At 61.4% G+C, this 113461-nt stretch carries 108 protein-coding genes and 2 pseudogenes (1 of these 110 cut by a window edge); 26 read left to right on the forward strand and 84 right to left on the reverse strand.

What is annotated here, in order from left to right; genetic code table 11:
• Positions 1-130: 130 nt before the first annotated feature.
• The 9 genes from C8K44_RS11805 to C8K44_RS11845 all read right to left on the reverse strand — a co-directional run bounded on the left by C8K44_RS11805 (position 131) and on the right by C8K44_RS11845 (position 7823).
• Positions 131-562, reverse strand: a complete 432-nt coding sequence (locus C8K44_RS11805; protein ID WP_109575999.1) for a GtrA family protein — start codon at positions 560-562, stop codon at positions 131-133.
• Between the two features lie 174 nt (positions 563-736).
• Positions 737-1513: a DeoR/GlpR family DNA-binding transcription regulator gene (locus tag C8K44_RS11810; RefSeq protein WP_109576000.1), complete on the reverse strand. Its 777-nt coding sequence runs from the start codon at positions 1511-1513 to the stop codon at positions 737-739.
• Between the two features lie 75 nt (positions 1514-1588).
• Positions 1589-2998 (reverse strand): aspartate aminotransferase family protein, encoded by a 1410-nt coding sequence (locus C8K44_RS11815; protein WP_109576001.1) that lies wholly within the window; start codon positions 2996-2998, stop codon positions 1589-1591.
• Between the two features lie 39 nt (positions 2999-3037).
• The gene (locus tag C8K44_RS11820; RefSeq protein WP_109576002.1) at positions 3038-3769 is read right to left on the reverse strand and encodes a proteasome-type protease; all 732 of its coding nucleotides are present in this window, start codon (positions 3767-3769) and stop codon (positions 3038-3040) included.
• A 33-nt stretch (positions 3770-3802) separates the two neighbouring features.
• Positions 3803-4597: a transglutaminase family protein gene (locus tag C8K44_RS11825; RefSeq protein ID WP_109576003.1), complete on the reverse strand. Its 795-nt coding sequence runs from the start codon at positions 4595-4597 to the stop codon at positions 3803-3805.
• A 12-nt stretch (positions 4598-4609) separates the two neighbouring features.
• Positions 4610-5551, reverse strand: coding sequence for an alpha-E domain-containing protein (locus C8K44_RS11830; protein WP_109576004.1), 942 nt, complete (start codon positions 5549-5551; stop codon positions 4610-4612).
• 54 nt (positions 5552-5605) lie between these two features.
• Positions 5606-5977 (reverse strand): four helix bundle protein, encoded by a 372-nt coding sequence (locus C8K44_RS11835; RefSeq protein ID WP_109576005.1) that lies wholly within the window; start codon positions 5975-5977, stop codon positions 5606-5608.
• Positions 5978-6020: 43 nt separating this feature from the next.
• Positions 6021-7433, reverse strand: coding sequence for a circularly permuted type 2 ATP-grasp protein (locus C8K44_RS11840; protein ID WP_199227076.1), 1413 nt, complete (start codon positions 7431-7433; stop codon positions 6021-6023).
• Positions 7434-7586: 153 nt separating this feature from the next.
• A complete protein-coding gene (locus tag C8K44_RS11845; protein ID WP_109576006.1) occupies positions 7587-7823 on the reverse strand; it encodes an Lrp/AsnC ligand binding domain-containing protein in 237 nt (78 codons plus the stop codon).
• Positions 7824-8016: 193 nt separating this feature from the next.
• Here C8K44_RS11845 and C8K44_RS11850 point away from each other — a divergent pair, with 193 nt between their 5' ends.
• A complete protein-coding gene (locus C8K44_RS11850) occupies positions 8017-8430 on the forward strand; it encodes a DUF4864 domain-containing protein (protein ID WP_109576216.1) in 414 nt (137 codons plus the stop codon).
• A 2-nt stretch (positions 8431-8432) separates the two neighbouring features.
• On the opposite strand, the gene C8K44_RS11855 is transcribed toward C8K44_RS11850, so the two are convergent.
• From C8K44_RS11855 to coaD, 8 genes are all read right to left on the reverse strand, one after another.
• Positions 8433-9191: a class I SAM-dependent methyltransferase gene (locus C8K44_RS11855; protein WP_109576217.1), complete on the reverse strand. Its 759-nt coding sequence runs from the start codon at positions 9189-9191 to the stop codon at positions 8433-8435.
• A 187-nt stretch (positions 9192-9378) separates the two neighbouring features.
• The gene (locus C8K44_RS11860; RefSeq protein ID WP_109576007.1) at positions 9379-10353 is read right to left on the reverse strand and encodes a threo-3-hydroxy-L-aspartate ammonia-lyase; all 975 of its coding nucleotides are present in this window, start codon (positions 10351-10353) and stop codon (positions 9379-9381) included.
• A gap of 62 nt (positions 10354-10415) precedes the next feature.
• A complete protein-coding gene (gene tgt, locus C8K44_RS11865) occupies positions 10416-11555 on the reverse strand; it encodes a tRNA guanosine(34) transglycosylase Tgt (protein ID WP_109576008.1) in 1140 nt (379 codons plus the stop codon).
• Positions 11552-12628, reverse strand: a complete 1077-nt coding sequence (gene queA / locus C8K44_RS11870; RefSeq protein ID WP_109576009.1) for a tRNA preQ1(34) S-adenosylmethionine ribosyltransferase-isomerase QueA — start codon at positions 12626-12628, stop codon at positions 11552-11554. The genes tgt and queA overlap by 4 nt, the downstream gene beginning before the upstream one ends.
• On the reverse strand, positions 12628-13077 hold the full coding sequence (locus C8K44_RS11875) for a DMT family transporter (RefSeq protein WP_109576218.1): 450 nt from the start codon (positions 13075-13077) through the stop codon (positions 12628-12630). The genes queA and C8K44_RS11875 overlap by 1 nt, the downstream gene beginning before the upstream one ends.
• Positions 13078-13084: 7 nt before the next feature.
• Positions 13085-13600, reverse strand: a complete 516-nt coding sequence (locus tag C8K44_RS11880; protein ID WP_109576010.1) for a peptidylprolyl isomerase — start codon at positions 13598-13600, stop codon at positions 13085-13087.
• 26 nt (positions 13601-13626) lie between these two features.
• Positions 13627-14214, reverse strand: coding sequence for a peptidylprolyl isomerase (locus C8K44_RS11885; protein ID WP_109576011.1), 588 nt, complete (start codon positions 14212-14214; stop codon positions 13627-13629).
• A 17-nt stretch (positions 14215-14231) separates the two neighbouring features.
• Positions 14232-14732: a pantetheine-phosphate adenylyltransferase gene (coaD, locus tag C8K44_RS11890; RefSeq protein WP_109576012.1), complete on the reverse strand. Its 501-nt coding sequence runs from the start codon at positions 14730-14732 to the stop codon at positions 14232-14234.
• 206 nt (positions 14733-14938) lie between these two features.
• Here coaD and C8K44_RS27695 point away from each other — a divergent pair, with 206 nt between their 5' ends.
• Positions 14939-15091, forward strand: a complete 153-nt coding sequence (locus tag C8K44_RS27695; RefSeq protein WP_199227077.1) for a hypothetical protein — start codon at positions 14939-14941, stop codon at positions 15089-15091.
• A gap of 109 nt (positions 15092-15200) precedes the next feature.
• On the opposite strand, the gene gyrA is transcribed toward C8K44_RS27695, so the two are convergent.
• Complete coding sequence (gyrA, locus tag C8K44_RS11895) at positions 15201-17978, reverse strand: DNA gyrase subunit A (protein ID WP_109576013.1); 2778 nt, start codon at positions 17976-17978, stop codon at positions 15201-15203.
• A gap of 250 nt (positions 17979-18228) precedes the next feature.
• On the opposite strand from gyrA, the gene C8K44_RS11900 reads away from it, so the two are divergent.
• Positions 18229-18858, forward strand: a complete 630-nt coding sequence (locus tag C8K44_RS11900) for a MarC family protein (RefSeq protein WP_109576014.1) — start codon at positions 18229-18231, stop codon at positions 18856-18858.
• A 637-nt stretch (positions 18859-19495) separates the two neighbouring features.
• Here the strand turns inward: C8K44_RS11900 and C8K44_RS11910 are convergent.
• From C8K44_RS11910 to ssb, 3 genes are all read right to left on the reverse strand, one after another.
• Positions 19496-20395: an HNH endonuclease gene (locus tag C8K44_RS11910; RefSeq protein WP_109576015.1), complete on the reverse strand. Its 900-nt coding sequence runs from the start codon at positions 20393-20395 to the stop codon at positions 19496-19498.
• 81 nt (positions 20396-20476) lie between these two features.
• Positions 20477-21952 carry a lytic transglycosylase F gene (locus tag C8K44_RS11915; protein ID WP_199227078.1) on the reverse strand — a complete coding sequence of 492 codons (1476 nt, stop codon included), beginning with the start codon at positions 21950-21952 and terminating at the stop codon, positions 20477-20479.
• A 309-nt stretch (positions 21953-22261) separates the two neighbouring features.
• A complete protein-coding gene (gene ssb, locus C8K44_RS11920) occupies positions 22262-22837 on the reverse strand; it encodes a single-stranded DNA-binding protein (protein ID WP_109576016.1) in 576 nt (191 codons plus the stop codon).
• Between the two features lie 246 nt (positions 22838-23083).
• Between ssb and C8K44_RS11925 the strand changes: the two genes are divergently transcribed.
• Positions 23084-24151: a sensor domain-containing diguanylate cyclase gene (locus C8K44_RS11925; RefSeq protein WP_146203936.1), complete on the forward strand. Its 1068-nt coding sequence runs from the start codon at positions 23084-23086 to the stop codon at positions 24149-24151.
• Between the two features lie 102 nt (positions 24152-24253).
• Here C8K44_RS11925 and C8K44_RS11935 read toward each other — a convergent pair.
• Positions 24254-24831 (reverse strand): annotated as a pseudogene (locus C8K44_RS11935) (aspartate/glutamate racemase family protein); the annotation flags it as partial.
• 757 nt (positions 24832-25588) lie between these two features.
• Here C8K44_RS11935 and uvrA point away from each other — a divergent pair.
• Positions 25589-28513, forward strand: a complete 2925-nt coding sequence (uvrA, locus tag C8K44_RS11940) for an excinuclease ABC subunit UvrA (RefSeq protein ID WP_109576019.1) — start codon at positions 25589-25591, stop codon at positions 28511-28513.
• A 67-nt stretch (positions 28514-28580) separates the two neighbouring features.
• On the opposite strand, the gene C8K44_RS11945 is transcribed toward uvrA, so the two are convergent.
• Together C8K44_RS11945 and C8K44_RS11950 are read right to left on the reverse strand one after the other, a co-directional pair.
• Positions 28581-29207: an MBL fold metallo-hydrolase gene (locus tag C8K44_RS11945; RefSeq protein WP_109576020.1), complete on the reverse strand. Its 627-nt coding sequence runs from the start codon at positions 29205-29207 to the stop codon at positions 28581-28583.
• 331 nt (positions 29208-29538) lie between these two features.
• A complete protein-coding gene (locus tag C8K44_RS11950) occupies positions 29539-30786 on the reverse strand; it encodes a hypothetical protein (protein ID WP_146203937.1) in 1248 nt (415 codons plus the stop codon).
• Between the two features lie 70 nt (positions 30787-30856).
• Between C8K44_RS11950 and C8K44_RS11955 the strand changes: the two genes are divergently transcribed.
• Positions 30857-31666 (forward strand): DUF72 domain-containing protein, encoded by an 810-nt coding sequence (locus C8K44_RS11955; protein ID WP_109576022.1) that lies wholly within the window; start codon positions 30857-30859, stop codon positions 31664-31666.
• A 98-nt stretch (positions 31667-31764) separates the two neighbouring features.
• Here C8K44_RS11955 and C8K44_RS11960 read toward each other — a convergent pair whose 3' ends face one another.
• Positions 31765-33534, reverse strand: a complete 1770-nt coding sequence (locus tag C8K44_RS11960; protein ID WP_109576023.1) for an ATP-binding protein — start codon at positions 33532-33534, stop codon at positions 31765-31767.
• A gap of 127 nt (positions 33535-33661) precedes the next feature.
• Between C8K44_RS11960 and C8K44_RS11965 the strand changes: the two genes are divergently transcribed.
• Together C8K44_RS11965 and C8K44_RS11970 are read left to right on the forward strand one after the other, a co-directional pair.
• The gene (locus C8K44_RS11965; RefSeq protein WP_109576220.1) at positions 33662-34321 is read left to right on the forward strand and encodes a response regulator transcription factor; all 660 of its coding nucleotides are present in this window, start codon (positions 33662-33664) and stop codon (positions 34319-34321) included.
• 165 nt (positions 34322-34486) lie between these two features.
• Positions 34487-35104, forward strand: coding sequence for a LysE family translocator (locus C8K44_RS11970; protein ID WP_109576024.1), 618 nt, complete (start codon positions 34487-34489; stop codon positions 35102-35104).
• Between the two features lie 67 nt (positions 35105-35171).
• Here C8K44_RS11970 and C8K44_RS11975 read toward each other — a convergent pair whose 3' ends face one another.
• The gene (locus C8K44_RS11975) at positions 35172-36671 is read right to left on the reverse strand and encodes an NAD(P)H-hydrate dehydratase (RefSeq protein ID WP_109576221.1); all 1500 of its coding nucleotides are present in this window, start codon (positions 36669-36671) and stop codon (positions 35172-35174) included.
• A gap of 327 nt (positions 36672-36998) precedes the next feature.
• On the opposite strand from C8K44_RS11975, the gene C8K44_RS11980 reads away from it, so the two are divergent.
• Positions 36999-37337 (forward strand): P-II family nitrogen regulator, encoded by a 339-nt coding sequence (locus C8K44_RS11980; protein WP_055976860.1) that lies wholly within the window; start codon positions 36999-37001, stop codon positions 37335-37337.
• Positions 37338-37381: 44 nt separating this feature from the next.
• Complete coding sequence (glnA, locus tag C8K44_RS11985; RefSeq protein WP_109576025.1) at positions 37382-38791, forward strand: type I glutamate--ammonia ligase; 1410 nt, start codon at positions 37382-37384, stop codon at positions 38789-38791.
• Between the two features lie 160 nt (positions 38792-38951).
• Here glnA and C8K44_RS11990 read toward each other — a convergent pair whose 3' ends face one another.
• The 6 genes from C8K44_RS11990 to crcB form a co-directional block, all read right to left on the reverse strand.
• Complete coding sequence (locus C8K44_RS11990) at positions 38952-39992, reverse strand: glutamine synthetase beta-grasp domain-containing protein (protein WP_109576026.1); 1041 nt, start codon at positions 39990-39992, stop codon at positions 38952-38954.
• A 197-nt stretch (positions 39993-40189) separates the two neighbouring features.
• Positions 40190-40984 carry an ATP12 family protein gene (locus C8K44_RS11995; RefSeq protein WP_109576027.1) on the reverse strand — a complete coding sequence of 265 codons (795 nt, stop codon included), beginning with the start codon at positions 40982-40984 and terminating at the stop codon, positions 40190-40192.
• 2 nt (positions 40985-40986) lie between these two features.
• Complete coding sequence (locus C8K44_RS12000; protein WP_109576222.1) at positions 40987-41913, reverse strand: DMT family transporter; 927 nt, start codon at positions 41911-41913, stop codon at positions 40987-40989.
• A gap of 132 nt (positions 41914-42045) precedes the next feature.
• Positions 42046-42696: an HAD-IA family hydrolase gene (locus C8K44_RS12005; RefSeq protein ID WP_109576223.1), complete on the reverse strand. Its 651-nt coding sequence runs from the start codon at positions 42694-42696 to the stop codon at positions 42046-42048.
• Between the two features lie 35 nt (positions 42697-42731).
• The gene (locus C8K44_RS12010; protein ID WP_109576028.1) at positions 42732-43715 is read right to left on the reverse strand and encodes an RluA family pseudouridine synthase; all 984 of its coding nucleotides are present in this window, start codon (positions 43713-43715) and stop codon (positions 42732-42734) included.
• A 35-nt stretch (positions 43716-43750) separates the two neighbouring features.
• Complete coding sequence (gene crcB / locus C8K44_RS12015) at positions 43751-44128, reverse strand: fluoride efflux transporter CrcB (RefSeq protein ID WP_109576029.1); 378 nt, start codon at positions 44126-44128, stop codon at positions 43751-43753.
• 154 nt (positions 44129-44282) lie between these two features.
• Between crcB and mazG the strand changes: the two genes are divergently transcribed.
• Entirely contained in the window at positions 44283-45107 is an 825-nt protein-coding gene (mazG, locus tag C8K44_RS12020; protein WP_109576030.1) for a nucleoside triphosphate pyrophosphohydrolase, read from the forward strand.
• Positions 45108-45113: 6 nt separating this feature from the next.
• On the opposite strand, the gene hflX is transcribed toward mazG, so the two are convergent.
• The 9 genes from hflX to dusB form a co-directional block, all read right to left on the reverse strand.
• Complete coding sequence (hflX, locus tag C8K44_RS12025; RefSeq protein WP_245417464.1) at positions 45114-46409, reverse strand: GTPase HflX; 1296 nt, start codon at positions 46407-46409, stop codon at positions 45114-45116.
• A gap of 96 nt (positions 46410-46505) precedes the next feature.
• Positions 46506-46751: an RNA chaperone Hfq gene (gene hfq, locus C8K44_RS12030; RefSeq protein ID WP_018428055.1), complete on the reverse strand. Its 246-nt coding sequence runs from the start codon at positions 46749-46751 to the stop codon at positions 46506-46508.
• A 139-nt stretch (positions 46752-46890) separates the two neighbouring features.
• Positions 46891-47754 carry a D-amino-acid transaminase gene (locus tag C8K44_RS12035; protein ID WP_109576032.1) on the reverse strand — a complete coding sequence of 288 codons (864 nt, stop codon included), beginning with the start codon at positions 47752-47754 and terminating at the stop codon, positions 46891-46893.
• Between the two features lie 78 nt (positions 47755-47832).
• On the reverse strand, positions 47833-49209 hold the full coding sequence (trkA, locus tag C8K44_RS12040) for a Trk system potassium transporter TrkA (RefSeq protein WP_109576033.1): 1377 nt from the start codon (positions 49207-49209) through the stop codon (positions 47833-47835).
• Between the two features lie 74 nt (positions 49210-49283).
• Positions 49284-50645 carry a sigma-54 dependent transcriptional regulator gene (locus C8K44_RS12045; RefSeq protein ID WP_109576034.1) on the reverse strand — a complete coding sequence of 454 codons (1362 nt, stop codon included), beginning with the start codon at positions 50643-50645 and terminating at the stop codon, positions 49284-49286.
• Positions 50635-52926: a PAS domain-containing sensor histidine kinase gene (locus tag C8K44_RS12050; protein WP_199227079.1), complete on the reverse strand. Its 2292-nt coding sequence runs from the start codon at positions 52924-52926 to the stop codon at positions 50635-50637. The genes C8K44_RS12045 and C8K44_RS12050 overlap by 11 nt, the downstream gene beginning before the upstream one ends.
• 127 nt (positions 52927-53053) lie before the next feature.
• Entirely contained in the window at positions 53054-54511 is a 1458-nt protein-coding gene (gene ntrC / locus C8K44_RS12055) for a nitrogen regulation protein NR(I) (protein WP_109576036.1), read from the reverse strand.
• The gene (locus C8K44_RS12060; protein ID WP_109576037.1) at positions 54508-55644 is read right to left on the reverse strand and encodes a nitrogen regulation protein NR(II); all 1137 of its coding nucleotides are present in this window, start codon (positions 55642-55644) and stop codon (positions 54508-54510) included. Before C8K44_RS12060 ends, ntrC begins: the two co-directional genes overlap by 4 nt.
• The gene (gene dusB, locus C8K44_RS12065; RefSeq protein WP_109576038.1) at positions 55641-56669 is read right to left on the reverse strand and encodes a tRNA dihydrouridine synthase DusB; all 1029 of its coding nucleotides are present in this window, start codon (positions 56667-56669) and stop codon (positions 55641-55643) included. The genes C8K44_RS12060 and dusB overlap by 4 nt, the downstream gene beginning before the upstream one ends.
• 140 nt (positions 56670-56809) lie before the next feature.
• On the opposite strand from dusB, the gene C8K44_RS12070 reads away from it, so the two are divergent.
• Both C8K44_RS12070 and C8K44_RS12075 read left to right on the forward strand, forming a co-directional pair.
• Entirely contained in the window at positions 56810-58033 is a 1224-nt protein-coding gene (locus C8K44_RS12070) for a bifunctional 2-C-methyl-D-erythritol 4-phosphate cytidylyltransferase/2-C-methyl-D-erythritol 2,4-cyclodiphosphate synthase (RefSeq protein ID WP_109576039.1), read from the forward strand.
• Positions 58030-58536 (forward strand): CinA family protein, encoded by a 507-nt coding sequence (locus C8K44_RS12075; RefSeq protein ID WP_109576040.1) that lies wholly within the window; start codon positions 58030-58032, stop codon positions 58534-58536. The genes C8K44_RS12070 and C8K44_RS12075 overlap by 4 nt, the downstream gene beginning before the upstream one ends.
• Here the strand turns inward: C8K44_RS12075 and C8K44_RS12080 are convergent.
• From C8K44_RS12080 to tpiA, 21 genes are all read right to left on the reverse strand, one after another.
• Positions 58521-58973, reverse strand: coding sequence for a type II toxin-antitoxin system RatA family toxin (locus tag C8K44_RS12080; RefSeq protein WP_109576041.1), 453 nt, complete (start codon positions 58971-58973; stop codon positions 58521-58523). The genes C8K44_RS12075 and C8K44_RS12080 overlap by 16 nt on opposite strands.
• A gap of 10 nt (positions 58974-58983) precedes the next feature.
• On the reverse strand, positions 58984-59946 hold the full coding sequence (gene lipA / locus C8K44_RS12085; RefSeq protein ID WP_109576042.1) for a lipoyl synthase: 963 nt from the start codon (positions 59944-59946) through the stop codon (positions 58984-58986).
• A 12-nt stretch (positions 59947-59958) separates the two neighbouring features.
• Positions 59959-60240 carry a GlsB/YeaQ/YmgE family stress response membrane protein gene (locus C8K44_RS12090; RefSeq protein ID WP_109576043.1) on the reverse strand — a complete coding sequence of 94 codons (282 nt, stop codon included), beginning with the start codon at positions 60238-60240 and terminating at the stop codon, positions 59959-59961.
• Positions 60241-60321: 81 nt separating this feature from the next.
• Positions 60322-61767, reverse strand: a complete 1446-nt coding sequence (lpdA, locus tag C8K44_RS12095) for a dihydrolipoyl dehydrogenase (protein WP_109576044.1) — start codon at positions 61765-61767, stop codon at positions 60322-60324.
• Between the two features lie 15 nt (positions 61768-61782).
• Complete coding sequence (locus tag C8K44_RS12100) at positions 61783-62364, reverse strand: GNAT family N-acetyltransferase (protein WP_109576045.1); 582 nt, start codon at positions 62362-62364, stop codon at positions 61783-61785.
• A gap of 3 nt (positions 62365-62367) precedes the next feature.
• The gene (locus tag C8K44_RS12105) at positions 62368-63006 is read right to left on the reverse strand and encodes an SGNH/GDSL hydrolase family protein (protein ID WP_109576046.1); all 639 of its coding nucleotides are present in this window, start codon (positions 63004-63006) and stop codon (positions 62368-62370) included.
• Positions 63007-63055: 49 nt separating this feature from the next.
• Positions 63056-64423 carry a pyruvate dehydrogenase complex dihydrolipoamide acetyltransferase gene (locus tag C8K44_RS12110; protein ID WP_109576047.1) on the reverse strand — a complete coding sequence of 456 codons (1368 nt, stop codon included), beginning with the start codon at positions 64421-64423 and terminating at the stop codon, positions 63056-63058.
• Positions 64424-64440: 17 nt separating this feature from the next.
• Complete coding sequence (locus tag C8K44_RS12115) at positions 64441-65805, reverse strand: pyruvate dehydrogenase complex E1 component subunit beta (protein ID WP_109576048.1); 1365 nt, start codon at positions 65803-65805, stop codon at positions 64441-64443.
• Positions 65806-65819: 14 nt separating this feature from the next.
• The gene (gene pdhA / locus C8K44_RS12120; RefSeq protein ID WP_109576049.1) at positions 65820-66863 is read right to left on the reverse strand and encodes a pyruvate dehydrogenase (acetyl-transferring) E1 component subunit alpha; all 1044 of its coding nucleotides are present in this window, start codon (positions 66861-66863) and stop codon (positions 65820-65822) included.
• Positions 66864-67037: 174 nt separating this feature from the next.
• The gene (locus tag C8K44_RS12125) at positions 67038-67367 is read right to left on the reverse strand and encodes a septum formation initiator family protein (RefSeq protein WP_109576050.1); all 330 of its coding nucleotides are present in this window, start codon (positions 67365-67367) and stop codon (positions 67038-67040) included.
• A gap of 134 nt (positions 67368-67501) precedes the next feature.
• Positions 67502-68776, reverse strand: coding sequence for a phosphopyruvate hydratase (eno, locus tag C8K44_RS12130; RefSeq protein WP_109576224.1), 1275 nt, complete (start codon positions 68774-68776; stop codon positions 67502-67504).
• Positions 68777-68874: 98 nt separating this feature from the next.
• Positions 68875-69042, reverse strand: a complete 168-nt coding sequence (locus C8K44_RS27700; RefSeq protein ID WP_199227080.1) for a hypothetical protein — start codon at positions 69040-69042, stop codon at positions 68875-68877.
• A gap of 141 nt (positions 69043-69183) precedes the next feature.
• Complete coding sequence (locus C8K44_RS12135) at positions 69184-69549, reverse strand: PRC-barrel domain-containing protein (protein WP_109576051.1); 366 nt, start codon at positions 69547-69549, stop codon at positions 69184-69186.
• A 93-nt stretch (positions 69550-69642) separates the two neighbouring features.
• Positions 69643-69846, reverse strand: a complete 204-nt coding sequence (locus tag C8K44_RS12140) for a dodecin family protein (RefSeq protein ID WP_018428079.1) — start codon at positions 69844-69846, stop codon at positions 69643-69645.
• Positions 69847-69970: 124 nt separating this feature from the next.
• On the reverse strand, positions 69971-70804 hold the full coding sequence (gene kdsA, locus C8K44_RS12145) for a 3-deoxy-8-phosphooctulonate synthase (RefSeq protein ID WP_109576052.1): 834 nt from the start codon (positions 70802-70804) through the stop codon (positions 69971-69973).
• Positions 70801-71661 carry a VOC family protein gene (locus C8K44_RS12150; RefSeq protein WP_109576053.1) on the reverse strand — a complete coding sequence of 287 codons (861 nt, stop codon included), beginning with the start codon at positions 71659-71661 and terminating at the stop codon, positions 70801-70803. The genes kdsA and C8K44_RS12150 overlap by 4 nt, the downstream gene beginning before the upstream one ends.
• A gap of 48 nt (positions 71662-71709) precedes the next feature.
• Positions 71710-72255: a DUF1697 domain-containing protein gene (locus tag C8K44_RS12155; RefSeq protein WP_109576054.1), complete on the reverse strand. Its 546-nt coding sequence runs from the start codon at positions 72253-72255 to the stop codon at positions 71710-71712.
• A 61-nt stretch (positions 72256-72316) separates the two neighbouring features.
• Entirely contained in the window at positions 72317-73954 is a 1638-nt protein-coding gene (locus C8K44_RS12160) for a CTP synthase (protein ID WP_109576055.1), read from the reverse strand.
• A 150-nt stretch (positions 73955-74104) separates the two neighbouring features.
• A complete protein-coding gene (locus C8K44_RS12165; protein WP_109576056.1) occupies positions 74105-75202 on the reverse strand; it encodes a L,D-transpeptidase in 1098 nt (365 codons plus the stop codon).
• A 219-nt stretch (positions 75203-75421) separates the two neighbouring features.
• The gene (gene secG / locus C8K44_RS12170; RefSeq protein WP_109576057.1) at positions 75422-75898 is read right to left on the reverse strand and encodes a preprotein translocase subunit SecG; all 477 of its coding nucleotides are present in this window, start codon (positions 75896-75898) and stop codon (positions 75422-75424) included.
• A 156-nt stretch (positions 75899-76054) separates the two neighbouring features.
• Positions 76055-76819, reverse strand: coding sequence for a triose-phosphate isomerase (gene tpiA, locus C8K44_RS12175; RefSeq protein ID WP_109576058.1), 765 nt, complete (start codon positions 76817-76819; stop codon positions 76055-76057).
• 146 nt (positions 76820-76965) lie between these two features.
• Here tpiA and C8K44_RS12180 point away from each other — a divergent pair, with 146 nt between their 5' ends.
• The 6 genes from C8K44_RS12180 (at position 76966) to lexA (ending at position 83189) form a co-directional block, all read left to right on the forward strand.
• On the forward strand, positions 76966-78864 hold the full coding sequence (locus tag C8K44_RS12180; RefSeq protein ID WP_109576059.1) for a peptidylprolyl isomerase: 1899 nt from the start codon (positions 76966-76968) through the stop codon (positions 78862-78864).
• Positions 78861-79871 (forward strand): anthranilate phosphoribosyltransferase, encoded by a 1011-nt coding sequence (gene trpD / locus C8K44_RS12185; protein WP_109576060.1) that lies wholly within the window; start codon positions 78861-78863, stop codon positions 79869-79871. Before C8K44_RS12180 ends, trpD begins: the two co-directional genes overlap by 4 nt.
• 3 nt (positions 79872-79874) lie before the next feature.
• Entirely contained in the window at positions 79875-80675 is an 801-nt protein-coding gene (gene trpC, locus C8K44_RS12190) for an indole-3-glycerol phosphate synthase TrpC (protein WP_109576061.1), read from the forward strand.
• Between the two features lies 1 nt (position 80676).
• Entirely contained in the window at positions 80677-81159 is a 483-nt protein-coding gene (moaC, locus tag C8K44_RS12195; protein ID WP_109576062.1) for a cyclic pyranopterin monophosphate synthase MoaC, read from the forward strand.
• Positions 81160-82365 (forward strand): gephyrin-like molybdotransferase Glp, encoded by a 1206-nt coding sequence (glp, locus tag C8K44_RS12200; RefSeq protein WP_109576063.1) that lies wholly within the window; start codon positions 81160-81162, stop codon positions 82363-82365.
• Positions 82366-82472: 107 nt separating this feature from the next.
• Positions 82473-83189 (forward strand): transcriptional repressor LexA, encoded by a 717-nt coding sequence (lexA, locus tag C8K44_RS12205; protein WP_109576064.1) that lies wholly within the window; start codon positions 82473-82475, stop codon positions 83187-83189.
• Positions 83190-83252: 63 nt separating this feature from the next.
• Here lexA and C8K44_RS12210 read toward each other — a convergent pair whose 3' ends face one another.
• Positions 83253-85436, reverse strand: a complete 2184-nt coding sequence (locus C8K44_RS12210) for a ComEC/Rec2 family competence protein (RefSeq protein WP_348626326.1) — start codon at positions 85434-85436, stop codon at positions 83253-83255.
• A 394-nt stretch (positions 85437-85830) separates the two neighbouring features.
• Here C8K44_RS12210 and gltX point away from each other — a divergent pair, with 394 nt between their 5' ends.
• Both gltX and gltA read left to right on the forward strand, forming a co-directional pair.
• Complete coding sequence (gene gltX, locus C8K44_RS12215; RefSeq protein ID WP_109576066.1) at positions 85831-87252, forward strand: glutamate--tRNA ligase; 1422 nt, start codon at positions 85831-85833, stop codon at positions 87250-87252.
• 183 nt (positions 87253-87435) lie between these two features.
• The gene (gltA, locus tag C8K44_RS12220) at positions 87436-88725 is read left to right on the forward strand and encodes a citrate synthase (protein ID WP_109576067.1); all 1290 of its coding nucleotides are present in this window, start codon (positions 87436-87438) and stop codon (positions 88723-88725) included.
• Positions 88726-88778: 53 nt separating this feature from the next.
• Here the strand turns inward: gltA and lpxB are convergent, their stop codons facing one another.
• The 15 genes and pseudogenes from lpxB to C8K44_RS12295 all read right to left on the reverse strand — a co-directional run bounded on the left by lpxB (position 88779) and on the right by C8K44_RS12295 (position 103379).
• The gene (lpxB, locus tag C8K44_RS12225) at positions 88779-89942 is read right to left on the reverse strand and encodes a lipid-A-disaccharide synthase (protein WP_109576068.1); all 1164 of its coding nucleotides are present in this window, start codon (positions 89940-89942) and stop codon (positions 88779-88781) included.
• A complete protein-coding gene (gene lpxI / locus C8K44_RS12230) occupies positions 89939-90832 on the reverse strand; it encodes a UDP-2,3-diacylglucosamine diphosphatase LpxI (RefSeq protein WP_109576069.1) in 894 nt (297 codons plus the stop codon). The genes lpxB and lpxI overlap by 4 nt, the downstream gene beginning before the upstream one ends.
• The gene (lpxA, locus tag C8K44_RS12235; protein ID WP_109576070.1) at positions 90819-91655 is read right to left on the reverse strand and encodes an acyl-ACP--UDP-N-acetylglucosamine O-acyltransferase; all 837 of its coding nucleotides are present in this window, start codon (positions 91653-91655) and stop codon (positions 90819-90821) included. The genes lpxI and lpxA overlap by 14 nt, the downstream gene beginning before the upstream one ends.
• A gap of 12 nt (positions 91656-91667) precedes the next feature.
• The gene (gene fabZ / locus C8K44_RS12240) at positions 91668-92132 is read right to left on the reverse strand and encodes a 3-hydroxyacyl-ACP dehydratase FabZ (RefSeq protein WP_109576071.1); all 465 of its coding nucleotides are present in this window, start codon (positions 92130-92132) and stop codon (positions 91668-91670) included.
• Complete coding sequence (lpxD, locus tag C8K44_RS12245) at positions 92125-93183, reverse strand: UDP-3-O-(3-hydroxymyristoyl)glucosamine N-acyltransferase (protein ID WP_109576072.1); 1059 nt, start codon at positions 93181-93183, stop codon at positions 92125-92127. Before lpxD ends, fabZ begins: the two co-directional genes overlap by 8 nt.
• Before the next feature lie 72 nt (positions 93184-93255).
• Positions 93256-95631 carry an outer membrane protein assembly factor BamA gene (bamA, locus tag C8K44_RS12250; RefSeq protein ID WP_109576073.1) on the reverse strand — a complete coding sequence of 792 codons (2376 nt, stop codon included), beginning with the start codon at positions 95629-95631 and terminating at the stop codon, positions 93256-93258.
• Between the two features lie 220 nt (positions 95632-95851).
• Positions 95852-96988 (reverse strand): RIP metalloprotease RseP, encoded by a 1137-nt coding sequence (rseP, locus tag C8K44_RS12255; protein WP_109576074.1) that lies wholly within the window; start codon positions 96986-96988, stop codon positions 95852-95854.
• A gap of 78 nt (positions 96989-97066) precedes the next feature.
• Complete coding sequence (locus tag C8K44_RS12260; RefSeq protein ID WP_109576075.1) at positions 97067-97897, reverse strand: phosphatidate cytidylyltransferase; 831 nt, start codon at positions 97895-97897, stop codon at positions 97067-97069.
• 8 nt (positions 97898-97905) lie between these two features.
• The gene (locus C8K44_RS12265) at positions 97906-98625 is read right to left on the reverse strand and encodes an isoprenyl transferase (protein WP_109576076.1); all 720 of its coding nucleotides are present in this window, start codon (positions 98623-98625) and stop codon (positions 97906-97908) included.
• Positions 98626-98654: 29 nt separating this feature from the next.
• Complete coding sequence (frr, locus tag C8K44_RS12270) at positions 98655-99209, reverse strand: ribosome recycling factor (RefSeq protein WP_109576077.1); 555 nt, start codon at positions 99207-99209, stop codon at positions 98655-98657.
• Positions 99210-99253: 44 nt separating this feature from the next.
• Positions 99254-99976 carry a UMP kinase gene (gene pyrH / locus C8K44_RS12275; protein WP_109576078.1) on the reverse strand — a complete coding sequence of 241 codons (723 nt, stop codon included), beginning with the start codon at positions 99974-99976 and terminating at the stop codon, positions 99254-99256.
• A 107-nt stretch (positions 99977-100083) separates the two neighbouring features.
• Entirely contained in the window at positions 100084-101004 is a 921-nt protein-coding gene (gene tsf / locus C8K44_RS12280; protein WP_109576079.1) for a translation elongation factor Ts, read from the reverse strand.
• A gap of 118 nt (positions 101005-101122) precedes the next feature.
• Positions 101123-101905 (reverse strand): 30S ribosomal protein S2, encoded by a 783-nt coding sequence (gene rpsB, locus C8K44_RS12285; protein ID WP_109576080.1) that lies wholly within the window; start codon positions 101903-101905, stop codon positions 101123-101125.
• A gap of 382 nt (positions 101906-102287) precedes the next feature.
• Positions 102288-102542 (reverse strand): annotated as a pseudogene (locus C8K44_RS12290) (DUF4031 domain-containing protein); the annotation flags it as partial.
• 9 nt (positions 102543-102551) lie between these two features.
• On the reverse strand, positions 102552-103379 hold the full coding sequence (locus tag C8K44_RS12295) for a cell envelope integrity EipB family protein (RefSeq protein WP_109576082.1): 828 nt from the start codon (positions 103377-103379) through the stop codon (positions 102552-102554).
• A gap of 143 nt (positions 103380-103522) precedes the next feature.
• On the opposite strand from C8K44_RS12295, the gene C8K44_RS12300 reads away from it, so the two are divergent.
• The 3 genes from C8K44_RS12300 to C8K44_RS12310 are packed head-to-tail and all read left to right on the forward strand — an operon-like array spanning position 103523 to position 105967.
• A complete protein-coding gene (locus C8K44_RS12300) occupies positions 103523-103987 on the forward strand; it encodes a RidA family protein (protein WP_109576083.1) in 465 nt (154 codons plus the stop codon).
• A gap of 6 nt (positions 103988-103993) precedes the next feature.
• The gene (locus C8K44_RS12305) at positions 103994-104722 is read left to right on the forward strand and encodes a glycerophosphodiester phosphodiesterase (RefSeq protein ID WP_109576225.1); all 729 of its coding nucleotides are present in this window, start codon (positions 103994-103996) and stop codon (positions 104720-104722) included.
• Positions 104723-104761: 39 nt separating this feature from the next.
• On the forward strand, positions 104762-105967 hold the full coding sequence (locus C8K44_RS12310; protein ID WP_109576084.1) for a GNAT family N-acetyltransferase: 1206 nt from the start codon (positions 104762-104764) through the stop codon (positions 105965-105967).
• A 7-nt stretch (positions 105968-105974) separates the two neighbouring features.
• Here the strand turns inward: C8K44_RS12310 and C8K44_RS12315 are convergent, their stop codons facing one another.
• The gene (locus C8K44_RS12315; RefSeq protein ID WP_109576085.1) at positions 105975-106304 is read right to left on the reverse strand and encodes an SMR family transporter; all 330 of its coding nucleotides are present in this window, start codon (positions 106302-106304) and stop codon (positions 105975-105977) included.
• 86 nt (positions 106305-106390) lie between these two features.
• On the opposite strand from C8K44_RS12315, the gene C8K44_RS12320 reads away from it, so the two are divergent.
• Entirely contained in the window at positions 106391-106822 is a 432-nt protein-coding gene (locus C8K44_RS12320) for an HIT family protein (protein ID WP_109576086.1), read from the forward strand.
• Positions 106823-106827: 5 nt separating this feature from the next.
• Here the strand turns inward: C8K44_RS12320 and C8K44_RS12325 are convergent, their stop codons facing one another.
• The 4 genes from C8K44_RS12325 to C8K44_RS12340 form a co-directional block, all read right to left on the reverse strand.
• The gene (locus C8K44_RS12325) at positions 106828-107949 is read right to left on the reverse strand and encodes a phosphatase PAP2 family protein (protein WP_109576087.1); all 1122 of its coding nucleotides are present in this window, start codon (positions 107947-107949) and stop codon (positions 106828-106830) included.
• Positions 107949-108917, reverse strand: coding sequence for a phosphatase PAP2 family protein (locus tag C8K44_RS12330; RefSeq protein WP_109576088.1), 969 nt, complete (start codon positions 108915-108917; stop codon positions 107949-107951). Before C8K44_RS12330 ends, C8K44_RS12325 begins: the two co-directional genes overlap by 1 nt.
• 106 nt (positions 108918-109023) lie before the next feature.
• Positions 109024-109374 carry an AzlD domain-containing protein gene (locus C8K44_RS12335; RefSeq protein WP_109576089.1) on the reverse strand — a complete coding sequence of 117 codons (351 nt, stop codon included), beginning with the start codon at positions 109372-109374 and terminating at the stop codon, positions 109024-109026.
• Positions 109371-110117 carry an AzlC family ABC transporter permease gene (locus C8K44_RS12340; protein WP_109576090.1) on the reverse strand — a complete coding sequence of 249 codons (747 nt, stop codon included), beginning with the start codon at positions 110115-110117 and terminating at the stop codon, positions 109371-109373. Before C8K44_RS12340 ends, C8K44_RS12335 begins: the two co-directional genes overlap by 4 nt.
• A gap of 191 nt (positions 110118-110308) precedes the next feature.
• Here C8K44_RS12340 and C8K44_RS12345 point away from each other — a divergent pair, with 191 nt between their 5' ends.
• On the forward strand, positions 110309-111559 hold the full coding sequence (locus tag C8K44_RS12345) for a GGDEF domain-containing protein (RefSeq protein ID WP_109576226.1): 1251 nt from the start codon (positions 110309-110311) through the stop codon (positions 111557-111559).
• Positions 111560-111619: 60 nt separating this feature from the next.
• Here C8K44_RS12345 and clpA read toward each other — a convergent pair whose 3' ends face one another.
• On the reverse strand, positions 111620-113461 hold the 3' portion of the coding sequence (gene clpA / locus C8K44_RS12350) for an ATP-dependent Clp protease ATP-binding subunit ClpA (RefSeq protein ID WP_109576091.1). 630 nt of this gene lie beyond the right edge of the window; the window shows 1842 of its 2472 coding nt (coding positions 631-2472); its start codon lies off the right edge, out of view; the stop codon is at positions 111620-111622.

Here is a 113461-nt window from a genome sequence, read left to right on the forward strand (position 1 = left end):
CCGAGGCCGAGGAGCAGCATTACGCTATGCTGGACGAGCCAGCCATGGCCGCGTAACTTAAACCAAACAGCCTCCGGCAAACCCGGTGCGGTTCATTATCCGCGGAGCGCTATCTATTGAGTAAAGTCGATTATCCATTTTGTTGATGTCGTTGAAATACCCACCGACTGGAAACCAGATAAACAAAAGCTGGAGCTATGAACGTTCCCAAGGCGATACAAAGAAGTTTGTACGGAACAAACAAACTTGCAGCAATTACGATTGAGTTGTTGATCAGCAGGCCCAGAACGCTTGTGAAGAAATATTTCCACGCGGATCCCGATCGTTTGAACGTAAAACGCGCATGCCCCAAGTATGAAACAAAAACGGCGACGCAGAATGCAATGGTGTTGACCGAAAGGGCATGCAATGACGGATTGAGGCCGAGCAAGATTGCCGCTACGCACAGATGCGTCAGGGTCGCACCCACTCCAACTATTGCAAAGCGGACGACGGACGATTTCAGCATGAGGCCATACAAGTCGAGAGAACACGCGTTTTTTGAGCAGGTAGCATTCGGCATTTCAAATCACAACCGGATATGCTTGGCCCAAAACCACCCCTCGCGCCACCGCAGGCGTTCGCAGTGGTGCTGCAATCGCTGTACCGGGCCTCTGACATTACCTTCCAGCCCAACAGCGGCCCGCGCCAGTAGTGCGCTACTGAGCAACCTCCGACAACATCACAGGACCCGCGTTCACAAAGGCGCGGGTCTTTTCGTTTCCACGAGCTGAACGTCCGATTCCGCGCAGATCTTGCGGATGCTTGGAATGTCGCAATGATCGGTAATGAAGGTGTCCATCTGCGACAGATGGGCGATGCGCACCGGCGCGGTGCGTTCGAATTTCGTCCGGTCCGAAACCAAAATGACGTGGCGCGCGTTGGCGATGATTGCCTGAGCAACCTTCACCTCGCGAAAATCGAAGTCGAGCAGCGCGCCGTCATGGTCGATCGCCGACGCTCCGATCACGGCATAGTCGACCTTGAACTGACGGATGAAATCGACAGCGGCTTCGCCGACAATGCCGCCGTCGGACCCGCGCACAACGCCTCCGGCGATCACCACTTCCATATCAGGATAAACGCGCATCCTGTTGGCAACATTGATGTTGTTAGTGATGACCATCAGGCCCTTATGGTCGAGCAGCGCCTTGCCGACGGCCTCGGTCGTAGTGCCGATGTTGACGAACAACGAAGCATTGTCGGGGATGATGCGTGCCGCCGCCTGCCCGATCGCATCCTTTTCGTCAGCCGCGATCTTGCGCCGCGCCTCATATTCGAGGTTTTCGATTCCCGAAGGAAACAGCGCCCCGCCGTGAATGCGGCTCAGCAGGCGCTGGTCGCAGAGATCGTTGAGATCCTTGCGGATGGTCTGCGGCGTAACCTGGAAATGCGAAGCCAGATCGTCGACCAGCACACGGCCATTGTCCTTGGCGAGTTGGATGATTTCGGACTGGCGCGGTGAAAGGTACATCTTGGCGTTCCCCGAATTTCGTTTTGAACAACGATAGGGGAAAACGAAAGCAGTGAAAAGGCATCTCGAAAGCGTTCACTTTTGCCGCGCAAGCTCGGTGATCACCTCGAAAGCTTTGTCGACATCGGCCTCGGTCGCTTCGAACTGCCCCGCCTGGAAACGGATCACGGCGCGGCCATCGACGCGGGTCTGGGTCAGATAGATGCGGCCGTCGCGATTGATCGCTTCCACCAGAGCCAGATTGTGCTGGTCGAGATCGATTACGCCCGCAGGGGCATGTCGGAAGGAAAACAACGACAACATCGGCACGCTGGTGATCTCGAAATCGGGTTCCCGTCCGAGCCGGTCGGCCAACTTGCCGCTCCACGACACATGGTTGCGGATCATCGTTCGCAAGCCTTCCAGCCCATGGGCTCTGAGCAGGAACCACAGCTTAAGTGCCCTGAAACGCCGGCCAAGCGGCACAGACCATTCGGAATAATTGGTGATTCCCTCACGGCCTTGCGTCTTCAAAAACTCCGGCCGGATGGCCAGTGTCCGCACCAGGCTTTCGGGATCGCGGATGAACTGGATCGAGCAGTCGAACTGGGCGCCGAGCCATTTGTGCGGATTGAAGACGATCGAATCGGCACCGTCGACGCCGGCCCAGAAGTGCCGAAACTCCGGACAGATCATTGCTGAGCCAGCCCAGGCCGCGTCGACATGGGTGTAGAGACCGTGCCGCCTGGCGACATCCACCACAGTGGCAATATCGTCGGTGCCACCTACACTGGTGCCACCGACGCAAGCAATCACGCCAGCTGGCAGAAAACCCTGCTCCCGGTCCTTGGCTATCGCCGCGTCCAGTGCCTGGGTCGACATCGCGCGATAGCGCCCGCCGGTTGGGATGCGAACGAGGTTTTCCTCACCAATCCCCGCAACCCAGATGGCCCGGTCGATGGACGTGTGCACGTGTTCGGAACAATAGATCCGCAGGCGCGGGGCACCCGCAAGGCCAGACTTGTTGCCTTGCCAGTCGAGCGTGCGCTCGCGCATGGTCAGCACCGCCGCGAGGGTCGCAGACGAAGCCGAATCCTGGATGACGCCGGAAAAATCGGTAGGCAGGCCGAGCGCCTGGCGCAGCCAGTCGACCACGCGCGTTTCCAGTTCGGTCGCTGCCGGAGAGGTCTGCCAGAGCATGCACTGCGCCGCCATGGCGCTGACGAGATATTCCGCCACCACGGAGACAGGTGCCGCATTGGCGGGAAAATAGGCGAAGAAGCGCGGATGCTGCCAGTGCGTCATGCCTGGCACGATCGTCGCCTCGAAGTCGGCGAAAATCGCTTCCATCGGCTCGGCTGCTTCAGGGGGGCTCGCCGCAATCGCGTTCAAAACCTGGCCTGGCTCGACCTTCGGCCGCACCGGCCGGTCGCGCAACCCGGCGCGGTAATCGACGCCCCATTCGGCCGCCTTCACCGACCAATGGCGAAACTCGTTGCTGTCCATGGTCGTCCTCCGATGAGCGTATTGGGCCAGACTTGGCGGCTATTCGATGAAATCAGGCAAGCTTTGAAACGCTGCCTTCAGCGCGTCGGACCAGCCCTCCGAAACGCTCCGGTAATAGGGATCGTCAGCACCGATCCGCTTCTTCAGGCCGATCTTGAAGCTGTCTTTTTCGTAGAATGCCAGGTCGAGCGGCAGCCCGACCGACAGGTTCGATTTCAGCGTCGAATCGAACGACACCAACAGCAGCTTGACCGTTTCGGCGAAGCTCATCGTCTTGTCATAGGCGCGTACGATGATCGGCTTGCCGTATTTGGTCTCGCCGATCTGGAAGAATGGCGTGTCGTCGCTGCATTCGATGAAATTGCCTTCGGGATAGATCATGAACAGCCTGGGTTCGCTTCCCTTGATCTGGCCACCGAGGATGAACGAGGCGTTGAATGCCGCATCAGCGGTCTGTCCAGCGGGTGCCGACTGCGCGATCACTTCCTTGACCGTGTCGCCGACCAGCCGCGCGATCTGGTACATGGATGGTGCTTCGAGCAGTGTCGGCGCGCGTTCGGCCGTAGCCTTCGTCCGTTCGTCGAGCAGACTGACCACGGCCTGGGTGGTGGCCAGATTGCCAGCCGACATCAAGACGACCACGCGCTCGCCTGGTAGCTCCCAGATCCGCATCTTGCGAAAGGTCGAGATGCTGTCGACCCCGGCATTGGTCCGCGTGTCCGACATGAACACCAGGCCGCGATCAATCTTCAGTCCGACGCAATAGGTCATCGATTCCAGTCCGGCGAACGCTTCTATGCCGGATTACTGCTCTACGGTGATGTGGACTGCAAGCCGTTCCTGGGCGTTCCCGATCAGAATGCCCGAAATCGGCATCGCCTCGCGATAGTCGCGCCCTACTGCCACGCGCACATAGCGCCCATCAGGCGACACGCCGTTGGCAGCGTCAAAGCCGACCCAGCCCAGACCGTTGACATAGGCCTCCGCCCAGGCGTGGCTCGCCACCTGCTCGATCGTATCGTTCATCATCAGATAGCCGCTGACGTAACGCGCCGGAAATCCAAGCAGCCGGGCCGAGGCGGCAAAGACATGGGCGTGGTCCTGGCAAACGCCGGTACCTTTCTCAAGCGCCTCTTCGGCGGTCGTGCGGGAGTCGGTCGTGCCGGTCACGTAGGCCACGCGTTGCTGGATCGTTGCCATCAAGGCGTGCAGCCGCTCCAGTTCGCCACCCTCCCCGACATCGGCCGCAAGGTCGCGGATCGCAGCGCCTGGGGCGGTCAGCGGTGTCTGGTGCTCGAACAGCCACAGCGGCGCAAAGCCACGATGCGGCCCCGAAATGCCTGTGGTTTCGTTGGTCTCCACCTCGCCTTCGGCGACGATGCTGATCGTGTGCGGCTCGCCGTCGATGCTGAGCAGTCGGGTGTCATTGCCGAACTGGTCGAGGAAACGTACCTCCTCGCGCGCGCCTTCGATACGCAACGTCCAGGTCAGCACCGTCTGCGCCGGCCCACTCACCGGCCACAGGCGCACACGCTGCAGGCCATAGCGGATCGGCTCGTCGTAATTGTACTCGGTGCGGTGGCTGACCTTGAGCCGCATCTTCCTATCCGTTCAATAAAAGCCGAAATCCTGGGCGACCTGATCGCCCAGCCGATTATTGTCCTGAATGAAGTCGGCCAGGAACTCGTGCAGACCGGTTTCGAAAATGTCCTTGATCTCGGTGCCGCGCAGCCTGGCATATGTCCGTTCGGCGATCTCCTGCGCCGGCTGCCTGGTGCCGTAGTCCTCGCCAAGAAATTTCAGGTGTTCGGCCAGGAATCGATAACTGAAGGTGAGAGAGCGCGGCATGCGCACATTGAGGATCAGGTACTCGGCGATGTTTGTCGGCTTGTATTCGGCCTCGTAGACCCAGCGATAGGACCTGTGGGCCGCCACCGACCGCAGGATCGACTCCCATTGGTAGTTGTCGAGTGACGAGCCTACCCATGCGACCGACGGCAAGAGGACGTAATATTTGACGTCGAGTATGCGCGCGGTGTTGTCGGCGCGTTCGACGTAGGTACCGAGTTGCGCAAAATCGAATATCTCGTTGCGCAGCATGGTGCCGTAGAACGAGCCGCGGATCAGCGCCGTCTCGCGCTTGACGGCGTCGAGCACGCTCGGCAATTCACGCTGGTCGATCGGGCTTTCGAGCATGCGCTTCATCGCCATCCAGGCTTCGTTGATGCTTTCCCAGGTCTCCCGGGTCAGAGCCGTGCGCACCATGCGGGCATTGTTGCGTGCGGTCTCGATGGCAGCGACCGCGCTCGAGGGGTTCGACATGTCGCGCAGAAGAAAGTCGGCCACGTTTTCAGCCGTATAGTCGCTGTGTTTGGCGGCGAACGCCCCGGCAGCACCGGCCGACAGCAGCACCGAGTTCCATTCCTCCGAGGCATCCTGGCTGCGGGTCAGCGCCATGCGCAGACCGGCATCGATCAGCCTTGCCATGTTTTCGGTCCGCTCGATGTAGCGGTTCATCCAGTAGAGGCCGTTGGCGGTGCGTCCCAGAAGCATGTCAGGGCATCCGAAGCGAATGGCGAATAGTGAGTAGCGAATAGAGAGCAGTTGTCATGGCTTTTGTTGCAGGCTCCTGATCATCGATCGCAGCATTCGGCCGATCTCGTCCGATTGCTCGAGTAACTTCCTCGTCTCAGCATCACGCATCAACCCAACCCGACCAGACAAGATAATGTGTGTTTCCAGCTCTTTGAGAGAACCTTGAGCGACCCTGAGAAACTGAATGAATGACCCGGTACTCTCTCTTCCATGTCCCTCGGCGATGTTCGCCGCGATCGACGTAGAGGCCCGTCTAATCTGCGCTGTCATCCCGAAGGCTTCATTTGTCGGAAAGACCTTGGTGGCGGAATAGCAGTTCACGGCCAGCTCAACTGAGACCTGCCATACGACCAGATCCTTGTATGAGTTGATCACTCCCGGCAGTGCTTCCTCCCTATTCGCTACTCACTATTCGCTATTCGCCCCTCTAGTCATCCAGAACCCAGGTGTCCTTCGTCCCTCCGCCTTGCGACGAATTCACCACCAGCGACCCTTCCTTGAGCGCCACTCGCGTCAGGCCTCCGGGCACGATGCGAATGCGGTCGGAAACCAGCACGAACGGCCTGAGATCGACATGGCGCGGTGCGAGCCCCTTCTCGGTGAGGATCGGACAGGTCGATAGCGATAGCGTCGGCTGGGCGATGTAGTTGGAAGGCCGCACCGCGAGCTTCTTGGAAAACTCCTCGCGCTCTTTCTTGGAGGCCGCTGGTCCCACAAGCATGCCGTAGCCGCCCGAGCCGTGCACTTCCTTGACCACCAGTTCGGCCAGGTGCTCCTGGACATATTTCAGGCTGTCGGGCTCGGAGCAGCGCCAGGTCGGGATATTGCCGAGGATCGGCTTGCGGCCGGTGTAGAACTCGATGATCTCGGGCATGTAGGAATAGATCGCCTTGTCATCGGCGATGCCGGTGCCCGGAGCGTTGGCAATGGTGATGTTGCCGGCGCGGTAGATGTCCATGATGCCGGGCACGCCAAGTGCCGAATCCGGCTTGAAGGTCAGCGGATCGAGATAGGCGTCGTCGACACGGCGATAGAGCACGTCGATCTGCTTGTAGCCCTCCGTGGTGCGCATCGCCACGCGCCCGTCGACGACGCGCAGATCCTGACCTTCGACAAGTTGCACCCCCATCTGGTCGGCCAGGAACGCATGCTCGAAATAGGCAGAGTTGAAGCTGCCAGGCGTCAGCACGGCGATCGTCGGCGTGCCGCTCACCCCATTCGGCCTCACCGCCGCGAGCGACTGCCTGAGCAATTGCGGGTAGTTCTCGACGGGATGCACCTTGATGCGCTGGAACAGCTCGGGAAATAGCTGCAGCATCGTTTCGCGGTTCTCCAGCATGTAGGAGACGCCCGAAGGCGTGCGCGCGTTGTCCTCGAGTACATAGAACTCGTTTTCGGCGATGCGCACGATGTCCACGCCGATGATGTGGGTGTAGACCCCCGCCGGTGGCCTGACCCCGATCATCTCGGGCAGGAATGCCTCGTTGGTGGCGATCAGCTCACGCGGCACGCGGCCGGCGCGCAAAATCTCCTGGCGGTGATAGATATCGTCGAGGAAGGCGTTGAGCGCCTGCACCCGCTGTTCGATGCCTTGCGTCAGTCGTCGCCACTCATTGCCGGAAATGATCCGTGGCACGATGTCGAAGGGGATCAGCCTTTCGGAGGCTTCCTGCTCGCCATAGACGGCAAAGGTGATGCCGGTCTTGCGGAATACCCGCTCGGCATCGCGCATCTTTTCGGTAAGTCGTGCGGGGTCCTGGTTTTTCAGCCAGCTGTCATAGGCTTCGTAGGGTTTTCTCAATCCGGCTTCGGCCGGGAGCATTTCATCGAACGCGACCACTGGCTAACTCCCCATGTGGTCAGTGAAATGACCTCATGGGAGAAAATCAAGCGCAATCGCCGGTTTCAGGCGCAGCCGGCTACATATTCGGGAAATTGCCCAATGTTTCGGCAAAAAGCCGGGGATTTGGGCGCATCCCTGCCCTTTCCGCGCTCAGAACGCGCGGAAGGTCACGGTCGTGAATGTGTCCCTGATGTTGCCGATGGCATGGACCTTTTCGTTGACGAAGTGGCCGATGTCTTCCTCGTCGTCGACATAGAACTTCACCAGCAGGTCGAAATTGCCAGCCGTCGAATAGATCTCCGAGGCGATCTCGGCATCCGCCAGCGCACTCGCCACCTCATAGGCCTTGCCGAGTTCGCATTTGATCTGCACGAAAAAGGTCTTCATCGCGTCATCCGTTCCGGGCCTGCCCTTGTTGCCGGTCTTGTCGCAGAACGCACCAGCGCTTTCAAGCCAATGCCTGGCAACGTTCCAGAGACAAATCGCGCATTCGCCTGAAACCGCAGCCGCACCACTTGCGTATGATACAATGTGAATGTGGCACCGGCCAATGGCCCGCCACGAAGTGGGAGACGTCATGATGCGCTGTGCGGCAATCATTGTTGTTTCGCTGTTTTTCGCCTTGCCAGCGCTTGCCGGCGATGCCGAGATCAAGGCGGCGCAGGACAGCATCTCCGGCCAGCTCCATGCTTTTCGCACCGGCGACGATGCCGGTGCCTATGGCTACGCCGCGCCCAATGTGAAGCGCATCTCCCCCACACTCGACACATTCATGAGCATGGTCACCGGGGCCTACAAGCCGGTGCAGAAGCCACAGAGTTTTTCCTTCGGCAAGTCCAAGGAAACCAGTTCGACAGCGATCGTCCAGCAAGTGCTGATCGTCGGGCCGGATGGCAAGGACTATGAAGCCGTCTACACACTCGAATTGCAGCCCGACGGCATCTGGCGCATCACCGGCGTGAGCCTGCACGCAGCGAAGTCGCTGAGCACCTGATATCAGACCGGGCGGCGCGCCTCGAAGCTGATCGTGTCACAGCCCGTTGCCGGTGCCTGCCCGTAGCTATAATTGCCGGAGGCAACGATGTCGACGAAACCCGCCTCGCGCAGCGCCATGGCGAATTCCTCGACGCCCCACCAGCGCAGGCTGAACAGTTCCAGTTCGGTGCCAGCGAGTTTGGTGCCCTTCCACAGCTCGTAGCGCAGATGCGTCACCGTCGTCTGCGCGATGAAATCAGTGGAAACGCGCGCGTCGGTCAGCGTCAGCAGGTCGCCGTCATCAGTGGTCCAACTGCGCACCCGGCCGCCCTCACCCAAGAACCCGCCGATGGCGTCGAGATCGATCATCAACTGGCCGCCTGGCGCCAGATAGTCGAAGAACCGCCGCAACACCGATCTGGCCACAGCCACGTCGGTGATCAGATGGAACGAGCCCAGTGGCACGACGATAGCCGCGAACGTGGTGTCGTAGTTGAAGTGTTCGAACGTCTGGCGGCTCAGCCGGCCTTCGAGCATTTCAGCCGCTCGGGCGTTGCGGCAGTAGCCGAGCATTTCCTCGGAAGGATCGAAACCACGGATATCGATCCCCGCCTCGAGTATAGGAACCAGGAAACGACCATTGCCGACGGCAGGCTCCAGCACCGGACCTGCGCAACCTGAAAGACGTTCACTATAATATTCGATGTCGCCAAAAGAGCGGCCCACCGGTTTGTCGAGGTTGTATACCCAGGAGGCAAGCGTTCCGTATCTGTTGTTCACGCGCACCCGCCTCACCGACTTTCAGCTATCGTTCCAGACCTTCGCGAGGTCAAGCATAACCAGCGCCATAGGACGGAATTGCTTGCTGCGTCCAGTCGCGAACTCTTCGGCTCGAGAGCTTTGCGCAGCGCCTGTGGCGCAGGCACCACGCCTTGCAGCGAGAAGGTCCGCGTGCGCCGCCTTAATGTCAGGCGCCGGCGAAAAACCCGCTCAACGCCTTGAGATCGACGTTGCCGCCGCTCAGAACGATGCCGACGCGTTTTCCCGCGCAATCGACGACATTGTTGAGCGCCGCGGACGCGCCAAGGCAACCAGTTGGCTCGACGATGATCTTCATGCGCTCCGCAAAGAAGCGCATCGTCGATACCAGCTGTCCGTCGCTGACGGTGACGATGCCGTCCACCTTGGACTGCAGGATCGGAAAATTGTGGTAGCCGACGAATGTCGTCAGCGCCCCGTCGGCAATCGACTTCGGCGGCGCGATGCGAACCACCTCGCCTTTCTGCAGCGATTGCTGGCCATCGTTGCCTGCCTCGGGTTCGACGCCGATGACCCGGCAATCCGGGTTCAATGCCTTGGCGCTGAGCGCGCAGCCGGCGAGCAGCCCGCCGCCGCCCAGCGGCGTGATCAGCATGTCGAGCTCTCCGACCTCCTCGATCAATTCCAATGCCGCAGTGCCCTGCCCGGCAATGATGTCGGGATGATCGAATGGCGGGATCATCGCCATGCCGCGTTCCTCGGAAATAGCGCGCGCGATTGCCTCGCGGTCATCGCTGTAGCGGTCGAAGAACACGACCTCCGCGCCATACCCCCTCGTTGCCGCAACCTTGATCTCGGGCGCATCCTTGGGCATGACTATCACCGACGGCGCACCGAGCAGCGTAGCCGCATAGGCGAGCGCCTGGGCATGATTGCCGGACGAAAAGGCAACGACGCCCTTGCGACGCGCATCCGCGTCGAGCGCGGAAACGGCGTTGTAGGCGCCCCGGAACTTGAACGCACCGGCCCGCTGCAGGTTCTCGGCCTTGAAGAAGAGTTCACCGTCGACCATTGCATTGGCGGTGCGCGAGGTCAGCACCGGCGTGCGATGGGCATTGCCCGCTATGCGCGCCTGTGCGTCTCGTACGTCCTCGAAGGTCGGAATTCGCAACTTCGCAATCATGTCGCCCCCTTTTCACGCGAGCCCGGCTGAAGGGCGTATTCGCTTCCGCTGACGCAGCTGGCTCAGAGCCCGGAATGTACCGGCAAATCGCCCCGCACCCAACCCTCGGTGATTTCTGCCGCGCGATCGACGAACTTGCCGGCTTCGATAGAAACGCGGATCTCGCCCATCAGCTGTTGGTAATAAGACAGGTTGTTCCAGGTCAACAGCATGGCGCCCAGCGCCTCGCCCGATTTCACCAGATGATGCAGGTAGGCGCGGCTGTAGTCGCGCGCGGCTGGGCAATCGCTCTCTTCGTCCAGCGGACGGGGGTCGTCGGCATGGCGTGCGTTGCGAAGATTGACCTTGCCGCGACGGGTGTAGGCCAGGCCGTGGCGGCCGGCGCGGGTCGGCATAACGCAGTCGAACATGTCGATGCCGCGCGCTACCGATTTGATGATGTCGTCGGGGGTGCCCACGCCCATCAGATAGCGTGGCTTTTCCTGGGGCAGCTCCGGGCAGGTGATGTCGAGCATGTCGAGCATCACTTCCTGCGGCTCGCCGACGGCAAGTCCGCCCACGGCATAACCCTTGAGGTCGAGCCCCTTCAGCGCCTGCGCCGAGCGCACGCGCATGTCAGGGATGTCGCCGCCCTGGACGATACCGAACATCGCCTTGCCAGGCTGGTGACCGAAGGCGGTCTTGCAGCGATCGGCCCAGCGCAACGACAGCTCCATTGCGCGCTCGATTTCCTTCGGCGTCGCTGGCAGAGCGGTACATTCGTCGAGCTGCATCTGGATGTCGGAATCGAGCAGGCCCTGGATCTCGATAGAACGTTCCGGCGACATCTCGTAGGCCGCGCCGTCGATATGCGAGCGGAAAGTCACGCCCTTTTCGCTCAGCTTGCGCAGCTTGGACAACGACATCACCTGGAAACCGCCGGAATCGGTCAGGATCGGGTGCGGCCAGCGGGCGAACTCGTGCAGGCCGCCAAGCCTCGCCACCCGTTCGGCGCCCGGGCGTAACATCAGGTGGTAGGTGTTGCCCAGGATGATATCGGCGCCCACGCCGCGCACCTGGTCCATATACATCGCCTTGACCGTGCCGCCGGTGCCGACCGGCATGAAGGCCGGCGTCCGGATCGTACCGCGCGGCATGGTGATCTCGCCGCGGCGCGCCTTGCCGTCGGTGGCAAGTACGTTGAACTTGAACTCTTCACTCATCGGTCGTTCCTGAACAGCAGGCTGGCATCACCATAGGAGTAGAAGCGGTAGCCGCTGGAAATAGCGTGCGCATAGACCTCATGCATCCGCTCGAGCCCGCGAAAGGCCGAAACCAGCATGAACAACGTTGAGCGCGGCAAATGGAAATTGGTCATCAGCGCATCGACGAATTTGAAGCGGTAGCCGGGCGTGATGAAGATGTCGGTCGGTCCCGACCATGCGGCGATGGTGCCGTCGGCGCGCGCAGCACTTTCCATCAGACGCAGCGACGTCGTGCCCACCGCGACAACCTGGTTGCCGCGCGCCCTGGCAGCATTCAAGGCCTGCGCTGTTTCTTCCGAGACATGGCCGATCTCGGAGTGCATCTTGTGCTCGGCCGTGTCGTCGGCCTTCACTGGCAGGAAGGTGCCAGCACCGACATGAAGCGTCACGAATTGGCGTTCGATTCCCTTGGCTTCCAATTGGGCGAACAGCTCCGGCGTGAAGTGCAGCCCGGCGGTAGGGGCTGCGACAGCGCCCTCTTCCTTGGCATACACGGTCTGGTAGTCGCTGCGGTCGCGAGCGTCGTCGGGACGCTTGGAAGCGATGTAAGGCGGCAGCGGGATATGGCCCACAGCATGCAGCGCCTCGTCGAGAGCGGCACCGGAGAAGTCGAAAGCAAGCAAAGCCTCTCCCGCCTCGCCCTTTTCGATTACAGTGGCGTCGAGCTGGCCGATCGCGCAGACCTCGCCGCTGTGGCCGAAATGGATACGGTCGCCGACAGCCACGCGCTTGCCGGGCCGCATGAAGGCGAGCCAACGGTCGGGACCGACACGCATATGCAGCGTTGCGTCGACATGGGCCTGGGCCTCGCCGCGCACGCGCGTACCCTTGAGCTGTGCCGGGATCACGCGCGTGTCGTTGAGCACCAGGACGTCGCCCGGCTCAAGCAGCGACGGCAGGTCGCGCACACTGAAATCAGCTAGCTTGTCGTCGGGACGCACCACCAGCATGCGCGCGGAATCGCGCGGTTCGGCCGGGCGCAGCGCGATCCGTTCCTCGGGAAGCTCGAAATCGAAAAGGTCAACACGCATCAGTAGATACGGATCATCATTGCTCCAGCGAGCAGCAACATGGCGCCGACAACACGGCCCATGGAGATTTCACGGACCGCAACGCCTAGATAGCCGGCCCTGTCGACCAGCATTCCAGCCAGTAGTTGGCCTGCAACCAGAAAAGCCATCAGTGCCGCCGCACCTATGCGTGGCGTGAGCAGCACCGAGCTTGTAACATAGACCGCGCCTAGCGCGCCGCCGGCAACGAAAAGCCAGGGCGCGGGCGCACGCCAATCAATGGAAACGCCCTGCGCGCGGGTGGTCACCAAGGTGACGATGCCCAGCACAACGGCGCCGGCAAGAAACGAAATCGCAGCCGCCGCGACGGGCACACCGAGCCCGCGCGCCAGCTGCGAATTGATCGGCGCTTGAATGGCAATGAAGGCGCCCGCCAGAACGCCGAGAAGCGACCAGAGAACGCCCGAGATTGCCATTTTATTCCGCGACGTCCGCCGCGACCTTCATCGACACGATCTTGTCGGGATCCTGCACCGGCTCGCCACGCTTGATCTTGTCGACGTTTTCCATGCCTTCGATGACCTGGCCCCACACCGTGTACTGGCGGTTGAGGAAGCCGGCGTCTTCGAAGCAGATGAAGAACTGCGAGTTGGCCGAGTTCGGGTTCTGCGAACGTGCCATCGAGCAGGTGCCACGTGCGTGGTTCATGTTGGAGAACTCCGCCTTGAGGTCGGCCTTGTCCGAGCCGCCCATGCCAGCGCGCGACGGGTTGAAAGACGGCTTGGTCGAGTTGCCGTACTGCACGTCGCCGGTCTGGGCCATGAAGCCCTCGATGACGCGATGGAACACGACGCCATCATAGGCGCCTTCGCGTGCCAGTTCCTTGATCCGGCCGACATGGCCGGGAGCCAGGTCCGGCAACAATTCGATTACCACCTTGCCCTTGGTGGTTTCCATGATCAGCGCGTTTTCGCGATCCTTGATCTCGGCCATGATGGATATCCTTTTTCGTTTTAGGTTTACTTGGCGTCCGCGGCGATGCGGACCTTGATCATGCGGTCGGGGTCGCTGACGGCGCCGTTGTCAGCCGCATCGCCCTTCTTGATCCCGTCAACAAGATCCATGCCCTTCTCGACGTCGCCGACGATCGTGTACTGGCCGTCGAGCGAGGATGCGGTGTCGAACATGATGAAGAACTGCGAGTTCGCCGAATTGGGATCCTGCGAACGCGCCATGCCGACGACACCGCGCTTGAAATTCTCCTTCGAGAATTCCGCTGGCAGGTCAGGCAACTTCGAGCCGCCAGTGCCGGCGCGGGCGGCATTGTAGCCGTCCTTCATGTCTCCGAACTCGACGTCGCCGGTCTGGGCCATGAAACCGTCGATGACACGGTGGAAGGCGACATTGTCATAAGCGCCTTCGCGCACCAGTTCCTTGATCTGAGCGACATGCTTGGGCGCGAGGTCGGGGCGCAGCGCCACGGTCACGTCGCCACCCTTGAGCGTGATGATCATCGTATTTTCCGGCTCCGCGGCGAACGCCGCGACCGACCCGGCCAGCAGGCCGGTGAGAACAACGAAGGACGAGGCAAGCTTCCTGAGCTGCATTTTCCGATACTCCGAAATTATTTCGCGAATTTGGACGTGAGCGCGCCGGCGACAGCCGCCGGCACGAACGGGCGAATGTCGCCGCCCATCGAGGCTATCTGGCGGACAAGTGTGGCGGTAATCGTGCGAACCGAAGGGCTCGCGGGCAGGAAAACCGTCTGCAGTTCCGGCGCCATGGTCTCGTTCATGCCTGCCATCTGCATTTCGTAGTCGAGGTCGGTGCCATCGCGCAGGCCGCGGATCATGATCGAGGCGCCTTGCTTGCGCGCGGCGTCGATCACCAGCCCGTCGAAGGCCACCACCTTGATGCGGCTGCCGTCCTGGCCAAATTCATCCTTCGCCGCTTCCTCGATAAGCGCCACGCGCTCCTCGAATGAAAACAACGGCTTCTTGCCAGGATGGATGCCGATTGCCGCGTAAACGACGTCGGCCACCGCCAACGACGCCTTCAGCACGTCGAGATGGCCGTTGGTCAGCGGGTCAAACGACCCTGCGTAGATGGCGATACGATCAGTCATGGGCTGCTTCTAGAACATCGGGGCCAAAGGTGGAAGCTCACATTGCCGCCAACGTGCCCCTGTTGGAGCAGGCGATTGGTTTACGAAATGAATGGGCGATGAACGGCAATCTCAGGATCAGTTCAAGCGGTTGTGAATAAACCGTCGATATAGTCGATGAAACCAAACGGCGTCTCGTCCGTTGTTTCGAGCAGGAGAACAGCGCCATGATGATCTTTATGCTCGCCGCGGCCATGACCCTGGCCATGCTTGTCGCCACAGCCTTCAGCCTCCATCATGAGGCCCATCGCATTCGCACCAAGGTGCAGACCGCGCGCGTCCAGCTTCCTGGCTGGCGCAACTCGCGCACCCAACGCTGAACAGTTTCTGCCCCTCCAGGCAAAGCGGCGCCTCGGCGCCGCTTCTTTCTCTTCTTTATTATCTTTCCTAACGCCCTAAACAGACGAGCTGTTTGGCGTTTGGACGCGATCAGGCTTCCTCGCCCGTCGGGGTTTCGCCATTGGCTGCTTCGTCAGCTTCATCCTCGCCTTGCGGTTCGGAAATACGCTCGACCGACACTACCTTCTCGCCGTCGGCAGTGTTGAAGATCGTGACGCCCTTGGTGGCGCGGCTGGCAAAGCGAATACCCTCGACCGGCACCCGGATCACCTGTCCGCCGTCCGACACCAGCATGATCTGGTCGTCGTTGCCGACAGGGAACGTAGCCACCAGCTTGCCGATTTCCGCGACCTTCGACACGTCGGTGGCACGGATGCCCTTGCCGCCGCGATTGGTCAGCCGGAAATCGTAGGACGACGAGCGCTTTCCATAGCCATATTCCGTAACCGTCAGCACGAACTGTTCGTGCTGGGTCAGGAACTGGTAGCGCTCCTCGGAGATGTCGGCTTCCTCGCCGACCTCCTCGTTCGTCAGGGCAATATCCTCGTCTTCGCCGGCAGCTGCTCCAGCGGCCAAGCGTCGTTCGGCAACCGACCGCTTGAGATAGGCAGCACGTTCCGCAGGGCTCGCCTCGACATGCTCGATGATCGCCATCGAGATGACCCGATCGCCCTCGCCCATGCTGATGCCGCGCACGCCGACCGAATTTCGGCTCTGGAACACGCGCACGTCGTCGACGCGGAAGCGGATGCACTGGCCGGAATCGGCTGTCAAAAGCACGTCGTCATTGTCGGTGCAGGTTTCGACGCCGAGGATCTCGTCGCCTTCTTCCTCCAGCTTCATGGCGATCTTGCCGTTGCGGTTGACCTGGACGAACTCGCTGAGCTTGTTGCGGCGGACGGTGCCGCGCGTTGTCGCAAACATCACGTCGAGCTCGGCCCAGCTCGCCTCGTCCTCGGGCAGCGGCATGATCGTTGTGATGCGTTCGCCCTGCTGCAGCGGCAGCAGATTGATCAGGGCCTTGCCACGCGACTGCGGATTGCCGATCGGCAGGCGCCAGACTTTTTCCTTATAGACGATGCCGCGCGAGGAGAAGAACAGCACCGGTGTATGCGTGTTGACCACGAATAGTCGGGTGACGAAATCCTCGTCCTTGGTCGACATGCCCGAGCGGCCCTTGCCGCCGCGGCGCTGCGCCCGGTAGAGCGAAAGCGGCACGCGCTTGATGTAGCCGGAATGACTGACGGTGACGACCATGTCCTCGCGCGGGATCAGGTCCTCGTCTTCCATGTCGGCGCCGCCGTCGGTGATTTCCGTACGGCGCGGCACGCCAAATTCGTCGCGCACCGCGACGAGTTCGTCCTTGACGATCTGCTGGATGCGCGCGCGCGAAGACAGAATATCCAGGTAATCAGTGATCTCGGCGCCGATCTTGTTCAGTTCATCGGCGATTTCGTCACGGCCAAGTGCCGTCAGGCGCTGCAGGCGCAGTTCGAGAATGGCGCGCGCCTGCTCTTCCGACAGGTTGTAGGTACCATCGTCATTGATGCGATGACGCGGGTCGTCGATCAGGCGGATCAGCGACTCTACGTCGGACGCCGGCCAGCGGCGCGTCATCAATTGCTCGCGCGCCGTCTGCGGATCTGGCGCTGTGCGGATCAGCTTGATGACTTCGTCGATGTTGGCAACCGCAATCGCCAGGCCGACCAAGATGTGGGCTCGGTCGCGCACCTTCTTGAGCAGGAATTTGGTGCGGCGGCTGATCACCTCTTCGCGGAAGGCAACGAACGCCCTCAGCATGTCGAGCAGCGTCAGCACTTCCGGCTTGCCGCCGTTCAGCGCAACCATATTGGCGCCAAACGAAGTCTGCAGCGGCGTGAAGCGGTAGAGCTGGTTGAGAATGACCTCGGCATTGGCATCGCGCTTGAGCTCGATGACGACCCGGTAGCCCTGGCGGTCGCTCTCGTCGCGAATGTCAGAGATGCCCTCGATGCGCTTGTCACGCACCAGTTCGGCCATCTTCTCGATCATCGTCGCCTTGTTCACCTGATAGGGAACTTCGGTGATGACGATCGCTTCGCGGTCGCCGCGGCTCTGCTCGATATTGACCTTGCCGCGCATGATTACCGAGCCACGGCCGGTCGAATAGGCATTGTAGATGCCCGAGCGTCCGAGGATCAGGCCGCCGGTCGGGAAGTCCGGACCGGGGATGATCTCCATCAGGTCAGGCAGGTCGATACTAGGGTTTTCCATGACGGCGATGGTGCCGTTACAGATTTCGACCAGATTGTGCGGCGGTATGTTGGTCGCCATGCCGACGGCGATACCGCCCGCGCCATTGACCAGCAGGGCAGGAAAGCGCGCCGGCAGCACGCGGGGCTCCTGCCCCGATGCGTCGTAGGTATCCTGGAAATCGACGGTATCCTTGTCGATATCCTCGAGCAGTTCGTGCGCCACCTTGGTCAGGCGCGCTTCGGTGTAGCGCATCGCCGCGGGCGGATCACCGTCGATCGAGCCGAAATTGCCCTGCCCATCGATCAGCGGCACGCTCATCGACCAGTCTTGCGCCATGCGCACCAAGGCGTCGTAGATCGAAGCGTCGCCGTGCGGGTGATATTTACCCATCACGTCGGCGACGGGACGCGCCGACTTCACATATTTGCGGTTCCAGTGGTAGCCGCTCTCATGCGAGGCATAGAGGATGCGCCGGTGCACCGGCTTCATGCCGTCGCGCACGTCGGGCAGCGCACGGCTCACGATCACGCTCATGGCGTAATCGAGATAGGAGCGCTGCATCTCCTCGATGATGGAAATCGGCTCGATGCCGGAGGGACCCTCAGGTCCGCGCGGTGATTTCTGGTCGGTCAACTCTGATCACGCATGTTGGGAATCATTTACACCTTATATAGGAATGGCCCGAGATTGACCAATTTTGGGCGCGCTTTTCCAATGCTGATTTAGCATTAAATATCAACAAGATAGATAATGCGATCTGATCCGCGACAGTCTGTCCGGCGGACCCGTGCCCCTTGCGGGCGCACAGCGCATCAATCATACGCATTGGCTCTGGCGCTGCGGACGCGCTCGGGTTAGCCTGCAGCCGCCGGGGAGATGCCGAATGCCGCTTTTCGACACTGTTTTCAACGCTTTCGTCACCATCCTCGTCACCATCGACCCGCCCGGCTTGGCGCCGCTGTTTTTGGCGGTGACGCGCGGCATGAACCGCGACCAACGCCTGCAGGTCTCGGTGCGGGCCAGCGTCATTGCCTTTGTCGTACTCGCCATCTTCGCCATCGCCGGCAAGGCAATCCTCACGGTGTTTGGCATTACGCTGCCGGCGTTCCGCGTCGCTGGCGGCTTCCTTTTGTTCTTCATTGCGTTCGAGATGGTTTTCGAAAAGCGGCAGGACCGTAAGGAAAAGATCTCGGATGTCGCGATCACCCGCGACCACATTCATAATATCGCCGCCTTCCCGCTCGCCATTCCGCTGATCGCCGGCCCCGGCGCCATTTCCGCGACGGTGCTGCTATCAGGTTCATTCCAGGGATGGGCAGGCCAGGCAGCACTCGTGCTCATCATACTCGCCTGCCTGGCGGCAACCTATCTGGTATTCATCCTGGCCGAGCGCATCGACCAGTTCCTCGGGCAGACTGGCCGGTCGATCCTCACCCGCCTGCTGGGCGTCATCCTTGCCGCGCTCGCCGTGCAGTTCGTCGCCGACGGGATCAAGGAACTGGCGGCGATGTGAGTAGCCTCACACGCTCTCCTGAAAGACCACATGAGTGCACGAACAGCAATTGACCACGACGCGTGCAGCGCGTGGTGCCCGACTGAATCAAAGTATCAAGACCTTGGTGTATCGTCGGCGGGTGGGCCCTCGACTTGTGGCATAGTCGCCAGACCCGCGATCACGATGACCTGGAATTCACGATCCTGCGCGATGACCTCGACATCTTCCGCCAGGCACTGACAGGAATGGAACTCTATACGGCCGGAAACGGCATGGTTGAGCTCTTGCCTTGGAGCTGCGAGCCGCAACCTGAGATTTCGCAAATATGGTGCCAAGACGTCGAGCAACGTTGCCGGCGAGTCGATATGATGATCGAGCCAGGGTCGCCGGACCTGAGGTCTGCAAGAGGAACTCCAACATCGTCAGGCCGAGAGCCGACGTAGTTGCAAAGTCCTCTGATGGCCTGCCCTACTTGAAGCCGGCGGCCATTCTCCCGCTCAAGGTAAAATACCGCCGCCCCCGAGGACGGGCCGAAGCTGGAGCAAACGGAACGGAGTGTATCGAGATCTGCCACCCTGGCCATGAATGGGCAGAGATATTGTGGCCGCCTACGCCGAACAGAGCTTCCTCCGAAGGTGCCATCGCCGTGACCAGCCTACTGCTTGAAGCATTGTTCGCGATGCCATCGCAGAAAATGCGGATGGGGTCGCTCGGAAAAGCGCTTTGGGCCGATCGCTTGGCCACTGCGATTGACGATACCCCTGACTCCGTCAGGATCGTTCACCTGGCGCGAAATCAAGATTTCGAGATCATCGGACAGGCTGATGAGTCCCCGGTCAAACATCCAATGAGCCGTGCCTGAAAGAGCGATGCCGTTATTGATTACGTCTGGCCCGTCTGCCTCGACGGGTCGAATATGGGCTGCCGCAACTTCCGCGCGTCCGCCGCCGTTGATAAGTTTCAATCCAGTTATCGCGCAGCGCTCATCATAGGCGCGCAAGACGATCTGCCGAAAGACGCGGTCGCGCACGATCCGAGACGTTAGGAATTGAACTCGCTCTCGGCTCCCTTCAAAAACGAAGGGTGCTTGGTCTTCAGACAGCCCTGCATCAGTCGCTACTGTATCGACCCTCGGCAGCAAGGAAGTCGCCTGACCCAACCCCAGCGTGACGATCTTGCCGAAGTCACTTGCTGAGAGTGGCCGCACAGCCGACTGGGCCCGGCCTGAAATTCGCCCTTCAACGTTCAGTACACCACGTTCGGCCACGCCATCGGCGCTACTGAACGGAACTGGGTTCGCGAAATCGAGATAAGTACCTGGCTCGATAAGAGCGAGAAACATGCCCTGCGCTGCGGCATCAGGGATAACTTGCTGCACCTTGGCGACCGCAAAGTATCCTCGTGTGTCGGCAACCTTGCGCGGCTCGTAGTAGATGATCCAGTCGCCGATGCAGCCCTTGACCCTGCCAAGGTACTGGGCAGGAAACTGGTATTGTTCAGCCGGACTGTCGTCGTAAATCGAATCCGATCTGTGAATGAAGACCCCGTACCCCATGTCCCCTAGTAGCGCGATCCGTAAAGATTCGCGATGCGGATCTGCCGGATATTTGGAAGCGCGATCATTCGCGGGAACAACTCAGCGTGATGATGCGGTCGGCGGCGTATTCGCAACATCTGCGCTGCCGTCTTGCGCCTGCTTGCTCAAGTGCCGTGCCAGCAGATCATAGGCGACATAATATTTGAAAATGTTGCTGACATACTGGACGGTTTCCCGACCGACGATCTCGGCCGCCGAATTCTCGACGTTGCCGAACCAGACATTCGGATCAAGCCCCATATCCGTTGCCTTGGCCCGGAATTTGCGAAGGTTCGCCGGCCCGGCATTGTAGGCCGCAAATGCCAGCAGCACGCGGTCGCGCGGCGCGATACCAGGATCATCGACATAGTTATCGATTAGGTAGCGAAGATATTTCGAGCCCGCCTCTACATTCTTGTCTTCGTCCTTGTCGATGCCCAGGATGTTGACTGACTTGTCGGCGGCGGTAGACGGCAGCAACTGCATGATACCCACCGCACCACGTCCACTGCGCAAGGATTGGTCGAGCTGCGACTCCTGGTAGCCCTGCGCCATCAGCATCAGGTAGTCGAACGAATAAGTACTGCCATGCTTGCGGAATATCTCGACAAGGGTCTTGAACTTTTCGACGTCTGCCGGCGCATAGGCGCGCTTCAGCATCTTGTCGCTCTTGTAGTAGGTGTTCCGGACAATATTGCCGAAAGTGGTACCTATGCGGTGCGTCTTGACGTAATCATTGAGCACCGATTTGAGTTGGGGGCTGTCCTTGCGGATCGCCCAGGCAATCTGGCCATGCTCCGAAATCACGACGTCGGAGCGCACTGCAAGGTCGGCAAAGACATCGCCCCAGATTTCGGCCTTGTGCTTGTCGACGACGGTCCAGTTCAACAGGCCGGCATTGACCATTTCGAGCAGGTCTTCATCCTCGAGATTTTCGTCGATCTTATCGATCTGGACGGGTTTGAGGCCCTTCCTCTCGAAATCCGCGTTCAAGGCAGTCAGGTGCTCATGGTAGCTGCTGGAGCGTCGGACGGGGATCGCTTGTCCCGCAAGATCGGTTATCGAAGCGATGGCGGGTGCCGCCGGGCCGGTGACGAGCACTTCGTTTGCTTCGCCAAACAACGGTTCGGTAAAATCGACCAGCGACTTCCGTGCTTCGGTGACAGTCAGGTTGGCCATGACGATGTCACCGGTTCCATCCACGAGAGCCGGCAAAAGACGAGCGCGCGGCAACGGAACGAAGCCAACGCGGATCTTGTCGACCTCCCTCTTCTTGCCCTTGTTGAGCACTTCCTCCAGAGCCCGGCCAAACTCGACAGCGGTTCCGAGTTGCTTTCCCCTGTCGACGAAATAGATGGTCTTGCTGAACGGCACGATGATCCGCACGATCCGCCGCTGGGCCATCCCGTCGAAATCAGTGAGATGCTTGCCGAGTAGCAAAGGCATCGCAGCGTCATTCGACTGCGCAAACACTGCTATCATCGACGCCCAAAGCATCGCCCAGATGCCGATTGCGACGAAGGCAGACGCCGTCATCGCGCGCGCCCGCGAAGCCCACCCACCAACCATCTCCGCCCCCACGGTTTGTTGCCGAACCGAGAACCGCACCGGAAGTCAAGTATAGCCGTCCTGGCACTGCCCAGGTGCCGCATGCCCTATCAAAAAGCCGCCGATTGTCTCTGGCGACCGCAATCGCCAGAAGTGGCGCACGGATCGCGCGCCACTTTCTTGCGACTACTCAGTATTTTCTGCCGCCAATTACGGGCATCAGCAGCCAACCTTGTCAATCGCTCCAGCGCTGGGCGAAAGACGAACTCCAGTTGGTCGAACGTCCCATCTCGGCGATCAGAATGGAATTTCGTCGTCGAGGTCGCGCGACGAACCGCCGCCCATGCCACCCTGGCCACCGCTGCGTCCGCCACCCGATCCGCCGCGACCACCGCCGTAGCTGTCGGTCGGGCTCGACTGGCCGAAGTCGGAACCACGTCCGCCGCCGTAGCCGCCACCGCCCTGGCCACCGCCATAACCAACCTGGCCGCCACCGCCGCCATAGCCGGCGTCACCGCCCTGGCCACGTGCATCGAGCATCTGCAGTTCGCCACGGAATTTCTGCAGCACGATCTCGGTGGTGTAGCGCTCGATGCCGTCCTTTTCCCATTTGCGGGTCTGGAGCTGGCCTTCGATGTAAACCTTCATGCCCTTCTTCAGGTACTGCTCGGCGACCTTGGCGAGATTGTCATTGAAGATGACGACCTGGTGCCACTCGGTCTTTTCCTTGCGCTCGCCGGAATTCTTGTCGCGCCAGCTTTCCGAGGTCGCGATGCGCAGGTTGACCACCGGCTCGCCGGAATTGAGCCGCCGGATTTCAGGGTCCGCGCCCAGATTGCCGACCAGAATGACCTTGTTGACGCTACCTGCCATGACACCGCTCCGCGCTCGTCCGAAACCAATTCCAAGAAAATGTGAGGGCGCACACTAGCCCATCGCCCACCCGCATGCGCGCCCGCCGACGGAAAAGCACATGCTGTCCACAGTAGTTTTGTTCTATTTTTGTTCTAACTCCAACGGCAGGAGTTGGCAAGAGGCTCCCATTCAGCGTCGACCGCAATCGCCGTTCTCGCCTTCTCGCGGCCGTCGAGATCGCTTCCTGGCGTCGATCAAACACCCTTGCAGCAACAGGTTGCAACCAGGCCTTCAAGCTGGCCGGCCATTCAGCGATATTTAACAGGCTGGCGGGTACCCATTAAGTCATCGGGACGCGAGCGGGCGGGTGGTTGGGCGATGATTTCCGGAGAGGTTCTTGACGCGGCTTTAAGAGACCTGTTCGAGCTGTCTCCTGTGCCGTTTTCGATTTCCACGATCGACCACAATTCTCGCTACATCAAGGTGAACCCGGCCTATCTCCGAATGATCGGACGCATGGGGGACAAGATCGAGGGGCAGCCTCTGGGGCAAGATCTGCCTTACTCGATTGACGATCCGGCGCGCGGCGAGAGGATGAAGCTGCTTGAGACGCGCGGCTTTTATGAACTCGCCGAAGTGGAGATGCAGCACGCTAGCGGGCGCATCATACCAACGCTCATCAGCGCGCAGCGACGGCGGATCGCCGGCGAGAGCTTCGATATCGAGATCCTCCTCGACAACTCTGAACGCAAGGCGTTCGAGCAGGCGATCTTGCAGGCTGCGCGGGTCGACGTCATGACCGGCATCCAGAACCGGTCGTCCTTCGAAACGCATCTGCGCGCAGCGTTGGCCGGTTTGTCGTCGCAATCCCGGTTGTTTCTGGCTTACATCGACCTCAACCGCTTCAAGCGCGTCAACGACAAGTTCGGGCATTCGATAGGCGACCGGCTGCTCCAGGTCATTGCCAACCGGTTGGTCGAATGGGGGAACAAAGGGGATTTCGTGGCCCGCCTCGGCGGCGACGAGTTCGGGATCGTATCTTCCTACCAGGCCTGCGATCCGTTCTCGCTTGCCCGCTTCTTCGATCTGGCAAAAGCGATCGCAGAACTCGTCGTGATCGACGAAAACCTGATCCAGGTAGGTGCTGCCATTGGCCTGGCCGAAGCATCTGCTGGCGTGTCGTTCGACGCGCTCCTCGACCAGGCAGACAGGCTGATGTACGCGGCAAAATCCAGCGGCGATCTCATCGATGTGCGCTCGGAGCTGGTCGACCAGCCGCTGGCAGTATCTCAACCTTCCGCGAGGGCTCGGTCCACTGCCGCCTCGGCATGAAGAGTGACCCACGTCGAAGGCAGGCATGGGATAGTCGTTGATATCGAGCAGTAGCGGCAGCTCGGTGCAAGCGACGACAATGGCTTCAGCACCTCGCGCCCCCAGATCTTTCGCCAGATGCAGTAGAATTGCTGCCGATTCCGTTCGCACCACTCCAAGGGTCAGCTCGTCGATGATGATCCGGTGCAACGTGGTGCGCTGCTCCTCGGACGGAACGATCACCTCGATGCCGAACCGTGTCTGCAAGCGCTCGGCGAAGAAGCCCAGCTCCCAACGCGCGCGAGGCCCTTGGCAAGGATCGCCTCGCCGGTCGGGTCGGCGATATGCAACATCGGCATGCCGATCGCCCCGGCCAGCTGGTCGGCGACCGTGTGAGGAGTGACCGCCGTGAGCAGGGCGAACTCAGCGCCTGCCTTTTCAAGGGTGGCTGCAGCATCGGAAACCACCGCCGCGACCCCAGTCCAGTCGCCTTGAGCGGCAAGCGCGTTGAGCTCGTCAAAATCGGGCCTAAACATCTGCGAGCGCGCATTGTGATGCCCACCCATGCGGCGATGTGCGACCTGGTTGATCAGCCGGTAATAAAGCACGCTGGCTTCCCAGCTCATGTCGCCCAGCAATCCGATCAGCTTTGTCTGGCGAACAGTCATGACAATCCTCCCCGGTCTCGCCCTCGCCGTCATTCACAACATGCGCAACACAGGTTGGCATCACCAGCTTGCTGCGCAAGAGGATGTTTCAGCACAAGGTCGCAAGCTGCCGCTCAGCCAAAAATATGGCCCCGCCGCTCCAAGGAGCGCACGGGGCCTTGTGTCGGGTTATACCCTTGGCTGCCGGGAGTGGTTTACCGGCTTTCTATCTCGGATGCTTCGTGGCTCACGGCCAACGATCCGACCAATGGTTTCAAATTGTAGGGGATCAACAATCCGCGGTTTGCTGGGCTTTCAAAAAGGAAGCTCCAGGCACCTGCGCCTGCTGCGGTTCCGTCTTGTTAGCGGAACCTTTCGGGACTGTCCGGTGGAGTCATGCCTAGCTCCTACGTCAGTTGCGCCATGTGTGCGCCTGCTGCTCAACTCGCGTGTCTGCGGCGTCTCGCAGACCGACCGTAGCATGGTGAGGAGCCCTCAAGGGAGGCTCGGCTTCAGGCGACCTCTGGAGTTTGCATCGCTGATTCGGCCACGTCAACCACAACATTGTTAGAGGGGAAAAATGTGATCGAAGCCCGGATTCCGTGGGCTGGATGCGCGCGAGCCTCCTGCCATACCGTTGTCAGGAGGGCGTTCGGCCTTTGTTCTTTTCACTTGCCCCTGCCCGCCAAAGGCGCTTAAACGCATTGGGTTAAAACGCCTCTCGACCGGGCGGCGAAAATACCTACATGAGGGGATGGTCGGGCAAACCCGCCACTCCAAGCAATTCCAGATTTGAGGCGGCGGCGCGGCAATGGCCGATCACAAGTACATTTCCATTCGCGGTGCGCGCGAACACAATCTCAAGAATGTTGACCTCGACCTGCCGCGTGACAAGCTGATTGTCATGACCGGCCTGTCGGGCTCGGGCAAATCCTCGCTCGCCTTCGACACGATCTATGCCGAGGGCCAGCGCCGTTATGTCGAAAGCCTGTCGGCCTACGCGCGCCAGTTCCTCGAGATGATGCAGAAGCCCGATGTCGACCAGATCGACGGCCTGTCGCCGGCGATCTCGATCGAGCAGAAGACGACGTCGAAGAACCCGCGCTCGACGGTCGGCACGGTCACCGAGATCTACGACTACATGCGCCTGCTGTTTGCGCGTGTCGGCGTGCCCTATTCGCCGGCCACCGGCCTGCCGATCGAGAGCCAGACGGTGTCGCAGATGGTCGACCGGGTGCTGGCGCTCGACGAAGGTACCCGCCTGTTCATCCTTGCGCCCGTCGTTCGCGGCCGTAAGGGCGAATACAAGAAAGAGCTCGCCGAGCTCCAGAAGAAGGGCTTTCAGCGCGTCAAGATCGACGGCGCCTTTTACGAGATCGGCGAGGCGCCGGTGCTCGACAAGAAATACAAGCACGACATCGACGTCGTCGTCGACCGCATCGTGGTGCGGCCCGACCTCGCCACCCGCCTGGCGGATTCGATGGAGACCGCCCTCAAGCTCGCCGAAGGCCTGGCCGTCGCCGAATTCGCCGACAAGCCGCTCGACGCCAGCCTCACCGGCGCGGAGTCGGTCAACAAATCGGCGAACGAAACCCACGAACGCATTCTTTTCTCGGAAAAATTCGCCTGCCCAGTGTCCGGGTTCACCATCCCCGAGATCGAGCCGCGCCTGTTTTCCTTCAACAACCCGTTCGGCGCCTGCCCGACCTGCGACGGCCTCGGCAACCAGCGTGCCATCGACCCAGACCTGATCGTTCCAGAAGACCACGTCTCGCTACGCGAAGGCGCCGTCGCCCCCTGGGCCAAGTCGACCTCGCCCTATTACACCCAGACTCTGGAGGCGCTCGGCAAGGTCTATGGCTTCAAGATCGGCGATCGCTGGCGCGACCTTTCGGCTGAGGCGCAGGAAGCGATCCTGCGCGGCACCGGCTCGAAGGAAATCACCTTCAACTATGACGATGGCCTCCGCTCCTACAAGACGACCAAGACCTTCGAGGGCGTGATCCCCAATCTCGAACGGCGCTGGAAAGAAACCGAATCCGCATGGATGCGCGAGGAAATCGAACGCTTCATGTCGGCGACGCCCTGCCCGGCCTGCGCCGGCTACCGGCTCAAGCCGGAATCGCTTGCCGTCAAGGTCGGCGGCAAGCATATCGGCGAAGTCACTGAGCAATCGATCCGCAAGGCCAACGCATGGTTCGAGGCATTGCCTGCGTCCCTCAACGACAAGCAGAACGAAATCGCCGTTCGCGTCCTCAAGGAGATCCGCGAGCGCCTGCGCTTTCTCAATGACGTCGGCCTCGAATACCTGACGCTGTCGCGCAACTCCGGCACGCTGTCGGGCGGCGAAAGCCAGCGCATCCGGCTGGCCTCGCAGATCGGCTCGGGGCTGACCGGCGTGCTCTACGTGCTCGACGAGCCGTCGATCGGCCTGCACCAGCGCGACAATGCCCGCCTGCTCGACACGCTGCGCCACCTCAGGGACATCGGCAACACGGTGATCGTCGTCGAGCATGACGAGGATGCGGTTCTCACCGCCGACTATGTCGTCGACATGGGCCCGGCCGCCGGTATCCATGGTGGCGAGATCATCGCCGAAGGCACGCCGCAGCAGGTCATGGCCAATCCGAACTCGATCACCGGCAAGTATCTGTCGGGAGAGCTCGAGATCGCCACGCCCGCGACGCGTCGCGAACTGAAGAAAAACAAGCGCATCAAGGTCGTCGGCGCGCGCGGTAACAATTTGAAGAACGTCAGCGCCGAAATCCCGCTGGGCACCTTTACCGCCGTCACCGGCGTGTCGGGCGGCGGCAAGTCGACCTTCCTGATCGAAACGCTGTTCAAGGCTGCGTCGCGCCGCATCATGGGGTCGCGCGAGCATCCGGCCGAGCACGACCGCATCGAGGGCCTCGAATTCATCGACAAGGTCATCGACATCGACCAGTCGCCGATCGGCCGCACGCCGCGCTCGAACCCGGCGACCTACACCGGCGCCTTCACGCCGATCCGCGACTGGTTCGCCGGCCTGCCGGAAGCCAAGGCGCGCGGTTACCAGCCCGGGCGCTTCTCCTTCAACGTCAAGGGCGGCCGCTGCGAGGCCTGCCAGGGTGACGGCGTCATCAAGATCGAGATGCATTTCCTGCCCGACGTCTACGTCACCTGCGACGTCTGCCACGGCAAGCGCTACAACCGCGAAACGCTCGACGTGCTGTTCAAAGGCAAGTCGATCGCCGACGTGCTCGACATGACGGTCGAGGAAGGCGTCGAGTTCTTCGCCGCCGTGCCCGTCGTGCGCGACAAGCTGATGACGCTCAACCAGGTCGGCCTCGGCTACATCCATATCGGCCAGCAGGCCAACACCTTGTCGGGGGGCGAGGCCCAGCGCATCAAGCTCGCCAAGGAGCTGTCGCGGAAGGCGACCGGCAAGACGCTCTACATCCTGGACGAGCCGACCACCGGCCTGCACTTCCACGACGTTGCCAAGCTGCTCGAAGTCCTCCACGAACTGGTCGACCAGGGCAATACGGTGATCGTCATCGAGCACAATCTCGAAGTCATCAAGACCGCCGACTGGGTGCTTGACCTCGGCCCCGAGGGCGGCGACGGCGGCGGACAACTCGTCGCTTCAGGCCGCCCCGAGGATATCGTCGCCGAACCGCGCAGCTACACCGGCCAGTTCCTCAAGGAGTTGCTGGAACGCCGGCCGGGGGCAAGGAAACGCGAGGCGGCGGAATAGCGTGCGCGGCGCCGGACGGCTGCGCTAGCTACTGGCGCGCTTGCTCGCAGAGCGCAGGCGTAATGCCTTATGCGGCGCGGGGGCGCCACGGCTCGTGCTCGTGCGCGAGCCAGACCAGTTCTGGGTCGAGTGCGAGCACCCCTAGCTGACCCTCGCTGTGGGGCTCGTCAAGCTCGCCGAACCAGACGGCCACATCGCCGCCAACGACGACCGGGCGCCCGCCGGTCTCGACCACGACGACCTGCATGCCGGCTGTGTGGCCCGGCGCGGGGACGAGCCTGAGCCCGGGAAGCAATTCAAATTCGCCTTCGACCAGCACATAGCGCACGCCGGGCGCGTCGACCCACTCGCGAATGGTGTAGTCGTCCTCGCTGCGGGCGTCGTCGAGTTCGCGGCGCTGCACGTAGATCGGCTTGCCGGCGAACAGGTGGTTGCCGCCACAATGATCGGCGTGCAGGTGTGTGTTGACGACGATGTCGATGCCGGCAAGGTCGAAGTCCTGCTTGCTCAGCGGATAGAGGCGAGGATCGAAGGCCGCCACCACCGCCGGGTGCAGTTCTGTCATGCCCGTGTCGACCAGTATGCGCGCGTCGGGATGGTTGATGACGTGCACGTAGACTGGCATCCGCTCGCCCTCGACGTTCAAATCGGCAACGAGGATTGGTGTGATGGTGATTGAGGCGTAGGCGTTCATCTTTCCATCTCCTTCAACATCTTGCACGCTGCCTCGCACGTCCCAATGAAGTGGCGGAAGAGCGTGGGTTTGGCTCAAACGCCATATGGCCGACGCAGCCGTCCGGTGACTGGCTCATTTCCGAACGTCGGTTCGGCAACGTCACTTCCTTTGCTAACGTCGGCGCAGTCATTGTGATTGCATAATGCAACTGGTGTCAACGTCAGCTAACTTCTGCAACCGGTTTTTGGAGTGCACATGAACGACGCACGATCGAATTGCCTCTTCAGTTGCCTAGCCCCGAACGGAAGCGGCACGGCACCACAGCTGAAGGCAAGCCTTAAGCTGCCGGTCACCTCGCAAGCCAGCCTGCATCGCCGCGACTTGTGAACAGCCACCAGCCATATGCCGCTATGATGCCGGGGATCAGCAACTCGCGGATCTCCGACAGCTCGTAGCCATCCAACATGCGGTGCCCGCCAAAGACGAAAACGAGTTGGGAAACGGGCAGCAGGATCGCCATCATCAGCCCGGCGACGCGGGGAGCTGGCCGCTCATGCCGAAGTTCCGCGGCCAGCAATATGGCGATCAGCAGCCCCATGAAGAACCAGACCTGATACGGTACGACGTTCCATTCCTCGTAGAGAAAGCCGGTCAGTGGCAGGCTTGCCAGTGCGAGGAGCTTGGGCGGAACGAAACTTTCCACCTGCTTCCACCAACCGCCAACCCTGGCGGGCCAGAACGCCGGCAAGGCGACGAAGAACAGGAACGCGGCCGAATAATAGGCGGCTTCGAATTTGTAGGTCGCGAAGTTGTGTAGGTTCGTCTCGTCCTGGGCGTTGCCTTCGAACATCGGCCCGGCCGACCAGCCGATCCAATGCTGGCCCCACGACATTTCCTCCATCAAAATGAGGAACGTGACGACAAACATCCCTGCAAAGATCACCGGCACCGGCAGACCGAAAACCCTCGCCCGCTCGCGGCGCGCACGCCACCCGGCAGCACCGAGGCCAGCAAGCGCGATCAGGAACACCAACTCCGTCAGATTGCTGACCGGCCCCCCTTCCCGCACAGTATCGAACAGCACTTGCGGAGCCAGAACGACGCTTGCAGCGGCAAGCAGCAACAGCCCGCCCATCACATAAACCACCGCAAGCAATCCCGATTGGTTTTCCAATGGGCGGGCGTTCGACGGATGGGGCCTCAAGCCGAGGACAGGCAGGCAAGCCGCAACGAACGTTACCACAGGCCTGACCAAGCCAAACATCGTCCAGTCCACCCTGTCTTTTTCGAGCAGGTCGCGGTCATGGACGACAGCATCATATGTCACCAGGCACAGAAGAGCGACAATTGCAGTACCGATCATTCCGAATCGCGCCGGCAATGAGGAAGGTGTCTGTGCCTGGTGTGAGTTGATAGGTGCTAATTCTGACACTGAGACTATCCTTTGCGCCAAATTGATATTTATAAAATACTTATCATACAGCGCAATACAAATGGTAAAACTTCCGGCAAGAGTTTGACTTACCTGAACGTGCGGCGTGCGAGCGATCGCATCCGGCGAGTGCGCCAATTTTGTCAGTATGATATTCCCAAGCACAACTGCATCTGTGACCTGGGTTGCGACTTCGGTTAGTAATGGCCCGACATGGGGCCACATATTCGCAGGGATGGTAGCGATGACCGGAAAGATTCGTGCAGGCATGGGCGGCTGGACGTTCGAGCCGTGGGAAGGCACCTTCTATCCCGAAAAACTGGCCAAGACGAAACAGCTGCAGTTCGCCGCACAGCAAGTTCCGACCATCGAGGTCAACGGCACATACTACTCAGGCTTCAAGGAGCCCACGTTCCTGAAATGGGCGAGCGAGGCTCCCGACGGCTTCGTATTCACCCTCAAGGGCAACCGCTTCGTCACCAATCGCCGCATCCTCGCGGAAGCCGGCGAGTCGATTACGCGCTTCGTTACCCAGGGCATCACGGCCCTTGGCGAAAAGCTTGGGCCCATCCTGTGGCAGTTCGCGCCGACCAAGAAATTCGACGCGGACGATTTCGAAGCCTTCCTCAAACTCCTGCCGGAAAAGCAGGACGGCGTGAAATTGCGCCATGCGGTTGAGGTGCGCCATGACTCCTTCGTCGTCCCGGAATTCGTCGCCCTGGCCCGGAAGCACGATGTCGCCATCGTTTATGCCGACCACGCCAAATATCCTGCGATAGCGGATGTGACGGGGGATTTCGTCTATGTCCGGCTGCAGACGGGCAGCGATGAAAATCACGACTGCTACACGCCGAGGGCACTCGACGAATGGACCGAGCGGGCAAAAGTCTGGTCTGCCGGCGGCACACCCGCCGACCAGCCCCGCGCCGATCCCAACACCGAGGCGCCAGCCAAGCCGCGCGACGTCTTTGTCTACTTCATAACCGAAGGCAAGACGCGTGCGCCGTTCGGCGCCATGGCGTTGATGAAGCGGATCAACGGTTAGATGTCGAAGTGCCAATTGTAGCGGCGGCGTAGCCGGACCGGCAACGCGTGCGGACCGCGGGCTCGTTGCGCCCGAACGAACGGTCGCGCAATTTCCGTTCAAGAGGGCTTGATGCTGGCCATCTTGCCCTTGAGCCACGCAGCACCGATCGCTTCACGGAGTTCCTTGTCAGTTATCGGCTTGTGCAGGATGAGGCTGCCGCTGGCGCTCACTTCCTGCAGGCGCGACGGCGAGGTGTCACCGGTAACAATGATGGCGGGGACCGCGCGGCCAAGATATGCGCAAAGCGCCTCGATTGCCTCAACGCCGGTGGCGCCATCTGCAAGGCGGTAGTCGGAGATGATGAGGTCGACCGCGACCTTGGCGCTCGCGTCTGCGTGCGAATAGGTTCTTTCCACCTCGGCGACGGACCGGCCTGCGTAGACCCGATGGCCGTCAAGCTCGAGCAAGATAGCCATCGCCTCGAGAATATCGCCCTCGTCTTCCACGACCATGATGCCCGCACTGCCTACTTCGGGCAGCGCCTCAACGTTGCACTCCGGCACCTTGGCCGTGCGAACTATCGGCACCGCGACCGAAAACATCGAGCCACGCCCGGGCGTCGAACTGAGCTTAAGCGGGTGCCTCAATAGCTCGGCCGTGCGACGGACAATGGCGAGGCCGAGCCCCAGGCCCTGCGTGCGGTCCCGCGCCGGGTTCTGCAACTGTACGAACTCCTCGAAAATCGCCGCTTGCTGATCGGCGGGAATACCAGGACCAGTGTCCCACACCTGGATCTCCACGACATCGCCACGCTTGCGGCAACCGAGCAGAACGCCGCCTTCCTTGGTGTAGCGGAACGCATTGGTCAGCAGGTTGTTGAGAATGCGCCTGAGCATCATCGGGTCGCTTTCGACCTCAAGGTCGCTATCGACCACTCGCCAGCTCAAGCCCCGCTGACTTGCCTCGGCGGCGAACTCGTCGCGAAAATCGCGGAAAAGCTCGCGCATTCCCACCGTTTCCCTGGCAACCGTGACGATGCCCGCATCGAGCTTTGAGATGTCGAGCAGCGCGTTCAAAAGGCCGCTCAGGTTGCCGATGATCAATTTCGCCCTGCCCGCAAGGTCGCGAGCCTGGCCGGAAGGCACGTTGCCGCGCTGGCCGAGCACGGCGATGGTCGATACCAGCAGGCTCAAGGCATGGATCGGTTGGCGCAGGTCATGGCTCGCCGCCGCCAGAAAGCGTGTCTTTGCGCGGTCCGCGCTCTGCGCCCGGTCGCGTTCTTCCTGCAGGTGCTCGACAAGCCTTTCGTTTTCCAGTCGCAGGCTGATTGTCTCGCGCAGCATGCGGTAGGTGATGCGGCAATAGTAGAAATTAATCACCACAAGCGACACTAGTAGGAACAGGAAGCCACCTGATATCGCGCTCCCGCTGGTGATAACGCGTGCGGCGACCGGCAAGACTGTGGCGAGAATCGAGCCCATGAGAGCCGGCGGAAAGGCCGACAACGATGGCACCGTGCCGCAGACCAGGCCAGTCAGCACGACAACTGTGAATGAAAGCAGAAGCGGCGCTTCGGGCATGAATCCAACCCAGCCGAATACGCCCCACAGCAGGCCCGAAACCCAGGAAAATGCCGCCGCAAGCCACGCCCACCGCAAGATTGACACCGCATCCCGAGTGCGGCTGAAAAAGCGGCGTGAAGCGAATACCCGAATGGCTGTCAGCAGATACAGGGCGCCGAGCCACGCGGCCAGCCAGGTCGCGGAGATGCCGTCGCTCAGAACATAGACGGCAGCGAGCGAAATAACGATGTTTGAAATGACCACGCCATAGGAGTTGCGATACAGAAGCTCAACAAGAGCCTGTCGTATCTTGTCTTCCTGCATCGCATTCCTCCAAAGTCGGACGAAAGTTGTGCGAGCCACCCTTCCCGCCGACGGTTGATTAGCGGAAACTTGTTTCTCATAAGTTCGCAATAGACGGGCAGCTTCCGCCGCTACATGAATGGACCAGATGAATCGAAAGCTCACCTTCATCCTTGCTGATGACCACGCCATTGTGCGCGAGGGGCTGAAGCTTCTCATCTCCGCAATGGAAAACATGTCGGTCGTCGGCGAAGCAGCCGATGGCGAAGCCCTGTTGGGGCTTGTTCGCTCCGTTCGCGCGGATTTTTTGATCCTCGATCTCGGCATGCCCGGCGTTGCCGGCATCCAATTTATTGCCGACATCGGCGAATTCGCGCCTCGCCTGAAGATCGTTGTCCTCACTGCCAATATCGAACCGCGGACGGTGCGAGCCACGCTCGAAGCCGGCGCCAGCGCCTATCTGACCAAGGACGGCGATCCCGAGGAACTCGCCGAGGCCATAGCTGCGGTCAGAAGCGGGAGCACTTATCTGGCACGCACCGTTCGGTTCGCGATCACCGAACCGAACCGAAACAGCAGGCCACACGCCGCGCAGGATATCCTTTCTCCGGTACCGTTGACACGGCGGGAACGAGAGATCCTTGCGCTGGTGGCGCAGGGACTGACGGCGCGCGAGACCGCCGAACGGCTGGGCATCAGCCCGCTGACCGCTCGCAAGCACCGGGAAAACCTGATGGGTAAGCTCAATCTTCACAGTGCCGCCGAACTGACCGCCTACGCGGTTCGCCTTGGATTGCCCACGGCGTGACAGCCGGGAACTGTTTCCGCGGCTTCGAGCTGGCGGAAAGGTCTGCTTAACCATCGCCAGACTAGCCAAGCCCGAGTGCGAGCCAAATACGGCATCTGCCGTATGTTCTCTTCCCAAGGCACCGCCTACTCCTCACCGCGATTGCATCATCCGGGAGGAGGCATCATGCCGTCGCTGGAACTGTGGGTGCCGTTTGCCGTTGCAACGCTTGCCTTCGCTTGCATGCCTGGACCAGCGATACTTTACATGACCGCCCAGACCGTCGCCCTTGGCCGCAGGGCTGGATTGATGGCAGCGCTTGGCGTCCACGTTGGCTGCTATGCCCACATCATCGCCGCCACCATTGGCCTCGCCTCGCTGATCGAACAAGCGCCAACGTTTTTTGCCGCAATCAAATTCGCTGGCGCCGCCTATCTGGTCTGGCTCGGCCTCTCCATGTTCCTTGGCTGGACCAAGACCGGAGACAAAGCCGTAAATCCAGCCTCGAGCACATTGCGCGACAGCGTCGTGGTCGAGGTCCTCAATCCGAAGACCGCGCTTTTCTTCCTGACCTTCCTGCCGCAATTCGTGGACCCTGCAGCCGCCGCTCCGGTTTGGCTGCAGTTCCTCATGCTTGGCGTTTTCGTCAATCTGGTCTTTTCGATCGCCGATTTGGCGGCGGTCGTCATCGCCTCGTTCACCCTTGCCCGGTTTTCAGCAGGCAAAGCAGGATGGATCGTCCCCAAGACCTGCGGTTCGATCCTCGTCGGTCTTGGAGTGGCGCTCGTCAGCCATCAGATTTGACGGAAGCTCTCTTTTAGTTCACCGACCACGAAATATGACAAGGGCGGGCAATGGATAGACGTGCGACCTACTGGCCTAAGGTTCCAAGCACATCCCGCAGCGCCAGCGGCAGGTCCTCGGCGATCAGCCCAGGCCCAAAGCGCCGCGCCGCCTCGGCGTGCATCCACACCGCAGCGCATGCCGCCTCGAAGGGTGGCATGGCTTGCGCGATGAGGGCCGCAACGATGCCCGACAGCACGTCGCCCGAGCCGGCGGTCGCCAGATGCGGCGTGCCGTTGGTATTGATCGCCGCCCGACCGTCCGACGCTGCAATCACCGTGTCCGGCCCTTTGTAGACAATTGTCGCAATGGCACGCCTGGCTGCCGCTCGCGCCCGCTCCAGCTTCGACAGCGTGCCGTCTGCCGCAATGTCGGGAAACAGGCGCCCGAACTCGCCGTGATGTGGCGTCAGCACCAGCGCCGGCGCACTCGACCGCTTCGCCGCCTCGAAAAAGGCCGCACGCTGATGCGCAAGCGAGGTGATGCCGTCGGCATCGAGCACGAGCGCGCCAAATCGTCCGTCGGCGACCGACATCAGTTCGACAGCGAAACGCCCGATCTCAGGCTCGGGTCCGAGGCCAGGGCCATAGACCAGAACCTCGGGCTTGCGCGCGCCCAGAAAGGCCAGTGCGTCCGCGAGCGTGTCCGAGCGCCTCAGGATGATCGAAGTAAGATGTGCGGCGTTGGCGGCCAATGACGCGCTTGGTGACAGCACCGTCACCGCCCCCGCCCCAGCCCGGGCCGCAGCCATGGCGGACAGGCGCGCAGCACCGGTTGCCGACGGACCGCCGGAAAAAACACCGACATGGCCGCGACTGTACTTATGGGCATCACTGGCCGGCGCCGGAAACAGCTGTCGCCACCACGCTGGGTCGTTTTCAAGGCATTGTGTGCCCGTGGCGATAACTGTGGGATCGGCAATACCGATATCGGCGACGACGATCTCGCCGCAATGCGCCCGCCCCGGAAAGAGCAGGTGTCCCGGCTTCTTGCGGGCAAAAGTCACGGTCAAGGCGGCCTTGAACGCATCGCCAAGCACTTCGCCCGACGCGCCCGACACACCCGACGGCAGGTCGACCGCGACAACGGGCACGCCAGTCTCCACCGTCTGCGCGATCACTGCAAGAACCTCGTCCGCCAACGGCTTGGACAAGCCTGCCCCGTAAAGCGCGTCGACCACCACTGAGCCTGTTTCGGGTGCGAAAGCCGCCAACGCCTGAACCTCGACTGGACATTCGGCGGCAGCAAGTGCTCCATCGCTGCCGGCGCGTGGGTCGCCTGTGGCGAAAATCCTGACGTCGACACCGCTCTCGGCTAGCAGGCGCGCAACGACATAGCCGTCGCCGCCATTGTTGCCTGGCCCGCAAAGCACATGCACCGGTGCAGCCCCGCCGAAGCGCGCAAGGATGACATCGGCGATGGCCCCGCCAGCCCGTCGCATCAGGCCAATTCCGTCCACTGGCCCGGCAGCGATCGTCAAGCGGTCTGCCTCGGCCATCTCGCTTGGGGTCAGCAGTTCAAACGCCATGACGGTCATCCCAGGTCGGTTGCGACGGAGGCCTGAGAGTTAGCACGCCGCCAAATCCGGCCCAAACGGCAATGCGGCTGGATCGTTGCGTACAAATCATGAGCACGTTGCTGATTTTTTATGCATGAACTCGAGGAGCGAAGCGATGAAATTTTGTGCGCATCTCGACCAACCGGGCGGAATCGGCTCCAATCACCACGTCTTCGGCTGCCTTCAGGGCAAACCGAACAAAGTCACTTAGTCCACTCGACTTGGCACGCTTCGTGCTTGAAAGATGCGCGAGTGGGTGCATCACCCCCTGGTTACGGCATCGGAGGCCATATTCGCATGAAAAAGATCGAAGCGATCATCAAGCCGTTCAAGCTCGACGAAGTGAAGGAAGCGCTTCAGGAAGCCGGCCTGCAAGGCATCACGGTCACCGAAGCCAAGGGTTTCGGCCGCCAGAAGGGGCATACTGAGCTCTATCGCGGCGCCGAATATGTCGTCGACTTTCTGCCCAAGGTGAAGATCGAAGTCGTGCTCGGCGACGAATCGGTCGAAGCCGCGATCGAAGCCATTCGCAAGGCCGCCCAGACCGGCCGCATCGGCGACGGCAAGATTTTTGTGTCCAACATCGAGGAAGTCGTGCGCATTCGCACCGGCGAGACCGGCGTCGACGCGATCTGACCTCGATACATTCTCGTTCAAACGTCATCACACAGGGAAACATCATGACGACAGCCAAAGACATCATGAAGCAGATCAAGGACAACGACGTGAAGTTCGTTGACCTGCGCTTCACCGACCCGAAGGGCAAGCTCCAGCACGTCACCATGGACATCGCTGAAGTCGAGGAAGAAATGTTCGCCGACGGCGTCATGTTCGATGGATCGTCGATCGCCGGCTGGAAGGCCATCAACGAGTCCGACATGGTGCTGATGCCCGACATGGACACTGTCCATATGGACCCGTTCTTCGCCCAGTCGACGATGGTCATCCTGTGCGACATCCTCGACCCGGTTTCGGGCGAAGCCTACAACCGCGACCCGCGCGGCATCGCCAAGAAGGCAGAAGCCTACCTCAAGGCCGAAGGGATCGGAGATACCGTCTATGTCGGTCCTGAAGCCGAGTTCTTCGTCTTTGACGACGTCAAGTACAAGGCCGACCCCTACAACACCGGCTTCAAGCTCGACTCGACCGAATTGCCGTCGAACGACGATACCGACTATGAAACCGGCAACCTCGGCCACCGTCCGCGCGTCAAGGGCGGCTATTTCCCGGTCCCGCCGATCGACAGCTGCCAGGACATGCGCTCCGAAATGCTGACCGTGCTGACCGAAATGGGCGTGCGCGTGGAAAAGCATCACCACGAGGTGGCGGCCGCCCAGCACGAACTCGGCGTCAAGTTCGACACCCTGGTCCGCAACGCCGACAAGATGCTGATCTACAAGTATGTGGTTCACCAGGTCGCCAACGCCTATGGCAAGACGGCCACCTTCATGCCCAAGCCGATCTTCGGCGACAATGGCTCGGGCATGCACGTCCACCTGTCGATCTGGAAGGGTGGCAAGCCGACCTTCGCCGGCAACGAGTACGCCGGCCTGTCGGAGAACTGCCTCTATTTCATCGGCGGCATCATCAAGCATGCCAAGGCGATCAACGCCTTCACCAACCCGCTGACCAACTCCTACAAGCGCCTGGTGCCGGGCTATGAGGCCCCGGTCCTGCTCGCCTATTCCGCGCGCAACCGCTCGGCCTCCTGCCGCATTCCGTTCGGCAATTCGCCAAAGTCCAAGCGCGTCGAAGTTCGCTTCCCCGATCCGGGCGCGAACCCCTATCTCGCTTTCGCCGCCCTGCTGATGGCCGGCCTCGACGGCATCAAGAACAAGATCCACCCCGGCCAGCCGATGGACAAGGATCTCTATGACCTGCCGGCCAAGGAACTCAAGAAGATCCCGACCGTCTGCGGCAGCCTGCGCGAAGCGCTTCAGAGCCTCGACAAGGATCGCGGCTTCCTGAAGGCCGGCGGTGTGTTCGACGACGACCAGATCGACTCGTTCATCGAGCTGAAGATGGCAGAGGTGATGCGCTTCGAAATGACCCCGCACCCGGTCGAATACGACATGTACTACTCGGTGTAGCACCAGAGAATTCGACAAAAAGAGGCCCCGGAGCGATCCGGGGCCTCTTTTGTTTGCGCAGAGGTCGCATCGACGTGGCCCACTGCCCCGGCAACATCCAAGCGTACAAAAAAAACCCGGGGTCGCCCCGGGTTTTTTCCGAAACACTCGTCTCGAAAGATTATGCGGCAGCCTTCTTCTCGAAGCTGGTTGGCACGGCCGAGATCGTCTTCAGGATCTGCGAGGCGATCTGGTAGGGGTCGCCCTGCGAGTTCGGGCGACGATCCTCGAGATAACCGCGATAGTCGTCGCGTACAAAGCTGTGCGGCACGCGCACCGACGCGCCGCGGTCGGCGACGCCCCAGGTGAACACGTTGATCGAGGCGGTTTCATGCTTGCCGGTCAGTCGCAGGTGGTTGTCGGGACCGTAGACGGCGATGTGCTCTTCGCGCGCTTCGCCGAAGGCGGTCATCAGAGCTTCAAAATAGGCCTTGCCGCCGGCCTCGCGCATGAAGGCGGTCGAGAAGTTGGCGTGCATGCCCGAGCCGTTCCAGTCGGTGTCGCCGAGCGGCTTGCAGTGATACTCGATGTCGATGCAGTACTTTTCGGTCAGACGCTGCAGCAGATAGCGAGCGAGCCAGATCTCGTCGGCCGCCTTCTTCGAGCCCTTGCCGAAAATCTGGAATTCCCACTGGCCCTTGGCCACTTCGGCGTTGATACCTTCATGGTTGATGCCGGCGTCGAGGCACAGGTCGAGATGTTCCTCGACGATCTGGCGGGCAATGTCGCCGACGTTCTTGTAGCCGACGCCGGTGTAGTACTCGCCCTGCGGTGCCGGGGAGCCGGTTTCGGGGAAGCCGAGCGGACGACCGTCCTTGTAGAAGAAATACTCCTGCTCGAAACCGAACCAGGCGCCATCATCCTCAAGCACGGTGGCGCGGGTGTTCGAAGGGTGAGGCGTAACACCATCCGGCATCATCACTTCGCACATGACGAGCACGCCGTTCTTACGCGCGGGGTCTGGATAGACGGCGACGGGCTTCAGAACGCAATCCGAGCTCTTGCCTTCCGCCTGCATCGTCGAGCTGCCGTCGAAGCCCCAATAAGGAAGCTGCTCCAGCTTGGGGAACTCGGCGTATTCCTTGACCTGCGTCTTACCGCGAAGGTTCGGCGTCGGCGTATATCCGTCCAGCCAAATATACTCGAGCTTGTACTTCGTCATGCTAACCTCTCAGTGTCGTGTCTGTCCGCCATCGGCGGCCTTCGTCGACCTGAGATATGCAAGCCCCGTGCCAATTGAAAATCCCCGCATTTGCGCCTGACGTTTATGGCGCAAAAACGGGGATGCACAAGGAATGGGCAAATTTGGACAGGACTGCTGACGTTCTGCTCAAGGACTGAGCGAAGGGCGGCCGCGTGTCAGTCCGCCCTCAGCGCCTCAAGCAGCGCCACCGCGGCCAGCATGTCGCGTTTGCGGTTCGCACGGCGAGCTACTGCCTCGGAATCCTGGCCCCAGTGCTCGATCTGCCAATCTTCGTCGACATGGGCTGCGGCCCAGGCCTCATCGACCGTCATTTCGCCCATCTCCACCGCCAGCGCCAACAATGCCGAACCGGTCAGCGTGGTCATGACATGGAGTGCCGCGAGCGTCATCGGCTCGGCGCGCTGGGACAGGTGTACGCCGAGCGCGGCAATCGCTTCGCGCGGCTGGTCGACATGCATGACGCCTTCGGCCAGAACGAAGCGTGCGCCAAGCGAAGCGCGCGCCCAGTCGAGGACAGGGTCCCAAGCCTCGGCCTGCCGTTCGACCAGCCGCTCAGGCTGGTCGGCGCGGTAGCAAAGCAGGTCGGACGACGAAAAGCGCAGGATATCCTCAAGCACCGCCTGCGGGTCGGTCGCAACGCCGTCGATCGCCGTGTTGACCAGACGCAGAACGGGCATCGTAAAGGGATCGATGACCTCGACCTGGGCCGCGAATTCGTCGGCGACCAGCTGTGCCGCGGCTGCGGTCGGCAAGGCCAGCAGCGCCCTGCCGGGCGTGCGCACATTCTTGCCATCGAGTTGGACCGCATGATCTTCGTCCAAAGCGGCAACGGCTGCAGTTTTATAGAAGCGCTTGGGCAGCTGCTTCTGCATCGAGCTCTGGGCGCGGCGGATCGGATCGGGATCGGACAGCCCGTCGCTGGTTTCAAGGTCGCTCAATATGTCTCGCATGTCTACTCCGTTACGCCAGCCCGAATTCGCTGCGGCCGGTTCACCACAACCAGCCCGGCGGCAATCAGGCCAAGGGCCAGAAATATCTTCCAGGTTAAAGGCTGACCCAGCACCAGCCATCCGCATATCACGCTGAATGCCGGCGCCAGAAAGGCAAAGCTGGAAAGTGCCGCTGCCGGATATCGCCGCATCAGCCAGAACCATAGAATATAGGTGAAGGCAACGACATAAACAGACTGGAACAGTAACGCACCCATGGCCACCGGAGTCACCTCGCGTAAGGCTGGTCCGGCCAGTGGCACCAGCGGGATTGCCATCAACGACGACACGACCAGTTGGTAGAGCAGCACCTTTTCGGCCCCGGCAGTGGCAAGTCTGGTCTTCTTGATGGCAAGCGTGGTCAGCGCCCAGAGAAGGCCGGCAATCAGGCTGAGTATGTCGCCCAACAGCGTGGAAGACATTTCGCCGCCCAGCTTGTCGGAAAAGATCACGACCACGCCGCAGAACGCCAGCACGAGGCCGCAAAACTTCTGCACCGACATGCGCTCGCCAAGCCAGAAATGCGCACCGACAAGGATCCAGAACGGCATCGTGCTGACAAGCAGGGAGTTGCGCGCCACCGTGGTGTATTCGAGCGCGATGAACACCAGGATGAATTCGCTGCCGAACAGCAAACCGGCAAGGATGCCGCCCCAGAGTGTGCCATCCTTGTTGAACAGCGGTATGCCGCGATAAAGGCACCACAAGAACACCACCAGGCAGCCGATGCCCGAGCGCGCGACATTGAGGAAGATCGGGTTGAAACCGCCTGTGGCGAGCTTTGCGGCGACGCCGTTCATGCCCCACGAAAAGGTGAGCAGAAGCATGAGGCCCACGGCTGCGGTATCGATGCTGTCGCGGCGGTCGAGCGGCTGGGTTGCGGCTGTCATGAAAATTCCTCCGCGCCGGGCGAGCGCGATCCGATGGGTCGACCAGTCCGTCGACGCCATGCAGCGGATCCAGACCGGCAATGCGGCTTGGCGCGGAACATATCGCAGGCCGCAGCACGCGGGTTGGTCCAGCTAGTCGATAAGGGTGAGCAGTTCGGCCGGTGTGTCGAGCACGGCGTGCGCGCCTGTGGCAAACAGGCCCTCGCGATGATGGTAGCCCCATGAAACGCCGATGGCGCGGGCGCCGGCACTTCTGGCCATCTGCATGTCATAGACGGCGTCGCCAACCACATAGGTCGAAGCCGGGTCGATGCCGGTTTCAGCACAACATTCCAGCACCATCGCCGGATGCGGCTTCGACGGACAATCGTCTGCGGTACGAATGGTCAAGAAATGGTGCTCGTAGCCATAGGTTTCGAGCACCCGTTGCACCCCGCGCCGCGACTTGCCGGTGACCATGCCGATGATGACATCGTCGCGACGGGAAAGCGCTTCGATAAGTTCGGCGATGCCATCGTAGAGCGGTTCATGAAAACTTGGCAGCTGACGCCAAGCTATGAAATGCTCCTTGTAGCGCTCGGCCAGGCGCGCGCATTCGGCGTCGCGCGGACGTCCCAACAAGGTCGCGATGGCGAGATCGAGCGTCAGCCCGATAATGCTCTTGGTCGCCTCGGTCGTCGGCTCCGGCAGGTCGGCCTCACGAAACGTCGCCACCATGCAGCCATGGATGATGTCAGCGCTGTCGACCAACGTGCCGTCGCAATCGAACAGGACCAGCTTCAGCGATTGGGACGCGTTGCCAGCCGACGAAGCAGCCGTCACGCCGGCTCACCGCTTTCATCGTCGAAGCCGATCAGGTTCCAGCTCTGGCGCATATGCGGTGGCATCGGTGCGGTAACATCGATGACGCCATGATCGGGATGCGGAATAACGATGCGGCGCGCATGCAGATGCAGCTTGTTCTGCAGGCCGCCGGGGAATTCCCAGTTGGTGTCGTGTTCGAAATATTTCGGATCGCCGATGATCGGGCAGCCGATATAGGCCGCGTGCACGCGCAACTGGTGGGTGCGGCCGGTATAGGGCTCCATTTCGAGCCAGGTCAGCGCCTGAGCTGCCTGTTCGAGCACACGGTAATAAGAAACCGCATGGTCGGCGCCCTTTTCGCCATGTTTTGCGACGCGCATGCGGTCGCCGTCTGGCGTCTGTTCCTTGATCAGCCAGGTCGAGATCTTGTCTTCGCGCTTGGGTGGCGCGCCCTTGACCAGGGCCCAATAGGTCTTCTTGGTTTCGCGGGCGCGGAAGGCCTCGGCGAGCTTCATAGCGGCAAGACGCGTACGCGCCACGACCAGAACACCAGAGGTGTCGCGGTCAAGCCGGTGCACCAGGCGCGGCTTTTCGCCCTTCTTGTTGCGCCAGGCTTCAAGCATGTCGTCGAGGTGACGCACCACGCCCGACCCGCCCTGGACGGCGAGGCCGGCTGGCTTGTTGAAGACGAAAACCTTGGGGTCTTCGTAAAGCAGCATCTGCGCCAGCACGTCGCCGTCGTCCTGATTGCGCATGGTGCGAGCAGTCAGCGGGCCGTCACCCTTCTTGTCGACTTCAAGCGGCGGGATGCGGACGACCTGGCCGGGCTCGACACGTGTGTCGGCCTTGACGCGCCCGCCATCGACCCGGATCTGGCCCGAGCGCAGCAGTTTTTGCAGGTGGCCGAAGCCGAGTCCCGGAAAATGGGCCTTGAACCAGCGGTCGAGCCTCATGCCCGTTTCGCCGGCTTCCACCGTGATCTGTTCTACGCCAGCCATTTTTCAATCGTCCTTTTCGAAGCGGCCCAATAGCATCAGCCGATGCTTCTTGCGAGCCACAATCCCAGGAACAGGGCCAGAATGGCTGAAATGACGCTGGCAAACGCATATCCGAGAGCCGGAAGTGCCGATCCGCGCTCCCACAAAGTGGCGAAATCGAGTGAAAATGCTGAAAAGGTCGTGAAGCCACCGAGGATACCTGTGGCAACGAACAACCTGAGTTCGTTCGATGCGCCGCCGCGGCGCGCAAGCCAGCCGATGAACAGGCCCATGGCAAACGAGCCAACAATGTTGATGACCATTGTCCCCCACGGGAAATTCGGTCCCATGAGCCTTAGTGCCAACAAGTTGACGACATGGCGCAGCGACGCGCCGATGGCGCCGCCGACTGCAACGAGCGATAGATGAAGCATCGAGATGTCCTGCCTGCGCGGATATCAGGTCAATAGCACAGCTCCCGCCCGCCCCGGTGTGATGGCTGGGCGAGCAACGGATTAGGCTGTGGACAAGGCACCCCTGCCGCAGACCATTGTTGGGAAGGCCGCTGCCGGGCTATAGCATCGCCTCATGCAACCTTCCAAAGACATCTCCCGCCTGATCGAGATCATGGCAGCGCTTCGCGAACCGGAAACTGGCTGTCCGTGGGACATCGAGCAGAATTTCGCGACGATCGCGCCCTACACGATCGAGGAGGCCTACGAGGTCGCCGACGCGATTTCGCGCAACGACATCGACCACCTTCGCGAGGAACTTGGGGACCTGCTGCTGCAGGTGGTTTATCACGCGCAAATGGCTGAAGAGGCCGGCGAGTTTGCCTTCGGCGACGTGGTTCAAGCCATCACCACCAAGATGATCCGCCGCCACCCGCATGTCTTCGGCGACGCTCAGGCGCGCGAGGCACGTTCGGCAAAGGGAATGTGGGAAAAGATAAAGGCGGAGGAAAAAGCCGAAAGGCGCGCCGCCCGCCTCGCCCGCGGGCTCGATCCCGAAGATCACGGCAAGGGTTTTCTCGACAGCGTGCCGGTGGCGCTGCCGGCTCTGACTCGTGCGCTCAAGCTTCAGGAAAAGGCCGCACGCGTCGGCTTCGACTGGGGCGAAGCGGCCCCTATCCTTGACAAGATCGAAGAAGAGATCGGCGAATTGCGCGAAGCCATGGCCAAGGGCGAACAGGCTGCGGTCAAGGATGAATTCGGCGACATGCTGTTTGCGCTGGTCAATCTCGGCCGCCACCTGCAACTCGATTCCGAGGCGGCGCTTTCAGGAACCAACGACAAGTTCCGCAAACGCTTCCACTACGTCGAAAAGTCGCTGGACGACGCAGGACACAGCCTGGAGGCTGCGACACTCGACGAAATGGAAGCATTGTGGCAGCAAGCAAAGACCGCGAAGTAGCGCGCTCTAGCCTTTGTTCTTGCGCAAGATTTTCGCCGCGATCTCATCACGTGCCGAGGCTGTCGCCCGGATTGTCATCGACACGCTGCCATCGTCATTATCAGTGCGCGAGACGACATCGCCATTGCGGTAAAGCCAGTCGATCTGCCCAAGCTGGCTGGGTTCGAGCGTGACATCGATCGATTCTAGTTCGCCCGAAACACGTTGCTCGATCAGACCGGTCAGTGCTGGAATGCCCTCGCCTGTGATCGCCGAAATGGCGATCGGTGGCGTCTTGCTGCCATTGGCGCTGTCGGCAAGCAGACGTTCGCGATTGCCTTCGTCAAGCTGGTCGATCTTGTTCCAGACTTCGATTACGCGCTCCGTATCGGCCGCATCGACCCCGAGATCAGACAAAATCTGTTCGACATCGGAAGCTTGAGCGGCCGTATCCGGGTCGGAAATGTTGCGCAGATGGATCACCAGATCGGCCTCGACGACCTCTTCGAGCGTAGCACGGAAGGCTGCGATGAGATGTGTCGGCAGGTCGGAGATGAAACCGACGGTGTCGGACAGGATGATTGGCGTACCATGCGGCAATCGCACCCGGCGCAAGGTCGGATCGAGCGTCGCAAACAGCATGTCTTCGGCCAGGACACCTGCGCCGGTCAGGCGATTGAACAGCGTCGACTTGCCCGCATTGGTGTAGCCGACGATGGCGACCACCGGAAACGGCACCTTGCGGCGCTTTGCGCGATGCAGGTCGCGTGTGCGAACCACGGTCTCCAGCTCGCGCTTGAGCTTGATGATCTTTTCCTGCAGCGCGCGCCTGTCGGATTCGATCTGGGTTTCACCGGGGCCGCCGAGGAAGCCTGCGCCGCCGCGCTGGCGCTCAAGGTGGGTCCAGCTGCGGACCAGCCTGCCCTTCTGGTAATTGAGATGGGCGAGCTCGACCTGCAGCGTGCCTTCCTTGGTGCGCGCGCGCCGGCCGAAAATCTCGAGGATCAGCCCGGTGCGGTCCAGCACCTTGGCGTTCAGCTCTTTTTCAAGGTTGCGCTGCTGCACGGGCGTCAGCGGATGATCGACGATGACCAGTTCCGCTCCGAGCTCCTTCACGATAGCAGCGAACTCCTCGACCTTGCCGCTGCCCAGCAATGTCGCTGGACGCGGGTCGTTGAGGGTCACGATCGCTGTGTGAACGGGTTCGAGATCGATCGCCCGTGTCAGCCCGACAGCCTCGTCGTGACGAGCATCGACCGAACGCTGTAAGCGTGGGCGCGCGGTGTCGTCGTCACCCTTGGGCTGGCGCGTCAGCACCGGCACGATGACGACCGCGCGCGTGGGGGCACCGTCGCCCCCTACCGATTCGGGTCCATTGCTGTCACCGGCCTTGTTGCCGGCGTTTCTGTCGCGTGCCAATCAGCCGCCCTGGCTTTCCTCGCCATCGAACATCTGAACCGGCTGGCTCGGCATGATCGTGGAGATGGCGTGCTTGTAGACGAGCTGGGAGTGCCCGTCACGGCGCAACAAAACACAGAAATTGTCGAAGGAGGTCACAACTCCGGTCAATTTCACGCCGTTAATGAGGAAAATGGTGAGTGGGTTTTTGCTCTTGCGAACTGAATTCAGGAACAGGTCCTGAAGATTCTGCGATCGTTCCGCCATTGTTTTTTTCTTTCGCCGATCCCTGTCTGCTGCCAATGCGCCAAATTACCAGGCCCATGTCAAGCCAACAAACACCCCCTTGCCACAACGCATGGCAAGCTGAATGAGAGGAATTTAACCATTTACGCCCAAGCGGTTATCAGGCTTGGATTTTTTCCGCAATGTCAAAAAAGGCATCCCGAAGGGAAAGCGCAACCGACCCGGGGTGCCCGTTGGCGACCGGCTGGCCGTCAATCTCGACAATCGGCATGATCAAGGTGGTTGCAGCGGTGATAAACGCTTCGCGCGCCGTTTTGGCCTCATCGACGGTGAAGCCGCGCTCTTCGATCTTCAATCCAAGCTTGTCGGCGACCGCAAACAGGGTGGTGCGGGTAATGCCGCGCAGGATGCCGCTTTCGGCCGGACGTGTGACGAGTCGCCCGTCCTTGGTGACGATCCAGGCGTTGGTTGCGGCGCCTTCGGTGACCTTGCCGTCGGAATCGACGAACCACGCCTCCTGGGCGCCGGCCTCCTTGGCCTGCTGGCGTGCCAGAACATTGGGCAAAAGGCCAACGCTCTTGATATCGACGCGGTCCCAGCGATTCTCCGGGACGGTTATCACCTTGATCCCCCTGCTTGCCCGCTTGGCGGCAGCAGCCGGATCGGTGCGCTTGGCGGTCACCACCAGCGCGGGTCGCGTGCCGTTGGCCGGGAAGACGTGATCGCGCGGTGCCACGCCACGCGTCACCTGCAGATAGACCATGCCATTGCGGACACGATTGCGGCCGATGACCTCGCGCATGATGTGCACGAGCGCCTTGCGGTTGACCGGCCAGTCGATCCTGAGTTCGGAAAGCGACCGCTCAAGCCGGTTGAGATGGCCGACGCTATCGACGATGAAGCCGCGCGCCACCTCGCAAACCTCGTAGACGCCGTCGGCGAATTGATAGCCCCGGTCTTCGATATGCACGAAGGCGTCCGAATGGGCGACGTAACGCCCGTTGACATAGGCAATGCGCGGCATGGTTTTTCGTACCCTTGAGATTTCACGGCGTTCTAGACGATGTGCCCCATTCGGCAATGAGCAAAGGGCTGATCCCGATCAGAAGAATTCGAGGCTGACCCTAAACATCTGCTCGACTTGCTTGACCGCCTTGTCGAGCGCAAAAATGACGACACGGTCCTTGGGCTTGATCTTCACCGACCCGCTCGGCTTGACCACGTGGCCGTCGCGATAAATCGCGCCGATGCGCATGCCGTCGGGCAATTCCAGATCGCGCAGCAGCGTGCCTACCAAAGGAGAGGTTTCGAGCGCCTCGGCTTCGATGATCTCGGCGGCACCACGCTGGATCGAATGCACCTGTCTGATTCGTCCGCGCCGGACATGCTGGAGCACACGCGAAATGGTAACCGCGCTCGGATTGACGTGAGCATCGATGCCCAGTGGCTTGGTCAGGTCGTGATAGGCCGGGTTGTTGATGAGCACGAGGTTGCCCTTGCAGCCAAGGCGCTTGGCCATGACGCTCGACAAGATGTTGACCTGGTCGTTGTTGGTCAGCGCCACCATCAGGTCGGCATCCTGGATATCTGCTTCCATCAGCAGCTTCTGGTCGAGCGCGCTGCCATTGAGCACCACCGTCCGGCGCAATTCGTCGGCGACCTTGACCGCCCTCTCCCGGGTCGCCTCGATGATCTTGATCTTGGTGCGGCTCTGCCGTTGTTCGAGCGTGCGTGCGACGAACAGTCCGATGTTGCCACCGCCGGCAATGACGATGCGCGTTGCCTCCTGCTCGTCATGCCCGAACAGGCCAAGGGTGCGGCGCACCTGATCCTTGGTTGTCACCACATAGGCGAGATCGCCCGCCACCAGCTGGTCGGCCGAATGCGGGATGAAAAGGCGGTCGTTGCGGGTGATGCCCACCACCGTCGACGGCAGATCCGGAAAAAGCTCGCTGAGCTGTGCCAAGGGCGTATTGATGACCGGGCAATCTTCCAGGCACTCGATCGCCACCATGATGATGTGGTTTTCGGCGAACCGGACCACGTCGGTAGCGCCCGGCAGCGAGATGCGCCGAAGCACCATTTCGCCAACCTCGAGCTCGGGCGAGATGATCACGTCGATGGGGAGGTGTTCGCGCGAAAACAGATCCTGATAGTGCGGCTGCAGGTAGGATTGCGAGCGGATGCGCGCGACCTTCATCGGTACGTTGAACAACGCATGCGCCACCTCGCAGGCGACGATATTGACCTCGTCGAACAAGGTCACAGCGATGATCATGTCGGCGTTCTGCGCGCCGGCCGCCTCCAGAACTTCCGGGTGCGAACCATGGCCGACGAAACCGCGCACATCGAGCTGGTCACGCACCGCATGGATCAGATCAGGCGCGGTGTCGATGATCGAGACATCGTTTTTTTCAGCAGCAAGCCGCTCGGCGATGCCGTAGCCGACCTGTCCAGCCCCGCAGATGATTACGCGCATGTGGGAAGTCTATCCTGGCTGGCGGCCGGCATTCTTAGGGAGCGAAATCCGGTTTCGATCTTCGGAATCACGCCTCAGACGCCAAGCGACTTAAGTTTGCGGTGAAGTGCTGAGCGCTCCATACCAATAAACTCGGCCGTCTTCGAGATGTTGCCGCCGAAGCGATTGATCTGGGCGATGAGATACTCCTTTTCGAACATCTCACGTGCCTCGCGAAGCGGCAGCGCCATGATGTGCTGGTCCGACTGGCTTGGCGCGCGTGGCATCACGTCGCCGATCTCCGATGGCAGCAAATCGGCGGTGATCGGCTGTTCGGGATTATCGCCGCGCGCGAGAATCAGCAGCCGCTCGACATTGTTGCGCAGTTGTCGAACGTTGCCTGGCCAGTTGTGTGCCTGAAGCACGGCGAGCGCGTCGTCGCCGATCCGGCGCGGCTTGATGCCGGCCTGCTTTGCCATCTGCTTCATGAAGTTGTCGACGAGATAAGGAATGTCTTCCCTGCGCTCGGCGAGCCCCGGCACCATGACCGGCACGACGGCCAGGCGGTGATAGAGGTCCTCGCGGAAGCGCCCTTCGGCGATCATCGCCTCCAGGTTCTGCGCCGTCGACGAAATGATGCGCACGTCGACCTTGACGCGCTTGGTGCCGCCTACGCGCTCGAACTGCTGCTCGACAAGTACGCGCAGGATCTTGTTTTGCGTCTCGCGCGGCATGTCGGCGATTTCGTCGAGGTAAAGGATGCCCTGATGAGCCTCTTCCAGCGCGCCGACCTTGCGCTCGCCACCGTTGGATTCGGTGCCGAACAGCTCGATCTCCATGCGCTCGGGCGTGATGGTCGCGGCGTTCAAAGCTACAAACGGGCCGGACTTGCGTGCCGACAATGCATGGATGGCGCGCGCTGCCATCTCCTTGCCGGAACCCGACGGGCCGATGATCATGATACGGCTGTTAGTCGGGGCGACGCGGTCGATGGTCTGGCGCAATTGACTCATGGCCGACGACATGCCGATCAGATCGTGGGTTTCGCCGCTGCGCATCTTGAGGTCGGAAACTTCGCGCTTGAGCTTCGACGTTTCCAGCGCCCGTTCGGCGATCAGAATCAGCCGATCCGCCTTGAAAGGCTTTTCGATGAAGTCATAGGCGCCGCGCCGGATCGCCGAGACAGCGGTCTCGATGTTGCCGTGGCCCGAGATCATCACGACAGGCAGGTTGGGGTGCAGCGTCCTGATCTCGTCGAGCAACGCCAGGCCATCGAGTCTTGAGCCCTGGAGCCAGATGTCGAGGAACACCAGACGCGGCGCTCGGTCCGCGATGGCGGCAAGCGCACTGTCGGCGTCGAATGCCGTGCGGGTTTCATGCCCTTCGTCGCTAAGGATGCCCGCGACCAGTTCGCGGATGTCTTCCTCGTCGTCAACGATAAGAATATCAGACGCCATTTCTGACCTTTTCGGTTTCTCTGACCTGCACTGCGTCCCCGGCCCCTTTGGGTGCCGTAGCTTCTTCGGCTGCCGCAGGCAGGATCATGCTGATCATCGCGCCGCGCCCGCCATGGAAATCGGCTGGTGCGTCGTGAAGTTCCAATCTTCCGCCGTGGTCCTCGACAATCTTCTTGACGATAGCGAGGCCGAGGCCCGTGCCCTTCTCGCGGGTCGTCATATAGGGCTCGAGAAGCCGTTGGCGATTTTCTCGCGGCAATCCCTTGCCGTTGTCGATGATATCGATGCGGATCGAATTGCCGTCATGGTGTGCACGGATCTTGATGACCCCTGATTCACCAGTCTGGCGCTCCGCCGCTTCGATCGCTTCGGCCGCATTCTTGATGACGTTGCCGAAGGCCTGGGCCATCAGACGGCTGTCGAATGTACCTTTGAGTGGGCCGGGGGTGATTTCGCGTTCAAAGGCGATGTCGGAGCGGCTGACCTCAACCAGGAACGACGCCTCGCGCAGCGGCTCGCGGATGTCGACCACCTTCATCTCCGGCTTGGGCATGCGCGCGAATGCGGAGAATTCATCGACCATGCGACCAATGTCGCCGACTTGACGAATGATGGTATCGGTACATTGGTCGAAGATCTCGCGGTCCTCGGTGATGACCTTGCCGTAGCGGCGACGGATTCGCTCCGCCGAGAGCTGGATCGGGGTGAGCGGATTCTTGATCTCATGGGCGATGCGTCGCGCAACATCCGCCCAGGCAGAGCTGCGCTGCGCGGTGACCAGATCGGTGATGTCGTCGATGGTGACGACGTAGGACTTGTCCCCGACTTCGCTTTCGCCTTCTTCCACCGTCACCTGGACGTTGAATGTCCGCTCTGCGCCTGCACGATAGAAGGTCACCTGCTCGCGATAGACGGCACGGCCCGACTTGCGGCCGATTTCGAAGACGCGGCCGACATGCGGCAGCAGGATCGACAGGTTCTGACCCAGCGACTGCGAAGCCGAGATCGCCAGCATCTCCTCGGCCGACGGATTGACGATGGTTATGCTGCCATAGGGATCGACACCGATGACGCCTGCGGTGACGCCCGAAAGCACGGCCTCGGAGAAGCGCCGCCGCTCGTCGATGACGTCCTTGGCGGTCAGGATCTCGTTGCGCTGCGACTTGAGTTCCAGCAGCATGTTGTTGAAAGTGTCGCTGAGCGCGCCGACATCGCCATCCGATTGGCGCACGGGCACCGAAACGTCGAGATTGCCGGTCGCCACCTCGTCGGCGGCGCCGATCAGCTGGCGGATCGGCCGCACCAGGCGGTCGGCGACGGCAATACCGGTCCAAATGGCCGAAAGCACCACGATCAGTGTCAGCCCGAGGTAAAGCAGCGCGAAGGCAATTTGCGTCGTGCGCCGGTTGGCGCCGAGATCACGATACTCGTCGGTGTTGGCGGTGACGATCTGGCGCGCCCTGATCACGTCGGGATCGACCAGCCGGATCGTGTAGAGGTACAGCCCTTCGATATCGCGCAGCTTGACGATAGCGCCGACGATATTGCGAGTCCGGGGATCGATCAGCACCGGCTTGCCGTCGGCTGCCGCTTCCACGGCTGCCGCTGGTGGTTCAGGCATGGCAAAATCAGCGCCCGTCTTGGCGCTCATGACGAACGAACCGTCGGGCCTGATCAGTGCTGCGTGCGCGAGCGCGCGCAATTGCGCCTGCCTGCCCATGAAATCGAGGAATCCGCTGCGATCCAGACCGTATAGCGAACGCGCATTGTCGAGATCGTTGGCCATCGACAACGTCGTGCCCTGCAGGTTACGCGCGTTTTCCTGAACATAGGCTTCGGCAATCGACAGCGACGAATTGATGATGGTCTTCGTCCGGATTTCGAACCAGCGATCGAGCCCTATATCAAGAGTGATCGACGCGACGATGGCGACCAGCAGCGCCGGCAGTGCGGCCACCAGCGCGAACATGGTGACGATGCGCACATGCAACCGCGACGCCGCCTTGCCGCGCTTGCGCGCCATGACGATGCGTTGGACCTCGATGACGATCAGCACAACGAGGATCAGAACGAAAACCGCGTTGATGCCGATCAGCGTCAGTGTCGTCGTCGAATCGGGCGTAATCGGCGTGACGCCGACGAGGATGGCGAACGACACCGCAGCGGAAACCAGCGCGGCAGCAATAGCCACCACGCCCGGAAGCGCAAGGAGGCGACGGCCTTCCTTCTGCGCCCGTTCGGGAAAGAGCTTTTCGTTCTGAGGTTGTGCCTGGCTCGCCATGCTGCCGTGTAGAGACATTGATTGCGGCGCATCTATGCAACGCATTGTGGCGATTATGCAACATTTTCGCCGCGAGCGGAAATGTTTCAGCAGGCTTTCGACAGTTTAGCTGTTGGTGCCCGCCCCCTCAGGCGGGGCGCGACGACTTGTAAACGTTGACGCCGAGTTCGCGGATCTTTTTGCGGAGCGTGTTGCGGTTGAGCCCCAGAAGCTCGGCGGCCTTGATCTGGTTGCCACGAGTAGCCGTCATCGAGGCCAGCACGAGGGGGTATTCGACTTCGGCCAGAATGCGCTGGTAAAGCCCGGGCGGCGGCAGGTCGCCGGTAAACATGGCAAAATAGCGCTGGAGGAAATGCTCGACCGCCTGGCCGACCGACAGGTCATCGGGAATGAGATTGCCGCCGGGTACGACGGGCTGTTCGCCGGTCTTGAGTTCGGCCTCGATGATTTCGGCCGAAATCTCGTCCTGCGGATAAAGTGCCGCCAGTCGCCGCACCAGGTTTTCCAGCTCGCGCACGTTGCCTGGCCATGGATAGCGCTTCATCAGTTCGACGCCACCAGACGAGATGCGCTTGGCCTGCAGGCCTTCGCTCACGCCCTGCTTGAAAAAATGGCGGACAAGGTCGGGCACGTCTTCGGAGCGCTCGCGCAGTGCTGGAAGACGAAGCGGTACCACGTTGAGACGATAGAACAAATCTTCGCGAAAGAGGCCCTGATTGATCAGGCTTCGCAGATCCTTGTTGGTCGCCGCAACGATGCGTACATCGGTCTTGATCGGCGTGCGACCGCCGACAGTCGTATACTCGCCTTGCTGCAGCACACGCAGCAGCCTCGTCTGCGCCTCCATCGGCATGTCGCCGATCTCGTCGAGGAACAGAGTGCCACCGTCGGCCTGCTCGAACCTGCCCGTCGAGCGGTTCTGCGCCCCGGTGAAAGCACCCTTTTCGTGGCCGAAGAGCTCGGATTCGATGAGGTCGCGCGGGATCGCAGCCATGTTGATGGCTACGAATGGGCCGTTGCGCCGGCGGCCATATTCATGAAGCGCGCGCGCCACCAGCTCCTTGCCCGTGCCCGATTCGCCCGAGATCATGACGGTCAGGTCCGTCTGCATCATGCGGGCGAGCATGCGGTAGATGTCCTGCATCGCCGCGGAGCGCCCGACAAGCGGCATGGTTTCAGGCTGGTCGTCGTGGCGCTCGTCGATCTTCGGCCGGCGCGGCTCGGTGAGAGCCCGGTTGACGATGCTGAGCAATTCGGTGAGGTCGAAGGGCTTCGGCAGATATTCGTAGGCGCCAGTTTCCGAGGCGCGGATGGCGGTCATGAAGGTATTTTGCGCGCTCATCACGACAACAGGCAGTTCGGGTCGCGCCTTCTTGATGCGCGGCAGCATGTCGAAGGCATTTTCGTCGGGCATCACCACGTCGGTTATGACCAGATCGCCCTCGCCGGCCGCCACCCAACGCCACAGCGTCGCTGCATTAGAGGTGACGCGGACATCGTGCCCCATGCGCGAAAGCGCCTGATTGAGCACCGTGCGGATAGCCGCGTCATCATCGGCGACAAGGATATTACCGCGCACGCTCATCGATTGGCTCCCTCGCTATCGTCGTCCAGATGCACAGGCATTTCCTTCCAGGCGGGCATGAGGATGCGGAAGGTCGTGCCTCGCGGTGTCGATTCGCACTCGATCACCCCGCCATGGTCGCCCACGATCTTGGCGACGAGCGCGAGGCCGAGCCCCGACCCGTTGGGCTTGGTGGTGATGAACGGGTCGAACAAGATGGGCAAAATGTCCTCTGACACCCCCGGCCCGTTGTCGTGCACACAGAACTCAAGCGGCAGCGACACGCGATCCTGGGTGCCTGGAACCGACATGCGGATTCCAGGGCGGAAGGCGGTCGACAAGGTGATCTCGCCATGCGGTTCGTGACCGATGGCCTCGGCGGCATTCTTGACCAGATTGAGGAAGATCTGCACCAACTGGTCGCGGTTCGCATAGACCGGAGGCAACGATGGATCATAATCCTCCAGGATCTTGATCCCATTGGCAAAACCGTTCTTGGCAAGTGCCTTCACATGGTCAAGAACGACATGGATGTTGACCGGATATCGGTCAATCGGGCGTTCATCGGAGAAGACCTCCATACGGTCGACAAGCTTGACGATCCTGTCTGTTTCGTCGGTGATCAGCCGAGTCAGGGCGCGATCCTCGTCCGAGGCGGACAACTCCAGAAGCTGTGCTGCGCCCCTTATCCCGGACAGCGGATTCTTGATCTCGTGGGCAAGCATGGCGGCAAGACCTGTGACCGAGCGCGCAGCCCCCCGATGGGTCATCTGGCGGTCGATCTTGTCGGCCATCGAGCGTTCCTGAAACATCACCACGACCGAGCCCGGCAGCTCCGAGGCGGGGGCGACGTAAAGATCGACCATCTTTTCGATACCAAGGCGCGGCGACGAAACGTCGACACGGTATTCGTTGACCGGCGTATTACGCTCACGTACCTGCTCGACCAGCGTCAGGATGGGACTGCCGAAGGGCACGAAACGCGACAGCTCGCTGCGCGCCAGCATGGTGGCGCTGGAGCGGAAAAAGTCCTCGGCGTCGGCATTGGCGAAGGTGATGAAATTGTCGGGCCCTATCATGATGACGGGTCGACGGATGGTGTTGAGCACGATCTGCGCTGCATCAACTGCAACCGGCGCGGGGTTGAAGCTCATGCGGCATTCCTTTCGAAAGCACTTTCACCGAAGGACATAAGTGCCTCTCTCAGCGACGAAATAACCTGTTTCGGTTCGAATGACGTCAGCACACCACGGCGGAGAGCGTCCGGGACGTTTGACGTGTGCCGATCAAGATACCAGCCGAGATGTTTGCGCGCCTGGCGCAGCCCGCTCTCGATGCCGTAGAGCGCAAGCATGTCTTCGTAGTGGGTGGCGACATAGTCGGCCATTTCGGCTGATGATTGCGGCACGCCAGCTGCGGTGCCATTGGTGGAGGCAGCGGCGATCATGCCCGCTGTCCACGGCGCGCCATAATGCGAGCGCCCGGCCATGACCGCATCGGCACCTGATTGCTGGAGAATTTCAGCCGCATCCTGCGCCGTGCCGACATCGCCGTTGGCGACGACCGGGATGCCGACGGACTGCTTCACGCGTGCGATCGCGCGCCAGTCGGCCTTGCCCTGATAAAATTGGCAGCGCGTACGGCCATGTACGGTAACCATCTTGACGCCTGCCTGTTCGGCGCGTTGAGCCAGTTCCGGCGCGTTGAGCACGTCGTCGTCCCAACCAAGGCGCATCTTCAGCGTCACAGGCACTTCGACAGCGCCAACAACCGCATCGATCAGCGTGAGCGCATAGTCGAGATCGCGCATCAGCGCCGAACCGGCATAACCGCCTGTTACCTTCTTGGCTGGGCAACCCATGTTGATGTCGATGACATTGGCACCCTCGCCAACCGCGATGCGGGCGCCTTCGGCCATGTGGGCGGCCTCGCGCCCCGCAAGCTGCACCATATGAACCGGCAGGCCGGAATGGCGGATGCGGAAGCCGCTGGAGCCACGCCCCTTGGCGAGTTCGCCGCTGGCGACCATCTCCGACACGACCAGACCAGCACCATGGGCATAGGCGCGCGTGCGAAGCGCCTCGTCGGTGACGCCTGACATGGGCGCCAGAAACACCCGATTGCGGATCGTCACATCGCCGATCGAAAGCGGCTCGCCGAGTTTACCGAGATCATTCATGCACAAAAACAAAGCACCATTTGCCTCTGCACAATGAGTAGCCATGATCGGGTCATTGTGCAACTGCGAAATGACAGCCGAATGCGGCGCTTTCTGGATTCCACTGGCCTTCCGCAGCCCTCGCGGCTAAGCCTCTGCACATGAACGAAGAAGCCTTGTCGAACCCTCAGAAATCAAAAGTCGCAGTCGTCATCGTGGCTGCCGGCCGAGGCGAACGCGCCGGCCAGGGCGACGGTCCCAAGCAGTACCGCAAGATCGGCGGCAGGGCCGTCATCTGGCATACATTGAAGGCCTTTCTTGACCATCCACGCATCGGCACGGTTGCCGTTGCCATTCATGCCGATGATGCCGAGCTTTTTTCTGCTGCGGCAGGTGAACACGCAGATCGGGTGATAACCGTAATAGGCGGTGCGACAAGGCAGGAATCGACTCGCCTGGCACTCCTTGCGCTGCGAGATAGCGGTGCGGAATCGGTATTGATCCACGACGGCGTCAGGCCGTTCATCGGCGCCGATGTCATAGATCGCACAATATCCGGCATCGACGAAAAACACGGTTCCCTGCCGTCGCTGCCTGTGTCGGACACCCTGAAGAAAGAAACCTCCGATCGCACGGTTGCTGAAACCGTTTCGCGCGCAGGCCTGCATTCGGCACAGACACCGCAAGGCTTTCCCTTCGAGCCGATCGTCGCCGCGCACCAGCGCGCCTTCGAGGCCGGCAGAAGTGATTTCACGGACGACTCCGCCATCGCCGAATGGGCCGACATTCCGGTCCGGCTGGTGCTCGGCTCACCCGACAACATCAAACTCACCTGGGCAAAGGACATAGCCATGGCCGACCAGCGCCTTTCCGGCCAGACACCAAGCTTTCCCGACGTCCGCACCGGCAATGGCTATGACGTGCACTCATTTGAAGCCGGCGACCACGTCTGGCTGTGCGGAGTGAAAATCCCCCACTCCAAGAAGCTATCAGGTCATTCAGATGCCGATGTCGGGCTGCACGCCCTGACCGACGCGCTGCTGGCCACCTGCGGGGCCGGTGACATCGGCACGCATTTCCCGCCCTCCGACCCGCAATGGAAGGGTGCTGCCTCGCGACAGTTTGTCGAACACGCCGCAAAAATCGTTCGCGCGCGCGGTGGGCGCATTGCCAACGCCGACATCACCTTGATCTGCGAGGCACCGCGCGTCGGGCCTCATCGCGAGGCCATGACCGCGGAACTTTCCGACATGCTGCGCATTGCCCCCGAACGCGTCTCGATCAAGGCCACGACCAACGAAAAGCTGGGCTTCGTCGGCCGCGAAGAAGGGATCGCCGCGATCGCGACCGCAAGCGTGGTTTACCCCGGAGAACTGCCGGAATGAGCGACATCGGCGCCCTCGCCGCAGCACTGCTCGAAGCCTGCGAGGCGCATGGCATCATGATGGCCACCGCCGAAAGCTGCACCGGCGGCATGATCATTGCTGCCCTCACCGACATCGCCGGCTCGTCGTCAGTGGTCGATCGAGGCTTCATCACCTATTCCAACGAAGCCAAGATGGAGATGCTCGGCGTTTCCGATGCCACCCTCGAAGCAGATGGGGCGGTGTCGCGCGAGACGGCACTCGAAATGGCTGCAGGCGCACTTGCCCATTCGCGCGCCAGCCTTGCACTGGCGGTCACCGGTGTGGCCGGCCCGGGTGGCGGCTCGGCCGAAAAGCCGGTTGGCCTCGTCTGGTTCGGCGTCGCACGGAAAGGCGCGCCGCCCGAGGCAGAGTTCCGGATATTCGATGACAAGGGCCGCGATTTCATCCGCCGCGAAACGGTCAGGACGGCACTTGGGCTCGGATTGCGGGCCGTCGATCAGACGGTCTACGCTGGTCCGTAGATCACGTCGGCGCGCTTCTCGAAGGCTTCGGCGAACATGCGGAAGGCGCGGTCGAACATCGTGCCCATGAGCACGCCGAGGATGCGGCTCTTGAACTCGTAGTCGATGAAGAACTCGACATCGGAGCCGCCGCCCGCTGCTGCCACGAACTTCCACTCATTGGTGAGATAGCGAAACGGGCCATCGAGATATTTGACGTCGATGGTGTTCTCCTCAGGCGTGAGCAGCACCTGCGTCGTGAACGTCTCGCGGATCGCCTTGTAGCCGACAGTCATGTCGGCGACGAGTATCTCGCGGCCATCGCGCTCGCGCCGCGAGCGCACGGTAAGCGCCTCGCACAACGGCAGGAATTCCGGATATTTTTCCACGTCGGCCACGAGCGCGTACATTTCGTCCGGCGAGTGGCTGACGCGGCGCGTGGTTTCGAACTTCGGCATTCCGCGTTGATCAGGCCTTCTTTGCCAGCAGCGCCTCGCGCGCGGCGCGCAGCTTGGCGAAATCGTCGCCGGCATGGTGCGACGAGCGTGTAAGCGGGCTCGAAGCGACCAGCAGGAATCCTTTCGACTTGCCGACCGTAGCATAGGACTGGAACTCGTCCGGCGTAACGAACTTCTTGACCGGGTGGTGCTTCTTGGTCGGCTGCAGATACTGGCCAATGGTCATGAAGTCGACATTGGCGGTGCGCAGGTCGTCCATCAACTGGAGCACTTCATTGCGCTCCTCGCCGAGGCCGACCATGATGCCCGACTTGGTGAAGATGCTGGGGTCAAGCTCCTTGACCCGCTGCAACAGGCGGATCGAGTGGAAGTAGCGCGCGCCGGGACGCACCGTCAGGTAGTTCGACGGCACGGTTTCCAGATTGTGGTTGAAGACGTCGGGACGGGCGGCAACGACGATCTCGAGAGCGCCTTCCTTGCGCAGGAAGTCGGGCGTCAGGATTTCGATGGTCGTCTGGGGCGTCAGCCTGCGGATGGCGTGAATGACGTCGGCGAAATGCTGCGCGCCGCCGTCCGCCAGGTCGTCGCGGTCGACCGAGGTGATGACGACATGGGTCAGCCCCATCTGGGCCACGGCCTTGGCCACGCTCTCCGGTTCGTTGGGATCGACCGCCGTCGGGATGCCGGTTGCGACATTGCAGAAGGCGCAGGCGCGCGTGCAGATCTCGCCCAGGATCATAAAGGTGGCGTGCTTCTTTTCCCAGCACTCGCCGATATTAGGGCAACCGGCCTCTTCGCAAACGGTGACCAGCTTGTGCGACTTCACGATGTCGCGCGTCTCCTGATAGCCGCGCGAGACCGGCGCCTTGACGCGGATCCAGTCCGGCTTGCGCAAGACCTCCTGATCGGGCCGGTGGGCCTTTTCGGGGTGCCGCGCGCGCGGACGGTCGTTCAGATCGAGCACAGTGACCATCAGTCTATCCTATCAAGGCCGACGCGCTTGCGAGCGGCCGAAAATCCAGAGCAGTATCAGCGCGCCGGCAATGGCGACGATGAGATTGCCCATGAACCCGTAATAATGGATGCCGAGCAGCCCCGCCAGAGTGCCGCCGACAAACGATCCGGCGATGCCAACAAGGATGTTGGTCAAGAAGCCGTGGTCGCGGTTCATCGTGCGTTCGGCGACATAGCCGGCAAGGAAACCAACCAGAAGCATGCCGAAGAAACCGACACCTGGCATGCCGAGAATTCCGTAGCTTTGTTCCATCAGTCGCCTCCGGCCAATCGCTAGGTTGAGCGCATATAGTGCCAATTGGCGCGCCGCAACAGGCGCACCAGCGCTGCCCTGTTATGCGTTGAGCGCGCGACCATAGGCGTCGAGGACGCTTTCCTTCATCGTTTCCGAAATCGTCGGATGCGGGAAGATCGTGTGCATCAGCTCTTCTTCGGTGGTTTCGAGATTCATCGCCACGACAAAGCCCTGGATCAACTCGGTCACCTCTGCGCCGACAAGATGGGCGCCGAGAAGTTGGCCGGTCTTCTTGTCGAAGATGGTCTTGACCATGCCCTGGTCCTCGCCGAGAGCGATCGCCTTGCCATTGGCGACAAAGGGGAAGCGGCCGACGCGGATGTCCTTGCCTTCGGCCTTGGCCCTGGCTTCAGTAAGACCAACGGAGGCGACCTGCGGGTTGCAATAGGTGCAGCCCGGGATCTTGAGCTTGTCCATCGGATGCACATTCGGCAGGCCGGCGATCTTTTCGACGCAGATGACCGCTTCGTGCTCGGCCTTGTGGGCGAGCATGGGTGGGCCGGCAACGTCACCAATCGCGTAGATGCCTGCCACGTTGGTCTTGCCGTAGCCGTCGATGACGATGCAGCCGCGATCGGTCTTGATGCCAAGCGCTTCAAGGCCGATGTTTTCGATATTGCCCTGAACGCCGACGGCCGAAATCATCCGGTCGGCGGTGATCTTCTCGACCTTGCCGTCCTTCATCTCGACATGTGCGGTGACGGAGTTGGCGCCCTTCTCGACCTTGGTGACCTTGGCCTCGAGATGGATCTTCATGCCCTGCTTTTCGAACTGCTTCTTGGCGAAGGCCGAGATTTCGGCGTCCTCCACCGGCATCACGGCGGGCATGACCTCGACGACCGTCACGTCGACGCCCATCGTGCGGTAGAACGAGGCGAACTCGATGCCGATCGCACCCGAGCCCATGACCAGCAGCGACTTCGGCATTTCCGGCGGCACCATCGCCTCGAAATAGGTCCAGATCAGCTTGCCGTCCGGCTCGATGCCGGGCAGTGCGCGCGGACGGGCGCCAGTGGCGACAATGATGTGCTTGGCTGAGTAGGTGCCCTCGCCCAGCGTGTTCTTGGGCAGCGGCGCCTGCGGCTCCATCGGCTTCTTCGTCGATTTTGAGACGACGATCTGGCCGGGCTTGGTAAGCTTGGCCTCGCCCCAGATGACGTCGACCTTGTTCTTCTTCATCAGGAAGCCGACGCCGCCGTTCATGCGCTGGGCAATGCCGCGCGAGCGGTCGACGATGGCCTTGAGGTCGGGCGAGATCGAACCTTCGAGCTTGAGGCCGTAGTTCTTGGCATGCTCGGCGAGGTGCAGAACCTCGGCAGAACGCAGCAGCGCCTTGGTCGGGATGCAGCCCCAGTTGGAGCAGATGCCGGCGAGGTGCTCGCGCTCGACGACCGCGGTCTTGAGGCCGAGCTGGGCGGCGCGGATCGCCGCGATGTAGCCGCCGGGGCCGGAGCCTATAACGATGACGTCGTAATTGTCAGCCATGAGTGTGCCTCTTGTTCAGGTCGCGCTGCGCGTGAGCAGCACCCAGTCGTGTTGTTTGCTGTAGGTCTCGGTCGTTACGGATGGCCGGCGTGCGACCTCTTCAAATCCGCAGGACTTGTAAAGCCCAAGCGCTACGTCATTGTCACTTTCGGTAATCAGGCTGACCGGCAGGGCGCCAGTGCGCTTGAGTTCATGCTCAACGAGCTTGCGGCCTATGCCCTTGCCACGGTGGTGCGAATAGACGCCGACGCTGTCGATGAACCAGTGCCCGATGGTCCCTTGCTGAAGGACAAGGATCGGCTCGAAGACAGGGTGCGGCGCTTCCTCCTCGGCGAAGGACGGCTCCACGACGTGGCCGATCACCAGGCCTGCAATCTCGCCGTCGACTTCGGCCAGGCTGGCATTCTTCCAGCCGGCGCGGTCGTCGTCGCAGCGCAGCTGGTTGCGGCCGTGTTCAAGCGCAGTCTGCGTCGAACCGTCGAGCACCGCGCCGTACCAGAGCCAGGAAGCAAGGCCGTGCGACGACAGGTCGACGAGGATGGCAATCTCCGCGGCATCGCGCCGATCGGCCCTGCGGATGATAATGTCGCCCGCCAAGTTCTAGAGCTCCAGCATCACGCGCACGATGGGCGCTATGGCGTGCCCAATCGCGCGGGTATTTTCGGCATCGAGATGAACGCCATCAAGCGGCGTGGTTTCCGCCACCGATCCGGCATCGAAGAAGCCGCAGCCAACCTCGTCCGCGAGCGCGGCATAGAGCGGCGCGAGTTCTTTGGAGGCCGCGTCGCCGCCTGCGAACATTTCCTTGAACTCGGCATTGGCTGTACGGCTGACCACCGGCGGCGAAACCAGCAGAATTCCAGGTGCCGGGTATCCCATACCGTGGTCGTAGGCGCGAACGATCGATACAAGTCGCGCCATGCCTTGTTTGGCCGCCAGCGGATTGCCGTGGATCCACGGCTTCATGTCATTTGCGCCGAGCATGATGACGACTAGATCGAGCGGCGCATGCGTGCCCAGGATCGTCGGCAATAGCCGTGCACCGTTGCGGTCGGTGGCGGCCAAGCTGTCATCGAAGGCCGTCGTACGGCCGTTAAGGCCCTCGGCGATGACACTGACGCCGTCGCCCAGTTCCTTTTGCAGGACGCTCGTCCAGCGATCCTCGTAGTGATGACGCCCCGGGCCGGCCGCATCATAGCCCCAGGTGAGCGAGTCGCCGTAGCAAAGCACAGTTTTCATGATTGAAGTCCTCGACTCCCCTCCCTTGTGGGGAGGGGAAATGGGGGAACTACACCAGCATGCCCATCGGGTTTTCGATGAAGCGCTTGAAGGCCGAGAGAAGCTCGGCGCCAAGCGCGCCGTCGACGGCGCGGTGGTCGGTCGACAGCGTCACCGACATCACGTTGGCGATCTTGATCTCGCCGTTCTTGACAACCGCCCGCTCCTCACCCGCGCCGACAGCCAGGATGGTGGCGTGCGGCGGGTTGATGACGGCCGAGAAGTCCTTGATGCCGAACATGCCGAGGTTGGACACCGCACTGGAGCCGCCCTGATATTCTTCGGGCTTGAGCTTGCGGTTGCGCGCCCGACCGGCCATGTCCTTCATCTCGTTGGAGATGACCGACAAGGTCTTGATGTCGGCCTTGCGGATGATCGGGGTGATCAGGCCGCCCGGGATCGACACTGCCACGCCGACATCGGCATGCTTGTGCTTGACCATCGCCTGGTCCGTCCACGACACATTGGCGTCGGGCACAGCTGTCAGGGCCAGCGCCATCGCCTTGATGATCATGTCGTTGACCGACAGCTTGTAGGCCGGCACGTCGCCCTTTTCGGTCTTGCGCACCGGAGCCGCAGCGTTGAGCTGGGCGCGAAGCGCCAGCAGCGCGTCGATCTCGCAGTCGAGCGTCAGGTAGAAGTGCGGGATGGTGCTCTTGGCCTCGACAAGACGGCGCGCGATGGTCTTGCGCATGTTGTCGTGCGGGATGAGCTCGTAGCTGCCTTCTTCGAACAGCTTGAGCACCTGGTCGTCCGACATGCCCTTGGCAGCAGGAGCCGAAGCCGGCGCACCGGCAGGGGCCTTGGCCGCAGGAGCCGCCGTTGCGCCGCCACCCGAGATCGCGGCCTCGACGTCGGCCTTGACGACACGGCCATGCGGGCCGGTGCCGGTGACAGCCGAAAGGTCGACGCCGGAATCCTTGGCGATGCGGCGGGCGAGCGGGGATGCGAAGGTGCGGCCGTCAGCGGCAGAACCGTTGGCAGCAGCGGCGGCAGGCTTTGCAGCCGGAGCAGCGGCAACCGGTGCGGCAGCAGGAGCCGCTGGTGCGGCCGCCGCGGCAGGTGCTTCCGCCTTGGCAGGCTCTGCCTTGGCCGGGGCGGCATCGCCGCCCTTGGCCGCGGCAGCGACATCCTCGCCGTCGCCGGCAAGAATGGCGATCAGCGCGTTGACCTTGACGCCTTCGGTGCCGGCCGGAACCAGCAGCTTGGCGACGGTGCCTTCATCGACGGATTCGACTTCCATCGTCGCCTTGTCGGTCTCGATCTCGGCGATCACGTCGCCGGGCGAAACCTTGTCGCCTTCCTTGACCAGCCACTTGGCCAGATTGCCCTCTTCCATCGTCGGCGAAAGGGCAGGCATGGTGATATTGATCGGCATGGTGTCCTCCCGCCCCGTCAGCGATACGTGACTGCTTTGACCGCCTCGATCACTTCGCCGACATTCGGCAGAGCGAGCTTTTCGAGATTGGCGGCGTAAGGCATCGGCACGTCCTTGCCGGCGATGGTGATGACAGGCGCATCGAGGTGATCGAAGGCGCGCTGCGACACCTGATTGGCGATGTGGTCGCCGACAGAGGACTGCGGAAAGCCCTCTTCGACCACGATCAGCCTGTTGGTCTTCTTGACCGAGGCGATGATGGTATCGAAGTCGAGCGGACGGATGGTGCGCAGATCGATGATCTCGGCGTCGATGCCCATGCCGCGCAACTCGGCCTCGGCCTTGATCGCGTAGGTCATGCCGATGCCGAACGACACGATGGTGACGTCCTTGCCGGTCTTGTGGATGCGCGCCTTGCCGATCGGCAGCACGAAATCGTCGAGCTTCGGCACATCGAAAGAGTGACCGTAGAGGATTTCGTTCTCGAGGAAGATGACCGGGTTCGGATCGCGGATCGCTGCCTTGAGCAGGCCCTTGGCGTCGGCTGCCGAGTACGGCATCACCACCTTGAGCCCCGGAATGTGGCTGTACCATGCGGCATAGCACTGCGAGTGCTGGGCAGCGACGCGGGCAGCCGCACCGCTGGGGCCACGAAAGACGATCGGCGCGCCCATCTGGCCGCCAGACATGTAGAGCGTCTTGGCTGCCGAGTTGACGATCTGGTCGATCGCCTGCATGGCGAAGTTGAAAGTCATGAACTCGACGATCGGCTTGAGGCCGGCCATCGCGGCACCGACGCCGACGCCGGCAAACCCGTGCTCGGTGATCGGGGTGTCGACGACGCGACGCGGGCCGAACTCCTGTAGCAGGCCTTGCGTGATCTTGTAGGCGCCCTGGTACTCGGCAACCTCCTCACCCATGATGAAGACATCCCCATCGCGGCGCATCTCTTCGGCCATGGCATCGCGCAGCGCTTCGCGCACCGTCGTCGAGACCATTTCGGTGCCGGCGGGGATGTCGGGATCGGCAGCGACTTCGGTCTTCGGAGCAGCCGCGACCGGAGCAGCAGCAGCCGGAGCAGCGGCAGGTGCCTCGACCTTGGCGGGAGTTGCTCCCTTGCCGATGTCGGCAGCACTTTCGCCGTCCTGCAAGAGCACGGCGATCGGCGTGTTGACCTTGACGCCTTCGGTACCGGCGGCGATCAGCAGTTTGCCCAAAACGCCTTCGTCGACGGCTTCCACTTCCATGGTCGCCTTGTCGGTTTCGATTTCGGCGATAACGTCACCGGCGGCGACCTTGTCGCCCTCGTTCTTCAACCACTTGGACAGATTGCCCTCTTCCATCGTCGGCGAGAGCGCAGGCATGAGAATTTCGATCGGCATGTTCGCGCCCTCCCTTAGATCAGAATGTCGGTCCAGAGCTCGGAAGCATCCGGCTCGGGATCGGTCTGGGCGAAGTCAGCGGCGTCAGCCACAATGTCGCGAACATCCTTGTCGACCGCCTTGAGATCGTCCTCGCTCGCCCACTTCTTGGCGATGAGGCGTGCCTTGACCTGTTCGATCGGGTCGTGCTCGGAGCGCATCTTCTGCACTTCGTCCTTGGAGCGGTACTTCGCCGGGTCGGACATGGAGTGGCCGCGATAACGGTAGGTCTCCATCTCGAGGATGATCGGGCCGTTGCCCGAACGGCACCATTCGGTGGCAAGATCGCCAGCGGCCTTGACCGCGCGCACGTCCATGCCGTCGACCTTGATGCCCGGAATCTTGAAGGAAACGCCGCGCTGCGAGAAATCGGTCTCGGCCGAAGCGCGCGTAACGGCGGTGCCCATGGCGTAGCGGTTGTTTTCGATGACGTAGATCACCGGCAGCTTCCACAGCGCGGCCATGTTGAAGCTCTCGTAGACCTGGCCCTGATTGGCAGCGCCGTCGCCGAAATAGGTCACCGAGACATTGGGGTTCTCGCGGTAGCGGTTGGCGAAGGCCAGACCCGTGCCGAGCGACACCTGGGCGCCGACGATGCCGTGGCCGCCGTAAAAGTGCTTTTCCTTGGAGAACATGTGCATGGAGCCGCCCTTGCCTTTCGACAAGCCGCCCCGACGCCCGGTCAGTTCCGCCATGACGCCGCGCGCCGACAGACCCATGGCAAGCATGTGGCCATGGTCGCGATAGGCGGTGATCATCTGGTCGCCTTCAATCAGCGACATCTGCAGGCCGGTAACAACCGCTTCCTGGCCGATATAGAGATGGCAGAAGCCGCCGATGAAGCCCATGCCGTAGAGCTGGCCGGCCTTTTCCTCGAAGCGGCGGATCAGAAGCATCTCGCGATAGGCGGCGAGATCCTGTTCCTTGGTAAAATCGACCGGCTTGGGCGTTACCGGCGCTGATAGGGATTTTGTGTCAGATTTAGATTTGGCAGGCGCTTTTTTGGCTGCGGTGGCCATGCATCACTCCCTAGTGGCGTCTCTTTGCGGACAATGAGGAGATCATGCATAATCTCTCCTCTCCATGACCGAAACGCTAGCATGTAGAATGACGCCGCGCCATGCGGAAAAATGCATAGCTGGCATGCGGTTAAGCACCTAAAAACGTTGGATTTCTTGTTGATTAACTGATCTTCAGTTAATGCGACGCTGGGATGGCCGCATTATGGTCAGCTCATCTGCATGGGACATATTGAGGGCGTTTCGCGCCTGCTCGTCAAGCATGTCCTTCTCCAATGAGCCGTCATGCAACATCTGCACGCGCCGCTCGACAGACATGCGCTGAGCCCTGACAGCATCCAGCCGAGCCTGCAGCTCGACCGCGCGCGCTTCGAGCCGGTACTTGGAATAGATGCCGAATTCACCGTGATAGGCATGAAAGCCGAAATAGGACAGGAACATCGCCGCCAATGCAGGGACGATCAAGCGCCCGGTTTTTCTCTGCTTGTGCTGGCGTGTCCACATGGTCAGAACCTCTTTCAGGTTCTTGTCGCTCCATTGTGCTTAATGGACGGTTACGGACAATCCGCCGGAGGCTCCGCGACAACAAAAAAGGCGGGAAACATCCCGCCTTTCCAGTTCGTCGATTTTTGAAAGGATCAGCCGCGCAGGATCGACCGGCCGGCAAAACGCGCCTGACGGCCCAGCTCTTCTTCAATGCGGATGAGCTGGTTGTACTTGGCGGTACGGTCCGAACGGGCCAGCGAGCCGGTCTTGATCTGTCCGCAGTTGGTGGCGACAGCGAGATCAGCGATGGTCGAATCCTCGGTTTCGCCCGAACGGTGCGACATGACGGCGGTGTAGCTCGCCTTGTGAGCGGTCTCGACGGCATCGAGCGTCTCGGTCAGCGAACCGATCTGGTTGACCTTGACTAGGATGGAATTGGCAACGCCCATCTTGATGCCGTCACGGAGACGCGCAGAATTGGTGACAAACAGATCGTCGCCGACCAGCTGAACCTTGTCCCCGCAAAGGTCGGTCAGGTACTTCCAGCCTTCCCAGTCGTCCTCGGACATGCCGTCTTCGATCGAGATGATCGGGTAGTCGGCGGCGAGTTTGGCGAGATACTTGGCCTGCGCCTTGGGATCGCGGGTTTTCTTTTCACCTTCGTAGACGTAGTTGCCGCCCTTGAAGAATTCGGTCGCGGCACAATCGAGCGCGAGCGCCACGTCTTCGCCCGGCTTGAAACCGGCCTTCTCGATCGAGGCCATGACGAAATCGAGCGCCGCCTGTGCGCTCTTGAGGTTCGGCGCAAAGCCGCCCTCGTCGCCGACATTGGTGTTGTGGCCGGCTTCCTTGAGGCCCTTCTTCAAGGTGTGGAAGATTTCCGAACCCCAGCGCACCGCGTCGCGCAGCGAAGGCGCGCCGATGGGCATGATCATGAATTCCTGGAAGTCGATCGGATTGTCAGCGTGCGCGCCGCCATTGATGATGTTCATCATCGGCACTGGTAGCACACGGGCGTTGGGTCCACCGACGTAGCGATAGAGCGGCAGGCCCGAAGCCTCGGCGGCAGCCTTGGCAACAGCAAGCGAAACACCGAGGATCGCATTGGCGCCGAGTCGGCTCTTGTTGGGGGTCCCGTCGAGCTCGATCATCGTCTGGTCGATATGGATCTGGTTTTCGGCTTCCATGCCGCCGATCGCCTCGAATAGCTCGCCATTGACGGCTTCGACGGCGCGCTCGACGCCCTTGCCGAGATAGCGCGGGCCCCCGTCGCGCAGCTCCATCGCCTCATGGGCGCCGGTCGATGCACCCGAAGGAACCGCCGCACGGCCCATCGAGCCGTCTTCAAGGATGACGTCGACCTCGACGGTTGGATTGCCGCGGCTGTCGAGAATCTCGCGGCCGACGATATCGATGATTGCTGTCATGTGAGGCATCCCCGGGAGCTGATCGCAGATGGATCGGTTGGATTTCCGCGCCCGTCTTAGCCAAAGCAGAAGAAAAGGCAATCGCGGCCGACCAAATATCACGCAGCGTCATCCACCGGATTCACTTTCGGCAAAGCGCTGTCACCATAATTCATCCTGCCGGGCAGGCTTTGGCCACACTTTCGGGTAAACTGTGCCTGCGCGGGGCGAAACAGAGGGAGTTTCGCCATGTCCGAGTTGAGTGGTATCTTGAGTTTGTTTTTCATCGCCGCGGCATTCCTGACCTCTTGCGACAGTCAACCGCCCCCTCAGGGGGCGTCGCAGGTGCGGATCATTCCGACGCCCAGGTAGCTGCCGGCACAAAAAAAGCCCCGCTACACGCGGGGCTTTTTTCCAGATGCACAGGCTCAGTGCCAGTACGGCTCGACGTGGTAGTGCTGAAAGGACGCGTCACGTGCCAGGCGACCGTCATCTTCGGTCAATTCGCTGATCGAATAGGCAGGCGCAGCCTTGAGCTGATCCTTGGAGAACGGGACGACATAGCCGCCGCGGCCCTTGTCGTAGTCCAGCGTTGACCATGGAATGGCGTGGTACTTTTCTCCGATGCCAAGAAAGCCACCGAATCCGATGACAGCGAACATGATGCCGTTGGACATCTTGTCGAGCATGACATCTTCTATCGTCCCGATCGTTTCGCCGGCGGTATTGTAAACATTTGTGCCGATTACGCGCGATGCGGGGATAGCCTCGGTATGACCGGTATGGGTCGTCATTATCCTGCTCCTCGTTAGCTGTGGATGCAGGGGTAACGCTCCCTCAAAGCGTAGGTTCCAAACTTCCTGACGATGCGGGAAGCCGACCAGTGCTCAGTCCGTGAGGATGAACGTCACCTTCATGTTGACGCGGTAGGCGACGATCTTGCCGTTTTCGACGACGACCTTCTGGTCCTGAATCCAGGCACCCTCGACATTCTTCAGGGTCTTGGACGCGCGGGCGATGCCATCTTCAATGGCGTCCTTGAAGCTCTTTGTCGACGAGGCGGTGATTTCCGTAACGCGGGCAACAGTCATAGGACTCCTCCTGCCGAAACGCTCAGTCACGGAAGGAAGACTACGCCCAGCACCTGCCGGGCTCAAGCACCGTAGCAGAGTCACTGCGCGCCAGAAGGCGCGCAGATGCAGCTCAAGGGCTGTGTTAGCCCTTGGCGATACGGTCGAACGCCATCAAGCGCTCGAGCAAGGCCGGCATGTCCTTGAACGGAACCATGTTGGGGCCATCCGATGACGTCGAGTTGTCGGGATCCTCATGCGTTTCGATGAACACGCCTGCAACGCCAACGGCAACGGCTGCACGCGCCAGCGTTTCGACGAAACGGCGCTCTCCGCCCGAAGTTGCGCCCTGCCCGCCCGGCTGCTGCACCGAGTGGGTGGCATCGAAGATTACGGGCGCGCCCATGTCGGCCATGATTGGCAGGCCGCGCATGTCGGAGACCAGCGTGTTGTAGCCGAAGGACGTGCCACGCTCGGTCACCAGCACGTTGGCATTGCCCGAACCGGTGACCTTGGCGATGACGTTCTTCATGTCCCAGGGCGCCAGGAACTGGCCCTTCTTGACGTTGACGACCTTGCCCGTCTTTGCGGCGGCGATGAGCAGATCGGTCTGGCGGCTGAGGAAGGCCGGGATCTGCAGCACGTCGACCACTTCGCCAACGATCGCGCACTGCTCTTCGGTATGGACGTCGGTGATGACGGTGACGCCGAGTTCCTTGCGCAGGTCGGCGAAGGCAGGCAACGCCGCGTCGAGACCCGCACCGCGCGTGCTCGACAGCGAGCTGCGGTTGGCTTTGTCGAAACTCGACTTGTAGACGAAGCCGATGCCGAGCTTGAGGGTAAGTTCCTTAAGCTTGCCGGCCATGTCGAAGGCGTGCTGGCGCGATTCGAACTGGCACGGGCCAGCTATCAGCGAAAGCGGCGCATCATTGGCGAAGAGGGTCTTGCCGACCGTCACATTTGCATTCGGCTTGTTCATCTCTGTTCCTCGAATATGAAAATAGCACCCTGCCCCGGTGCCGCAGGTACCACCAGGCGCTTGCCGTCTAGATCGTACTCGATGGCGTGCCTTGCAAGGAGCGCATGCGCTGCTGCCAGGTCGTCGACGGCAAAGACGATGGCGTCGAGCTGGATGTTGCTGGCGTCCGTCTTGGCGCCAACGACGAAGTCGGCATTAGCGAGCGGCACCTTGAGGCCACCGGAGATGCCTTCTGCCTTGCTGCGCGCAATCGTCGCCAGGTAGGCGGCAGCTGCCGAAGTGCCGGCGCTTGCGTGGATGGCCAGCATGCGACGCACGCCATTGGCATGGACCTCCAGCGCGCTACGGTCAACCTTGGGTGCATTGGCGCGCTCGCAACCGAAGAAGAAGGCGCCGTCCGCATTGTCAGGCTCTGCCGTGAAGGCAAGCCGGAACGAGGCAATGTCGGCGCGGCCGCTGGCATCGACGAACGGCCGGCAGAAATCGAGGCGCGGACCGGCGGAGACGCCTGCCTTGACGAATTCGCGGTGGTCGGCGTCAGCTTCGTCGGCGGCGAAAACGACAGCGGAAAAGCCCTCGTCCCCATGGGCTGCGCGGAAAGAGCGGTCGCGAGCCACGAAGACGTTGTTTTCCGAGACGGCACGATCCGCAGCCAAGGCGTCACCGACAGCCAGCGGCTCCATGAAGGTGCCGTCGCCAAGGTAGATGCAGCAATTGACCGTACCGAAGGGGTGCACGCCCTCTGGTGACACGGTGAAACCAAGCGAAGACAGGCGCGCGCGCGCAACAGCCAGGCTTACGGTCGGCAAGACGACGTGATCGAGGGCGCGGGGCCCACTCTGGACATTGTTGGTCATGAGCCAGCGCTGTGCCTCAATTCAGCGATTTTCGCAAGGAGAAGCCCCTCAAAGCCCCGCAACCATGTCGCCGAGCCGGCGCACGGTGTTCCAGTTGCGCGACGTGCCGATTCCGCCGGCACGCTTGGGCGTCATCGCGCCGAGCAGCCGCGACGAAGCGGTGTTGCGCGAGAAATAGAGCCAGATGTCGCCGTCGACCGCCATGAGCTTTTCGTCTTCGGCGGCGCAAGCACGGAGCCGCTCGATGACATCAGCCGTCACCGGCTCGCGCATCACACGGACGCCGACCTGATCGGCGTGAAGCTCGGCTTCCCTGGGAAACGGATTGGCCGCGACGAGCGTCCGCCACGCCGCGGCATCGCGGACGACGATGTCGACATGCTTGCCAAATTTTGGCGCAAACGCCGCTTCGAGCTCGCGCTCCAGCGTTGCAACCGTCTTGCCTTCAGCCTCAAAGACGAGATTGCCCGTCGCGACCAAAGTGCGCGGGTTTTCAAGGCCGAGTTCCGTCGCCATGTCGCGCAGGTCGGACATCACAACCCGCCGCCCTTCACCCAGAACGATACTGTAGAGCAGCGCGACATAGGTGGTCATGACCGAGGCATGACCACGGCAGGTTTGCGCGCCAACGGTGTCACGCCGGCGCGCATGCCAATCAGACGAGCCGGCTCTGTTCGACGGCAGCCTCGATAAAGCTCGCGAACAACGGATGCGGGTCGAGCGGACGGCTCTTCAGCTCCGGATGGTACTGGACGCCGATGAACCAGGGATGGTCGGGATATTCGACCGTCTCGGGCAGCACGCCGTCGGGCGACATGCCAGCGAAGACCAGTCCGCACTCTTCGAGGCGGTCCTTGTAGTCGATATTCACCTCATAGCGGTGGCGGTGACGCTCGGAGATGTCGGTGTCGCCGTAGATCTCGGCGATCTTCGAGCCTTCGGTGAGCTTAGCGTCGAACGCGCCGAGACGCATCGTGCCGCCGAGATCGCCCGACGCCCTGCGCTTCTCCAGCATGTTGCCCTTGAGCCATTCGGTCATCAGACCGACGACCGGCTCCTTGGTCGAGCCGAACTCGGTCGACGAAGCGTTCTCGATGCCGGCAAGCGACCGGGCGGCCTCGATGCAGGCCATCTGCATGCCGAAGCAGATGCCGAAATACGGCACCTTGCGCTCACGGGCGAACTTGGCCGCCAGGATCTTGCCTTCCGAACCGCGCTCGCCGAAGCCGCCGGGAACCAGGATGCCGTGGACCTTTTCGAGGAACGGTGCCGGGTCTTCCTTCTCGAAGACCTCGCTCTCGATCCAGTCGAGCTTGACCTTGACGTTGTTGGCCAGGCCGCCATGCGACAGCGCTTCGATAAGCGACTTATAGGCATCCTTGAGGCCGGTGTATTTGCCGACCACCGCGATGGTGACTTCGCCTTCGGGATTGTGGATGAGTTGCGAGACGTTCTGCCAGGCATCGAGACGCGGCTTGGGCGCGGGGTCGATACCGAACGCAGCCAGCACTTCCGAATCGAGACCTTCCTTATGGTAGGCCAGCGGCACGTCGTAGATATGGCCGACGTCGAGCGCCTGGATCACAGCCGATTCGCGGACATTGCAGAACAGCGACAGCTTGCGGCGCTCTTCCTTGGGGATGTTGCGGTCGGCGCGAACCAGAAGGATGTCCGGTGCGATACCGATCGAGCGCAGTTCCTTGACCGAATGCTGGGTCGGCTTGGTCTTCAGTTCGCCAGCCGTCGGGATGTAAGGCATCAGCGTCAGATGGACATAGACCGCATTGTTACGCGGCAGATCGTTGCCAAGCTGGCGGATCGCTTCGAGGAACGGCATCGCTTCGATGTCGCCGACAGTGCCACCGATCTCGCACAGCACGAAGTCGAACTCGTCATTGCCGTCGAGGATGAAGTTCTTGATCTCGTCGGTGACGTGCGGAATGACCTGCACCGTCGCGCCGAGGTAGTCGCCGCGCCGCTCGCGTTCGATGATGTTCTTGTAGATGCGGCCGGTGGTGATGTTGTCGCTCTGGTTCGCCGAACGGCCGGTGAAGCGTTCGTAGTGACCGAGATCGAGATCGGTTTCCGCCCCGTCATCGGTCACGAAGACCTCACCATGCTGGTAAGGTGACATCGTTCCGGGATCGACGTTCAGATACGGATCGAGTTTACGGATGCGCACGCGATATCCGCGTGCTTGCAGAAGAGCCCCGAGGGCCGCTGCGGCTATGCCTTTTCCAAGGGAAGAGACCACGCCGCCGGTAATGAAAACATATCGCGCCATGGGATTCATCGCTTAACGCGGCCAAATCGATTCCGCCAGAGAAAAATCCGCCGCGTCGGACTTTTCCCTATATGGCTGTTCATTGTTGCTGCCGGGCAGGCCGTGCAAACAAAAAGGCCGGCGCGACCGCCGGCCAACTTCGAGCGTTGTTGAAACGCTTTACATGACGATGACTTCAGAGCCCATCTTCACGCGATTGTAGAGGTCCATGACATGATCATTGACCATTCGGAAGCACCCGTTCGAAGAATTCGTGCCGATCGTCTGCGGCTGATTGGTACCATGGATACGGATATGGGTATCCTTCTTGCCCTGGTAAAGGTAGATGGCGCGCGCACCGAGCGGATTTTCCGGCCCGCCGTTCATGCCGTCCTTGTAGCGCCCGTACTTCTGGGGCTCGCGTTCCTGCATATCCTTGGTCGGAATCCAGCGCGGCCATTCCTGCTTGTCGCCGATGGTGGCCTTGCCCTTGAACTCCAGCCCCTCGCGGCCGACCGCAATCGCATAGCGACGAGCGGTCGACGATGATTCGACCAGATAGAGATAGCGCGCGCCGGTATCGACCACGATCTGTCCGCGCTCATAGCCCGAGAACGTCACTTCCTGCGGCTCGTAGTCGGCCTTCACCTTGAACTGCTTGTTGGCCTGCTTGGCCTGCAGGACGGCGTCGAGGGCACGCGTCTGCGGCAGCATCGACTGCTGTGGCGCAGTGCTGCCACCGAAGATGCCGGCGAGCAGACCGGCCTGCTGAGGCTTGGCCTGCACTTCGCTGCGCAGTTCGCCACTGTTGCCGGTCGAAGCAACCGTGAGTGCATCGGGCGTAAGTGGTGCTACCGGCTGCAGCAGTTCGACAGGCTGGACGGGCTTGGGCAACGCAGGTGCAACCTCGGCAACCTGGGTTGCTGCCCTTTCGGTCTTCTTCAACCGGGCGAGTTCGCGCGCCTTGTCGGCCTTTTCCTTGGCCGCAGCCCGCATCGCCATCTTCTTGGCTTCGAGCATCTTGAGGCGGGCGAGTTCCTTGTCGGCCTTGATCTTGGCTTCGAGGTCCTTGATTCGCGCCAAATCTTCTTCGGTCGGCTTCTTCTTTTTCTTGAGAAGCTTGAGTTCCGCGGCGTCGCTCTTGGCGGCGACCAAAACGACATCGCTTGCACCCACAAATTGTGGTGCCGCTGCCGTGCCGGCCGAGGTGGCGGCAAAGGCTGTCGAACTCATGAAAGTAGCGCAAAGACCAGCAAGAAGGATGCGGCGGAGCTGCATGGCGAGGGATCCCGAACGTTCAACGCAAATTTTCGCGCGACAAACGCGCGGTGCCCCCCAAAGGCGCCCCCGCCGAAATGCCGCAAGCCCGCTAATATCGATTAGCCGGAGATGCCTCAAGGGAGGCACCACCGGTGAATTGATCGAATTGTAATTATCGATGCAGCATTTGCCGCAACTGTGTTCAAACAACAACAGGTTGCGGCAGAGGCTTAATACTTAGTTAGGAACTTGCGGTGCTGCCGGGGCAGTAGCGCCGCCTGCGGCGGGCTGCTCGGTGCCCGGAGCGGCTGGCGCAGTGGCAGGTGCGGCCGGCTGCGCTGCGCTCGGAGCAGCAGGAGCGGCGGAATCAGTTGCAGGCGCAGCAGCGCCAGGTGCAGGCGTGGTCGAACCGCCGAGCTGATCGAGAACGCCCTTGCCGCCAGTCGTGCCACTTTGGGTGGTCGGCGCGCGATCAAGGATATCGGTCGGCTTTGCTCCATAGCGGGCAACGATCGACAATGTCAGCGACGTCACGAAAAACACGGTCGCCAGGATAGCGGTTGCACGGGTCAGCGCGTTGGCCGCGCCGCGTGCGGTCATGAAGCCCGAACCACCACCGATGCCGAGGCCACCGCCTTCAGAGCGCTGCAGGAGCACAACGCCAACAAGGGCGAGCACGACCATCAAGTGAATGACGATGAGGACGGTTTCCATTGCGCTTCCTGGGATCTTTCCTGACGGGGACTTGCCGCGCGCCGAAGCGCCCGGCCTTCCGGAGGCGGCTCAATACAATGCTTTCTAGGCATTTCCAAGCCCGCCGGCCGAATATGGGGTGACACGCTGCCTTTGCAACGGTTACGCTGGGTGAAATCAGAGCTTGCGATAGGCTTCGGCAATGCCAAGGAAGTCGGCTGCCTTGAGGCTGGCGCCACCGACCAGCGCGCCGTCGACATTGGCGACTGCCAGCAATTCGACGGCGTTGGACGGCTTTACCGATCCACCATAGAGAATGCGCATCTTGCCAGCCGCCGCACCCAGCTTCTCCGCCAGGCGCGCACGGATATGCGCATGCGCCTCGGCCACGTCGGCCACGGTCGGCGTCAAGCCGGTGCCTATCGCCCAGACTGGTTCGTAGGCAATGATCGCATTTGCCGGTGTCGCCGTCGTCGGCACCGAGCCTTCGATCTGGCGCGACAGCACCGACAAGGTTGCGCCGCTTTCGCGCTCGGCATGGGTCTCGCCAATGCAAATGACGGCGACTAGCCCGGCGCGCCATGCCGCTTCAGCCTTGGCACGAACCACAGCGTCGGTTTCACCATGGTCGGTGCGGCGTTCCGAATGCCCGACAATGACGTGGCTCGCGCCGGCGTCCTTCAGCATTTCCGACGACACGTCGCCCGTGTGGGCACCACTTTCCTTTGCGTGGCAATCCTGACCGCCAGCCTTGACTGGCGAGCGGTGGAGAATTTCAGCCGCACGTGACAGAAGCGTCGCCGGAACACACAAGAGTGCTTCAGTCTCGGCGTCGAGGCCGCTCATGAAACCGCCGGCGATGTTGCGCAATTCGTTGAGCGAAGCACTGGTGCCGTTCATTTTCCAGTTACCTGCAACGAGTGGGCGTATTCCTGGCGTCATGTACTCTTCCCTCGAAATCGATGTTCGTTCGGGCAACCTCACTACCAAAAACAGGCCACAAAGCAATCGACAGTGGCCCTGAAGGGCGCTATTGCGCTTCGTTCATGCAGGCGCATGCGGAAATGCGCGTATACGGGATCTGATACATGCTGGAATCGATGCGAAGTGCTGCCGGTACCTGGGTTGCTAAGCTGCTGCTTCTGCTGCTCGTCGTCAGCTTCGCGATCTGGGGTATCTCAGGGCGTATGCTGAACCAGTTCGGTGGCGACAAGGTGGTGACTGCCGGCGGCACGTCCGTTTCAGGCGTCGAATATCGCCTCGCCTATGACCGTCAGCTCAATGTCATGTCGCAGCAATTCGGTCAGCGCCTGACCCGCGACCAGGCGAACGCGCTCGGTATCGACAACCAGGTGCTGTCGCAATTGGTCGCAGGTGCCGTGCTCGACGAGCAGGCCCGCAAGCTTGGCCTCGGCCTGTCCAAGGACCGCCTTGCCCAGTTGACCTGGGACGATCCGACCTTCCGCGGCCCCGATGGCCAGTTCGACCGCCAGGCCTTCGAATACATCCTGCGCCAAATCGGCATGCGCCCAGAGGATTACCTCAAGAACCGCGCCCAGGTCGCCGTCCGCCAGCAGATCGTCGAAGCCGTTTCCGATGGTCTTGTCGCCCCTGACACCTTCCTGCGCGCTGTGGCGCTGTATCGCGGCGAAGACCGCACCATCGACTATCTGCCTCTGCCAAAATCGTTGGTGGAGCCTATCGCGGCACCGAGCGACGAAGTTCTGAAGGCGTGGTTTGAGGAAAACAAGAAGAACTACGCCGCGCCGGAATTCCGCAAGCTGAGCTACGTCAAGCTCGAGCCGGAAGACATCATGGATGTCGCGTCGATCACTGACGAGCAGGTTCGCCAGGACTACGACAAGAACAAATCGCACTTTACCACTGCCGAGACGCGCAAGATCGATCAGTTGGTTCTCGCCAACGCCGAGGCAGCCAAGGCCGCTTCCGACGCCATCAAGGCAGGCGCGACCTTCGACAAGGTCGTTGCCGATCAGGGCAAGACTGCGGCCGACGTCACGCTCGGCACGCTGACCAAGGAACAGATTGCCGACAAGGCTGTCGCCGAGGCGGCTTTCGCGCTGCAGGCAAACCAGGTCAGCGATGTCGTCCAGGGCGCTTTCGGCCCGGTGCTGGTGCGCGTCAGCGAGATCACGCCACAGACGGTGAAGACGCTCGATGAGGTCAAGGACCAGATCCGCAAGGAACTCGCCCTCGCCGAGGCTAATCGTATCCTGCTCGACGTGCATGATTCCTACGAGGACGCCCGCGCTGGCGGCGACACGATGCAGGCGGCGGCCGACAAGCTGAAGCTCAAGGTGGTGACGATCGACGCCATCGATCGCGCCGGCCAAGACGCCGAAGGTACCGTCATCAGCACGCTGCCGGATTCGCGCAACCTGATCCAGGCGGCCTTCGAAGCCGAAGCCGGCGCTGAAAACCCGCCGCTCAACCTCGGCTCCAACGGCTTCGTGTTCTATGAGGTCGTGGATGTGACGCCGGCACGTGACCGCACGCTCGATGAAGTACGGGCAAAGGTGGTCGCCGACTGGACCGCAGCGGAAGCCACGAAACGTCTTCAGGACAAGGCGAACGAACTTGAAAAACGCCTTAAGGACGGCACCGCGCTGGATGTCATCGCAGGCGAACTGAAGCTCGAAAAACAGACCAAGCGCGGCCTCAAGCGCGAAACCGACGACGCCGATTTCGGCCGTGAGGGTGCGGCGGCGATGTTCGCCATGGGCCAGGGTGGAACTGGCGTCATTGCAGCACCGGCCGGCGATGCGCAGATCCTGTTCAAGGTCGCGGAAGTGTTCGAACCCGCCGGAGCGGACAAGAGTGCCGTGCCAGAGGACGCGCAGAAGACCTTTGCCTCCGGCATGTCGGACGACCTGCTCGACCAGCTCGTCGCCCAGCTTCAGGGTGAATATCAGGCCACCATCGACCGGGAGGCAATCACCCGGGCACTTGCGGTGGGAACGCCATGAGCGCACTGAAGCCGCATATAGCAAAGGTAGCTTCGGGCGCCCCCCTCACCTTCGAGGAGGCCCGAGAGGCTTTCGACATCATCATGTCGGGCGAAGCGACGCCCGGCCAGATTGGCGGCTTCCTGATGGCGCTGCGCGTGCGCGGCGAGACAGTCAGCGAGATTTCAGGCGCCGTTGCCACCATGCGCGACAAGATGCTTCGCGTCGAAGCGCCTGCCGATGCCATCGATATCGTCGGCACCGGCGGCGACGGTTCGCACAGCGTCAACATCTCGACCGCTTCGGCCTTCGTCATTGCGGGTGCCGGCGTGCCGGTCGCCAAGCACGGCAATCGCGGTCTGTCATCGCTGACCGGTGCTGCTGATGTGCTCACCGCGCTCGGGGTCAACATCGACCTGTCCCCCGAGGCGATCGGCCGTTGCATCCACCAGGCAGGCGTCGGCTTCATGTTCGCCCCGGCGCATCATCCGGCGATGAAACATGTCGGCGCGACCCGCGTCGAACTCGGCACCCGGACCATCTTCAACCTGCTCGGTCCGCTTTCCAATCCAGCCGGCGTCAATCGCCAACTCGTTGGCGTGTTCTCCCCTGAATGGGTCGAACCTGTAGCTGCAACGCTGAAGGAACTCGGCGCCCAGCACGTGTGGGTGGTGCATGGCGACGGCTATGACGAGATCACGACCACTGGCGAGACTCACATCGCGGCACTCACCAATGGCAGCATCAGCACGTTCACGCTGACGCCCGAGCAGGTTGGGCTTGCGCGCCATACACGCGAAGAGTTGCGCGGGGGCGATTCCGCCTACAATGCTGCGGCTCTGCGCGGCGTTCTCGAAGGCGCCAAAGGCGCCTACCGGGACACTGTATTGATGAATGCCGGTGCCGGGCTTGTCGTCGCCGACAAGGCGGCAAGCCTCGAGGACGGCGTTGCACTGGCCGCCGAGTCGATCGACAGCGGTAGGGCGCTTGGTGTGCTCGGTCGTCTGGTCAGCGTTTCGAACGGATAAGTTATGGCAGATATCCTGCGCCGCATCGAAGCCTACAAGCGCGACGAGATCGCAGCAGCCAAGGCGCTGCTGCCGCTCGTCGAGGTCAAGGCACGGGCCCGCGACGCATCCCAGCCGCGCGGGTTTCTTGCCGCCCTTGAGGCCAAGCGCCGCGACAACCGCTTCGGCCTTATCGCCGAGATCAAGAAGGCAAGCCCGTCGAAGGGGCTGATCCGTCCCGATTTCGACCCACCAGCACTGGCTCACGCCTATGCCGAAGGCGGCGCGGCCTGCCTGTCGGTCTTGACCGATACACCATCCTTCCAGGGTGCTCCCGAATTCCTGACCGCGGCTCGCTGTGCTTGCGCCCTGCCCGCTCTGCGCAAGGATTTCATGTTCGAGCCTTACCAGGTGCATGAAGCCCGCGCCTGGGGTGCGGACGCCATCCTCATCATCATGGCAAGCCTCAGCGACGACGACGCCAAGCGGCTTGAGGACACGGCCTTCGAGCACGGGATGGACGTCCTCGTCGAAGTGCACGACGAGGAAGAAACCGAGCGCGCACTAAAGCTCTCTTCGCGCCTGCTCGGCATCAACAACCGCAACCTGCGCACCTTCGAGGTCAGTCTCGACACCTCCGAGCGGCTTGCCCCCATGGTCCCGGCCGATCGTCTTCTGGTCGGGGAAAGCGGTATCTTCACGCACGCCGATTGCCTGCGCCTGGAAAAATCCGGCATTGGCAGCTTCCTCGTCGGAGAAAGCCTGATGCGGCAGGCCGATGTGGCAGCCGCCACACGAGCGCTTCTCAACGGCGCGGCCATCTGACATGGCAACCACCCTCACCCACATCGGCGCTACCGGCGAAGCCAACATGGTCGATGTCGGCGACAAGGCCGAGACCACGCGCACCGCAATCGCCGAAGGCTGTGTCAGCATGCGCGCCGAAACCCTGGCGTTGATCCTTTCGGGCAATGCCAAGAAGGGCGACGTACTTGGCACCGCGCGCATCGCAGGCATCATGGCTGCCAAGCGCACCCATGAACTCGTGCCCCTCTGCCATCCCATCCTGCTGACCAAGGTTTCGGTCGAGATCGAAGCGGACGAGGCCCTGCCCGGCCTTCGCGTGACAGCGCTTGCGCGCGTCACCGGCAAGACAGGCGTCGAGATGGAAGCGCTGACCGCCGCATCGGTCGCTTGCCTCACCATCTACGACATGGCCAAGGCTGCCGACCGCGCCATGGTGATTTCCGGCATCAGGCTGGTCGAGAAGACCGGCGGCAAGTCGGGCGACTACAAGGCAGGCGCGTAGATGGCCCTGCTGCCCGTCGCCGATGCGCTCGGACGCCTGCTCGATGGCGCCGAACCCAGAGCCGTGGAAACGGTCGGCCTCGGCGAAGCCTCAGGGCGCGTGCTCGCAAGCCCGTTGTATGCCCTGCGCACCCAACCCCCATTCGATGCCTCGGCCATGGACGGATATGCCGTCCGCGCAGACGATATCGCGTCGCTGCCGGCGCGATTGAAGGTCGTAGGGACCGCAGCCGCAGGAAGACAGTTCAGCGGTGCGATTGCGCAAGGCGAGAGCGTGCGCATCTTCACCGGCGCGCCTGTGCCACAAGGTGCTGATACCGTCGTTATCCAGGAAAACGTCCGCGATCTCGGCAATGGCGAGGTCGAAGTGCTGGAGCCAGCTGTGCTTGGACGCAACATCCGCGCCAAGGGCCTCGATTTCAAACAGGGCGATCTCATTCTCGACACCGGGCGCTTGCTTGATCCGGCAGCCCTATCGCTCATCGCTGCCGCCAATCATCCCGAGATGTCAGTCGTCCGCGCGCCGCTGGTCGCCATCATCGCCACCGGAGACGAACTGTTGCCGCCCGGCAGCAACCCCGGTCCCGACCAGATCATCGCGTCCAACGCCTACGGCGTCGCCGCGATCGTTCGCTCGGTAGGCGCACGCGTGCTAGACCTCGGCATCGCAGCCGACCGCAATGACGCGATCTCGACACTCGTCACCCAGGCCCTCGATGCCGAGGCCGACGTCATCGTCACCCTCGGCGGCGCTTCGGTCGGCGACCACGACCTGATCCATGGCGTCTTGACCGGACTCGGCATGGATCTCGACTTCTGGAAGATAGCCATGCGCCCCGGCAAGCCGCTGATGTTCGGCCGCCTTGGCAAGACGCGCTGCGTCGGCCTGCCCGGCAATCCAGTAGCGAGCCTGATCTGCTCGCATATCTTCCTGAAGCCGCTGTTGGCGAAGCTTGGCGGTCGGCCTTACTCGCCCGATATCCGCAACGGCATCCTCGACACAGCCGTTGCGGCCAACGATTTGCGTCAGGATTTCGTCCGTGCCGTGGCGCGCGAGACGCCGGACGGCCTCATCGTCACGCCATACATGGTTCAGGATTCGTCGATGCTACGCACGCTCGCCGACGCCAATTGCGCCCTTATGCGCGAACCCTTCGCACCGGCAGCCGAATCTGGCAGTGCCTGCCAGGTAATGATGCTGCGCTGAACAACACAGCGCGTCCCCTTCACGAAATATAAACAGTTGCGGAACACAACTGGAACAGATAGTGTTTGTTCTGGGTTTGTTTTTCTTCTGATTCCTCGGGGGTGGCGATGCTGACGCGCAAACAACACGAGCTTCTGCTGTTCATCCACGAGCGTTTGAAAGAGACGGGCATCCCCCCATCTTTCGACGAAATGAAGGAAGCGCTCGACCTCGCCTCCAAATCCGGCATCCATCGCCTGATCACGGCACTGGAGGAGCGTGGCTTCATCCGACGCCTGCCAAATCGTGCACGCGCACTCGAAGTGCTGCGCATGCCCGATTCGATTGCGCCTGGCCTCAACGCGGCGCGAAAGTTCTCGCCCAGCGTCATCGAAGGCAGTCTCGGCCGTCGGCCTGAGCCTTCGCGCTCGATGTCGGCGGGTAACGACGACGACGCCGGTTCGGCCGTCACCATCCCGGTGATGGGTCGTATCGCCGCCGGCGTGCCGATCGACGCGATCCAGCACAAGACCCATTCCATTACCGTTCCGCCGGATATGATCATGGGCGGCGAGCATTACGCGCTCGAGGTCAAGGGCGACTCGATGATCGAGGCTGGCATCTTTGACGGCGATACGGTCGTCATCCGCAGTTCGACCACCGCCAATCCCGGTGAGATCATCGTGGCACTTGTCGACGATGAGGAAGCGACCCTCAAGCGATTCCGTCGCAAGGGCGCCTCGATCGCGCTCGAAGCAGCCAATCCGGCCTACGAAACGCGCATCTTCGGGCCCGACAGGGTCAAGGTACAAGGCAAGCTTGTCGGACTTATCCGCCGCTATTGATTTTTGCACAGCGGGGTCGAGCCTGCCTGCCCAGCCATAGGGTGGGACCTGCCTGAATTTCGGCTATTTGGCCGAGATCGCGGCTTTCGGCGTTTTGGGGCGTTTGTCTGTGTGCTGGTAGGGCGCCAGCCCCCTCGCCTCGCGTGAGAATGCGCGCTGCATGTGCCATGGACGATATGGTTCGGGCACGGCGTGACGGATCTCGATTTCTTGGCGTTTGTTGTCCGTTGTCGGCTTCAGGAATATCGCCGCACTGCCCAGACGCGCGAGCTCTCGGCTGGTGAGCACGGTTGCATCTGATCTTGGGCAAGTGTCGTTTGCGGTGGCGTCGTTCACGACAATGAGGTCAGCGTTTGCGCAAACGCGCCGGGCGGCCATTACATCCTCCGCATGCACGATCAATCCGGCCGACGTGTGTTGAACCTGACAAAGGCCGCCGCTGCAGACAAATGCAGCCTCGTTGGCACTGCCGTTTGGATTGCCGGATTTGACAGCGCCTTTCGCATCAGTGCGAAGAGGTCCGACGAGTTCCTCTGCGACCAGTGCGCGCATCCAGTTGTCGACCGTGAACTCATTTGGCCGGGAACGATTGACGGCAAGCCTTTTGTCCGCCGTTGGCACCCCCACCAGGCGGCCATCCTCGGAGACGAGGCCGACAGGTGTTTCGGTTTCCATCAGCGTCAGAATTCCAAGGGCCGCAAATGGCAAGGCGGCGGCACGCAGCCACGTCGTGGCTATTGATGCGATGACCAATGCGGCGGTGATGAGGACGACAGCTTCCGCGGAGACCAGCCCGACTGCATCGACGGGCGACCTCTCGGAAAACCACTTTGAGAGTTCGATCATGGCCTTCAGACCGACACCCATAGTATCGAGGAATAGGCCGTCGAGGCCCAATGGCATGAAGATGCCGGCCAAGACCGCAAACGGCATCACCAAGACGGAGACGATCGGCATGACAGCGAGATTGGCGACAAGGCTGAGCGGCGAGACTCGCTGGAAATGCCAGGCGCCGAAGACGCTGGTGGCAAGGCCTGCGATCAGCGAGGTAGCAATGAGCCCGATCGCAACAGTTGCAAGCCAGCGCCACAATTTCGACGGCAGCGACCTTTGCACGAGAGGTTGAGCTTGCTCCTCCCGCCTATCCGACCACCAGGCATAGGCGCCGACAAGTGCGGCTGTTGCCGCAAACGACATCTGGAAGCTCGGGCCAACCACCTCATGCGGCGAGATTACGATGACGACGATCGCCGAGATCGCCAGATTGCGCATGGTGAGTGCCGCACGATCGAACAGCACGGCGGTCAGCATCACGGCCAGCATGATGAAACTGCGTTGTGCCGCGACCTCGGCACCAGAGATGAACAGATAGCCGCCCGTCGAGACCAAGGCAGCGCTCGCAGCGTATTTCTTGACCGGCCAACGTGATGCGAAGGTAGGAAAGCCAGCGAGGGCAAGCCGCATCAACACCATGACAGTACCCGCGACCATCGCCATATGCAGGCCCGAGATCGAAATGATGTGGTAGAGGCCGGTGCGCCGCAGCGCCTCGTTGATATCCTCGGGAATGCCGCCGCGCACACCGACCACCAGCGCTGCCGCTATTTCGCCTTCGGCTCCACCGATCCGGTCCCGAATGCGCTGGGCAATCTCTTCACGCACGTTCTCTATCGAAGCAAAGGCTCGATCGCTGGCCGACGGCGGCTGTGTTGAGGCGGCAAGGTCCGGCCCCTTCATGAAGAAGCCACTGGCGCCAATGCCGTCGAAGTAGCTTTCGAAGGAAAAATCATAGCTGCCAGGTCGCACCGGGCCCGAAGGCGGCATGAGGCGGACATAGCCGGTCACCTGCGCCCCCGCGACCACGCCTTCTGGAACCTTGCGCGCGGTCAGCCTCACGCGCTCCGGGGCATAGCGCAAAACCGGACGCGCGGTTGCGAGGACATCAAGCGTCAACCGTACCCGGCCATTGTCGAGATGGTCGAGTCCGATGACCCGACCGGTGATCCCAGTCGATATTTCGGCCCCTAGCATCCTGGTTGCCATTCCAGCCGTTTCAAGCTTTGCCAGCGTCATGCCGAGCAGGCAGGTCGCAGCGGCGGCAAGCCCGTAATGGACCAACCTGTGCGAACGCATGACGAAGGCGAGCGAGCCCACGACTGCGAAAGCGATCATCAGCGGTGCGATCGCCGGTTCAACCCGCAGGGCAAAATAGATAAGCGCGCCGATAGCCAGAAACACCGGAATCAACAGAAAGGCGGCTCCACGGTCGAGTTCGGTTTGGATTGCGGAAAGTGCTGATCGCCCGTTGATCCGGTGGCGAACCAGAAGTCGTGCCCATCGATGCCGCCGTGGCAAGTGAGACGACGCGCCGGTCGCTGCGATTGCGACCTCCGCCGTGGCTGTGTCGGCTGCTGGAGTTCTGGGCTTCGCCCATGCCACGGGAAGCAAGGACGAGGCTGCCAGCAAGCTGCGCTCGCTGGCCTCAGCCACCGGATTGTTACCGGCCTGCCCCTCCCGCACGTGCTCGCCCATCGGGCCTGCCCCTTGCGCCCCAGACCTTCTATGCTACATCAACGCCACCGAAACGCCATGCGCCGCCGGTCTCCGGCCGGGCGACGCCATGCCTCCCTTGGAATTTGCTATGTCCGTCGTGACCCGCTTCGCCCCCTCGCCCACCGGCTACCTGCATATCGGTGGCGCGCGCACCGCGCTATTCAACTGGCTCTATTCCCGTCACACCGGCGGCAAGATGCTGCTGCGCATCGAAGACACCGACCGCGAGCGCTCGACCGATGCCGCAACAGCAGCGATCCTCGAAGGCCTGACCTGGCTTGGCCTGACATGGGAAGGCGAGCCGATCTCCCAGTTCGAGCGTGCGCCGCGCCATCGCGAGGTCGCGGAAGAACTCGTGCGTTTGGGCAAGGCCTATTATTGCTATGCTTCTCAGGAAGAGCTCACCGAAATGCGGGAGAAGGCGCGCGCCGAGGGGCGGCCGCCGCGCTATGACGGCCGCTGGCGCGACCGCGACCCGTCCGAGGCACCCGCCGGCGTCAAGCCGGTCATCCGCATCAAGGCGCCGACCGAAGGCGAAACACTTGTGCGCGACCGCGTGCAGGGCGACGTGCGCTTTCCCAACAAGGATCTCGACGATTTCATCATCCTGCGCTCGGACGGTGTGCCGACCTACATGCATGCGGTCGTCGTCGACGATCACGACATGGGCGTCACCCACATCATCCGCGGCGACGACCACCTGACCAACGCCGCGCGCCAGACGGTCATTTATGTCGCCATGGGCTGGGACGTGCCTGTGATGGCGCATATCCCGCTGATCCACGGTGCCGACGGCGCCAAGCTGTCCAAGCGTCACGGCGCGCTCGGCGTTGATGCCTATCGCGCCATGGGCTACCTGCCTGAAGCGCTGCTCAACTATCTCGCCCGCCTCGGATGGAGCCATGGCGACGACGAGGTGATGAGCATCGAAGACATGATCCGCTGGTTCGAGATCGAGGACGTCAACAAGGGGGCCGCCCGCTTCGACTTCGCCAAGCTCGAGGCGCTGAACGGCGTCCACATGCGCCAGATGGATGACAGCAAGCTGTTCGACATCTTTGTTGCCACATTGCCCTACCTGCCGGGTGGCGACGCGATCCTCAGCAAGCTCGACGACAAACGCACGGCGCAGCTGATTGCAGCCATGCCTGGTCTCAAGGAGCGCGCCAAGACGCTGATCGAGTTGGCGGAGGGTGCAGCCTTCCTGTTTGCCGAACGGCCGTTGGCCTTGGACGAGAAGGCTGCCAGCCTGCTGGCTGGTCCGGCCAAGGACATCCTCAAGGGCGCCCATGCGGCCCTTTCGACGGTGGCTGACGCGGATTGGAACGCGGCCTCCGCCGAGGCTGCAATCCGCGAGTTTGCCGGTCGCGAGAATGTGAAATTGGGCGGAGTCGCCCAGCCTTTGCGTGCCGCTTTGACAGGCAAAAGCACCTCCCCGGGGGTGTTCGATGTGTTGGCTGTTCTGGGCCGCGACGAAAGTCTGGGCCGCATTTCCGATCAAATCGATTAGGTCAGCAGTGCTTTCCTAGTTTTGCATTGAAATGAGGCTGTTGCGGTGCAACATTGCGGCAACAGGTCAATTTGAAAGCAGCGGGGAAGCTGGGAAGCGTGTTCGAGCGTTCCGGGCCTATTGGTTGCCTTGTTATGACGATTGCGCCGCGTGAAGCGGCAACTCAGCACTAAGGAGTATGCGATGACTGATTCGACCGCCAAACTGGAATTCCGCGGCCAGACCCATGACTTCAAGGTACGCAGCGGCACGGTCGGACCAGATGTGATCGACATCGCATCGCTCTATGCCACAACGGGCGCTTTCACCTACGATCCCGGCTTTACCTCGACGGCGAGCTGTGAGTCGGAAATCACCTTCATCGACGGCGATGCAGGTATCCTTCTTCATCGCGGCTACCCGATCGACCAGCTGGCCGAGCACGGCGACTTCCTGGAAGTCTGCTATCTGCTGCTCTACGGTGAACTGCCGACCAAGGCCCAAAAGGACGACTTCGACTACCGCGTCACGCGCCACACCATGGTGCATGAGCAGATGTCGCGCTTCTTCACCGGCTTCCGCCGCGACGCGCATCCGATGGCCGTGATGTGCGGCGTGGTCGGCGCCCTTTCGGCCTTCTATCACGACTCGACCGACATCTCCGACCCGCACCAGCGCATGGTCGCCTCGATCCGCCTGATCGCCAAGATGCCGACGATCGCGGCGATGGCCTACAAGTACCACATCGGCCAGCCCTTCGTTTACCCCAAGAACGAGCTGAACTTCGCCGCCAACTTCCTGCACATGTGCTTTGCGGTGCCGTGCGAGGAGTACAAGGTCAATCCGGTGCTCGCCCGCGCCATGGAGCGCATCTTCATCCTGCACGCCGACCACGAGCAGAACGCCTCGACCTCGACCGTGCGCCTCGCCGGCTCATCGGGCGCCAACCCGTTCGCTTGCATCGCTGCCGGCATCGCCTGCCTGTGGGGCCCGGCACATGGCGGCGCCAATGAAGCGGCGCTCAACATGCTGTCCGAGATCGGCCATGTCGACCGCATTCCGGAATTCGTCGCCCGCGCCAAGGACAAGAACGATCCGTTCCGCCTGATGGGCTTTGGCCACCGCGTCTACAAAAACTACGACCCACGCGCCAAGATCATGCAGAAGACCACGCATGAGGTACTGGGCGAGCTGGGCATCAAGGACGATCCAATGCTGGACGTCGCCATGGAGCTCGAGCGTATCGCTCTGACCGACGATTATTTCATCGAAAAGAAGCTCTATCCGAACATCGACTTCTATTCGGGCATCACGCTCAAGGCATTGGGCTTCCCCACCACCATGTTCACCGTGCTGTTCGCGCTCGCCCGCACCGTCGGCTGGATCGCACAGTGGAAGGAAATGATCGAAGATCCGCGCCAGAAGATCGGCCGTCCACGCCAGCTTTATACCGGCGCGGCAGAGCGCGATTACGTTCCGATCGCCAAGCGCTAAACGCAGCTGCCAACTCAGATACGCCCGCCAAGTTCTTGCTTGGCGGGCGTATTTCATTTCAAGATGTGTTTGAGAACCGCTTCGGCGGCAAGCTCGCCCGAAGGCCGCTCTGTCGCCAGGCGGCGGGCGATTTCGGCAAAGCCCTCCTTCTGCCAGCGCCGCAGGCCGCTGTCGTCGAACAGGCCCTCGACATAACGCGCCATCCATTGTGGCCGCACATACTGGTTGTAGTTTTCCTGGATGACGGGGCGGTCTGCGATCAGATTGGGCAGAGCAGCGCTCCACACAGTGATCAGGCTTTGAACCGCGCGCATGAACGTATCGAGCTTGTAGGAAGACAGCATCGGCACGCCGGCAAGCGCAAGCTCCAGAGACACGGTTCCCGATGCGATCAAGGCCGCATCGGCCTCGCCGAATGCCTGCCACTTGTGCTGCTTGTCGAGGATGATCTCGGGCTTTTGCGCCCAACCGGAAACGGCTTCTTCGACCATGCCGGCAACATGTGGCACGGTTGGCAAAAGCAAGCGCATCCGGTGGCCACGGGCGCGCAGGATCGACACAGTCTCGCCGAACGGCCCGATCAGGCCGCGGACTTCGCTGCGGCGCGACCCAGGCAGCAGCAGCAGTGTTTTTTCGCGACCGGGCGCAAGCGTGCCTTTGCCTTCCTGCATCGCCGCGGCAATCGCTATTCCGGGATCTGTCGCCAGGCGGTGGCCAACGAAGGTACCATGCGGGCCGCCGAGGCGCGCGAGTTCATCCGGCTCGAACGGCAGGATGCACAGTATCTCGTCGACATGTGGCTTCATGGCCTTGGCACGCCCTGGCCGCCAGGCCCAGACGCTCGGGCATATGTAGTGAACGATCGGGACCTTGGGGTCGAGCGCGCGAACCTTCTTGGCAACCCGCAACGAAAAATCAGGGCTGTCGATGGTGATCAGGCAGTCCGGCTGCTCCTTGGCGACAAAGCGCGCTGTCTCACCAATGCGCCGCAACAGGCGCGGCAGATCGCGGATGACCGCCGTCAGCCCCATAAGTGCGATTTCGCCGGCATCGAACAGGGGCGAAAGACCGAGTTCCTGCAGATGACGACCACCGGTGCCAACCAGCTTGACGTCGCGCCCAGTCAGCCGCTGCAGCGCCTGCACCAGGTCGGCTCCCAGAAGGTCGCCCGACTCCTCACCTGCGACAACGGCTATCTTGAGCGGTGGCAAGCTCATGTGTTGTTTCCCTTGCCAGTGAGGCCGACGACAAACAGGCCCAACCTGTCCGCGCGTTCGACCATCTCGCCAAAATCAAGCACAAGCGAGCGGCCTGCCTCGACTCCAATTCCAGCAAGGCCTGCCGCGTGGGCTGCTTCGACCGTCGCGGGGCCTATGGTTGGCAGATCGGCGCGAAGTTCCTGGTGCGGCTTGGCGCATTTGACCAGAACGCCGCGTTTGCGGCCGGCGATGCGTCCATTGTTGCGCAGGTCGCGAACGCGTTCGAGCAGAAGGTCGGTGCCCTCTATGCCTTCCAGGGCAATAGCTCGTCCGCCGATGGCGACCGCGGCCTGCCCGACATCGAGTGCGCCGATGGCATGGGCGGCCTCCAGGCCGGCATACAGGTCGACCCAATCACCCTTCTGAGGCTTATGGGTGCCCATTGCTCCTTCGACCGCCAACAGTTCCGGCACGATTTGATGGGCACCGACAACCTTGATGCCGTAGTCCTCAAACGTATTGACCAATATGCGCAACAACCCGTCGTCACCGCGCGCGAGGGCAGTCAGAGCACGCGGCAGCAGGCGAAACAACATCAGGCTCGGACGGATCGCGCGCAGTCTCGGCCGACGACTGACACCGCCGGCGAGCACGACATGCGTGACGCCCTTCTGCCTGAGAAGCGGCAGCAGCGAAGGAAATTGCTCGATAGCGAGCACTTCACCCTCATAGCCCGTCAGGCTGGTGCCAGAGTCAGTCTCACCATCGAGGCGGACCACAAAGGGCTGATGGCCGGAATGGGCAAGGGTGTCTGCGACGTTGACCGGTAACCGGCCGCTGCCTGCGACGACAGCGACACGGTCAGTCGCGGAAAGGTTTATCTTCTTTCCGCACTCAGCTTTCGTCATCGGCGGCGTCGTCGGAGACGGCGTTGCGGATCGGCGGAACGGTGAAGTGCCGCTTGCCACGTGCCTGGATGAAATCCAGAACGTCGCGAACGATCGCCGACCCGGCGAATTCGCGCTCGACGGCCGGGATGTTTTCGGCCACCGATCGAGCGGGATCGAAGATCATCTTGTAGGCCTTGCGCAGGGCAAAGATTTCCGCGCGCGGCAAACCCGAGCGCTTCATGCCGATGATATTGAGGCCGCGCAATTTAGCGCGATTCCCCATCACCATGCCGTAAGGGATGATGTCGCCGTCAATGATGGCAGCACCACCGGCAAAGGCATGATGCCCGATACGCGTCATCTGGTGGACAGCGGCAAGTCCGCCAATCGTGACGTTGTTGCCGACCTCGACATGGCCACCCAGTGTTGCGACGTTTGCCATGGTGACATTGTCGCCAACGATGCAGTCATGCGCGATGTGCGCATAGGCCAAAAACAGTCCGTTGTCGCCAACAGTGGTCTCGCCGCGGCTGGTGTCGGTGCCGACATGCATCGTCACGCCTTCGCGGATGGTGCAGTTCTTGCCGATGACGAGCGTCGTGCGGCCGCCCTTGTGCTTGTTGTTCTGCGGTGCCGCGCCGAGTGTTGCCTGCGGGAAGACCTTGCAGCCTTCGCCCACCGTCGTTGCGCCCATCACAGCAACATGGCTGATCAAGTCGACCCGGTCGCCGATGACGGCGTCGGCACTGACGTGGCAGAATGGCCCGATCCGAACACCGGCGCCCAGCTTGGCACCAGCTTCTACGACGGCGGCGGGATGAATGAATGTTTCGGTCTGCATCAACGTTCTAGCTTATTCCTTGGGCACCATCATCGCCGCAACCTCGGCTTCCGCCACCGTGACTCCGTCGACGCGCGCGTCGCAGGCAAATTTCAGGATGTTGCCGCGCTTCTTGATCTTCTTGACGTGGATTCTCAGCTGGTCGCCCGGAACGACCGGTTTACGGAATTTTGCGCCGTCTACAGTCATCAAATAGACCAGCGACGGCGTTTCGTCGATAACGAGCCGCAGGCAGATAGCCCCGGCTGTCTGGGCCATCGCTTCGATGATCAGCACCCCCGGCATGACCGGATGCGCGGGGAAATGGCCCTGAAAATGCGGCTCGTTGACGGTGACGTTCTTGATGCCAACCGCCGAGTCGTCGCCATCGATCTCGACGATACGATCGATCAAAAGAAACGGGTAGCGGTGTGGAAGTATCTTGAAGAGGCCCTGGATATCGACGGCTTCGAGCGTCCTGGTTGCCTGGTCAGTCATTGCGCCCGCCCTCCTTTGGTTTTCCCTTGGCCAACTTCTTCAGCAATGCGAATTCGCGCATTGCCTCTTTCATCGGCTTGGCCGGATAGCCGGCCCAAACCTCGCCCGCGGGCACGTCATGCATGAAGCCGCTGCGCGCCGCCAGTTGTGCGCCAGCGCCGATCGTCAAATGATCGGCAAGGCCGACGCCTCCGCCCATCATGACGTTGTCGCCAACGACGACGGAGCCCGAAATACCCGTAAGGCCAGCAATGACGCAATTGCGGCCAATGCGCACGTTGTGGGCAATCTGGACCAGATTGTCGATCTTGGTGTTCTCGCCGATGACGGTATCCGCCATCGCCCCACGATCGACAGTCGAATTGGCGCCGATCTCGACATTGTCCTGGATGATCACGCGTCCGATCTGCGGAATGCGTTCGGGTCCACGCGCGCCGCCCGCGAAACCAAATCCATCCTGGCCGATGCGAGCACCCGCATGGATGATGACGCCATTGCCGATCAGCGCATACTGGATCGAGCAATGTGGGCCGATGTAGCAATCACGCCCGACCTGCGACGAGCGTCCGATCACCGCATTTGCAGCTATGACGGTGCCACTGCCAACAGCGGCATTGGCGCCGATGACAGCACCTGCTTCGACCACCGCACCCGCTTCGACGTGAGCCGACGGATCGATATGAGCGAAGGGGGAAACGCCTGAAACACCCGTCACGCCGACAGGGCGTTCAGCCTCGGGATAAAGCAGCCGGCCGATGCGCGCGAAGGCCTGCTGCGGACGCGGTGTGATCAGAACGGCAATGCCGTCCGGTACCATGCCTGCAACGTCAGGCGTACAAAGCACAGCCGCAGCTACCAGAGTCGCCAGTGGCTTTGCGTTGCGCTTGCCGTCGACAAACACCAGCGCGCCATCGCCGCCACTGCTCGCGGCAGCAATGGTTGTAAGCGTGATGGGAGAATGCTTATGGTCGACGAGCGTCGCGCCGGTAAGGTCGGCCACCTCGCCTACCGTATAGTGGCGTGACGGCACAAAGAATACCGGATCCGTCATAAAATGCTGTTCCAGCCAAGCCGGGCAACCGTCTTCCGGGCCAGTATGGCCCGGAAGTATCGTACCACGCGATTAGAAGCGGGTCGAAATGCCGAAGTTGAATTCCTGCGTATTGTCGGTGTCCTGCTTGGCCACCGGCACCGCATAGTCGATACGCAGCGGGCCGAACGGCGACGCCCAGAGCAGGCCGATACCCACGGAAGCGCGCCACTGCATGTCGGTCGAAGTACCGAAATTGACCGGCGGGGTCGTTTCGATCTTGCTTCCGTAAAGCGTTGCGGCATCCGCGAACACCGCACCACGCAAGCCGAAGCTCTCGGGAACGACGGGGATCGGGAACTGCGCCTCGGCAGTGGCATTGAAGTAAGTCGTGCCGCCAAGGTGCTCGCCGGTTGCCGTATCAACCGGGCCGATGCCGTTGTACTCGAAACCGCGGATCATGCGATCGTTGTTCTTGAACTGGTCGAACACACGCAGACCATCGTCGCCGAAGCCCTGAACATGACCGCCGCCAGCCGAAAGAAGGGCAACAATATCAAGCTCTTCCGACAGAGTCTGATAGTAGGTACCGCGACCGGAGACCTTCACGAACTTGGCGTCGCCGCCCAGACCTGCCACTTCGGTGGTGAAGTTGGCATAGATACCAGCGTGCGGGCTCTTCATGTCGTCGATGGTGTTGTAGACAAGCGTGCCGCTGACCGACGACTTGATCCACGGGCTGTCCGCGACACCGTCAAGGATAGCGATAGAGACGTTACACCTGGATGGGTCGTACGCGCCGCTGGAGTTCACGCAGTCGTCGGAGAGGTTATACTCCTCCTTCGAAATGTTGTAGGCCAGCTGCGTCGAGACGTTGTCGGTGATCGGAAGGCCGAAGCGGATCGTGCCACCGGTGATGTCGCTGTCGTAGTGATCGTAGTTACGCGTCTGGCGATAGATGTCGAAGCCAGCAGCAATACGGCGACCGAGGAAATATGGCTCGGTGAACGAGAAGCTGTAGTCACGCGAGTTCTTGCCGCCGCCGGCCGAGAACTTGATGAACTGGCCACGGCCGAGGAAGTTGCGCTCCGTGATCGAGCCTTCGATCGACGGTCCGGCATTGTCGCCGCCTGTCGAGTAACCAGCGCCAATCGAGAACTCGCCGGTCGACTTCTCGACCAGATCGACAACAAGCACAACCTGATCGGGCTGCGAGCCGGGAGCCGTCGAAACTTCGACCTTCTCAAAGAAGTTCAGCGCTTCGAGACGCTTCTTCGCGCGCTGGATCAAAACCTGGTTGAAGGCATCGCCTTCGCTGACGTCGAATTCACGGCGGATGACGAAGTCGCGGGTGCGCTCGTTGCCACGGATTTCGATGCGCTCGACGTAAGCCTTGGCACCCTGGTCGACCGTATAGACGACGTTGATGGTGCGCGACTCGAAGTTGCGGTCACCGCGCGGCGTCACCTTGGCGAAGGCATAACCCTTGCCTGCGACATTCTCGGTGATGGCAATGATCGAGTCTTCGACATTCTTGGCGTTGTAGACATCGCCCTTGCGGGTTTCGACCAGCGACTGCAGCTGGGCGCCATCAATCTCGGCGATCGTGCTCTCGACCGAAACGTCACCGAACGTGTAACGCTGACCTTCATCAACGGTGATCGTGATCGTGTACTGGTTGGTCGCCTCATCGAGTTCGCCAAAGGCGGACACGACCTGGAAATCAGCATAACCGCGATTGAAATAGAAGCGACGCAGCGCTTCCTCATCGGCGCGCAGACGGTCTTCGTCATAGATGTCGTCACGCAACATGAACGACAGGACCGAGGAACGCTTGGTCGAGATGACATCCGAGAGACGACGATCGCCAAAAGCGGAGTTGCCGACGAAATTGATCGCCGCGATCTTGGTGCGACCGCCTTCATTGATCTCGAACACCACGTTGACGCGGTTTTCGCCGAGATCCATGACCTTGGTGCCGACAGTGACGTCGTCGCGGCCAACGCGCTTGTATGCTTCTTTGATCGTCGCTGCGTCAGCATCGAGCGCTGCCTGCGAAAACGCGCCGCGCGGCTTGAGCTGAACTGCGCCGCTAAGCTGCGCGTCCTTGAGCTTCTTGTTGCCCTGGAACAGCACCTGGTTGACGACCTGGTACTCGGAAACCTGGACCACCAGCGTCGAGCCGACCTGGTTGATTCGAACGTCGGAGAACAGGCCGCTGCCGAACAGTGCCTTCACGGCGTCGTCGATGTCGGTGTTCGAAAACGACTTGCCTGGCTTGATGGTGATGTAATTACGAACAGTGTCCGCATCGACGCGCTGATTGCCGCGAACTTCGATCCGATTGACCACCGCCGCCTGAGCGGCAGACACGGCAACAAACTGAACCGCCACTGCTCCCGGTACGGCCAGCGCGGCGGAAAGAGCTACCGCGGACGCGGCGCTCGCAAACTTAAATGCTGCCTTCATTGGCCCTTGTAACCTTTTTCTCGAAGTCCCCACGGCGAGAAAACCGGACGTCGCGGTAAATTTCCCGTACCGTATTAACCGGATTTTCCCTACACGCAAGGCTTCTAGTTAATTTGTATTTACTTACCTTGCGAGCGTGACTTTCGCGTCACGCATATCGTCCCGGATGGTAAACGCCCCCTCAACAGGACCCTTGTCCGTCCAAAATTTCTTCATGATTTCAGCAACCAAACAAATCGTTCCAGAAAACGAAACCCATAAAAGCAAGAACCAGAATCATCCCCACGCGGTATATCGCTTCCATCGCCCGCTCGGAAACAGGGCGCCGGATCACAGCCTCTACCGCATAGAATGCGAGGTGGCCGCCGTCCAGCGGCGGAATCGGCAGAAGGTTAAGAAAACCGATCCCGACAGACAAGAGCGCCACGAGTTGGACCAGCCATACAAAGCCCATCTGAGCCGCCTTGCCGGCCATGTCGGCGATCTTCACCGGTCCGCCGAGCTGGCACTTGTCCTCGCGACCGACAACGAACCGCTTGAGGAACTGCCCCGTGCGCTCGATGATGTGCCCCGTCTCGGACACCGCCTGAACGAAGGCGCCGCCAGGGCTGTAGCTGATCAGCCGCGGCTGTCCCAACTCCTCGTTGTTGACCACGCCGATGACGGCGACCTTGACCGAATTGCCGAGCGCATCTTTCTGCTCCACCAACTCCGGCGTTGCCGTGACGGTGACGTCCTTACCGTCGCGCAACATCACGAAAGTAATGGGATCGCCGCCACGGCCCGAAACTAGGCGCTGAACGTCGGAGAAGGTTTCCACCGGGCTGCCGTCGACGCTGACGAATCGGTCGCCCGGCTGAATGCCGGCATTCGCCGCTGGACTTGCCGCACGAACCTCGGCGACCGTCGGCTCCATGACATAGCGGCCATAGGCCGAAAACATCACCGTGAAGACGGCAATCGTCAGAAGGAAGTTGAACAAAGGGCCGGCAACCACAGTCGCGGCACGCTTCCAGACCGGCTGGGTGTGAAAGGCGACCTTGCGTTCATCGGGACTGAGATGGTCGTCCTCGGCTCCCGGCGCGGAGGTAACATTCATGTCGCCGACGAATTTGACATAGCCGCCCAGAGGGATCGCGCAAAGCTTCCAGCGCGTGCCGCGGCGGTCGTTGAAACCCAGCAACTCGGGCCCGAAGCCGATCGAAAAGGCCTTCACCCCGATCCCACACCAGCGACCGACGAGATAGTGGCCCATCTCATGCACGAACACGACGATGGTGAGCACGAACAGGAACGGCACAATGGTGCCGATCAACAGACCGTCAGTACTCAGGAAGCCGGGTATATACTCGTTCAAATCAAGCCCTCAACCAGATCGAGCCTCAAGTGAGGCACCGTGCCTTGCCCGAGGCTTGCGACCCCGTGCTGCGGTCGCTCAGGCCGGAAACAGTCCTTGCGCCGGATGATTGGCCGAGCCCGACATCCAGCCGATGACGTATAGGGCAAACGCCGCCGCGACAAGCCCATCGACCCGATCCATCACGCCGCCGTGGCCGGGTATGAGCGAACCCGAATCCTTGTAACCATGTCGGCGCTTGACCCAGGATTCGAAAAGATCTCCCGCCTGCGAGATTATCGAGAGCGCCAAGGCAACGATTGCCAGGGCAAAGAGATTGCCAGCCCCAAGGACACTCGCAAGCAGAAGTCCTGCCACGACGCCGCCGATCGCCCCGCCAAGCGCTCCGCTGCGGGTCTTGCCGGGCGAGATTGCAGGCGCAAGCTTAGGTCCGCCGATCCTGCGGCCGACGAAATAGGCGAAGATGTCGGTCGCCCAGACAACCGCGAACAGAAACAGGATGGCGATCAGGCCGGCTGCGTCATTGCCGCGCAGCAGCGCCAGAGACAGGCCGGAGAGCGCAGCGTAGCCAAATCCGGTGGCTTCCCAGGCCGCTTCACCGCGTAGCCGACCCACGACCCACAGAATCACCGCAAAGACAGCAGTGAGGCCGATCAGCACAAGCGCCGGCACTCCAGCGACCAGGGCACCTGCAAACAGCAAGATCGCCACTTCGGGCAGCATGGCAAGACCACCCATGGGCGAGCCCGCATCGCTCTTCGGTCGCGACATGCGCGACCACTCGTAGAATATGGCAAGGGCAATGGCCGCCGACAGCAGCCTGAACGGCATGCCGCCGAGCCAGGTCAGGAGCAGCACCGCCGCCGCGAGCACGATCGCCGAAATTGTCCGGAGCTGGAGATTACTCATGTCAGTGGTCACGAAGCGACGTCGCGCGCAGCAAGCCCGCCAAAGCGGCGTTCTCGGCCGGTATACTCGTGCAAGGCCTCGCTCAGATGCTCGCGAGTAAAGTCCGGCCAGTAGCAGGGCAGGAAAACAAGTTCGCTGTACGCCGACTGCCAGGGCAAGAAATTGGATAGCCGAATTTCGCCGCTGGTACGAATCACCAGATCGGGATCAGGGATCCCCGATGTGTCGAGCTCTTCGGCGAACAGTTCCGGCGTGATCGCTTCGCTGGTGATCTCGCCACGCTTGACCGCTTCGGCGAGCCTGCGCGCCGCGCGCGCGATCTCGTCGCGCCCACCATAGTTGAATGCGATGACCAAGGTCAGGGATTCGTTGGCGGCAGTCAGCGTTTCAGCTTCCTCCAGCAGGGAACGGATGTCGGGCTGCAACGTCGCGCGATCACCAATGATGCGAACACGCACACCGCTGTTGTGGAGCTCGGCCAAGTCGCGGCGAATGAAGATCTTGAGCAGCCCCATGAGGTCGGTGACCTCGGACTTCGGCCGCGACCAATTTTCCGACGAAAACGCGTAGACCGTCAGCCAAGAAATGCCAAGGTCCGCAGCCGCACGGACGGTGCGGCGCAGCGCCTCGACCCCGGCACGGTGCCCCGCAACGCGCGGCAGGCCGCGAGCTTTCGCCCAGCGACCGTTACCGTCCATGATGATCGCGACATGCGCGGGCGTAGTCATCCGTTCGCTTCCGGGCCAGACAGTGGCCGCTAGACCTGCATGATCTCGGCTTCTTTTCCTGCAAGCAAGCTGTCTATCTGGCTGATCGTGTCGTCGGTCAGCTTCTGCACCTTGTCGGACTGGACGCGCTGGTCATCCTGGCTGATATCGCCATCCTTCTCGGCCTTCTTGAGCGCGTCCATGCCGTCACGGCGCACGTGGCGCGCGGCGACCTTCGCGTTCTCGGCATAGGTGTGGGCGATCTTGACCAGTTCCTTGCGGCGCTGCTCGTTGAGTTCCGGCAGCGGAATGCGCAGGTTGGTGCCGTCAACGATCGGATTGAAGCCAAGGTTCGATTCGCGGATCGCGCGATCGACAGCGCCGACCATCGACTTGTCCCACACCGAGACCGAGATCATGCGCGGCTCCGGCACCGACACCGTCGCAACCTGGTTGAGCGGCATGGACGATCCGTAGGCCTGGACATGGATCGGGTCGAGCAGGTTGCTCGAGGCGCGGCCCGTGCGCAGCGAAGCAAGATCGTGCTTGAAGGCGTTGATAGCGCCTTCCATGCGGCGCTGAAGATCGCTGTAATCCGTGCTCATTGCAGTCTCCTTGGTCTCGAAGTCTCGGGACCGTCGTTCCAATGTCAGGCGTCCGCAACAACCGTGCAGCGACCGCCACCTTTCAATATTTCGCCGAACCCGCCTTTTTCATGGATCGAATAGACGATTATCGGAATGTTGTTTTCGCGCGCAAGAGCAATCGCTGCCGTGTCCATGATCGACAGGCCTTTTGTGATGACTTCTGCATGGGTAATGCGCTCGAAGCGGGTCGCGTCGGGATCCTTCTTCGGATCGGCCGAGTAGACGCCGTCGACCTGCGTGCCCTTGAACAGCGCATCCGCGCCGATTTCGGCTGCGCGAAGAGCTGCGGCCGAATCGGTGGTGAAGAACGGATTTCCCGTACCGCCCGCGAAGATCACAACCTTGCCCGCATCCATATACGCGGTTGCCTGGCGCTGCGAGAAGCTTTCGCAAAGCTCCGGCATGGCGATGGCCGAAAGGACGACCGCATCGACGCCGAGCTTGACGAGTGACGTGCGCAAAGCCAGCGAATTGATGACGGTCGCGAGCATGCCCATGTGGTCGCCGGTGACCCGGTCGCCGCCCTTGGAGGCAACTGCCACGCCGCGGAAGATGTTACCGCCGCCAATAACGACGCCAACCTCGACGCCAAGCGCCCTCGCCTCGGCGATATCGGATGCGATGCGGTCGACAACCGAAACGTCGATGCCGAAATGCTGCTCGCCCATCAGGGCTTCACCCGACGCCTTAAGCAGTACGCGCCGGTAGAGCGGCTTGTCGGTCATGGGTTCCTCGCGGCAATTGAAGTTGGGTTCCGATACACGAAGGGCGCCGCGATGTCACGCGGCGCCCTTCGGCTATCCTCAGGAAGCGCTTGATGCAGCGCTACTTTTTAGCCCTTAACGGCAGCAGCAACTTCAGCTGCGAAGTCGCTCTCTTCCTTCTCGATGCCTTCACCGAGCGCGAAGCGGACGTAGCCGCTGATCTTTGCCGGCGCACCGATCTGCTTTTCGGCATCCTTCAGTGCTGCCTCGACGGTAAGGTCGGGGTTGAGCACGAACGCCTGCTTGAGCAGCACGACTTCCTCGTAGAACTTGCGCATGCGGCCTTCGACCATCTTTTCGATGATGTTTTCCGGCTTGCCCGACTGGCGTGCCTGATCAGCGAAGATCGCCTTTTCACGCTCGACAGCCGAAGCGTCGACTTCATCGGGCGTCAGTGCCAGCGGGTTGGTAGCTGCGACATGCATGGCGACCTGACGCGCGAAGGCGCGGGCCGCATCGTGGTTGCCGGCGGTCTCGATGGCGACCAGAACGCCGAGCTTGCCGAGATTGTCGGCAACAGCGTTGTGGACGTAGGTGGCGACGACGCCTTCAGAAACCGAAAGCTTGACCGAGCGGCGGAAGCTCATGTTTTCGCCGATGGTGCCGACAGCATCCTTGATGGTGTCAGCGACCGTCTTGTCCGAACCCGGATACTTCGCAGCGGCAACCGCGTCGGTATCGCCATAAGCAAGAGCGACCTTGGCGACGTTGGCGACGATTTCCTGGAAGGCCGCGTTGCGGGCAACGAAGTCGGTTTCCGAATTGACTTCGACGACAACTGCTTCGCGCACGCCGGCATCGACGCCGACCAGGCCCTCGGCGGCGGTGCGGCTGGCCTTCTTGTCGGCCTTGGAGATACCCTTCTTGCGCAGCCAGTCGACCGCAGCTTCCATGTCGCCGCCGGTCTCGGTGAGAGCCGCCTTACAATCCATCATGCCCGCGCCGCTAAGTTCGCGGAGTTCTTTAACCTGTGCTGCCGAAATGCTCATTGTGGCCTCTTTGCTTCAAAATGCGCGAGCGCACCACCGAGGGTTCGATGATGCGCCGAACGCCGGCGCTAGTTGCGCCCAATCCTGAAAAGGAAGGCCGGTTGCCCGGCCTTCGCGATTACGCCTGGGGCGTTTCGGTCGTCGGAGCCGCATCGAGCGCAGGCTCGACCGGGACTTCGGCCGATGCGCCGATGTCGACGCCGAGCGCGCCCTGCTGGCGTGCGATACCGTCGATCGCTGCCTTTGCAACCAGATCGCAGTAGAGCTGGATGGCGCGGGCGGCGTCGTCATTGCCGGGGATCGGGAAGTCGATCTTGTCCGGATCGCAGTTGGAGTCGATGATCGCGACAACCGGAATGCCAAGACGCTTGGCTTCCTGGATGGCGATTGCTTCCTTGTTGGTGTCGATGACGAACATCAGGTCCGGCGTCGAGCCCATGTCCTTGATGCCGCCGAGGGCCTTGTCCAGCTTCTCGCGCTCGCGCTCGAGGTTCAGGCGCTCCTTCTTGGTGAAGCCCTGGGCTTCGCCAGCGAGCAGCTCGTCGAGCTTGCGCAGGCGCTGGATCGAGTTCGAGATCGTCTTCCAGTTGGTCAGCATGCCGCCGAGCCAACGCGAGTTGACGTAATACTGAGCCGAACGCTGGGCAGCGTCAGCAACGATGTCCGAAGCCTGACGCTTGGTGCCGACGAAGAGAACACGGCCGCCGCGCGAAACGGTGTCCGAAATCTGCTTCAGCGCCTGGTGCAGCAGCGGCACGGTCTGGCTGAGGTCGATGATGTGGATGTTGTTGCGGGCGCCATAGATGTAAGGCGCCATCTTCGGGTTCCAGCGGTGGGTCTGGTGGCCGAAGTGAGAACCAGCTTCAAGAAGCTGGCGCATGCTGAAATCAGGCAGAGCCATTCTCTATTTCCTTTTCCGGTTAGCCTCCACGGACCATGACGCTCTTTGCGAGATTGCTCGAAACGCCACCGGGCGGTCTCAGCCGGATTTCTCCCGGTCGGAAACCAAAGTCCGTGTGTGGAATGCGGCGGCATATAAACGCATTGCCCGCCCTGCGCAACCCCGAGACCGGGCCAACATCGGCACAAACCGAGGCTTTCTGCGCCTCAGCGCCGCATAACGATGGATGCAGGCATTCAGCGCCGAGATTCCGGCACTTGCAATCCAGTCCTCGATTCTAGTGACCGGAACGAATTCAGCTACCGGCCGCCCAACGCGACATGCCGGGCTCTTCCCGCACCGGCTCCGCCACGGGCTTGGGTTCGCGGCGCTTGAAATTGCGGACACGTACCCGGCGGAACACAGCCACGATCTCGTCGCGGCTGCATTCGATAGCGCCCAGGCGCACGGCCCTGTCGCGCTCGAACCCAGTGATGTCATAGTGCGGGGCAGATGTTTTCGGCGGCCCCTGGTAGGACGACCGCTTCAGTCCAAGCTGGGCGGCAAAGCGATGCAACTGGTCAGTGTCGTCGGCGAGCAGGTGGCACCAGCGATGGCCCACCCACTTCCAGATTGCCGCATCGACATAAACAGCCACGGCGCGCGCTTACGGCTTGCAATTGCCTTGCGGCACGGGAAACAGCGCCAGATTGACCAGTTTGCCAGTCATCGAGAAGTCGCCATAATCCATGACCAGGTCCCGCGTCAGGCCGTTCTCGTGCAGCTTGAAGCTGATGCGATACTCAGGCACTTCCTCGCCGCCGCCCTTGCTCTCGTCAAAATAGGCGATGTCGACAGGCCAGTACTTGTCCTTGGCAAGCCCGGCAAGCGCGGGAATCTCGGGATCTGTCTTGGGCGCTTCGCTCTTCTTGCCAACGATGACGGTCGTGGTCATCACCTTGTCGGCATCTTCCGAACCATCGAACAGGCTGGTTTCATAGAAGGTCTCGCCCTTCTCTGCCTTGTTGATCAGTTCGACCAGATGCTGGGTCGGAAACTGGGTCTTGGCCAGATCGACGGAACCGGCCTCCGGCTTTTCCAGCGACACCTTGAGCCCGTTTTCCGAGCGCGTCGCCGTGCCCTTGACCTCGCGATCGAGATTTTGGTCGACAAAGGACTTTGTGACGAAGGAGAAGGTCTTGCCTTCGCCATCCTCGAAGGTGGTCGTTTGCTGATCGGTCAACTGGGTGTTTTCGTTGGTCGCGATCCTGGTCACGAAGCGGAACTTGACCGTGTAGCCTTCGCAAGCCGAACCGTTGAACTCATAGACCATGCGACCGGAAAGGCCGGTGATTCCGGACTTGTCCGACGCTTGATCGAGCACAAGGTCGTAGACCGCGCGATGAGGTGCGAGCACTGGTGCAGCAAATGCCGGCGCCAAGGGCAGCACCGAGGTGGACAGGGTAGCGAGAAGGACAAGGCGCGTTGCGCGCATACACTGGCTCCGATCGGTGCGGCCACGGCAGGCCGCCTTGAATGATGGTCCACCTTAAAAAAAGTCGTGGCGGAAGCGAGGCAAACATAGCACTTTCGGCGCAACCTCACCTACCACCCGAGACTCAGAGATAAGGAAAGACGATGGGCGAAACAATCGAAAAGCGGCTAAGCGATCTCGGGATCACCCTGCCCGCTGCCGCAGCGCCGGCCGCCAATTACGTGCCGTTCATGGCAAGTGGCAATTTCGTCTTTACCGCAGGCCAGTTGCCGCTCAAGGACGGCAAGCTCATCGCAACCGGCCTGCTTGGCCGCGAAGTCGACGTTGCGGCAGGCAAGGAAGCGGCCAAGCAGTGCGCCGTCAACATCCTGGCCCAGGCAAAGGCGGCTCTTGGCGACCTGGAAAAAATCCGGCGCCTGGTCAAGATCACCGTCTTCGTTGCTTCTACGGCAGATTTCACCGAACAACACCTCGTCGCCAACGGTGCCTCCGATTTCCTGGTCGCCGCCATTGGCGAACGTGGCAAACATGCACGCTCAGCCGTCGGCGTTGCCGCGCTGCCGCTGAACGCGGCGGTCGAAATCGAAGCCATCATCGAAACCGAGTGAATGTCCATGACCGATCTCTCATGGCTGACTGCCCGGCCAATTGCCCATCGCGGCCTGCATGACCTCAACAAGACCTGCTGGGAAAACACGCTTTCGGCATTCGAACGGGCGGCCCAACGCGGCTTTGCCATCGAATGCGACGTGCATTTGAGCGCCGATGGAGATGTCGTTGTCTTTCACGACGATGTGCTGAAGCGGCTGACCGGCACGGACGGCTATATCTGGCAGCGCACGGCGGGTGAACTTGCGGCCCTTCGTATTGGCGGCACCGCAGATCATGTGCCGACGCTCGCCGAACTGCTCAGGCTCGTCGACGGACGCGTGCCGCTTGTGATCGAACTCAAGGGGATTCCCGGGCATGATGACGGCCTCGTCGCCAAGGTCGGCGCGGCCCTCAAGGGCTATGACGGCAAGGTGGCGATCATGTCCTTCGACCACTGGCTGATCCGCGATTTTGCCAAGCATGCGGCTGGAATCCCTGCCGGTCTGACCGCATCGGGCGACCAGGACCACGAGCTGGAAGCTCATTTTTCCATGCTCGCGCACGGCATTTCCTTCGTCTCCTATAGCGTGATGCATCTGCCGAACCGCTTCATCGGCTTCGTGCGCGAGAAACTCGCCATGCCTGTCATCACCTGGACGGTGCGCGACCAGGATGCGGTGAAGCGGACTTTCGCCCATGGCGACCAGATGACGTTCGAGGGATTTGATCCCGGTGCGACGCCTGTGGCGTAAGGCCTTGCATCGCCTGCTATCGTGCGTAAGTAACAACGCATGAGCACTGCGAATGAAGCTGGAGCGAAGAGTGCGGATGGCGGCTATTCCGTCCGCGTCGTGTCAAGCATCAGCGAATTCGGCCGCAACGAATGGAACGGGCTTGTCGGGACCTCAAAACGCGCGCCAGGAACGTCTTATAACCCATTTGTATCCTTTGACTTTCTGAGCATCCTCGAGGAGTCCGGCTGCGCCGTACGCAAGACCGGCTGGCAGGGGCATCACCTCAGGCTTGAGAGCCCCGATGGCAAATTCCTTGGCGCTCTACCCTGTTTCGCCAAGTCGCACAGCCAGGGCGAATATGTCTTCGACCACGGTTGGGCTGACGCCTTCGAACGCGCCGGCGGACGCTACTACCCCAAGCTACAATGTTCGATCCCTTTCACGCCAGCGACGGGGCCCCGGCTGCTGACATCAGGCAGCGCGGATGCGGACAGGACATGGTCGGCCCTGGCGACAGCGCTCAGAAGTATCGCGGACGGAGTGGGCGTGTCGTCGGCGCATGTGACCTTCGCCGAAGCGGAGGAAGTCGCCGTTCTCGAAGCCACTGGTTTCCTGCGCCGTACCGACCAGCAGTTCCACTTCTTCAACGAAGGCTTTGGAAGCTATGAGGATTTTCTCGCAACCCTTGCCTCGCGCAAACGCAAGGCGCTGAAGAAAGAACGGCGCGAGGCACTTGCAGACGACATTTCCATCGAGCGGCTGACCGGCAAGGAAATCACCGAAGCCCACTGGGACGACTTTTTCGCCTTCTACATGGACACTGGCGGCCGCAAATGGGGCCGCCCCTACCTCAACCGCACATTCTTCTCGTTGGTGGGCGAGCGCATGGCCGACGACGTGCTGCTGGTCATGGCGAAGCGCGGCCGTCGCTACATCGCCGGGGCCATCAACTTCATCGGCTCCGACACACTCTACGGCCGCAACTGGGGCTGCATCGAGGACCATCCCTTCCTGCATTTCGAAGTCTGCTATCATCAGGCCATCGACTTCGCCATCGAACGCAAGCTGAGGGTCGTCGAGGCAGGTGCCCAGGGCGAACACAAGCTCGCGCGTGGCTACAGACCAGTCACCACCCAGTCGGCGCACTACATCGTACATCCCGGGCTCAGGCGGGCGATTGCCGAGTATCTGGAGCGTGAGCGGCGGGAAGTTGCTCAGATCGGCGAATATCTCGAAGATCACGGCCCGTTCCGCCGCGACTGAACGGCGCTCAGTGCGCGACCGACTTCGAAAACAGATTGATGACGATGACGCCGGCCATGATCAAGCCAATGCCCAGCAGGGCCGGCAAATCGAGCGATTGGCGGAACCAGACCCAGGCGATGGCTGTGATGAAGACGATACCCGCGCCCGACCACATCGCATAAACGATGCCGACCGGCACCACTTTGAGGACCAGGGACAAGAAATAGAATGCGGCGGCATAGCCTGCGACAGTGACGAGCGAAGGCAACAGCCTGGTAAACCCGTGCGTTTCCTTCAGTGCTGTCGTGGCGACGACTTCGAACGCCACCGCTATGATCAGATAGATGTAAGTCAACTCAACTCCTCCTGGCCCCGCAGCTTGACGTCGGCGGCGTCAGCGCCGAAACATCGATCACGAAACCGCAGCAAACGGGATAGGCCATGTCGAGCACCGCGTACGATCCAAACAACATCTTTGCCAAGATCCTGCGCGGCGAAATCCCCTCGCACCGGGTCTACGAGGACGAGTCGGTCGTGGCGTTCATGGATGTGATGCCGCAGGGCACAGGCCATACGCTGGTTGTACCCAAGGCACCGTCGCGCAACCTGCTCGATGCCGAACCCGCAGCGCTCGGCCAGCTCGCCATCGCCGTCCAGAAGCTGGCCCGGGCGGTCAAGGCCGCTTTTGTGGCGGACGGCGTGACGGTCCTGCAGTTCAACGAACCCGCATCCGGGCAGACGGTCTACCATCTGCACGTGCACGTCATTCCGCGCTTCGAAGGCGTTCCGCTCAAGCCGCATACAGGCGATATGGAAAAGCCCGACGTGCTGGCGGCGAATGCGGACAAGATCAGGGCAGTACTGAAAGGCTGAGTTCGTCAGGCTGGCGCGCCACGGGGTTGGGACTGGACTGCACGCCGCATCGCGGCATTGCCCGTCAAATAGCCGGCGAGCTTCCAAAGCAAGACAACGCCGATGACGGAGACGTAGGCGTCAATTGCATAGTGCCAGCCGAGATGAATGGATCCGATGAAGATCGTCAGTCCGAAAATTGCGGTGGCTACGGCCAGCCAACGATTGACATGACGAGCAGCCAAGAAAAGCAGCACGCACATCGCGTTGTGGATAGAGGGCATTGCTGAAATACCGGAAATGACCGTCGCAGTGTCGTCCACGTAGGCGCTCCAGAGTACCTCTCGCACCTGCATTGTGGTCAAGCCCCAGGCACTGTCAGTCCGCACCAGATTTTGTACCAAATCGGTGAAGTGTGACGGACCACCGTAGACCCGATCATAGTAGATAGGACCAACGGAAGAGAACGCAGTCGCGCAGACGATCCCCAAGATGGCCCAAACAAGGACATAAGTGAGCAGGAACTGATGGCGAATGCCAAATCGATCGGGCATGCCAACCACGGCGGCTGTTGGTACAAAGACCGCAATAAACCAAAGATAATAGATCCGGTCGATGATGACGGTAACTCCGCCATATTCAAAAAAATGGCCTACGATCCGCCAAGGGTCGACGCCAAAATGTACGAAACGATCGACACGTTGGAACAGTTCGTCAGCCGCGTAGGGGTGAAAAACCGGGATACTGGATTTGAACTGGCTGAAAGTGTTCATCACCAAGGCCAAAGCGACGATAGCTGGTGCGACGACCGCAAAATTTCTCCAGGTAAATATCTCGGACCACAGATATTCGAAGCTTTTCGACAAGGACCGCGTGCGGATTGTCTCGGGCACCAGATAAAGACATATCGCGATCGCGCACGAAACAACAAATACACGCAAGCTCTGCAGCGACGTGTTCGACATCACGACCAAGGCATTTGGCAGAAACAGTAGCCGAGCAACCACAACTATCGACGCGGCCACCAGGAACACTCCCTGGACGCGCCAGTTCGTCTTGAAAAAGCCCACCAATCCGGGGGTATCGTTCGTTCTCAACCAATAGGCTTGAGACATGGGGAAGCGGACGTCGGCGCTCCGCTCATCCATCAGACAGTCAACTCCGAAGCGGAGCGTCCAGCGCTGCACATTTCCAGCAGCTTTTTTGCTAACCGCCAAGCAACAAGCGCCACAACAATCCCTCCGAGCGCATCGGCAAGGTGGTGCCCCCCATCAATGGGGGTTGAAAGGATCACCGCGACATTGATGGCGAGCACGGGCCAGAACCAGAACCGCACTCGCGCAAAAGCTAGAATGATCAGAACTGAAAGCGTGCAATGGTAAGACGGGAAGGCAATGAGCCCACGCGGTTCGTCTAGTGAAATGAACCTTGCCAGGCCATTGCGAAGATCGAAAAACGCCTGCTTGTATTCGAGATCCACGATCGGATTGTTCAACATCATGAATTCGGCCGGTGGGCGAACCGTTGCCAGTGCCCCGGCGGCCGGCAGCACGGCCGAAATCACGATGCAGATCAGGGCACCAAACATCACAGCAAGGACAAACCGCTGAACTCGTTCGACCTGCCCAACCAGCCCCAGTGCAACAACAGTTAGGGCCACTTGGGTCAACGTCGTGACATAGACCAGCGACGATAGCGTACCGAGCCAGGGCCTCTGATTGACGAAGCCGACATATGACAGCCAGTCAAAACCCAAGGCACCATCGATGACAGTCAGTTGGTCGTCGACCAATGGCAGGTTGATTGACGTCATCAGGATGCTGAGGACCGCCGCCGCTGCGGAAAACACCAGCAAGACGGCCGTTTCGGTGCAAAGAACCTCAAACCGCTTCATCGGACGCTTGACGCGGTAAAACCACGCAATCGCCACGAGCAAGCCCGTGATCGCGCCGACAGTCAACGTGCTGGGAATGTCGAACTCAAAATCGGTTCCGGCAATCCACACGAAGTCGATCACGACAATGGCAACAACTATGGCGACCTTCACCGCAAGCTGCGTGCCAAGACCGGCGACCAACGAAGGCACCCGCGTCGACGTCGAATATGTTTCAGCCATGCCCTCGCCCCTTGCCCGGCAAGAAGGTTAGGAAACAGCCGTTAAGTTGACGTGAATCGCCGAGCTCTCAACCTGGCCGTGGCCTCCGCTGACCGCACAATCACCTTCAATGCGAAAGCCACATCCCCGCCAGCAAGACCACTTCGGCTGCGATGATGCCGACCAATATCTTCCGCCGGAGGCAGAGGTAGGCAAGAAAACCGCACGCGGCGGCACCGACGCGCAGGGCAAGTGTCGTATCTGCAAGCGCCCCACTGGGAAATACGATCAAATTGCCAATGACGGCGGCCACGAGTGCGGTGGCGAGCGCACGCACCAGTACGAGCAGATCCGAGTCCTCGGAAATACGGTCCCCTAGATAGACACCGAGGAAACGCCAGGCGTCGGTCGCAAGCCAACCGCCGATCAGGATGAACAGGAACGGCCACCACCAGGACTCGACCGCATCGAAAGTCATGCCGTCGCCCTTCGACGCGAAAGGCGGTGAAAGGCGCAGGCCACTCCTCCGCCGATGAGCCCTGCGCCGAGCAGATCGAACCCGGGCACCACCAAGTGCAGAGCCGGGCCAAGAATGAGCCCGAGTACCATAGCCACATGCCCTGCCCGCTCGCGCGCCGAGCCCCACAACGAGGTCAGGAAATACATCGGCGTGAGCAGGAAGAGTGCGGCCGAGACCGCAGGCGGCAAGCTGTCAGCGACGAGATAGACCACAGCGGCCACGCCCATGTTGAACAGCACCAGCGTCGAACCGAGCCCGGCATAGTAGCTCGTGCGCAGCTCCCGCGGGATGCCACGCAGCCGCTCCATAGCCAGCACCCAGGAGGTCACGGCAACGAAATGCGAAAGGAAATAGAGCACCCAGCGCGGCGTTTTCGGCCCGCGAAGCTCGGGCACGAGCGCGACGACCATGGGCGTCAGCCGGATCGAAGACAGCGCGACGGCAAAGGCCGCGGCAGGCAGCGACGCTCCCGACAGGATCGCGCCGATCAGTACGACCTTGGCCGGCAGAGCCCAGACCATGCCAACCATGAACACGGTCTGCGCAAGTGTCAGCCCTGCCTCCTTGGCAAGCCCGGCAAAGCCAATGAAGGCACTGGCGAGGATCAAGCCCGGGATCGAGAACGCAGCTCCCACGCCCCGCAGATACCATAGGCGGCGCATCGAAAAATCAGGGGATGAGGACGCGTCGTCAGCAAGCATTGCCGACGCGCATAGCACGGGTTCCCGGCCAAGTCAGCGCTTCTGTCTAGCTGCGCGACAGACTTGCGCGTGTGCCTACTGCCTGCGTCATAACGATATATGCCGACGACCGAGCAAGGTGGCATTTTTGCGGTTTACCCATGGCGAATGTGCAGGTAGGCGTTGATGTGGGACGCGAGGAACAGTCACACATGACAGGTGCATTTCTGCTCGTTTTGCAGGCGCTCATCTACCTGGCAACGATGGCGGCGGTGTTCCACTCACGCCACAGATTCGGCATCGGAATCTTCTTCTGCGTGCTTGGGGTGATGCACTTCCTCGAGACCTATCTCGCCGCGATTTTCTTTGTTCAACTGCCCTTCGGCTTGATCTCGCCCGGCTCGACGGTGATGTTTTCCGGCAAGCTGATGATGTTCCTGCTGCTTTACATCAAGGAGGACGCGGAGACGGTCCGTCAGCCGATCTACGGGCTCCTGATCGGCAATTGCTTGATGGTTGCCCTGGCCTCGATCCTGCGCCTGTACGGCGATGTCGCGGAACTGCCCGGCTACCGGCCGGACCTGACCTTTCTCGACGACATGGGCGTGCTGATGATCTGGGGCACTGCGTTGCTTTTCCTGGACAGCATCGCACTCATCCTGATCTACGAAAAGCTCGGGCAGCGCATCGCCAACACGCTGTTCAAACGCATTTTCCTCAGCGCAGCCCTAGTGCTCTCCTTCGATCAGCTGCTGTTTTTTTTCGGACTTCACCTCGTATCGGGCGTACCGATCAGCGCACTCTACGGCGGCTGGATCGCAAAAATGGCGGCAGCCGCGCTCTACAGCGCGATGCTCGTGGTCTATCTTCGCTTCATCGAAACCAGGCCGGCACTGCCGGGTCCAGAGCCATTGCTCAAGGTCTTCGACCGCCTGACTTTCCGTCACCGCTACGAGGACCTGCTTGAGAAAACCGGCAAGGATATGCTGACCGGCACGAGCGACCGCGGCCAATTCGAGACGGTGGCCCAGTCGCTGATCGACCGCGCGCTGACCGACCGCAAGCCGATAAGCCTGCTGATGATCGACATCGATCATTTCAAGAGCATCAACGACCAGTACGGACATGTGGCGGGAGACAAGGTGCTCAAGGATGTGGCGCGCTCGCTAGCGGGCTCATTGCGCAGCGGCGATCGTCTGTTCCGCTATGGAGGTGAAGAGTTTGTCGCCGTGTGCCAGGATTTGAATGCCGGCGATGCCACAGTTTTGGCAGAACGCCTTCGCGTCGCGGTCGAGGCCACCGACCTTGCCGAGCCCGGTCTGCGTACCACCGTCAGCATCGGCGTGACCACTGCAGACAGCGGGCCAATTTCGGTCGAACAGATGATCAGGGACGCAGATACCTGGCTGTACACGGCAAAACGGCTGGGCCGAAACCGGGTCGAGAGCGCGATCGTCGACTGATCGCCGCAACATGATGACGGCATAAAAAGAGCCCCGTTTCCGGGGCTCCTTCTTTCAAAATCAACCCTTGCGGGGAAGTTGCGGAACCAGGCTGCGCTTGCCGCCGTCCTTGCCCTTGGTGTCGGGCTTGGACTTCGAAGCCACGACCTTCTTGGCGACAGGCTTCTTGGCGGTCGTCTTCTTGAGCTTCGGACGGTCGGCCGGGTCTTCCTTCTTAGGCTTCACCGGCACTTCGTCGGCCAGTGTCTCGAGTTTCAGGCCGGTCTCGCCGGTTTCCTTCTTCTCGACGGTGACACGCACCGTGCCGCCCTTCTTGAGCTTCCCGAACAGCACTTCGTCGGCCAGCGGCTTCTTGATGTGCTCCTGGATCACGCGACCGAGCGGGCGAGCGCCCATGCGTTCGTCGTAACCCTTCTCGGCGAGCCAGGCGATGGCATCCGGCGACAGGTCGAAGGTCACGCCACGCTCCGAAAGCTGCGCTTCCAGCTGCATGACGAACTTCTGCACGACCTGATGCACCACCGGCACCGGCAGCGAGCCGAACGGGATGATGGCGTCGAGGCGGTTGCGGAACTCCGGCGTGAACAGCCGGTTGATCGCCTCGACATCGTCGCCTTCGCGCTTGGTCGACCCGAATCCGATCGCCGCGCGCTGCGCGTCCGACGCGCCCGCATTGGTGGTCATGATCAGGATGACGTTGCGGAAGTCGATCTGCTTGCCGTTGTGGTCGGTCAGCTTGCCGTGGTCCATGACCTGCAACAGGATGTTGAACAGGTCGGGATGGGCCTTTTCGACCTCGTCGAGCAGCAGCACGCAGTGCGGATGCTGGTCGACACCGTCAGTCAGCAGTCCGCCCTGATCGAAGCCGACATAGCCGGGAGGCGCGCCGATCAGGCGGCTGACTGTGTGACGCTCCATGTATTCGGACATGTCGAAGCGGATCAGTTCGACACCCAGCGACAAGGCCAGTTGCTTCGCCACCTCGGTCTTGCCGACGCCGGTCGGGCCCGAGAACAGGTAGGAGCCGATCGGCTTTTCCGGTTCGCGCAGGCCGGCGCGTGCCAGCTTGATCGCCGAGGTAAGCGCCGTGATCGCCGTGTCCTGACCGTAGACGACTCGCTGCAGTTCAACCTCGAGGCCGGCCAGCACCTTCTCGTCGTCGGCGGAGACGGTCTTCGGCGGGATTCGCGCCATGGTGGCGATCGTCGCTTCGATCTCCTTGATGCCGATCGTCTTCTTGCGCTTGTTTTCGGGCAGCAGCATCTGCGAGGCACCCGTCTCGTCGATCACGTCGATCGCCTTGTCGGGCAACTTGCGGTCATTGATGTAGCGCGCCGAAAGCTCGACAGCGGCCTTGATCGCCTCGTTGGTGAACTTCACCTTGTGGAAGTTCTCATAGTAGGGCTTGAGGCCCTTCATGATCTCGATGGCATCGTCGACCGTCGGCTCGTTGACGTCGATCTTCTGGAAACGACGCACCAGCGCCCTGTCCTTTTCGAAAAACTGACGGAACTCCTTGTAGGTGGTCGAGCCAATGCAGCGAATGGCACCCGAAGACAGCGCAGGCTTCAGCAGGTTGGACGCATCCATCGCGCCGCCCGACGTCGCGCCAGCACCGATCACGGTGTGGATCTCGTCGATGAACAGCACCGCTCCCGGATACTCCTCGAGTTCCTTGACGACCTGCTTCAGTCGTTCCTCGAAATCGCCGCGATAGCGCGTGCCGGCAAGCAACGTGCCCATGTCGAGCGCGAAGATCGTGGCATCCAGAAGCACTTCCGGCACATCGCCTTCGACGATACGCTTGGCCAGGCCCTCTGCGATCGCCGTCTTGCCCACACCTGGATCGCCGACATAGAGCGGATTGTTCTTGGAACGGCGGCACAGCACCTGGATGGTGCG

This window comes from Aminobacter sp. AP02 (assembly GCF_003148805.1).
Classification (GTDB): domain Bacteria; phylum Pseudomonadota; class Alphaproteobacteria; order Rhizobiales; family Rhizobiaceae; genus Aminobacter.

What these genes read in the sequence shown, in the direction of transcription:
- C8K44_RS12325 (WP_109576087.1), bottom strand. Translation starts at nt 107,949, where the DNA reads ATGGATGAGCGGAGCGCCGACGTCCGCTTCCCCATGTCTCAAGCCTAT.
- C8K44_RS12140 (WP_018428079.1), bottom strand. Translation starts at nt 69,846, where the DNA reads ATGACTGTTGCCCGCGTTACGGAAATCACCGCCTCGTCGACAAAGAGC.
- C8K44_RS12035 (WP_109576032.1), bottom strand. Translation starts at nt 47,754, where the DNA reads ATGCCGCGCATTGCCTATGTCAACGGGCGTTACGTCGCCCATTCGGAC.
- gltA (WP_109576067.1), top strand. Translation starts at nt 87,436, where the DNA reads ATGACTGATTCGACCGCCAAACTGGAATTCCGCGGCCAGACCCATGAC.
- C8K44_RS11820 (WP_109576002.1), bottom strand. Translation starts at nt 3,769, where the DNA reads ATGACCTATTGCGTCGGACTGAAGATTGATCGCGGCCTGGTGTTCATG.
- mazG (WP_109576030.1), top strand. Translation starts at nt 44,283, where the DNA reads ATGCAACCTTCCAAAGACATCTCCCGCCTGATCGAGATCATGGCAGCG.
- lpxI (WP_109576069.1), bottom strand. Translation starts at nt 90,832, where the DNA reads ATGACGAAAGCTGAGTGCGGAAAGAAGATAAACCTTTCCGCGACTGAC.
- C8K44_RS11900 (WP_109576014.1), top strand. Translation starts at nt 18,229, where the DNA reads ATGCCGCTTTTCGACACTGTTTTCAACGCTTTCGTCACCATCCTCGTC.
- C8K44_RS12105 (WP_109576046.1), bottom strand. Translation starts at nt 63,006, where the DNA reads ATGAAAACTGTGCTTTGCTACGGCGACTCGCTCACCTGGGGCTATGAT.
- C8K44_RS12115 (WP_109576048.1), bottom strand. Translation starts at nt 65,805, where the DNA reads ATGCCGATCGAAATTCTCATGCCTGCGCTCTCGCCGACGATGGAAGAG.
- C8K44_RS12110 (WP_109576047.1), bottom strand. Translation starts at nt 64,423, where the DNA reads ATGCCGATCAATATCACCATGCCTGCCCTTTCGCCGACGATGGAAGAG.
- C8K44_RS12310 (WP_109576084.1), top strand. Translation starts at nt 104,762, where the DNA reads ATGAGCACTGCGAATGAAGCTGGAGCGAAGAGTGCGGATGGCGGCTAT.
- C8K44_RS12305 (WP_109576225.1), top strand. Translation starts at nt 103,994, where the DNA reads ATGACCGATCTCTCATGGCTGACTGCCCGGCCAATTGCCCATCGCGGC.
- C8K44_RS11880 (WP_109576010.1), bottom strand. Translation starts at nt 13,600, where the DNA reads ATGGCCGAGATCAAGGATCGCGAAAACGCGCTGATCATGGAAACCACC.
- moaC (WP_109576062.1), top strand. Translation starts at nt 80,677, where the DNA reads ATGGCAACCACCCTCACCCACATCGGCGCTACCGGCGAAGCCAACATG.
- eno (WP_109576224.1), bottom strand. Translation starts at nt 68,776, where the DNA reads ATGACAGCAATCATCGATATCGTCGGCCGCGAGATTCTCGACAGCCGC.
- C8K44_RS12260 (WP_109576075.1), bottom strand. Translation starts at nt 97,897, where the DNA reads ATGAGTAATCTCCAGCTCCGGACAATTTCGGCGATCGTGCTCGCGGCG.
- C8K44_RS12300 (WP_109576083.1), top strand. Translation starts at nt 103,523, where the DNA reads ATGGGCGAAACAATCGAAAAGCGGCTAAGCGATCTCGGGATCACCCTG.
- C8K44_RS27695 (WP_199227077.1), top strand. Translation starts at nt 14,939, where the DNA reads ATGATGATCTTTATGCTCGCCGCGGCCATGACCCTGGCCATGCTTGTC.
- trkA (WP_109576033.1), bottom strand. Translation starts at nt 49,209, where the DNA reads ATGCGCGTAATCATCTGCGGGGCTGGACAGGTCGGCTACGGCATCGCC.
- C8K44_RS12045 (WP_109576034.1), bottom strand. Translation starts at nt 50,645, where the DNA reads ATGGCGTCTGATATTCTTATCGTTGACGACGAGGAAGACATCCGCGAA.
- C8K44_RS12125 (WP_109576050.1), bottom strand. Translation starts at nt 67,367, where the DNA reads ATGTGGACACGCCAGCACAAGCAGAGAAAAACCGGGCGCTTGATCGTC.
- C8K44_RS12060 (WP_109576037.1), bottom strand. Translation starts at nt 55,644, where the DNA reads ATGAGCTTCAACCCCGCGCCGGTTGCAGTTGATGCAGCGCAGATCGTG.
- C8K44_RS27700 (WP_199227080.1), bottom strand. Translation starts at nt 69,042, where the DNA reads ATGAAAAACAAACTCAAGATACCACTCAACTCGGACATGGCGAAACTC.
- coaD (WP_109576012.1), bottom strand. Translation starts at nt 14,732, where the DNA reads ATGACTGATCGTATCGCCATCTACGCAGGGTCGTTTGACCCGCTGACC.
- C8K44_RS11995 (WP_109576027.1), bottom strand. Translation starts at nt 40,984, where the DNA reads ATGCGAGACATATTGAGCGACCTTGAAACCAGCGACGGGCTGTCCGAT.
- C8K44_RS12165 (WP_109576056.1), bottom strand. Translation starts at nt 75,202, where the DNA reads ATGCAGCTCCGCCGCATCCTTCTTGCTGGTCTTTGCGCTACTTTCATG.
- C8K44_RS12090 (WP_109576043.1), bottom strand. Translation starts at nt 60,240, where the DNA reads ATGGAACAAAGCTACGGAATTCTCGGCATGCCAGGTGTCGGTTTCTTC.
- C8K44_RS11825 (WP_109576003.1), bottom strand. Translation starts at nt 4,597, where the DNA reads ATGCGGCTCAAGGTCAGCCACCGCACCGAGTACAATTACGACGAGCCG.
- C8K44_RS12160 (WP_109576055.1), bottom strand. Translation starts at nt 73,954, where the DNA reads ATGAATCCCATGGCGCGATATGTTTTCATTACCGGCGGCGTGGTCTCT.
- C8K44_RS11885 (WP_109576011.1), bottom strand. Translation starts at nt 14,214, where the DNA reads ATGCAGCTCAGGAAGCTTGCCTCGTCCTTCGTTGTTCTCACCGGCCTG.
- dusB (WP_109576038.1), bottom strand. Translation starts at nt 56,669, where the DNA reads ATGAATGATCTCGGTAAACTCGGCGAGCCGCTTTCGATCGGCGATGTG.
- secG (WP_109576057.1), bottom strand. Translation starts at nt 75,898, where the DNA reads ATGGAAACCGTCCTCATCGTCATTCACTTGATGGTCGTGCTCGCCCTT.
- C8K44_RS11945 (WP_109576020.1), bottom strand. Translation starts at nt 29,207, where the DNA reads ATGAACGCCTACGCCTCAATCACCATCACACCAATCCTCGTTGCCGAT.
- bamA (WP_109576073.1), bottom strand. Translation starts at nt 95,631, where the DNA reads ATGAAGGCAGCATTTAAGTTTGCGAGCGCCGCGTCCGCGGTAGCTCTT.
- ntrC (WP_109576036.1), bottom strand. Translation starts at nt 54,511, where the DNA reads ATGAGCGTGCGCGGTAATATCCTTGTCGCCGATGATGACGCGGCTATC.
- lipA (WP_109576042.1), bottom strand. Translation starts at nt 59,946, where the DNA reads ATGGTCACTGTGCTCGATCTGAACGACCGTCCGCGCGCGCGGCACCCC.
- C8K44_RS12265 (WP_109576076.1), bottom strand. Translation starts at nt 98,625, where the DNA reads ATGACTACGCCCGCGCATGTCGCGATCATCATGGACGGTAACGGTCGC.
- C8K44_RS11810 (WP_109576000.1), bottom strand. Translation starts at nt 1,513, where the DNA reads ATGTACCTTTCACCGCGCCAGTCCGAAATCATCCAACTCGCCAAGGAC.
- tsf (WP_109576079.1), bottom strand. Translation starts at nt 101,004, where the DNA reads ATGAGCATTTCGGCAGCACAGGTTAAAGAACTCCGCGAACTTAGCGGC.
- C8K44_RS12135 (WP_109576051.1), bottom strand. Translation starts at nt 69,549, where the DNA reads ATGACGACCCATACCGGTCATACCGAGGCTATCCCCGCATCGCGCGTA.
- uvrA (WP_109576019.1), top strand. Translation starts at nt 25,589, where the DNA reads ATGGCCGATCACAAGTACATTTCCATTCGCGGTGCGCGCGAACACAAT.
- C8K44_RS11955 (WP_109576022.1), top strand. Translation starts at nt 30,857, where the DNA reads ATGGTAGCGATGACCGGAAAGATTCGTGCAGGCATGGGCGGCTGGACG.
- pyrH (WP_109576078.1), bottom strand. Translation starts at nt 99,976, where the DNA reads ATGACCGACAAGCCGCTCTACCGGCGCGTACTGCTTAAGGCGTCGGGT.
- C8K44_RS12155 (WP_109576054.1), bottom strand. Translation starts at nt 72,255, where the DNA reads ATGACCACCTATGTCGCGCTGCTCTACAGTATCGTTCTGGGTGAAGGG.
- C8K44_RS11970 (WP_109576024.1), top strand. Translation starts at nt 34,487, where the DNA reads ATGCCGTCGCTGGAACTGTGGGTGCCGTTTGCCGTTGCAACGCTTGCC.
- C8K44_RS12010 (WP_109576028.1), bottom strand. Translation starts at nt 43,715, where the DNA reads ATGGCTGGCGTAGAACAGATCACGGTGGAAGCCGGCGAAACGGGCATG.
- C8K44_RS11850 (WP_109576216.1), top strand. Translation starts at nt 8,017, where the DNA reads ATGCGCTGTGCGGCAATCATTGTTGTTTCGCTGTTTTTCGCCTTGCCA.
- rpsB (WP_109576080.1), bottom strand. Translation starts at nt 101,905, where the DNA reads ATGGCTCTGCCTGATTTCAGCATGCGCCAGCTTCTTGAAGCTGGTTCT.
- crcB (WP_109576029.1), bottom strand. Translation starts at nt 44,128, where the DNA reads ATGCTTCATCTATCGCTCGTTGCAGTCGGCGGCGCCATCGGCGCGTCG.
- C8K44_RS12050 (WP_199227079.1), bottom strand. Translation starts at nt 52,926, where the DNA reads ATGGCGAGCCAGGCACAACCTCAGAACGAAAAGCTCTTTCCCGAACGG.
- C8K44_RS12330 (WP_109576088.1), bottom strand. Translation starts at nt 108,917, where the DNA reads ATGGCTGAAACATATTCGACGTCGACGCGGGTGCCTTCGTTGGTCGCC.
- gltX (WP_109576066.1), top strand. Translation starts at nt 85,831, where the DNA reads ATGTCCGTCGTGACCCGCTTCGCCCCCTCGCCCACCGGCTACCTGCAT.
- C8K44_RS11915 (WP_199227078.1), bottom strand. Translation starts at nt 21,952, where the DNA reads ATGACGGCGTCTGCCTTCGTCGCAATCGGCATCTGGGCGATGCTTTGG.
- glnA (WP_109576025.1), top strand. Translation starts at nt 37,382, where the DNA reads ATGACGACAGCCAAAGACATCATGAAGCAGATCAAGGACAACGACGTG.
- C8K44_RS12295 (WP_109576082.1), bottom strand. Translation starts at nt 103,379, where the DNA reads ATGCGCGCAACGCGCCTTGTCCTTCTCGCTACCCTGTCCACCTCGGTG.
- lpxA (WP_109576070.1), bottom strand. Translation starts at nt 91,655, where the DNA reads ATGCAGACCGAAACATTCATTCATCCCGCCGCCGTCGTAGAAGCTGGT.
- tpiA (WP_109576058.1), bottom strand. Translation starts at nt 76,819, where the DNA reads ATGACGCCAGGAATACGCCCACTCGTTGCAGGTAACTGGAAAATGAAC.
- C8K44_RS11830 (WP_109576004.1), bottom strand. Translation starts at nt 5,551, where the DNA reads ATGCTTCTGGGACGCACCGCCAACGGCCTCTACTGGATGAACCGCTAC.
- lexA (WP_109576064.1), top strand. Translation starts at nt 82,473, where the DNA reads ATGCTGACGCGCAAACAACACGAGCTTCTGCTGTTCATCCACGAGCGT.
- trpC (WP_109576061.1), top strand. Translation starts at nt 79,875, where the DNA reads ATGGCAGATATCCTGCGCCGCATCGAAGCCTACAAGCGCGACGAGATC.
- C8K44_RS12000 (WP_109576222.1), bottom strand. Translation starts at nt 41,913, where the DNA reads ATGACAGCCGCAACCCAGCCGCTCGACCGCCGCGACAGCATCGATACC.
- C8K44_RS12080 (WP_109576041.1), bottom strand. Translation starts at nt 58,973, where the DNA reads ATGCCGAAGTTCGAAACCACGCGCCGCGTCAGCCACTCGCCGGACGAA.
- C8K44_RS11965 (WP_109576220.1), top strand. Translation starts at nt 33,662, where the DNA reads ATGAATCGAAAGCTCACCTTCATCCTTGCTGATGACCACGCCATTGTG.
- hfq (WP_018428055.1), bottom strand. Translation starts at nt 46,751, where the DNA reads ATGGCGGAACGATCGCAGAATCTTCAGGACCTGTTCCTGAATTCAGTT.
- C8K44_RS11815 (WP_109576001.1), bottom strand. Translation starts at nt 2,998, where the DNA reads ATGGACAGCAACGAGTTTCGCCATTGGTCGGTGAAGGCGGCCGAATGG.
- C8K44_RS11860 (WP_109576007.1), bottom strand. Translation starts at nt 10,353, where the DNA reads ATGATTGCGAAGTTGCGAATTCCGACCTTCGAGGACGTACGAGACGCA.
- C8K44_RS12340 (WP_109576090.1), bottom strand. Translation starts at nt 110,117, where the DNA reads ATGCTTGCTGACGACGCGTCCTCATCCCCTGATTTTTCGATGCGCCGC.
- C8K44_RS12180 (WP_109576059.1), top strand. Translation starts at nt 76,966, where the DNA reads ATGCTGGAATCGATGCGAAGTGCTGCCGGTACCTGGGTTGCTAAGCTG.
- queA (WP_109576009.1), bottom strand. Translation starts at nt 12,628, where the DNA reads ATGCGTGTTGACCTTTTCGATTTCGAGCTTCCCGAGGAACGGATCGCG.
- C8K44_RS12345 (WP_109576226.1), top strand. Translation starts at nt 110,309, where the DNA reads ATGACAGGTGCATTTCTGCTCGTTTTGCAGGCGCTCATCTACCTGGCA.
- glp (WP_109576063.1), top strand. Translation starts at nt 81,160, where the DNA reads ATGGCCCTGCTGCCCGTCGCCGATGCGCTCGGACGCCTGCTCGATGGC.
- lpxB (WP_109576068.1), bottom strand. Translation starts at nt 89,942, where the DNA reads ATGAGCTTGCCACCGCTCAAGATAGCCGTTGTCGCAGGTGAGGAGTCG.
- C8K44_RS12075 (WP_109576040.1), top strand. Translation starts at nt 58,030, where the DNA reads ATGAGCGACATCGGCGCCCTCGCCGCAGCACTGCTCGAAGCCTGCGAG.
- C8K44_RS11975 (WP_109576221.1), bottom strand. Translation starts at nt 36,671, where the DNA reads ATGGCGTTTGAACTGCTGACCCCAAGCGAGATGGCCGAGGCAGACCGC.
- pdhA (WP_109576049.1), bottom strand. Translation starts at nt 66,863, where the DNA reads ATGGCCACCGCAGCCAAAAAAGCGCCTGCCAAATCTAAATCTGACACA.
- fabZ (WP_109576071.1), bottom strand. Translation starts at nt 92,132, where the DNA reads ATGACTGACCAGGCAACCAGGACGCTCGAAGCCGTCGATATCCAGGGC.
- lpxD (WP_109576072.1), bottom strand. Translation starts at nt 93,183, where the DNA reads ATGACGGATCCGGTATTCTTTGTGCCGTCACGCCACTATACGGTAGGC.
- tgt (WP_109576008.1), bottom strand. Translation starts at nt 11,555, where the DNA reads ATGAGTGAAGAGTTCAAGTTCAACGTACTTGCCACCGACGGCAAGGCG.
- trpD (WP_109576060.1), top strand. Translation starts at nt 78,861, where the DNA reads ATGAGCGCACTGAAGCCGCATATAGCAAAGGTAGCTTCGGGCGCCCCC.
- frr (WP_109576077.1), bottom strand. Translation starts at nt 99,209, where the DNA reads ATGAGCACGGATTACAGCGATCTTCAGCGCCGCATGGAAGGCGCTATC.
- C8K44_RS11910 (WP_109576015.1), bottom strand. Translation starts at nt 20,395, where the DNA reads ATGGGGTACGGGGTCTTCATTCACAGATCGGATTCGATTTACGACGAC.
- C8K44_RS12150 (WP_109576053.1), bottom strand. Translation starts at nt 71,661, where the DNA reads ATGACCAACAATGTCCAGAGTGGGCCCCGCGCCCTCGATCACGTCGTC.
- C8K44_RS11980 (WP_055976860.1), top strand. Translation starts at nt 36,999, where the DNA reads ATGAAAAAGATCGAAGCGATCATCAAGCCGTTCAAGCTCGACGAAGTG.
- C8K44_RS11990 (WP_109576026.1), bottom strand. Translation starts at nt 39,992, where the DNA reads ATGACGAAGTACAAGCTCGAGTATATTTGGCTGGACGGATATACGCCG.
- C8K44_RS12070 (WP_109576039.1), top strand. Translation starts at nt 56,810, where the DNA reads ATGAACGAAGAAGCCTTGTCGAACCCTCAGAAATCAAAAGTCGCAGTC.
- ssb (WP_109576016.1), bottom strand. Translation starts at nt 22,837, where the DNA reads ATGGCAGGTAGCGTCAACAAGGTCATTCTGGTCGGCAATCTGGGCGCG.
- C8K44_RS11805 (WP_109575999.1), bottom strand. Translation starts at nt 562, where the DNA reads ATGCCGAATGCTACCTGCTCAAAAAACGCGTGTTCTCTCGACTTGTAT.
- C8K44_RS11845 (WP_109576006.1), bottom strand. Translation starts at nt 7,823, where the DNA reads ATGAAGACCTTTTTCGTGCAGATCAAATGCGAACTCGGCAAGGCCTAT.
- kdsA (WP_109576052.1), bottom strand. Translation starts at nt 70,804, where the DNA reads ATGAACAAGCCGAATGCAAATGTGACGGTCGGCAAGACCCTCTTCGCC.
- C8K44_RS12335 (WP_109576089.1), bottom strand. Translation starts at nt 109,374, where the DNA reads ATGACTTTCGATGCGGTCGAGTCCTGGTGGTGGCCGTTCCTGTTCATC.
- C8K44_RS11960 (WP_109576023.1), bottom strand. Translation starts at nt 33,534, where the DNA reads ATGCAGGAAGACAAGATACGACAGGCTCTTGTTGAGCTTCTGTATCGC.
- lpdA (WP_109576044.1), bottom strand. Translation starts at nt 61,767, where the DNA reads ATGGCTGACAATTACGACGTCATCGTTATAGGCTCCGGCCCCGGCGGC.
- C8K44_RS12320 (WP_109576086.1), top strand. Translation starts at nt 106,391, where the DNA reads ATGTCGAGCACCGCGTACGATCCAAACAACATCTTTGCCAAGATCCTG.